Raw genomic sequence first — 115,343 nt, 5'->3', positions numbered from 1 at the left:
ATGGAGTGGGGGTTTTTTAGGAAGTGCATGAATATTTCTCTTGAAGAAATAAAATGGGTTTGCTAAAATATGACTATCGAAATTAATAAGTCGGGAAGAACCCGCTTCAAAAATCACTATTCGTCATAACTACTTTGTTATGGCTCATTCTTAGTGTTTTGAAGCGGGTTCTTTCTTTTTATTAAAATCCATTTCAGAGAGGAGGAATCGAAAAGATGCTCAATAAACAGCAACGGGTACAAGAATCAAGGTTGGAGATCCATTTAACAACATCGTATCCAAAACGCAATATGGACTTATTGCAAGAAGTGAAATTGGCAGGTAAAACATAAACACTTGCTATTGTCCTTCGGAAATTTGATACATCCTCTAAAAATGGTAAAATTAGAGTATAACAAAAATTAATTCATTCGGAGGGAAAAATTATGAAACGTGGTACTTTTAGAAAGAAATCTAATAAATTATTACTTGCGACTTTGGCTCTATCTGTAGCGACGCCTGTTTACGCTATTCCTGCTACTTATTCGGTTGCAGAAGCAGCAACGAAAACGACATTTAAAGATGTCCCTAAATCGCATTGGGCATATGAATCTATTAAGCAAGTAGCAGAGAAAGGTCTTGTTGCAGGTTATAGTGATGGTACATATAAACCATCGGCTCAAGTAACACGTGCAGAGTTTGCGACATTCCTATCACGCGTATTTGATGGAAAAGATCGTACACCATCTAAATTTACAGATGTGAATTCATCACACTGGGCAAATGAAGCTATTCAAGAGGGATTAGCAGTCGGATTCATTCAAGCTAGCGATTTTGCTAATAACAAGTTTGAGCCAAACAAAGCGATGACTCGCGGTGAAATGTCTCGTTGGTTAGCGAATGGTCTAGCACATGCAAATCCTGACTATGCCAAAGCCATTGAGACAATGGCAAATTCAAGTCTTACACTTATCCCAATTCCTGAATTTTATAAAGGTGGAGTAAATAAAAAGGATCTTCCGTACATCGGCGTAGCTCTTGGTACTGGATTACTGTCAGGCTATAAAGATTTCACATTCAAACCAAATGGCAATACAACTCGTGCTGAGGTAGCAACTATCCTTATCCGCTTCATGGATACAATGAAGAAAGCACCATCTGACTTTACAGGATTACAGGAGTTGCTTGAGGTTGCCGAAACAGGAACAAATATCTTAACAATCTCTAAGTTTCAAAAAACGAAATATACAGGATATGAAGGTGTTCTTGGAAAACAACATACTCATGTGAATAAAGGAGTAGCGACAATTGAAAGAGCAATTTTCGTAGATACAACTGGTTCTAAATCAAAAGGAATCTATAAAGATATGTTCTTTGATGATGTTGCACAACCATTTTCATTAAATAAAAACTTTTATACAGCTTTTATTGAATACACTTTAGTCCCAAGTCGCGATGTCAGTTTAAATGGTATAGCCGATGGTGCTTTAGAAGGCTATGCATCGCCAATGCGAGTTGACAAAGGTAAAAGCGAGCAATTTAATATTTCGACACCTAAAAATGTTCATGAAAATGTATTTAAAAAAGGTGAAAAATATCGATATTGGGCATCACAGGGAGTATTAAACCGTTCAGGCATAAACCTTACAGGTAGAGCGGATGATAAAAGTGTTTATTATTATGAAATACCGTAAATAAAAGGAGTTGACTTACTATAGTGAGTGTTTATAGAAAAGAAATAATGCTTATTATTTCTTTTTTATCTATTTTTATTTTTTGGTTCAATATGGGTGGAACGACTCCAGTATCTGCAAAAAGAATAGAAGTTATCACAGAAAAAAGAGAGATAAATCCTATCGTACACTGGTGGCAAATTGATAACGGAGATTTTAGAGCTGAGAACTGGAATGGACCAGTACAAACAACTAATGCGGGTACAGTTAAGAATCCTTATCCTAAAAATAAAGACGTCCATGCTCGATTGGACCTGCGTCAATATCCAATGCCAGATACTTTTCATAATGTTAATGACCCAGATGACACATATCCGGCTTCGAAGGTAAAAGGTATCGAAGGAACCAATCCACAATGGGACGATAAGAGTAATGGTTATAATTACTTAGGTAAGAGTAAACGTATGTATACAATAGATGTACTCGAAATAATAGTTGAAACAGGGATAGATTATACGCCATCTATTGTAGATCAGTATGGTGATAATGGCCCTCCAAATTATAATCCTAAATACCACGTTGCCTACCCAATAAAAATGTGGATTCAATGGAAGGGTTACATCGATGATGAAGAAGAGGAAACAGACCCTGAACCTATCGAAGCCTGTTCTATTGAATTTCTATTAGAGGGAGACGGTGCCTCACAAAAAGGTAGTCTAATTCAACCTTCTCCGTCGGGCAGCATCAGTTCCGATAGTGGTGAATTTGATGTAGTACAAGGGATTCCGTCAAGTGAATATCTACGAGCAGATGCTCAAAGTGAAGAATACCTTTACGAGCAAGATTTTGTTCAGAAGAAAGGTAAAACGGTATTTAACAATGTGAATGCATCTAAAGAGTTTACGCTAACATGGACAACCTCCAAGACCGATTCAAAAGGGAATGTGACGTATACCGACCATGAGGAAACTGTAACCAAAAAGGTTGCTGTAAGTGGTATCGAAAGACCATTTTCTTATTGGGAGATAATTAAGTACAACATTTGGAAACTAACGCACTCAGAATTTACGAATTACGCACTACCAGGTGAGTTTTTAAGCATCGATGCGATGACGAATGTTACAGCTAATGGTAAGCATAGCGACAACGTGGAAGATCACGTATTTCCGCCTGAATGTCCTGATATTGAATTACCTCCTGAAACAATCGATGGAGGCAGTTCCAAACCAAGTGTACCTGATATTACAGACGAGGCTAAAGCAGCTGCAGAAGATGAAATTGGAGAGAATGAAGTCGAAAATGATCGTGCTGAATTTAAAGGCTCTGTGATTATGGATGATACACGCGCAACAACTGATGGTCCAACACCTTCAGATGTACCTCCCCCTGGCATGATACAAATGACTGCGAGAGGGCTACTGATAGATCCATTAAAGACAAACTACTGGCAATCACCAAGTACTGGGAAAGTATTTTATGAGCCTGTATTCTCAATCGATGGCTCCGCTTCAGCAAAGGATTTCCCGTTTGATGTGAATCCAGTAACGGTACATACGCCTGTCGTAATATACTCTAGGGCATCTGACGATAAGGAACATGACCAACGCATTAAGCCGCCGTTACGTTCTACACCACCAAACCCTGACCAAGATCGACATGCGTTTATACTAGATAGACCATTTACTGTGTCATTGCCAACAGGAGGGCAACACCGCAATATTCCTGGCTATGGCAACCGCGATTACTCAAAATACATTAAGATGAAACAAGTTATGTTCCCGTTTGATGTGTATACCGCAACAAAACAAGCATTTTATCCAGCTAATACATGGATTTCCGTTCCTGTTGATATGGAAACAGTTGAGTTTTTCTTACCCGTTTGGGTGCCTGAAAAACAATACACAATCCAGTTTAGAGCGTTTGCGATTAATGCACTACCAGGTGGAGACTTTGGTGGGTCTGAGCATCATGCAAACATTACGATTCCAAACCCAGCGTTTAACGTTCCACCAGCAGGTAGTTTATCAGCTGCTCACGTAGCTATTGATTCTATACAAGTCGATGTAGTGGGCCGTTTATATGATTTCCATGTGACAGATATTTCCGACTACAATTGGAAGTCTGTTTTCCGTCAGGGAGATGGCGTAACACCAACTAATAATTCATATTGGGTTGGATTGAACGGCATCGATGGAGCAAAACGTGGTAATTCAAATCCATTTGTTTTACCAGTACGACATGGTAGCCATCCGAATGGATTCCAAAACGTAGCTGTCAAAACTGGTTATAAATTTAAGTTTGATATGAAAACAAAAGGTGATATGGAAAGTATTAATGATGCTATCCGTATTAAACCGACCTTTTATCATGTAACAAGTGATGGAAAGAAACGTCAAGCTGTAGATCTTTATTATCATGATGATAACAACTACTTTGTTAAAATCGGCTCTGATAAAGATAAGACGTATCGTACTGTTTCGTTGAATGAAACAATGCGAAACGTTCCAAAAAATGAAATTACAAATAACGCGCTGCACTATTACAATTTTGGTGATCGTTTTAACTTAAAGGAAACTACTAGTCAGTATTATGAAACTGCGTTTGCACGTTATTACGTCAAGCATATGTCCAAAGAACCTGTGCAAACAGGACCTTATGGATGGCAAATTCAAAATTGGAAGCTTCGTACCTATAGAGGACCTTTAGCAAATCAAGTTCCTTCAAATACGATGGTTCCACCAAAAGAAATCGTTACTAAAGAACAAACGTGGTATGGAGAGTACAGTCTGCCCGCTAAACTATACGTAGTGCCAAAGAATGCGAATGTTCAAGAAGCAGGACGTGTAGGGATGCTGAATGAAAATCATCCATTGTTCTTAAAAGATGGATACATTATCGTGAATTTCGACATAGAAACGATTAATGAGGGCGATCTTAATAATCCGTATCTATCCTACTACAAAGCTCACTATATGAGTCAGTGGACGAATATGGAAGGATTTAAGAATAGCTTTGTCGATGGTTATGGTAATACCTTCAATCTACAAGAAGGCGACGTTATCTTCTATCATGCGGATCAATCATCATTAGACGATTTCAAATCGAGTGTTACCCACTAATAAGAGTATGAAAAGCTTAGGATAACCTGTAATATTAAGGACAAGTAATGGTACAAGGTGATTGATTTCACCTATACTTGTTTAATATGTTACACATATTATAAAATGTACATTACTAAAAAGGACTTTTTAGTGGTGTACATTTTTATTTTTATTACATTAATCTAAAGAATAAGGAAAATATGTATTGATTTAGCATTACCCACAAGTAAGCAAGATTCTTATTTTATGAGGGGGCACCTATTTTGTATTGGTATGACTATTGCCCAAAACATGTTAAAAGCAGATATCAATTATTAGTATTTAAAGCGCAGGAACCATTCTTACCATTAACGGATTATTATCATGATTGTTTAGGGCGAGTGAGTAAAAGTACTGCTATATCTTATTTAAATAGCTTACTTCCCTTTTTTTCATGGTTAGAGACAAGTAGTAACTTTCAGGGACAACGTGTGCAATGGAATGATTCTGAAGAGAAAATTCGTGTAGCTGTTGAAGCGTATTTAATGGAAAAAATGTATTGTAAGATTCATGATAAAGATACCTTTCGTTTTGTGAAATTAACCAATAAAAGCCCGAACACAATAAGCCGTTTTCTATCAGCACTCAAGTCATTTTATAAATCGATGATTTGTTTAAATCAATATCCCTATCATAATCCTTTCATTGATACGCAAGCTATCTTGCAACCTTACAAAGAAGAAGTAAGAGGTGTTAGAAATGACAAACCTCGAATAGCTTCCATTGCTGGAACAGAAGAACCAATGGCTCATCGCAGGGTAACCGATTCCTATTTCAAAATCATCAATGATGAATGGCAACCACAAATTATTGATGACATTCATCTACCCTATCAAGTGTATAAAGCTGGACAACACGTCCATTGGTCACAACGTGAAATGATTATCGCAAGAATGTTATTTGAGACGGGGGCAAGAGCCTCTGAAATTATCGAACTAAAGGTTGGAGATTATCGACAGCGTAAAAGTCATCAAGAAGTTATGACATTTAATAAAGGGAGTTATGGTCGGAAAATAAAGTTTCTACGCTTTAGTAAAGATACGGTGAAACGCTTATTTCATTACATTGAAACTGAAAGAAAGGCCGTGGATAAAGATCATTTGGATTTTCATGAATTACCAGATGAAGCTGCTCTCTTTTTATCCACCAATGGGACGCCATTCACTTATCATGCTTGGTACTATCACTGGAACCGAGCAATGAAAGAAAATAAACTATGTTTAAATCCACATAAAGCAAGGCATTGGTTTGTCACTTCTCGATTACGAGAGATTTATAGGTTATCCCAAAATGATGCTGAAGTGCAGCAACGGAAAAATGAATTAATCCAATATATGAAGTGGAAAAATCCTGACACTATGCATGTGTATGCACATCATTTTGATGAAGCGCAACATCGGGCAGCGCATGAACACATGTTAGAGCAGATGGAGCGAAGAGAGAAAGCATATAATAAACAACTTAAACCTTCAAAAAAATTAAAACCAAAACAACAACTGTTCAAACCTATACATGCTGAACTAATAGATAAAGATTTACAAGAGTTATTAGAAGGGTTGGAATAAAATTGATTGATATGACACAACCATTTCCATTAACTGAATGGTATGAAAAATGGATGGGGCAAATGGATGAAAAATTAATGTGTCTACAAAACAGTAGAGGCGAATTTTTAATCGACAAAATGGACGAACGAGCTTTTACCTATCTTCACAATAATTGTTTAAAGTACGATTGGAAAAATCATTTATTATTAATATTATTGATTGAAACAGATCGGAACAAGGATATTATAACTTCGTATAATACTATATCAACTTTACATACACGATTCAAAGATATTTTTACATTATTCTCTTTAACAAAAATGATAGAGTTTGATGTAGATATTCATCTGTACCAATATTTAAAAGGAGATGTATTACCGCATGATTCGAATAACAAAAGAGCAAAGTTATATAGTTATTATAGTGCATCTGTATACAATGTGAATAAATGGATTTATAATCAACTTTCTGTTGATGATCAAGAATATTATAAACAATATGTATTGTCACCTTTTTCATTTGATGTAAGAGTTTTTGCATTCAATAAATTAGCGATTGAAGAGGCTCAAACTATTCGTAAGGATGAGACCGATGCGATTGTCCCTCATCTTCCTACCATACGTGAGGCAAATTTCCGCTGGAATCAGATGAAAAGGTTAAGGGATGCTTTCTATCAACAAATAAAAAAAGTTGAAAGTGAAGGATTATCTCTACCAATAGAATTTTATTATGATGAACCTGAACGTATTAATGAAAGATTTCATTTCCGTTTATGGGATAAACCTTCCTTTGTACTGAACCATCAAGCCGATTTTTCAGAAAATACTATTAAACTAGCGACACAACGAAAAGGGATTTATTCTAATGATAATAATGCGAATTTCCTTGAATTTATTTGTGCAGAACCAATAGCAAGTGATTGGGAGGCAAATGGTCTTTGGTTCAATGAATTAATTGAACATCATATGTTAGGAATATGGTATCAAAGTAGACCCAAAGAAGAACATTCTACCATTTTAAATTTTTTATTATTATGGGGGTATCAAAGTGAGAATGAATCGAAGCCTACACCTTTCAATTCTAGGCATAAAGGTATCCTAACCCCATCAACATTTATTACTTTACATAAAGACAAAGCCGAAGGCTTACTCATAGATGTAGAACCATTTTATACAGCTTGTACATTTGGGTTATTAGCTATAGATATGTTAACTACAACAGGTGCAAGGGCTAATGAATTGCTTCAAATCAATAATACAAAAGAGTGTATCCAAGTAAAAAAAGTCAACAACAAGCTCCACTATTCCTATAAAGCCATACCTAAAGGAAGAGATACCTTAGAAGAATATTATTTGAGCAAGCAAACAATGGAGCATATTCAAACTGTCTCAAGGATGTTGAGAGAACATTATAAGGATGATAGAATCCCCAGTGTTCCATATCGAGATGAACGAAGGCATCTATTCCCTCAACCGTTACCCTATTACTTTCAATATGCTGGTAAGAGTATTAGAAAAAGTGCACTACATAGTAGTATCCGTTTCCTTCTTCATGGTTTGATTTTTGAAACACAAAACGGAAAGTCTGTAACTATCAAAACACACCTTTTGCGTCATGCCTTTGCGACAGAGGCTGTTCAACGTCAAAAGATGCCAATTGATATTGTTGCAAAAATACTACACCAGAAAGATTTGGAAGTAACAGGCTATTATTCAGCCCCTACCCCTACACAAATTGCAGCATCCGTCAGCGAGCTACATGATGTGATTGCAAGCTATGTAGACATTGATGAGGCGTATATAAGAAGTCCACAAGAGCTACAAAAAGAATTAGATACCTACGTGGAAAAGATAGGTGTATTCAACAAAGTATTAGGTGGGACATGTGTGGCAGATTTTGTCTGTCCGACTAAAATGCAATGTTTGGGCTGTCGAGCAAAAGTACCTGAACCAGACCAAGAGGACGATCTTTTAGAGGTGATTCAATTATCAAAAGATATGGAGATGCGTTTTAAACAATTAGGATTAGAGGTCGAAGTACGGAAAGCCAAGGAAATGGAAAAACAAGCGAAAATCGAATTGAAAGAGATAAACTTGATTAAGAAGTATAGAGAGGAACGTCAGTATGCACCAATCACAAAGCGCAATCCATTCCGATAAACGCCCATGGCTGGATAGAGTACATCAACAAAGGAAGGAACGTTCTGTTTCCCTTGGCATGGCTACGATTGATTTTCTCGTGAAACAAGAGATTCCAGTAACCTATCACACGATTCGGGAGCATTCGAAACAAGTTGACCCTCAAGGGAAAGGGATTCATCCAAATACCATTAAACGTAATGATGAATTGTATGCGTATTATCAAAAGCATAGCCGCACTTATAAAGTCAATCAGGTACGTAAAAAGCCCATATCACCTCCTAAATGGGATGAATCTACTACAAGACGAATCTCTTCTGAACGAGATTTAGATGCCGTAAAAACGAAGTATTTGAAGTTGTCCAAAGAAGAGCTGGTGAATCGATTAATAGCAGTTGAGCAATACCTAGCAGAAAATCAAAAACGATGGAAAGCTAATCAATTCGAACAATTTCAATAAAACAACGGGATATAAAAAAGACGATAACTGTCGTTCTATGACTGATGTAGGCGTAGTGGATGTAATGAAAGAATTTGAAGTAAATTCATTAAACGATGTTTACCTACAGGATGATTTAGCAAAATTTTAACCAATTTATTAAACAACCTATCATATTTTCACTTTGTATTAGTTCGATAGACAAAAAATACAAGTAATAAAAGTTAAACATCCTTCAATTAAATTCAAGGATATTGTGTAGTAGATAGATTGAGAGAGGAATATCTATGCAAAAAAGATTAGACACTCCCAATAAATTTAATAATTTTCGTAATCAAAAAGAGAAAGTTGATCTAAGTTTTCATGGATTGGAGAAGTATTATTTTTTCTTGCCATATATTTATTGTGAACATTTTTTAGCTTTTCTCCTAGTTTTGCAGGGGTAGAATAATCTAAACCTTTAAGTTCCCAGTGTTTATCTATACTATCCCAAATAAGATGTTTATTTAACTCAAATTTAGACAAGTCTCTTAAACAACGTTTAATTTTATTATTTACGGAAGATTTAATGTCAGCCCCTACGATATTTAGTAAATAGGGTACTGAACAATATGTACTTTCTATTATTTCATCCACAGTAAACGTATCCCTTTTTTCTAATAGTATTCGGAAAATCTCGGGTATGACTTCTGCAGCTATGACAGTTTCATCAGACTCTTTATCAAATTTGATAATTAATGGTGGTGTAATAGTTGATAGAATATTAGGGTTGGAATTAATATCATGAGCGATAGCTTGATCAATCGTATGAATTTCATCTAGTGAAGCAGTTAAATGATTAGAATCCAATCCTAATATTGAAAATTTATATCCGTACTGCTCTAATTTATCTCTTACATAAGAAAGTCTTGGTGAATTAACCATTATTACAGTTTCCATTTTGTGAGCATTTAAATCTTGTGATGGAATACCACTTAGATAAATAAATTGTTCCAGCGGGACATTTTTATATCTATTTAGTTGATCTTCGTCTATATTAGATGCACGATCGCCCTTTATCTCTATGCCTACTGTCAGTTCTTTTTGCGTTGAAGTTAAACAGATATCATATTTTACAGTACCAACAGCAGTTGAAATAGAACGATCAATAGAAACAATTTTATAATTATGCTTGTATAGAATATTATTTACACCATTTGTATCGCTTTCAAGGCACATTAAAATTGCTAAATTGAGTAGTTCAATTTCTGTATAATATTTTATATCAATCGGACTCATTGAGGATAAAGTAGTCATATGGATTTCCTCCTGTTATTAATTCAGCTGTAGCATCAATATTTTGGTGAATATTTGTTAATAATCTTGCTAATGTATTGGCACAAGCTCCGTGTGGGAAAATAACCCTTATATTATTAGGGGTGATATCTAACTGCATACTTTTTCCCAAATTACCTACATGAAGATCAACAACTTTTAATGAACAATATTCTTCAGATGACCATTTAGGAATTCCCCAAAGCTTAAATACTTTATTTCCTGAAGAAAGTACATCTACAAGTTTTGAAAGGATAATATCTTTGCGATGAAATTTGATATTGATTATTTGACCCTTTATTTGCTGTTCATCTAAATTGAAATTAAAAGCTATATTGTCTTCTAAGAATTGAAGTTTATCACGATAGTTACTGAAAATTTCATATACCAGTTGACTATGCTTAGAATAGGATGTTCCCTTAGCAGTAAACTTACCGAAATAAGTAATATCGTCTACAATGAAATCGTCATCTTTTAATGAATCGGTTTTCAATATAGAGATTCGATCTAAAGCTATATTTTCTTTAAATTCAGATTTTTGGAGTATCTTCAACATTTTTGATGCATTGAATTTTCTGATTTTAAGTTTAAGCTTATCTTCATTTGATAAATATGAGGAAACAATATTTTCATCATCATTTAAAATCTCATTATATGAAACACCTATGCCATAAATTGAACCAAACATATTCATTGAATTTATGAAAGAGCTAGGTAGCCAAATATTATCCATAGATTCTTCACGCAGTAGCTCATTGAATACCATATCAGAACTTTTAGCTTTAATTGCAGTGTTAATAGACCAAAAGCGAGTATCCGTAATGTCTATAAATATTTCCCCGAATTTAGAATCCAATATTATCAAATTTAAATCATTGGTTGAACGTATTTTTAAATTCCATTCGCTTTTCGAGGGGCTTTTTTCTAAATTTAATATCCAATCATTTAAAAAAGTAGATATGTTATCATTTTTGTTTTCATCATTTTTAAATAAATGATTTTCTATAAGATATGTTTTAATTAGATTAGTTTCATTTTGAGAAGTCTCTTTAAATTTATCAAAATTTTTATCAAGAATTTCCTCAAACTTTGTTATCATTTCACTTTTTGTAGATACCATGTATTTCACCACCTTTTAAAGTTAATATAATTATTCTTTCCTAAACATCTAGAATCCTTTTCTTCATTCGATGATTAAAAGTATTCGTTAATGTTCCCATAATCCCGATTTTATCAAGTGTTTAATAAAATGTAACGTGATTTAAATTATGAAGATGAAAAAATAAATTATTTGATGTTATTAACGAAATGTATTGAAACTCAGTAGGCCGTTATTTTAATCGTGATAACGATAATTTCAGCCTATTAATAATACTAAATAGCTCAAAATTCAATATGTTATATATTGGTATTGTGTTACTATTATATTACAAATATTTTTGAGAGGTGTGCCAAAATGATTGATTTCGGTGAACTATTAAATAAATATGATGATGATTTACCTATATTCCCTAAGGAAATTTTCGAATCAAGTATAAGACAATCTAAATTTTCATATCTAAGAGGCGATCAAGAAAAGGTTCTTGAACAATGGTTTTCAAAAAGAAATGAAAAAGATACTGTTATAAAAATGAATACTGGTGGAGGGAAAACTACTGTTGGGTTACTACAGTTACAGTCGTCTATAAATGAAGAACTAGGGCCGGCATTATATTTGTGTTTAAACAATCAATTAATTGAACAAGTCATTAGAGATGCTGTAGATTTAGGTATCAAATGTGTAAAAATAGATGAGAATAATGAGTTACCTCTGGAATTTTTAAATGGAGAGGCGATTTTAGTAACAACTTTTCAAAAATTATTTAACGCAAGATCTATCTTTGGAATTCATGGAGATACATCGAGAGATATTATAGAAATCGGTGCTTTAGTTATAGATGATGCGCATGCAGCGTTAGTTAAGGCTAGAGAAACTTTTACATTGAGTTTTAAGGTTGGAACAGAAAATTATAAGAAACTAATTCCTCTTTTTAAGGATTCATTGATTAAACAAGCTATTGGTTCGGCAGAAGATATACTTGAAGGAAAAGATAGATATGGAATAATGATGATTCCATATTGGTCTTGGCTAGAAAAATTATCTGAGGTAACCAATTTATTAGGTGATTTTGATGATGCAGATATAGAAATGAAATTTAAGTGGGCCTTGGTAAGAGACTATTTGGAATATTGCTTTGTATTAGTATCTGCTAATTCTATTGAAATTGTTCCTAAGTGTCTTCCAATTCATATGATTCCTGGTTATGAGCGAGCAAAAAGAAGAATTTTCATGTCTGCCACTTTAAATGATGATACCGCACTTATAAAAGACTTCGATATAAATTTGAATACTGTTCTAAATCCAATACAATCTGAAACATTTAGTGATGTTGGAGAAAAACTAATTTTATCACCTTTTAATGTAGATAAAAGACTTACTACGAAGATTTGGACAGAAATATTAAGAAACACAAATGGATTTAATATTGTTACTTTGGTTACTTCAGATCCAAAAGCAAAAATCTGGATAGATGCAGGATTTACTAAACCAAAACCAGCGAATATTAATAAAGAAATTGATAAACTTTATACCAGTGTAAATAACCATATGGTTTTATCAAATAGATATGATGGAGTTGATCTATCAGATAATTCTTGTAGGGTTCTTGTATTAGACGGAATGCCTATTTCAACAACGCTACTAGAACGTTTTAATATATTTGCAAGACCAAATTCTAAATCAATGCAAATGAGTCAAGCACAAAAAATTGAACAAGGTTTAGGGAGAGCGGTACGTTCAGTAAATGACTATGCAATAATATTCTTATTAGGAAATGACCTTGTCTCAAAGGTTTCTACAAAAAAATTCCAATCATTTATGTCTCCACAAACTGTAAATCAAATAAATTTGGGGGGACAAATAGTAGATTTAATTAAGAAGTCAGGAAAAGACTCCGTTAAAGCTATTGGTGAAGCAATGATGCAGGTTTTAAATAGGGATTCGAACTGGGTTCAGTTACACAAAAAACAAATCAGTAAATCGGTTAAACCACAAATAAATAAAGAGCTAATTGAATCAGCTAGATTAGAAAGAGATGCGTTTAATTCTGCTTTATCTAGACAGTATTTAAAGGCAGCAGAAAGTCTAAGAACACAGATTGGAAAATTAAGTAACGGTGATGCTGGTGATGAGGGATGGTTCTTACAATTGGCAGCTTCTTACCTTTATAAAGTTGATAAATCAAAATCAATGGAACTACAATTAGCTGCGCATATAAAGAATCCATATTTACTTAAACCACCGACAGGTATTAGTTATAAAAAACTCACAACTAAGACAACAGTACAGGCTGAAAAAGTTAAAGGATTTTTAAGTAACTTTAGTGAACCTAACGCTGTTATCCTTCATATGTCAGAGGTATTGGGGAATTTAGTTTTTGAACATGATTCATCAACGCTTTTCGAAAAGGCTTTTTCAGATTTAGGCAATAGTTTAGGCTTTGAAGCACATCAGCCGGAGTCCGAATATGGGGTAGGGCCAGATGTTTTATGGAATATTTTTGATGATGAATATTTAATTATTGAAGCAAAAAATGAGGTCAAATTATCTCGAGAATGTATTTATAAGTCTGAGACAGAGCAAATTTCAGAGGATATGAATTGGTTTGATGACGAGTATAAAGGGAAGTCTGGAGTTCCAATATTAGTTCATCCTTCTAGAAAGCTGCACAAAGAAGCGTACGGACCCTCAAATTTAGTTATTTTAAATGAGAGCAGTTTAATGGAATTAAAGAATAATGTTGAGAGTTTCTTTGCGAAATTAGCAACTAAACCATTAGAACAATGGGATTTAAGAGATCTAACAGTGGAAATAGCAAATCATAGAATTGATAGAAGAAATATAAAAACTTATTTTTTAAATACCCAAGGTTAAATATGATATAAGTTTTAATAGCATCTTTCTTACAAAATGATAATACTTAATAATAAAAGGGCTCGCATTTTACCAGTTTTTTTGCAAAATGCGGGTCTTTTTCTATGATAAATATCAACGTTTATACCACACTTTTAAATTAAACTCTTTGCATTAGTTTAATCTCTTTGAATAGGATTTTTAGTTAGACTTTTTTATAAATGAACAAGACGACATCATATAGATGGATGTCGTCTAAAATAATCATTAAAATGTGCAACATTCTAATAAATTAACTGAGATAACAACTTAAATGAATTAGTTATTGACTTTTAATAAATTTTAGTTCCTAAGCTTTTTTATTTTCTATTACAGAAAAATACAAACTCAAGGACATAAGCGAGTTGCTGGTAGTAGAATAAATGATCTTGTTAAGAATAATTATTCCTTTATTTAGAACGTACATTCCGGTACAATGGTAATATATACTATAAAAAGTTGGGTTATCCAATTGTTCTAAAAACTAATAAATTTGGTTGTAAAAATACCGCTTGTAATAAAAGTTAACGCTGACTCGCCAGCGTATATGGGGGCACCAGCACTCCGTTAGCACTATACCAAGTTGATAGATATACATTGCTGTCACAACTTAGAAGTGTAAATGTGCAGTGAGATTGCAAAACTTATCCACAATTTTTTCATACGGGATCACGAATTACTTATATTCTCCAAGAGAAACTATACGCTGACTCACCAGCGTATATGGAGGCTGCGGCACTCTGTAAGCACCATACTATAGTTGATATTTACTTTGCTGTCATTTACAAGTGTATGTGTGCAGTGAGCCTTTGGCGCTGCGCAATCTAGCAAATCAACGCCTGTCAAAACTAATGTGTATACCTGTGCAGTGAGTTTTCTTGAAACTATACGTATCTATTTCAATGATACAACTTACTATTGTGTGTATATTGAAGATCAAAAAAATATTTGAAGTGCGAATGCGAAGTAAACATCAAAATACTAGTCCATTCGCACTCTTTACGTTAGAGGGGTGTTTGGATGATTAAAATTGTAAAAACAATGAAGTATGAAATAAAGTATGATAAAGAGCTTTATAATCTCTTAGGCGACATTCAACATGCTATTTGGTTAATCAAGAACCGAGCTACAACAGCGGCTTATGATTGGCAACAATTTTCATTTTCTTATAATGAGCGATTTGGCGAATATCCCAAAGAGAAGGAAATCATAGGGAAAACATTGTCGCCTGATGTTTATGGTTTTTTAAAAGCAATGGGATCATTCGTATCATCTTCTATAGTCGATTCAGCTGTTAATGAAGCAATCACAAAATTTAAAAATGATAAAGTGAAGATTTTGAAAGGTGAACAGTCCATTCAGATTTACCGTCGTAATGGTTCATTCCCTATACGAGTATCTCAAATAAAAGGCATAACCAAGTTAGACAATAAAACATACAATGCCAAGCTGTCCCTATTATCAAAAGAAGGAGCAAAAGAGCGAAATTGCAAAGGTCAATCCGTAGTGACGTTAATTACGGGGAATGGTGCATACGAAATTTTGGATCGCATCATTAATGGGGAGTACAAAATGAGTGATAGCCGTATCTACAAACGGAAAAACAAATTTTATCTTTTGCTTACATATAAATTTGAAAAAGAAGCTGAGAAAGTATTAGATGAAAATCGAATAATGGGCGTTGATATTGGAGTCGCTGTGCCAGCAGTACTTGCTATTAATGAGGATAAATTTTACCGCCAATATGTAGGGGATGCTAAAGAAGTAAGTGATTTTGTAGCGCAAATTAATGACCGCAAAAAGCGTTTGCAACGTTCACGTAAATGGGCTGGAGAAGGTAGTCGAGGAAGTGGCCGAAAAAAGTTAATGAAGCCGGTTGATGCAATTTCTAACAAAATTCACAACTATCGAGAGACAAAAAACCATACGTGGTCGCGCTTTATAGTGAATGAAGCGTTAAAAAATGAATGCGGAACCATCCAGATAGAAGATTTATCAGGTATAACAACAGACAATGCTTTTTTAAAAGATTGGACGTTTTATAGTTTGCAACAAAAAATTATAGACAAGGCCAAAGAACATGGTATCAAGGTTGTAAAAGTGAAGCCTAATTATACATCTAAGCGTTGCAATAAATGCGGATTTATTCATAAGGATGTCAAAAAGGAAATATGGCGGCCAACGCAAGCTGATTTTAAATGTCTAAATTGTGGGCATGAGACGAATGCGGACTTAAATGCAGCTCGTAACATTGCCATAAAGGATATTGAGAAAATTATAGAGGATCAATTGAAAGCGCAAGAGAAGAACGTAAAACATGTGGAAGAATATTTAGTGTAATGAGTAAATCTAAAAAGAGTGATAGGAGCTGCAAAATGGTTTCTAAAATGATTGATTTTGGTTGGCGTTTACCGGAAGGATTCAGTAAGAACCTAGGCAATTGCTTTGATATGGTGACAATTGATATGTATGCCACGCCAGATCTTACAGAGAGACATATCCCAATGTTTCTAAGTGAAGGGGAATATATGTTAGTAACTGCGAAGAGTAAAGATCGTGTGGATTACCGAGAACTCGGTCAATTTACTATATTAGATGGAATATTTAGCAAAGGAGATTACTTTCATAGTTTTTTTATTGCAGAGAATATTTTTGATAACATGAATGGAAAAAAAGTAAAGCTAATTGCATTACTTTATGAGGAAAGAGGTATTATTCACAAATGGAATCCTTTTTTTGAAGAGCTCTTTCTACCGCTTATTCAGGACGATATAAACAAGGGTGTTGATTCACATTGGAGAAGTTTATTAGAGATTCAACAAAACTGTTCTCTCGATTTAGATGTATATGAAATTGTTTTGGAAAATCAAGTTGATTACGAAATAGACGTTGACTGGAATAAAGGAGAAATTTTTACAACTGTAGTTTATTATGCTCTATTAAACCACATTTTTTTGGTAGAGAATGAGAAATATCCAGCAATACCTGGATCTGCAAGGACGATTCAGGCTTATCGGGATTTGTATGATGATCATTTAAAAAATCAAGTTGATATGGACCAATGGAGGTCAAAATATAGACTTAGAGATCCTTGGAGTTAATATCAATATCAAAAAGCATTAAATAAGAAAGGCCCCTCTACGTAGAAGGGGTCTTCTTAAAAGCGGTATCTTCATTTTAAAAATACAAGTAGACTAAGTAATGCCCAGATAATCAAGTACGGTTGAATAAGAGCATTCCAAGTTATTGTTATAATACGAAAAATATTATCAAAAAAAATTGTCATATATACTTCTACTTATTCTGTAATTCTGCAACTAGGTCTATACCTTTTGCAGAGATATTAAATTTAAAACCACCAGTAGGGGTACTAATAATATTGCATATATAACCTTTATCTTTTAGCGATTCAAATTTTTCCATCAAATCCATGGTTTCGAATACTGTTTTTTCTCCTGATTGTTTATGCAAAAGTAAAAGAAGCTCTAGTTCATCTGTTGTTAAATCCATCAAAACATCCCCCTTAAAAATATGTATTTATTTTCTAATTACATTGTTTTATTTTAACCAATTTGGTAGAATAGTTACAACTTAATTAATTGCCGGGAAGAACCCGCTTCAAATAAACCATATAACCATGGTCTTTTTAAACATGGTCAAAATGGAATTTGAAGCGGGTTTTTTATTGTAAAAAGGAAGCTTATTCGGCTATCTCCTTGGTAATGAAAAATTTTAAGGAAAATGGGTTTTTGTACAACAGGAAATTCTTTACCTAAAATAACAGTAAGAAGGTAAATGGGAGTATAGCATTTTGATTTACATCATTAATTAATAGCTCAGAGAGGGAAGGGAATCTTTCATGAACAAGAATCTTTTAGGAAGAACGGATGAGAGTATAGAAGAATTAACGTTAGCCACGTGTTATGGCAGAAAGGTAGATATATTAAAGCATAGCTTGAATAATTCCAAATATTTGACTTTAGAACAAATACCGCTATCCACAAAAGAACGTGAGACGCTCTTAATATCACTCGAATTCGGGGTTGAATTAGTAAAAAGAATGAGAAGAAAACACGAACCCATCGAGGATACTAACGATTAAAATAACTAAACACTTTATTTGTTTATCTTAATGAAGAACAAATGAAAATTAGGTTATAGAGAAAGGAGATTAATTGTGGGTTGGATGACATTTTTTGAATTTGCCATTACCTTTAGGCATGAACATGTAAGGAATAGACAAAGAGAAGTACGTAATCATGCATTAGAAAGTGAGCAAATGTACTTCTTTGCAAACCAAATAGTTAGAGATAAAAAATACCCTAGAAATAGCTCTAATTATTTAGAAATAAAGAATTATGTCATTGAGCATTTTAGAGAAGATATTGTAAATGGTTTCGAAATAATATGGAAAATGTATGAAAGTGCAAAGAAGCAGAATACGGACGAGGCACATATAGAGGTAATTGACCATAATGAATAAATAAAGTAGTAGCATACTGTGTATACAAATAATTAGATTATGTCATACCAAGAAAATAATAGAGAGGTTGAAAATAAATGTTTCTATTACTATTCGAACTAACATCAGGGGATGGAATGGAACTAGTTGAGCTATTTATTGATCTGTTCTTGTTTGCTGTATTACCAATTATTACACTATCTCTCTTTGCCTCCGGCTTTATGATTATAGGCGTTTCAAGGGGGCATAGCCCTTCACCCTCAATTGAAGTGCTACCAAAAATAAATAAACAGGTTATAAAACAGCTTCCTGAATGGAAGCACTTTGAGAAAGTAAATATAAATTTAAGAGAGAGTCTTAAGAACTGGGATAAAAAAACTATTGAAGAAAAGTGTCCGGAAATTTCCTCTATTATTGCCTTCAATTATAAAACATATACAGAGTCAATCGCTTATCTTAATGAATTTGGTGTTTCAAAAGAAGTGTCGTTTATTTTTCTACAGAATGATCAGCTGCTGCAAAGACTAGTTGAAGATCTTAAAAAGCAGCCTAAAGGTGAATCAAGGGTTTTAATGCATCTTCACATAAAGATGGCCAAAGAGCTAGCTACAATAAACAAACAATTAGAAGGTGCAATGGAGAATCATATGAATTCGTTAGATAAAAATTATTTAAATGAAGAGAAAATATCTAAACAAGATTATCAAAGAATCATAGAATCTCGAAAAAACTTGGATTTAACCAGCAAATCAGATTACGATCCGTTTTACAAAGAAGAAAATTAAACAATTTAGAGCACAAAAAGTTAATGTTCATGTTAAGGGCGACCTATAAGAGGTTGATCTTTTGTCAAGACCATCACAGATGAACTAAATAATTGAAAGAAAATCTCCAGGGGGCATTAAATCAATGAATGTGTTTGAAAGGCATACGTTAATCGTTACAATATTTCTGTTATTAATTTGTGGTATTGGAGTCGCAATTGTATCGTCTTTAATTTACTCAATTAATACATAGAAAGAGGACAATGGTGAGGAAAGGAAGATCAATTAAATGAAAGATTAAGATTTTAAATAATTGAAGGGAATTTTTCAGGAGGTATAAAAAATGAGTTTAATAAATATTGCATGGGGTTTAATAATTTTATCCCTTTTAGGTTTTGGTTTAAATATCATGTTTAATGCGAGAGTAGATAAAGAAAAATATAAATTTTTCGATGAGCTTATAGGAATAGGTATGGGTTTTGCAGTATTTTTTTTATTATGAGTTTATTTGTTTAGCCATAATGTTACTGAACAATGTGAGGAACAAAATTTAAAGGAAGAGTGTAGGTGAGGATATGGATAAAGAAAAAGTTAAGGAAATGATATGCAAGGCAATAGACAACATTCCGGATTGTGCTGATATCGTAGATTGTTACACGGAACATGTTTTTGGTGATAGCCAGGCATTTATAAAAGTCGTTGTTAAATTAAAGGAAGAAACAGGAGAGAATATAACTCAGTTTCATAACATAGCACATGTAGCATTTGATAGTGGTATGGATTTTACAAGTTAAGCTATTTGCTGAATTCTATTAAATTATGACCAAATAGAGCAAAATAATTGAATCTACATCAGTAGAATATTATAGATGCCTGTTTACTGAACACTTTTAATGTTATATATAGGCGGAAATGAGGGTAAAAATGGATAAATTTAGTATTTTATTAAATGTTTTATCTAGATTTATTTTATTGAGTTGCGCTTCAATACTACTCGTATCAATGATTGGAGATTTAATAGGTTGGTTAAATATTTCCACTGATTTCCCATTTGGACTTATATGGTTTCTATCTTTTTGGGCGGCATTGTTAAACTTAATGTATCAATTTTACTTTAAAAAAATCAAATTGGTTGCTAAGCGTACAGCACTCGACTTTGGAATTGTAACATTACAAGCCTACTCTTTCTATGGTGGAATAACATGTACATTAATTCACTTTAATTTAACTATTTGACAAAATAAATAGGCTAAATTTTTAGCTTACACCTTATTACGATGAGTTTAGGAATGTGAAGGGGTAAATCCAACCAAAGACAATAAAGAGCAAGAGGAGATAGGTTCATGTTGAATATAAAGCCTACAACTATAACTAAGTGTTATTTTACAGAAGATCTTAGTGGAGGGATTTCTTTAAATAAAAAAGATTTAACAGCAGATATGTGTCCATCCGATGCAGAACATTATTATAGGATAAATGTATATGGCATGTTTTATCCCGTTTTTCCTAGAATACAACGAACTAGACAACTAGTTGGATATTTTTTGAGTATCGACTATAAGGAATATATTTGTGTAATTGAAGACAACAGTAGATACATAGCTGATGAATCGATAGGGGACTTAGGTTGGTTACCCTATAACAGGAGGAGGATAATGTGAAAGAATCCGATCTATTCGAGCCAGTAAAGCAACTTTTACTAGATAAAATAGGTTGTGAAAAAGTATATGCTGAAGTGCTTAAATATGATGTAGTAGGTGTTATCGGAACCCATAACATCATTGTAGAAATGAAAAAAATGTTGAACTTCAAAGTTATAGAACAAGCTGTAGAAGCGAAGCGACATGGGAATTATGTATTTGTTGCAGTACCTAGTAAAAAAGGCGGTTTCTCCCGGTTGATACAAGATTTTCTAAAGCACTTTGGAATTGGTTTAATTGTCATTAAAGAACATGGTAGTACCTATTATGCAGAGATACCTTATGGGATGTTTGCTAAATTGAACCGTAAAACTGCGGATATTCGCAAGTATATTAAAGACGGCTATCACGACACAATCTCTGGTGGTCATAGGATGGGAGATTTTGATTATCAAAGCGACTATACATTGATGATAGAGGATGTGAAGCGGTACTTTCAACGTAACCCTGATAAATGGGTAACTGTTGATGAACTACTTAATCATTGTCAGTGTTATTATGCTAGCCCTAAAGCGCAACTAGCAGCAACTTTAAAGGCACATTGGAATAGTGACTGGTTGGAACATCAGGTAATAAATCGTAAATCACATTTCAAATATAAAAAGATAATATGAACAGTTTAATGAATAATGAGAAAGTGAGAATTAGATGCTCTAAATTTTCTGATGAAAGGAGTGCTTGAAGATATGAGAGAAATGAGGTTTCTTTATGTTATATTAGCTATTATGGTAATTCCAGTATTGTATGTAGTTGTGCTTAGTTTTCAAGACTCTCAAATCATAGAGGGTACTATACAACAGAAAAGTTTTCAAGAAAAGAAATGCACTCAGGAGCCGACATTCGATCCAGCATTTAATATGGTTATGCTTAAGGAAAATTGTGAAGGTCCAAATTGGACAATAAGAATTAATAATAAGCAATACGATGTGACTGAACATCTATACAATAAACTAGAAATCAATTCATCTTATTCGTTTTCCTATCATCCACTAAAAGGTATGTCATTACTAGAAGTTCGTAATCATGCAACAAGTAACAACTGAACATTTTTAGGTTTGCAAGATGCGGGGAAGAATATCTGTCCATAGCAACTGAATTTATGGCTAGTTATGGATTGGAGGATTACCATACTAAATGCATTAAGAACTAGTTATTTGAACAAATATGTGCGTAACAGAAGGAGAATATATAATGGGGTTTATTGACTTTGTTTTTTTAAGTATTACAGGAGTCATTTTTTTTATCAACCTGCTTTTATTAATATTAAGTTTGAAATCTGCGGATGACGAGGTTGAGCGTAAACGTTATAAAAAAACTTATGTACCAGTGATTACATTGTGTGTTATTGCGTTTATTCTATATGTTGCTGTAGTGAGTATTGGAAATATCGTAATTTAACTTTACAAATTTCACAAGAATTACATGTTTCTAATGCTACTTAGTAACGAATTGGAAGTCTAGAGGTTACAACAGATCGGATTACATACAATACCCAAATAGAAAAGGAGTTTTAACTTGAACAAACGTCAGAGAAAAAAGAATCAAAAAAAGTATCTCCCAATTCATGCAGATGAGTTTAATTTACTTACAATGACAGAAGATGAACAAAAAAAAGCGTGGAGTGAGTATCTAGAATTTAGAGAAAAACATGCTTATTGCAAGACATATCGGCAATTAAAAGAGTTTAAAAAAGCTAATAAAGGGATGATTTTTTATCAATTTTCTATTGGCAATCAAATGGGTAAATTTTTAAGAGAAGTTTCAAATTTTGGTCGCAAGAAATCTGAGCACTCAATTACAATAACTCAATCATTAACAGAGAATGAAAAACAGATGTTAAAGAAAATCTAAGCAATAGTTGGTGAACAAATGGAGTGTTATGAGAAATATAAAAATATCAATGTATAAAGTTCCTAATTACATTGTTTATTTATTAAATATTTGGTAAAATACCAACAACTTAATCTATTAACGGGAAGAACCCGCTTCAAATAAACCATTAAACCATGGTCTTTTTAAACATGGTCAGGGTTAGCATTTGAAGCGGGTTCTTTTTTATTTATTTGAAGAAAAGTAGGAGGCTTCATATTTAAAATGAACTTAAAGCCATATCGAGCATTAACTGAAAAAGAGTATGTAAATTTATTGAATGGATATAGAGAACATCTAATAACAATTGAAAAGTGGACTGAATTTAGGTCCAATCATTCTACATTAAGGCTACCAAGTAGTAAAACGTTGATTGATTCGTTTGGGAACTGGAATAACGTTAAAAGTGCCTTTGGTTTAAATAGAGAAACAATTAAGAGAATGAAAATGGCGGAGTACATTGAAATATTAAAACCCCATATAGCTTATATCCAAACACAATGGATATGGGAAGAATACAGAAAGCAACACGCAGAATTAAAACTCCCTAATTTAGAAACGATCATTAGATATTTTGGTAGTTGGAATAGTATGAAGCAGACAATGGGATTAGAAGTGATAAGACTGACAAATTTGGTGGCATTATCTCCAGCTGAGTATATTGAAAAATTACAACCCTATAAGGAACTTCTTAAAACTCAAGGAGTATGGGACGAACATAGAAGACAACATCCAGAATTAAAACTCCCTAGTATGCAAACTTTATGTGGTCATTTTGGCTCGAAGAAAAAACTAGAGCAGGCATTTGGAATTGCTAAAACCATTCAACAAGAACGAGATGAGTATGTAGATCTTTTATTACCTTACCAACGATACCTTAGAACAACTGCTTGTTGGAATGAATATAGGCAACAACATCCTGATCTAAACCTACCTCATTCCAGAACTTTAGAAAATTGTTTTGACGGATGGACCAACTTGAAACTTGCTATGGGTTTTGATGTGAAAAGAAGAAGAAAGAATAAAAGCAAGAAAGATACTTATATGGTGCTTTTGCAGTCACATAAAGACCATCTTGTAACGGTTAGAGGGTGGGATGAATATAGAAAGAACCATCCAGAATTGGAGCTACCGAGTAGCCAGGTATTAAGAAAAGTTTTTGGCGGGTGGAACAGTTTGAAATTAATTTTAGAAGTTAAGGTAAAAAATAAGGGTTTTGAAAATCTTGGTATTAAAGAGTATCTGCAGCCACATAAAAACCATCTTAAAACCGTTAGAAGCTGGGATGATTATCGAAGACTCAATCCGAATTTGAAGCTGCCAAGTAGTCAGACATTAAGGAAATATTATAAATCTTGGACAAATGTAAAAGATTTATTTGAATAACAATCTAAAGAAGAATGGAATTATAAAAATGATTTTTAAAAAAGTGAACTTAATAGCTAAAGCTACTAAAAGCAGAACAACAAAAGAGATTTGTTATGTTTCTACGATATTTAAACAAAATGTCTTAATAAACGCGTATGGAGATTTTGAAGTAGATGACCAGGATTATGATGTAAATTTAAAGCTTGATATTCCAGTGCATACCTTCGAATCGTTTATATGAGGTATTTTATTTAGAAGATCGGCTAAAAAATTATCTTAAAGAATCACAAAAAGGAAAGGTAGAGTATGAATCAATTGATCAGTTTATTAATAACTTCCTGAAAAGATTAAAAGGGATACTAGCTAGCGGCAAAAAGTTAGATGACTTGGATATTAGTACATTAAAAGCTATCAATGAAGGCGTCCCTTTTATGTCCAACGTTCATGTAATACCTATTGATTATCTCAAATCATATTCTTACAACGTGGGAATACGATTAGATGAAAGATTCAAGGAAAAAGGTTTTCAAGCCATAGAAAACGTAGGATATATTCGGTTAGATTCATGTGGTGAACGAGTAATAAATATTTCAGACATTGTAGAACAAAGAAATGTCGAAAATGAGTAACGATGTAAACAGTTATCTAAAGAAAAATAAAGCAGTAGTGTTATAACACCACTGCTTAAGAATTGGTCGCCCTTTTATGGATACAATAATGAATTATACCATATTTGTTACTGTTCATAAATAGGATTGTATCATATTAAAATATTTGATAAGATTTAATCAACTAAATACATTATCGGGAAGAACCCGCTTCAAAAATACCAATTGTCATGGTTTATTTCAATGACTTCTATTGGCATTTTGAAGCGGGTTTTTGTATTGGATAGGAGAAGTGAAATAAGACATTATAGAATTTTTTTATAAAGGAGAATGAATAAATATGAAAAAATATCGGGGATCATCGATGGAACAAAATGAGGAATCATGTCAGGATCTCGAAGGGCATTGGACATTCGCACATAGTAAAGAATTAGAATGGGAAAATGCCCCCTTTAAAACAAAAAAGAAAGCAATTGCTGCGGGTAAAGACGTACTTCCATGTGGCTTTTTAATAGGACAGTTAAAGAGAAAAGATAACAATTTGGAATACGAAATTGTGAATCTAGAGAAGTTAACGTTTAGTTGAAAGTGAATATAAGAAGAGCTCTTAAAACTAAGAAGTGAATTTGAGAGCAGGAAAAAGAAAGGATGAGTCCAATGCCAATATTAACTATTGTGTTGAGTACATTATATCAATACATAAGATTGCAATTTAACATGGCCATTAACATGAAAAATGCTAGAAAAGAAAACATGTTACTGTTAATTGGTCAATTACTATTATTACTATCAGCTGGTATTTATATATGGCTGCCGCTCCAGTTAAATTTTTATATCCCATTTTTAATGATGAGCATTTTTTTAGCAGAGTTTGTAAAGCCCTGGTTATTGAATGAACACTTTATTAGCAAAATAGTTATAGCTTTACTAGTCATAGCTACCTTCATCCCCTTTGTAAAAGGAATAGCCTTGATTTTTTTAATGCTCTATTTGATTTATGGGGGATATAAATACGGTGAATTTAAAGATCGATCAGCTGTATTAATCATGTCACTCTCAGCATTTTTAACAATTACAACAAACACAGATACATTTATTTGGAGCGGTGCGACAATCTATTTTGTGCTAAACCATATTAAGCACACAGCGCAGCTTTTAAGCATGATGAGAAATGCTAGTGAGAATGTCATTACTGATACCCTTACAGGCCTTTATAACCGACGCTGGCTATTTAAAAAGGCAGAACAATTAGTACAGCAGCAAGAAATAGGAATTATCTTTTGTGACATCGATAATTTTAAAAAATTGAATGATGAAAAAGGCCATGAGCATGGTGATCTTGTATTACAGCAAACAGGGGAAGTTATTCGAAGAATTTTAAATGGTTACGGTTTTGGGGTTAGGTACGGTGGAGAAGAGTTGATTGGATTAGTGACTAACACCATGTTCACTGAACGCCTTGCTGAAAAAATCTTGGAATCAGTCCGAAAAGAGATAAACATCACTATGTCAATTGGTATTGCTGTGGGGCAAGGTTCAGTCGAAGAACTACTAAAGACCGCTGACGAACGTATGTACATTTCTAAAAACACTGGAAAAAATAAAATAACGATACAAGATGAAGTAGAAGCTTCATGAGTTTGAAAAAGCCCTTGCATTAAGGGCTTTTTCGGTGTAACGGTATATCACGATTAGTGTACGAAACGTTAAACAGTCTTGGTCAAAACAAAAATTCGAAGAGAATTGTCGTATTTTTGGAATGCTATTTACCTGAATGTTAAGGAGATAATTTTCGATGTAACTACGGACATTCAAAAAGAATACCGCTTCATTGCTTAATTTAAATTTATATATTAGTAGCGTTTTTATACAAAAGCTTCAAAACATGCTTAGATAGAACTTGAATATAGACAGAAAAGAGGATGAGACATGAACTGGAAACGAATACTTACAATCAGTTTATTGACCCTATCATTAGCTGCTTGTGAGGATGATCAAACTAGTCCTAAGAAAGAGCCATCTATTATTTATGAAGTAAACGAGCAAATGATGGCAAAATCAGATAGTGGAGTCGGTGAAGAAGTACCTGAATTAGAATCTAATCAGGAGAAAGTTAAGTTTTTATGGGCAAGTGACGGTGATACTGCGGTATTCGAAAGGATTGACAATAGCAAGGGGAGTATCGGGGAGCAAATAAAAGTTCGTTTTTTACTTATCGATAGTGCTGAGATTAAAGATAAAGAAACTGGAAAGCCCCAACCTTTTGCTGAAGCGGCCAAGGCACGAACTACAGAACTCTTACAGTCCGCAAAAGAGATAATAATAGAGACTGATGAAGGGGATCATTATGATAAGTACCAGCGATTATTGGCCTATGTATTTGTGGACGGTGTATCTGTACAAGAAATCCTTTTAGAAGAGGGGTTAGCGAAGGTAAAATATGTGTTCCCTCCAAACATCCGTTACCTAGATCAATTTAAAGAAGCAGAGAAAATTGCAATTAATGAGGGTGTTGGATTGTGGGAATGAAAGTAATTAAAGACATTAATATTTTAAGGTCAATGGATTTAAGTTCTGTTAATGCAATACAGTACTTAGGACTAGTATATAAAAGAATAACTATGGTAGGAGAACCAAAGACAACGTTATTTTTCTATAACGTGACGGAACGCCATTTAATTAAAATTAAAAGTAATGATTATTTACTTGCTTCATATGTTATTCTTCATAAGGTTTCAGACAATGTATATAAGGCTACATAAAAGCCCTTTTAGGGAGTGTAATTATTTTAAAAAGTGAAGGAAGTAAGGAGATGAATTGTGATGGTTCTTGAACAATTTAGTCTTTTTGATGAAGAAATATACAATAAACCAACTGAAAAAAGTAACAAAAAATCGATACCTATACCTGAACATGAGGCAAACTTATTGAATAATCATGTACTACCTCTACTACAAGAGAATGGAATAAAAAATGAAGAATTAAAAGTATGTGTACGTGATGTTAATGAATCTTGGATGGTAATTGAAGCTGCCACAAAGGATATATGCGTTACTATGACTATTTGGAATAATGGTAATAAAGATTATATCCATTATAAGTCCAATATCATTACAGAAGCATACGTAAAACAGTATTTTACAAACCGGACTAAGCCTTCACAAATTTACTATTTAGAAAAGATGTTAGAACGAAATACTATTAAATTTCTTAGTAAATAAGGGTAATATTTTTACTGTACTAAAACTATTAAGTGATGATAGATTAGAATTTAGGGTATGGTAAAAGAGGGATTAATAGAATATAATATCCATAATATCTAAAAAATTCGGAAGCACCGAATAGACGTATTTATTTACGTTTATTCGGTGCTTTTTTATTTCACTTTGATTTTTTTACAAGGTTTGTGAAAGAGATAATAATTATATAAGTGCTGCTGCCTTTGAGTAGGTTAATCGAAAGAAATTGTACAGGAGGAACGCTATGGATTATCTAAGGTATTTTCGCAATGAATTTATGAAAATAGCGGGTGAAAAACGTTGGAAACGGATAGCAGTTATTGCATTTGGGTTAGGAATATATTGGTGCTTCATCGAGTGGGTGACTATTGGTCAATTAAAGCCTAACTATTGGCATGATGTTATTTGTTTAGGAATTGCAATAGTAGTGGAACGTTGCTTACCATGGGGAAAGCATAAAAAAGCAGGTGAACCATGAAAAAAGAGACTTTTTATTAAATGGCACAAGAGGGTGGTGGCTAAAAAAGTGGATAAATTAGAGGACATTATTATGCCGAATGATGAAGAACTTAAAAAATTGTACTGTAAGGGGTTAAAAAACATGATAGATAAGACTATAGAAAGTGTGTCTATTCAAACTTCAAATAATTATTGTGGTCTTAGATTTTGGGAGCTCAGATGTTTAAGGAAGGATGGGAAATATAATATCTTCAATTTGATGGTAAGTACCATGCAAGAATATGGGGTAGCAAAAACACTTAATAGTACTAAAAAAGTAACCAATTGGTTAAATTCTGAGATTGGTCTTGCTTGGGTGAACGAGCGCAAAGAAGAAGCCACAAGCACAGGAATAGGGTTGTTTTTATGATACATCAGAGCGAATGTATTCAGGCCCAGGGGCACTGAGAAGTCTTTGATACTGTCTTAAATTCATCAATAAATACGGCTGCTAAGACATTTGCTATTATAGATTTTAAAATTTCACTAGGCAATTGCGACATAAAATAAAGGGTTCTGGTGCAAACACTTGAAAAAATATAATAAAGCGAATGATTTCTAGTGAACCCTTGGTCTTAAGCTGCTAATCCAAAAAGTTGATGGATGAATTCTTTTTGATTTTGGACAGACTTCCTCCCTTGGAGAGTCTGCCCTTTTTTAATCATGTGCATAGCCTCTATCCCAGCAATAATTCGTTTGGCAGTCCGTAAGGACTTTAATCCAAGCATCGGGCGAATTCGTTTTTTAATAAAGCGATGATCCTGCTCTATGATATTGTTGAGATATTTAACTTGCCTTAGTTGAATGCCTTCGGGTAGCTGCTTTTCTTCTTTTAATTCTTGGATAGCGAGGGGATAAGCTGGGTTCTTGTCTACTGTTATCACTCGGGGTTTAGAAACGTGCGAAAAAGCCAAGGCCTTCTTAAAAAAGCGCTTGGCTGCTTGTTTATCTCTTGATTCACTTAAATAAAAATCAATGGTATTCCCATCTGAATCAACGGAACGATATAGATACATCCATTGACCTTTTACTTTGATATAGGTTTCATCGACTCTCCAGGAATCATTTGTTGGCTTAAGATGACGTCGAACTCTTTTATCTAATACCGGTCCATATTGATGAACCCATCGCATAATGGTTGTGTGGGCCATTGATAATCCACGTTCTTCCATCATCTCAACTAAATTACGAAAGCTCAAGTTGTACCGAAGGTACCATCTCACTGTTAACAAAATAATTTCAGGTTGAAAGTGTTTCCACTTGAATAGTTGTTCCTTTTCCATACAAATCACGTCCCTATTTAGAGTAATAGTGTTAATATACCCTTACTTTAGAGGTGAATTGCAGTTGTTTATATTTTTTTGCACCAGAACCATTTGGTTTTACAGGAGTAAATACGGCTAAAGCTGAAACTTCTGAAGGGAACAGAAGCTTCAGCTTTAGCTGCATGTACCAATGTTTCATTAACTATATTTGAACAAAATTTACAAACTGGTAAAGTTGTTTTTATTGTTAAAAGTAATCCGGGGAATACTGTAAAATTTGATATTACTAAATTCGGTACTGATGAAGTCGTTGCAAGTTCATATCTAAATGCAACTAATGGTACTTCTACAGTAACGGAATATTTAAAACCTGGTTTCTATTATGCTTCAGCATATCAATATGCACCATGTGCAGGTAATAGTAATGGAATACAATTTGGAATGTAAATTTAATATGTTTGACCTTCTAAATATCCTTGAACATTAATCGTAAATTTCGATAGATCAAAATTGTGTTCTTGTATAACTTCTGTTGCTATCTTTTGTATTTTCAACTTAGTACTTTCATCAAGATTTTCAACAGGTAATTTAATGTGTATTTTAGCTTCTTTTTCAGATAAAGCATTAGGTTCTATCGCAAATGCTTTGTAGTTATTTTCAATTAATTTAAGCCCAATCTGACCACCTAAATCGTCTATTTGGGATTTAAAATCTTGTGTTTCAGAGAGAACATTAATTACATTAATTTTAATTTGTTCTGGGTTAAATTTGTTTTTCTTTATTACACTAGAAGCTATACTCTGTATCTTGTCTTTTAAAGCTTTATCTACTTTTTGTTCAACAGGGAATTTTACTGTGAATTCAACAGGTTTATTGTTCAATTCCCCATGTTGTAACGTAAATTGCAAGTTTTCTTTCTTTAATTCTTTGCCGATATTATCCATCAACTTAGAGAGTTCTAATTCTTCTTTACTGATGTTAAGAGTTTCCGTTTGAACTTTTTTAATCTCATTTGCGAAAGAGTGAGATTGTTTGACAAAAACAGCAGACAGAACTACTACAGAAACACAGACTAGAAATACGAACATTTTGATGAAAATTTTTTTTCTCATTTATTTAACAGCTCCTTTTCAGCTATAGTCATAATATGAGAAAATTACTGGTAATTATTCATATTGATTAAGGGGATTTTTGGATATTTAAATCAAAAACAAAGGGGATTGAAAAGGACTTTCCGAATGAAAGTCCTTTTATGTTTACCTTATGGAGATCGATTATGTCGACCATCAGAACCTTTCATGAAGGAGGAGAGCAGGATTTGTTGAATGATAGTTTAGAGTATTGTCCGCACTGTCATACCAATTTACAGGGGGATGCCATACCAGAAGAACAGCAAAAATCCTATAATGCCACACATTTTACAAGAAAAATTGGCATGACCACGGTAAAAGCCGATCGAATTTTGTATTGGCAATGTCCTGATTGTGATGGAAAGTGGTCAATAAAATAAAGTTACTTTTAATACTTTAAGTAATCGATTGATTGGTTTTATTAGATTTTATCGAAATTCAGATGCATAATGATTATGAACAGTAAATCGTCCACTACCTTTCCCCAAAGGTATGTGAAGGGCAAAGCCGTTATTTCTTCGGTAAAAGAAATAATGGCCTTTTTAAAAAATAAACACATCTTTTAAAAAGATGTGTTTATTTTTTCTTTATGTTTGTTATAGATGTATATTTTAACAGTACTTTCATTTACAAGTTTATTAGAAAATAGCTTTTTCCCTAACGTTGTATGAATTGTATTTTCTATTTCCTTGCCAATAGTTTCTTGGTTGTTTCTTTCTAGGAATGTATCTACTTCAATAATTAGTTCTGGGGGAGAATCTGGTGGGGTAATACTCATATTTATTTTGTCAAAGTAATTTGAATGAGCCTTAGATATATCGTTATCTATAGTTTTGCCTATTTCACTTATTAAATTATGTCTTTCCAACAGTTCTTTGTTTACCATTGGGCTTTCACTTTTTTTTACATTAACGTTATAAGCTTCAAATTTAGTAGACTTAATTAAACTTTTCACAATGTCTTTTACTTCCTGTTTCACTGAATCATAATACTCTTGATTTCCAAGAACGCCTATATATATATCTTTTGTATTATTATCAACGTGTATTTTAATACTAACTCCACTTATGTCATATTTTCCTGACAGTTTTTCTTCTATCTTTTCCATCATTTTAACGTCGGCATTTTTTTGTGGTGGACTAATGTTTTTTTCAGCAGAACTATTTAACGTTGCTAATCCGAAGTTTAATAGAAGAACCCCCATGATGCTTAAGACTACAATAAGGACTTTTTTTCTAATAAACCCCATCTCCTCTCATTTAACGATATGAGCAGATATTAAGATGTATTCGATTTTTTTCGGGTTCATATAACATTCTAACGATTTTTTTGACATCGAAGTTATAAGTGCTGTGGTTGATCTGTGTAAAAGCAAGCACAGCACTTATTTACTTTTTTAAAATCCTAACAAGGTGATACTGCATATTTATCGAAATATTAGAGAATGTCAATTAAAGGGGGTACTGGTTTGAAAATAGGGGAAATTATAGAAGCATTAAAGCATGGTAAAGCATTGGCTGACTTAGGGAAAGAACTTTCTGTAGGGAAAGAAAAGTTAAGTAAGGCACTTAAAAAAGCAGGCTATGTGTTTAATCGAAGAACTGGATGGACGTTCATGGGATCGGGTCAAGAACCATTAAACAAAGAGTATACAGAGTTTATTGACCAAAGTAGAAGCGTAAAAAAAGAGAATGCGAACGTTCCAACGAAGGTGCAAACAAACGTTGTTTCTAAGGTTTATTTAAACGAACAAACAAAGGAATTAATGAAAGAACGAATTAAGGTTGTTAGGAAACGTTCTTCTTTTGACATAAATATAGAACTCTTGAAAGACTTAAAAATACAAGCAGTCATTCATGATAAAAATGTTTACGAAATTGTAGAAAATGCGATTAGAAAAGAATTAGAGGAAATGAAAAAGGGATAATTTATTTACTACAGAGGAGTGAATAAGCCCATTACTTTATGACAAAAAGTAGTGGGCTTTTTTATATAGAACTAAATCAATGGAATAATTAGAAACCTTCTAGTCTATGATAAAGCATTTAGTAGATTGGAGGTGTTTTGTATATATGAAAAAGGTATTTTTCTTTTTATATGTCCTTGGCGTAATTGCTAATGTAATTACTATTATTAGTTTTGTAAGGGGGATTTTTTAAATTGTAACGCAGATTCAAAAAGGAATAGGAATTCTTTCCTTTTTGAATCGAGTACAGCAAGCCAGCGTAGCTGGTGCGGTAGTGTTTTTGCTAGATTTGGAGGGTCGAAAATGGTATATTGTAAAATATAAATATTTACCTTTTCGACATGCTCTAGCGTGGTCTATGCTCACCTCCACTGGCAATTTGTTTTGTTTATGACGTGAGATTATTCAATTTTTGCTAGAGTGCTGTTTGTACTTACCTTCACTGTCTCATAGGGAGATATAACGTAAGAAGTTACAGCATAAAAGCGTTTTAAACGCAATTTTGGCATCAGAAGTCTTGATTACGCAATGACGTAAATGAACATATGATGCACCCATTAAATACATTGGAATTACCACAAGCGTAGTCGTGTATTGGGATATAAACAAACAGGGAGGCACTAAGTGTCTGTTTAAATCGTTTGATTGATGAAGCAGAAAGCCTATTGGCTATTTTTGCGTGTTAAAAATTATATAAGGGGACATTTAGTGTCCAATTTAAACTGATTGAGCGTTATCGCACATTCGGTTTTTTTGCGTTTTACGCAATTGAAAAATAAAAATCAAAAAAGGAGGACTGTGAACAAAAAATACAAAAGGAGTTTTCAAAGAGGGTATGAAAAGAAATTAAAGCTTACGAACGTTACAACGAAGGTTCAAATGAACGTTGGTTCTAAGGTTTATTTGAACGAACCAACAAAGAACAGATTGTTAAATTTTTTATGTTTTATTAATTGCTCGGTACGAGCAAAGGGTTTTGATTTTCTATCAGCGTTAGCTGATTTACGTTGCGTAGCAGCGTAACATTGGACAGCTTGCTGTCTTCGTTGCAAAGCAACGACATGCTTTTTAGCTCGCCTGTTAAGGCTTGAGCGGATGTTTTAAGCTGATATACCGATTACCTTATTTTTTACACAAATACATATGATGCGATACCCCACCTTAGGGTAAGTGGCTCAACGGAGCCACGCACCCTAAGGTGGATTGAGACATGCCAAATTTGAGAGGAGGTGAAAATTTTGAGTAGAAAAAGGTCAAGAAATAGCAAGGCAAGAGCGTCCATTGTACATGATGTGAAGACTGCGTTGGATGCCATTGATATGATTGGACACTCAAAAAAGGATGCTCGTAAAGAAGGGATTAAGGGTATCCATTCGTTAAAGCAAAAATCCAACAGCATGTCGGATTGCCAAAACTTCGTTAAATGGGTAAGGGCTGAACATGGGATACGCAAGTTGGACCATCTAACGGAGCAACACATAAAGCCTATTTTGCTTATCTGGAGGGCAAAGGCATCTCCAAAGGACACATGATTAACGTGGAGGTTCTGGTGCAAACACTTGAAAAAATATAATAAAGCGAATGATTTCTAGTGAACCCTTGGTCTTAAGCTGCTAATCCAAAAAGTTGATGGATGAATTCTTTTTGATTTTGGACAGACTTCCTCCCTTGGAGAGTCTGCCCTTTTTTAATCATGTGCATAGCCTCTATCCCAGCAATAATTCGTTTGGCAGTCCGTAAGGACTTTAATCCAAGCATCGGGCGAATTCGTTTTTTAATAAAGCGATGATCCTGCTCTATGATATTGTTGAGATATTTAACTTGCCTTAGTTGAATGCCTTCGGGTAGCTGCTTTTCTTCTTTTAATTCTTGGATAGCGAGGGGATAAGCTGGGTTCTTGTCTACTGTTATCACTCGGGGTTTAGAAACGTGCGAAAAAGCCAAGGCCTTCTTAAAAAAGCGCTTGGCTGCTTGTTTATCTCTTGATTCACTTAAATAAAAATCAATGGTATTCCCATCTGAATCAACGGAACGATATAGATACATCCATTGACCTTTTACTTTGATATAGGTTTCATCGACTCTCCAGGAATCATTTGTTGGCTTAAGATGACGTCGAACTCTTTTATCTAATACCGGTCCATATTGATGAACCCATCGCATAATGGTTGTGTGGGCCATTGATAATCCACGTTCTTCCATCATCTCAACTAAATTACGAAAGCTCAAGTTGTACCGAAGGTACCATCTCACTGTTAACAAAATAATTTCAGGTTGAAAGTGTTTCCACTTGAATAGTTGTTCCTTTTCCATACAAATCACGTCCCTATTTAGAGTAATAGTGTTAATATACCCTTACTTTAGAGGTGAATTGCAGTTGTTTATATTTTTTTGCACCAGAACCCCTTTTCCTTTATATCTCCAACTAAGTTTATCATTGAAGTGATATCAAAATAATGTATTAAGAGAAATATGTCCATAGGAGAGCTATTCCTTTTTTTGTGTAGATTTTCGATGTCTTTACAAATTATTAACATCATTTCATTTACATCTAGGGCTATTAATATAAGAAGAAGTCATTAATAGGGAGATTATAAATTTTAATTTTCATTACATTTATTTACACGAATTTAACGACTGCTCCATATATGCTATACAAACTACTTTTATAATAGGATTTGTTATTGGGAACGTTACCGAAAACGTTACCGATAATAGGGCAGGGCATATTTAGGATAGTAAGGAGAGTTTTTTATGGCACCGAGCATTAAAACGATCGCGCAATCATTAGGAATATCCGTTTCAACTGTTTCCCGTGCGCTGAACAATCACCCAGATATTAATATTCAAACGAAGGAGCTTGTATTAGCGAAGGCGAAGGAGCTAAATTATACGCCAAATGCATTTGCGCGTGGCCTCATACACAAAAAGAGCTATACAGTTGGTCTCATGATTCCTGATATTACCGATCCCTTCTTTGCGGATATTGCAAGAGAAATCGAAAAGGTATTGTTTCCAGCAGGGTATCAAGTTGTATATGGAAGCACCGCTCGTGATGCGGAGAAGGAGAAGGAATTTATAAAAAATGCCGTATCGAGACAATTTGACGGTTTAATTCTGACGCCCGATCATTTCGATGAACAGCTAATCGAACTACTACAAACACTCAAAATTCCGGTTGTATTTTTAAGAAGGCGGGGTGTGTCACAGCTAAATATTCCCTATATAGATGTGGATCATTACAAGGCTGCTTGTGAAGCAGTGCAATATTTGATTGAGCTAGGGCATAAAGAAATCGGCTTTTTAAGTATGCCAGATACCTCCTTCACAGGGCAAATGCGAAAGCAAGGATATGTAGATACACTAGCAAAAAATCGGCTAAATCCTTTGTTCGAAGAAGGTGGGCGTACGATTGAGGATGGCCGTGAAGGAATGCATCAGTTGCTACAAAAGCATGAAGTTACTGCCGTATTTGCAGCAAATGATTTGTTAGGAATTGGCGCACTCGAATATTTAACCGTACATAATATTCGTATTCCTGAAGAAATATCAGTAATTGGATTCGATAATATCGAAATCTCAGCCTTACATTGGATTCAGTTAACGACAATGGATCAGCCCCGTAAACAAATGGGGCAGCAAGTAGCAAACCTATTATTACAAACTATTCAGGCACTCGATAAAAACGAGTCATTGCCAGAACAACCAGCATTAATAGAAGCAAACCTATTAAAAAGGCTAACGTGCCAAAAATTATAATTGGAGGAAATTTAAATGTTTAACATGAAAAAAGTGTTTAGCCGTACAGCGATGATTTTAGCAGCAACTGTTGCATTGGCAGCATGTGGTGATGAAAACGACGCAGAGGTAACAAACACATCTGCACAAAAAAATTCAAGTGAGCCAATTGTTGTCTATTCATCTTTAAACGAAGATGCAATGACACGTATCGAGGAAAGCTTCGAAAAAACTACAGGTATCGAAATGGATTACTTACTATTTAACTCGGCTGGGGAAGCGAGCTCACGTGTACAAGCGGAAGGAAAATCACCGCAAGCTGACGTATTAATTGGGGGCTCAGTAGAGTTTTATGAGCCTTTAGCTGAAACAGAGCTTTTAGCGCAATATGCATCGCCAAATGCGAAAGATTTAGATCCAATGTTTTTAAATGTGGATAACTATTTCCAAGGCTGGTATACAGGAGTATTAGCATATGTTTTAAATAATGAGCGCTTCGCTGAAACAGTTGGAGCAAAGGGTGTACAAGAGCCGACAACATGGGAAGACATTACAGACCCAGCGTATAAGGACGAACTAATTTTACCGAACCCAGCGACAGTCGGAAGTGGTTACATTTACACAGCGACACAAATTTTCCGAAAAGGTGAAGACGAAGCGTTCAAATATTTTGAGCAGACAGCTGCAAACGCGCATCACTTCACAGCCTCTGGTGGAGATTCTATTAACCTAGTATCAACAGGTGAGTTTACAATTGGTCTTCACTGGGCACATGACATTATTAAAGCAGCTGAAAAAGGCTACCCAATAAAAGCGATTATTCCAGAAGAAAATGCAATTGAAATTGGTGGTTCAGCAATTTTAGCTGGTACGGATCAAATGGATGAATCACAACAGTTTATCGACTGGTTACTTTCAGTGGAAGGACAAGAGCTAATTCGCAATGAAACGGCTCGCTACTCTGTACGTGATGACATCGCTCCGCCGGCAGGGGTACCAGCATTCTCGGAATTAAAGTTAATTGACTATAATCGTGTGAAGGCAACAGAAATGAAAGAGGATATTTTATCACGCTTTACGCCTTTAACAACAAAATAAACTGATTTTTTACAGAAATGGGGCTGTTTTGTATAAGCTTGTGCAAGGCAGCCTGCTATTTAAAAGGAGAGCAAGTGAAATGAAGGAAAATATGCTGCAATTTAAAAAGAAGCTTCGCAATGAACCTTTGCTAATGGTATTAGTTTTCACCTTGCTAACGATTATGACATTTCTAATTATTTACCCAATTGCGCGTGTCGTTATGGAAACGAACGGTGAAATTTTTTCGCAGCTTTGGACAAATGTGAGATGGAGAAATTCGTTAGTTAATACGGTATTTATTACGATCTTATCAACGCTTTCAAGCACCATTGTCGCCTTTATTTTCGCCTATACGATAGCGCGATTAGATGTACCTTGTAAAGGTTTGTTTCGAATCGTGACACTTTTACCAATCGTGTCACCGCCATTTATCGTGGCGTTATCGTACATTTTATTATTCGGCAGACAAGGAATTATTACTAATCATCTTTTAGGCATCCCGCTTGATATTTATGGATGGACCGGTTTATGGGCTGTTCAAACAATTAGCTTTTTCCCGTATGCCTACGCGGTAATTTATGGTGTAGTTAAGGCGGCATCCATTCAAATGGAGTATGCTGCCTACAATTTAGGGGCAACGAAATGGCAAGTATTTACTGATGTCTTTTTAAAGCTCTGCCGACCAGGTATTGCGGGTGGTGCGCTAGTCGTGGCAATGAGTATTTTAGCGGACTTTGGTAACCCGATGATTATTGGTGGTAACTTTTCTGTACTTTCAACAGAGGCTTATGCGCAAATGACGGGCTGGTTCGATATTCCGGCAGCGGCAATGCTAGCAACAACAATGCTTGTACCAGCATTATCACTATTTTTAATCAATCGACTTTGGGTTGGAAAACGCTCTTATGTAACTGTTACGGGTAAGGATTCTTCACTACAGCCGTATCCGATTGCTGCATGGGTAAAATGGCTATTATTTAGCTTTTGTATGTTCGTCAGCGTTGTCGTTGTATTAGTATATGGCACGCTCGTTTACGGTGCTTTTACAACAACTTGGGGTTATGATTGGTCTCTTACGCTGGACAATATGGTATACGTTGTAGGGAAGCAACAGGAAATTACAAATAGTATTGTGTATGCTGTTTGTGCAGCAGTTGGAGCAGCATTGCTATCAGTGTTAGTCGCATATTTAGTACAGCGTAAGCAGTTCGGTTTAAATAAATGGATGGATTTTTTAGCAGTACTGCCAGGTGCAATTCCAGGAGTATTTTTAAGTTTAGGCTTTGCATTTGCATTTGGCGGGGACATGTTCTCGTTAACTGGCACGTCACTCATTATTATTTTAGCGCTTATGATTTGGAATTTGCCGACATGCTATAGTGCGAATGCGGCAGCTCTACAGCAAATCGGTCCTTCCATAGAGGAAGCGTCGACCAATTTAGGTGCAACGGGTATTCAAACGTATTTTAAGGTACTGCTACCACTCGTGAGAACATCATTTATTTCAAGTATGGTACTTGCCTTTTTACGCTCCGTAACATGCTTAAGCGTCGTTATTTTTATCTATTCCTTAAAAACATCGGTCGGCACAATTACAATTATTGGCTTATTAAGTAATGGACAATGGGGAGCTGCCTCAGCTGTCACAATTACGTTAATCGGCATTGCGATTTCAGTTTTACTTTTAACAAAGCTAGCTTTCCGATTAGGCGGAAAAACATTTGAAATATAACGATAGGTGAGGAACAGAAATGACTAATATGATTGAAATTAAAAGCGTTACGAAGCGCTTCGGGAATTTTACAGCGATTGAAAACTTAAATTTATCAATTCCAAAGGGACAATTTATTACACTGCTTGGTCCATCGGGTTGTGGGAAGACAACTTTAATGAGAATGATTGCAGGATTTTATGAAATCGATGGTGGTGAAATTTGTATTAATGGAAAATGTGTAAACCATTTGCCTGTGCATAAGCGCAATACGCCATTAGTGTTCCAAGATTACGCGCTTTTCCCTCATTTAACTGTAGAGGAAAATGTCGCATACGGCTTAAAAATAAAAAGATTTACTAAATCCGAAATGAAGGAGAAAATTCAGCAAATGCTAGATATGTTCGGCTTAGTAGGACTAGAGCATCGTTATCCAAGAGAGTTAAGTGGCGGTCAGCAGCAGCGTGTAGCCTTTGCACGAGCATTAGTACAAGGTCAGGAGGTGCTATTAATGGACGAGCCCCTCAGTAACTTAGATACAAAAATGCGAGTAGAGGTGCGAAATGAGCTACGTGAAATGCAGCAAAAAACGAATATTACAGCCATTTTTGTTACGCACGATCAAGAGGAGGCATTGTCGCTTTCAGATAAAATTGCTGTCTTTAATAAAGGCGAGATTTGCCAATTTGGTACACCATGGGAAATTTACAATACACCGGCTAATAAGTTCGTGGCCGATTTTGTCGGTGTTGCCAATTTTTATGAGGTAAAAATTACGGCAATAGACGACCAGCTTCATATTCGAACAACAACAGACATAATTACAATGCCAAAGCGCAGCAATAATTGGTCAGTGGGAGAAAAAGTGAGTTTAATGATTCGCCCAGAGCAAATGACTTTGCATAAGGATAGACAGCAACAACATCAAGGAACATTGCATCTAAAAGGTCAAATTTGCAAGCATAGTTTTTTAGGTAGCTCTGTTCGCTACACTGTTCAAATTGAAGGGCAGAAATGGTTGATTGATGATGTAGCACCAACGCAATTTTACGAAGGAGAAGTATACATAACACTAAATACGGACCGCATACATGTAATGAAGCATGAGGAAAAGGCGATTTAAACAGTTAGGAGTTTATCTATGTATAAAGTAGTCGTAAGTGATATTGATGGAACATTAGTAGATCAAAATCAGCAAATTAGCGAACAAAATTTAAAAGCAATTCAGCAATTTCAAAACGAGGGTGGCATTTTTACAATTGCAACAGGTCGCGTAGAGCAATCAGTTCAGCCATTAATTACGCAACTTCAGATTAAGTATCCTGTTATTTTATATAACGGCGGCAAAGTAATGGATTACCAACTAAAGCGTGTCATTTATGAGCGACATATTTCAATACAATTTGCATTAGGCTTTGTCAAAATGGCTTTAAATAATAAGTTGAACATTTGTATTTATACAGATAAAGGAATTTACATTTTAAATGAAACGGACACGATTCGAACATATACAGCAAAGGATAAAGTAATAGTGCAATTATTACCGAGTGTCGCTTTTTTAACCTCACATATCGTTTATAAAATATTAATTATTGATGAAGAAGCATGCTTTCAAACATGCTATAACTATTTTGAAAAAGTCCCAATGTCCGATGTAACAATTATTCAATCCGAAAATACGTATTTAGAAATTTTGCCAGCGAACGTAAGTAAAGGTGAGGCGCTTAAAGTGCTAATGGATTATTTAAATTTACCAATCCAATCGGCTATTGCAATTGGCGACCACTTTAATGATATTGAAATGATTAAAGCAGCAGGGGTCGGCGTTGCAGTAAACAATGCTATTCCTACATTGAAGGAATATGCAGATGCTATTGTTCCATCAAATATAGAGCATGGCGTTGCAAAAACAATTTATAAATATTGCTTACAAAGGGAGTGGGAAATATGAAGGCAGACTTACATTTACATAGTATATACTCAGATGCTGCAGATACAATCGAGCAGTTATGCAGGCTATCCGTCGAAAGAAATTTAACGCATATTAGTATCGTTGATCATGATATGACGATGCATATTCCAGAAAGCATCGAAATGGCGAAAAAGTATAATTTGCAGTTTATCCCTGGTATTGAAATCTCAGCTTTTGATTTTAAGCGCAATCGCCCCGTTCATATTTTTGGCTACGGCATAGAAGCAAAGAGCGAGCACATATTAGGTCTTTGTAATCCACTTCAGGAGCGACGTCACGCGCACGGCATGTGGCAAGCGAAAAAAATAATAGAGGCAGGCTATTCATTACATTTGGAGGAAGCTTTAAGCTACGCGAAAACGAGCGGTATTTTATTTAAGCAGCATATAATGCGTGCGATAACTAAGGCACATCCAGATACGGCAGAATATAAGCAATTATATAAGGAATTGTTCGGAAATGGTGGTTTAGTGTCAGAGGATATTGAATATGTCGATGCCTTTGAAGCGGTAAAGGCGATTAAGGCAGATGGTGGATTGGTAGTAGTAGCGCACCCTGGTCAGCTGGATTCTTATGAACTAATAGAAGAGCTTGTAGCGCTAGGTCTTGATGGCATTGATTTAATTCACCCAGATCATGATGAAATAGATCATGCGAAAGTGCGCGCCTTAGCAGAAAAATATAACTTATTTATGACAGGTGGCTCAGACTATCACGGTGTTTATAGTCATGCAATGGATTTGGAGACGTATTGTATAAATGAAGTACCACAGCAGTTGCTTGAAAAAGTAGTGAAATGAAGCAAGATGCTTTAAAGTTTATACAAAAAAGCTTTGTGCTACTTACATGTGTAACAGTAGTAAGTATGTTTGCTACGTTCCTCATTCATGCCAACATTGGAATGGGTTCAGTAGAAGCCTTAAATAGTAGTATGGGCTTGCTAACGGGCATCAAGATTGGCACAGTAGCGGTAATCGTCAATGTTTTTTTGATTCTTTTACAAATAATCATTTTATGCAAAGAATTCCAACTCATTCAGCTGTTGCAGCTACCGATTGTGCTATTACAAGGGACCATTATTAATTTCTTTTTATATGAGATTTTACATACAGTTCAATTTGATAGCTATACGGAACGGCTTATAATCGTTATCGTTTGTAGTGTTATTAATGGTATTATGCTTGGTCTACTTGCGGCAATTCAATTTATAAGCTTTCCATTAGAGGCAGCTTGCTTAGCCATTCATCAAAAAATGAATTGGGATTTCGGTAAAGTTCGTTTTAGCTTCGATATTTTCAATATGCTATTTTCGCTAGCAATCTCGCTTTATTTAAGTAGTCATTTGAATGTACGAGAAGGGACGATTATTAGCGGAATACTATTCTCTTTAGTAATAGGCTACTCTTATCAATTTTTTAAACGCCAGCAATGGGTGCAGCGTATGCTATAAAAGGAAGTTCGCTTTTATGAGCGACCTTCCTTGTTAGTTTAACTTGAATTATTAACATTTCATTAAAATTCTTAAGTTTTTTCACTGTCTTCCATTTTTTAAGGAAGATGAGCGAAAGAAATGATGAAGAACAGTGGTTGGCGCCCGGATCTATGTCGTTGGCTCACTTTTTTTAGGATTTTATACACCGTACTTCTCCCAATCTCATACTCCTTCGTAATATCAGTAGCACTTTCAAGCTTAATAATACGGCGCTTCGTCTCGGTATCGATGGCAGGGCGTCCACCAAGACGACCACGTTTTCGTGCAGCCTCTAAGCCAGCTTTTGTGCGTTGTTGAATAATATCACGCTCAAACTCAGCGAAAATCGCAAGCATGCCACACATGGCACGACCAGTAGGGGTAGTTGTATCGAAATGATTGTGAATGCTGACAAAGTCAATGCCACGTGCATTCATTTCATCTGTGAGTTGGTAAAGCTCTTTTGTGCTGCGTGCGAGGCGATCCAGTTTATAAACAATAAAGCGATCTCCTTTAGTAGCTGCTTTCATTGCATGCTGCAATTCTATTCTTTCCGTTTTACGTGTAGAGATTTTTTCAACATACATAATCAGTTCGATTCCTTATTCCTGGGCGTACTTTTCAAGGGACATTTTTTGCATATCTAAATTTTGATCTTCTGTGCTGACACGGGAGTATCCGATGATGCGGGACATAATCTTTACTTCTTTCTATATAGTAGATACTCAATCCTTTTTGTCTACAACTATACGTTTTATATAATATTAATTGTAGACGAGTAAATAGACGAAAACAATCAAAATAACCCTGCTCAAACGTTGATTTGAGCAGGGCTTTGAGTTTGTTTATAAAACGGTGGTTAAATAGATGATTTTGTAACTTTATAGATTTGTCCTCAGTTCAATCAATACGAATAATTTATATAAATTATTTGATTTGTAACTTTCGTTTTAGCTCTCTATAAATATTGTATTCTTTTTGATCCAAGAATTGATTTGATTGTTCGAACTATTTTCAAAGAAATCTATTTTATGATAATCTACAGTATTTTTTATAGTAGCTAACTAATAGGTTTCAGACCAAAATCAAAAAAATTTATCCATCAACTGTTTGGGTTAGTTGCTTAAGACCAGGGGCAATAGAAATCATTCACTTTTTTATATTTTCTTCAAATTTTTGTACCAAAATCATCTATACCACTCCAAGCAATTTCATTTCTTTGTCGTGGGTAAATTGCTCTCTATTTTTCCTAATATAAAGTGTTTTAATGACAATTCCATTACAACTGTAACAAAAATGTCTGTTTCTTTAAATTCCACTACATTTCGGCTTATTGTTGGTTGGAGCGGGAAAATAAGGTTATCAAGCGTTTGAAAGTAGGTGAAAGTGCTGATTACGGAACGTTGGTTAAGTAGTAAGCGAGCGTCTGAATTTGTACATGACGGGCAAGTGGGGGTGAGTGAGCCAGTGAAGGGGCAACCACTTTCACAGATTCGTAAGCAACTTGCAGAGGAAGAAGTGGCTTCTTCTGTCGAGGTGAAGCCACTTGTTTTACGGCAACATTTTTTACAGCAAGGCAATGTAGCCGATGCTAAGCTTGTCGAGCAAGTAGATGTAACGGCGATTCGTGTGAAGGGCGGGCTTATTGTTAATGAAGTGTCCTTTGCCGGAGCTAGTTTTTTAGAAGGGTTCCTGAGCATATACGGGATTGAATTAGAGCGAGCTGTTCGGCGCTATGAGGAAAAGCTTCAGCTATTTGAAACGCTGGATTATGAACGAAAGCAGCGTGCCATTTTTATTGGACGATTAAAGCAAGGGGAGCTAGAGCAGCTGTCCCCTTCATTTGAAACCGAGAAGCAAGCGAAAATACAGCTAGAGGCAATGAAGTAAGTAGAAAAGGAGCGTGCGCTAGCGCCATCTTTAGAGGTAGAGCGTGATGAATAATAGAGAAATGAATAGTGAAAGTAGGTTTGCGTATGACAAATAACATGAAAGCAACGAGCTTAGTATTGGGAGCAGCTTTGGTCATCGTCGTTTGTTATTTCACAACACCCGAAATCGTTTTTGCCTCAGCTGGACAAGTCCAAGCTAAGCTCACAAATGCAGCCAATGTCGTTAAAGGTATTTTAACAGCGCTTGTGGTCTTAGTCGGAATTTGTGCAGCTTTATTTATTATTATCAAGCGCATGCCATCAGCAGATGATCCGCATGAGAAGAACGAGGTATTTAAAAGTGTCGGGCGTGTATGTGCACTCGTTGCGTTAGCAGCAGCGATTATTTGGTTACTGCCCTGGGTTTATTCATTATTCACGTAAGTAGATATTTAATAAGTAGAAAAAACTACTTAACAAAAGTAGAAATTTCTACTTTTTGCGAGGTGTGTAAAGTGGCAGAGCATAAAGGAAAAAAGTTTGTTTTCCCCGAAAATGTAGAGTCGGGTTACGGGATTTTTCTAGGAATTACGTTGAAGGAATTACTGCTGTATTTAGTGCCACCGATTGTCATCGGTCTTATTATTATTGCTTTGCCACCGCATAATGTGTGGCTCATGCTGTTTAAATTCATGCTATTACTGATTGTGCTCATTATACTTTTAGCTCTCTTGTCTTCTCGACCGATTCGCCATCGACCAAATATTCGATTTCAGGATTATATAAAGCTACGCAATCAATTTACGAGTAGACAAAAGCTCTTTTATATAAGGAAGAAAAAAGATCGCTTTTTAAAGTAAGGCGGTGATCAGTTTGTGGGAAAAGTTGTTCGGTTCTAAGAAAAAGCCAATAGATGATTATGTATTTGATGATGAGCCGAAAACGCTCGATAAAGGCAAGCAGAGCCTACAAGACATGTCGCTCATTGCAGCACAGTACAATGATTTTCTCGTGACAAAACGAGGCTATTTAGTTGTGTTGCTGAAAGTGACGGGTATTAATTTAGATTTACTCACAACGACCGAGCAAGAGGATGTTTTTGATGAGTTTAATGCCTTTTTAATGTCGACGCTCGGTGAAAATAGTGAGGAAGTGCAGCAATACCTTGATATTACGATGCCCGTTGATTTTAGTGATTATATTTTATTTTGGCAGCATCGTTATTTAACCGTATTAGAGGAGGAACCTGAAAATGAAGCAAAGCTAGCACTCATTGCGAGCTATGTAGATACATTTTCTGGCGTTGTGTCTTCACAGGAAATGACGACAAAGACACATATTGTCGTGCTGCATGAGAAAATACCGAAAAAGCATTTAGCGTCACTTGAGCAAACGGCGATTCATTTAGAAGAAAAGGTATTATTGTTCATCCGGCAACTAGAAAATGCACTGAGTACGTATGATGTAGAGGCTCGGCAGCTAACAGCAAAGGAGTGTCGTAAGATGTTACAGCACTTACTCAATTTCTCCAATCACTAGGAGGTGAGAGCATGTTTAAACGACGACAGCAGCCACACGTGGAAAAGGAACAAGCACTTAGTGACGTACTGGATGGGTCGAGCTTAGATATGATTTATCCGTTTTCATGGGAGGAATGTACCGACCATATTGAGTCGGGTGATAATTTTATTCGTGTCATTGCGATTATTGATTACCCAAAAAGTCGTTACGGCAACTGGTTATCAGAGCTGAAACGTAAGAAGGGCAATATTACGATTGTACAATTTTTAGAATCGTCCAATTCGACGAAAATGGTTGAGCACTATAATAAGACGATTAAAAATAAGCAAGCTGAGGTATTGAAGACGTTTGACCCGCTAAAAAAACGTCAGCTTGAAAAACAGGTTGAAGCAGCTTAGCATCAATTGATGAAATTTCTTGAAAATGAGTCGAGCTACATTTATCAGTACACGTATATTTATTTGCAGGCGAAGTCACTAGATGAACTGAATGCTCTAAGTGATTCTGTTCATAATACGCTCGTGAAATTGCAGCTAAAGGCAATGACCCCGATTAAGGCAATGTACCAAACGTTTTGGAGTGCGATGCCGATTTTAGAAAATCTGCTTGGAGATTACACGTATAAGCAGTCCAATACGGAGGCAGCGAGTAGTATGTTTCCATTTGATGATGCCGAGATTTTAACGATTACCCCACGCAGTGATGTAGAAGGCGTGAATAAAGATACGGGCAGCTTAATTGCGATTGATTATTTGGACCGTAAAAATACACTTAATCAAAATATGGTTGTCATTGGGACGAGTGGTGTCGGTAAGACCACTTATATGGTACAGAAGATTTTACGCTATTTTGCTTGGGGCGTGAAAGTGTTTATTATCGATCCCGAAAATGAATATACGAACATCGTCGAGCATTTAGGCGGAACAGTTGTCCATTTAAGCAGTAATTCGAGTACAAAAATTAACCCGTTAGAAGTGTTTTCCGAGCAAGTCATGGACGAAGGACCCGTTGATTTGGATATGGTTTTAAAAGATAAAATTCAGCGTCTTCTCGGTTTCTTTCAAGTGTTGAAGCAAGACATTACACAGGTGGAAAAGGCGATTTTAGATGCCGTTTTACGTGAAGTGTACCGTGATGCAGGGATTTTGCAGTACAACAGCTTTCGAGAGATTCCCAGCACAGCGTACCCGATTTTATCTGACGTATATGAAGCAATAGCCGCTTTAAAGGCGAGTGACGCTGATCGGTACGCACAGATTGAGGATTTTCATTACATTTTGGAAAGCTATGTAAATGGTAGTAAAACGATTTTTAATGGGCATACGAATATTAATTTACAAAGTGACCTTTTATCGTTTGATTTAAAGCCATTGCAAAATGAGGCTGATGTACAAGGGGCAGCATATTTAAATACATTTAGTTGTTTAAGGTTGAAAATTTTATAATAAAAAAAACGTAAGTTCTTATATGAAGATATAAAAAACACAAAAAGAAACTTTTCAAAGGTGGAAATTTCTACTTTTGAAATATATACTTATTTTAACGCGAGGAGGGACATATATAATGGAAGAAACACTATTTTCTTTGCAGCAATATAAAATGACGAAGCAAAAGGATGAGACGCTGCAGGCAATTCGGCAGGAGAAATTGGATCGGTACCAATCGGACTTCAATTTGTTTCAAGCCTTTTGCGACCAGCATCTATTGGCGAAGGATTTTGATGCTTTAGAGCTGTATCTCCATGAGTTAGTCACGCAGCAGCAAGTCCGTTTATCGACTTTTAACCGTCGCTTAGCCGGCGTGAAGTATTGGTTAACGAATGAATACGGATTTCAAGTGACCCCAGAGCAGGAAGGGAGCATTAAATTACTGCGTAGCTTATACGATCAAGAAGAGTATCTACGCTTAAAGCCGATGAGGGGGAAACGAGCTGAAAAGCAAAGTGATGTGCTACGTCTCATTGATCGTTACGATACCCACAAAAAAAGCGATATTCGCAAGCGTGCCATTTGTTTAGTTAACCTGATTACAGCAAATCGGCCGTCGGAAATGGTGCGCCTCAAAGTAAGTGACTTTGATTTAGAAAATCGTACGGTCCAGGTGATGATGGTGAAGCAGGGCGAGATGAAAGAAAAACGCCTAACGCTGGAATGCGTGCAGGCGGTGCAGAATTATATCGCTGCATGTGAATTAATGCCGGAAGATTACTTTGTCGGTGCAGCTGATAAATGGGGGAACCACACGAGCCGACAGATTAGTGAAGTGAGCTATAACCAAGCGATTCAAAGCTGGCTTGGATTTGCGCCGTACACGTTCCGTAAAACACAAATTACGGCAATGTATCAAAAAGGCGCCGATATCCCGACAATCGCGAAGCAGTCTGGCCATAAATCACATCACACGATTATGGAGCATTATATTAAGTTGAAATCAGATGATGTGGATGAGTTTTTGTAATTAGGGAGATTATGCGATGAAGTTAAAAAAGACACAGAGCCAGAAACGTTGGAAGAAAAACAAAGATGGTTTTTGGAAAATGTAAAGGAAAATAACCCGATGTACATTTATGAAGAAATGAGAAGTCATTGGTTTTGCCACATTTAAACGATTTTATCCAAATGAAGGGTATAAATTTTCCATGGAACATTCTGTTTATGTCTCATCAAAACATCAAGGAAAGGGGGTTAGAAAACAACTTTTACAAAAATTAATTGAAGAAGCGAAACGAAAAGTGAGAACGTTAATTGCTGTTATTGATTCAGAAAATGTTGGAAGCTTCAAATTGCATGAACAGTTTGGTTTTCATTTGGTCGGTAGATTAAAACATATCAGATATAAATTTGGAAAATGGTTAGACATTGTCTATTATCAATTAGATTTATATGAATGATGAATAAAAGAAATTGGGTTATTTACTTAACCTAGTTATTCCAAAATCTAGGTGCTGTTCTTTGATAAGAAGAGCGCTTTTTTCAGTTATTAAAGTTATGTATTCAAACATGGCATCTCGCTTTGATAAACGCAATTGTTACCGTTGTAAACCAAAAATTGCGAAGTATTTTAATTTACCAAAAGATGATATAACCTAAAGGCACATTAAACGATCGAGAGCTTCCTTCACATGTACGATAGGCTTCAAGGGGCATTTGTCTTTACCTCACATAATTCTGCAATACTGACTATATGAGAGAGAAGCGGTTTAACAAAATTCTGAATAAAAATAACACAATTTTGCAATACTTACGTTAATAACGTTTTGAGAGGAATTTATTATGTATATAAACAAAAATCTGTCTGAACATATTAAGGGTAGACTAGATGATTGTGATGATTTAGTAACTAGGACATTTCCTGAGTTAGAAATTGAGGTATTATTTTTCGGGCATTTAGTAGGGGAAGAGGAATTGAGAAATAATATTGTACAACCATTTTCAAATATAAAAAACGATGAAGTGATAAATATATTAAGAAGAAAAGAATTTAAACAGGAAGAAGATCTTAACTCAATGGTTAATGGGATTCTGGAAGGAAAAGCATTAGTCATTTTTAAAAATTCATTAGCCTATACAGTTGATATTTATGTCCCAAAAACAAGAAGTGTTTCAGCAGCAGAAATCGAAACTGTAATTGTAGGACCTAAAGAAGCTTTTATAGAAGACATTGGAACAAACCTTTCTATGATTAGGAGAAGATTAAAATCAGACTCTTTAAAGGTAGTTAGTTATAAAATAGGCACGTTAACTCAAACGAAAATGTATTTATTATATATTGAGGGTATTACTTCTTCTGTGTTAGTGAAAGAATTACAAGAAAAAATCAATGGCATTGACATAAAAGGGATTAATGATTTAAACCAACTAGTACAATACTTAGATAAGAAGCCGCTTTCTATTTTCCCACAATATTTTACGACAGAGCGTCCAGATGTTTCAACTTCAAAGTTGCTTGAGGGAAGAGTTATTTGTTTGTTAGATGGTAGTCCCTATTCATTATCAACCCCAACTAGTTTTTTTGAATTTTTTCAATCTCCAGATGATTACAACCAAAGATGGTTACTTGGTACTCTATCCAGGGCATTAAGATTTGCTGCATTAGTAATAACATTATTTGCTTCTGCATTCTATGTAGCAGTATCGATGTTTCACTATGAGATTATTCCTGTTAAATTACTGCATGAGTTTATTAAGTCAAGAAGTGGTGTGCCATTTAACCCACTAATTGAGGCATTAATTATTGAGAGTATTATTGAGTTGTTAAGAGAAGCAGGAGCAAGACTACCGTCTAAAATAGGACAAACAATTGGTATAGTTGGAGGTATAGTTATTGGTACTGCTGCAGTAGAGGCTGGTTTTACAAGTAATATACTCATTATCGTTGTTTCGATATCTGCTATTTCTTCTTTTGTCGTTCCACATATTATTATGACCGCTTCTTTAAGGATTGCTCGATTTATTTTTATTATTCTGGCATCAATAGCGGGATTCTTTGGAATCATTTTTGGATTTATTCTTTTATTAATTCATCTTTGCAGTTTAAAAAATATGGGAGAGTATTATTTTAAACCTATAGCACCATTATCTTTGAAGGACTTAAAAGATACTATTATTCGTGCTCCTTATCAGTTCTTTAAGAAATAAGTGAAGGAGGAGCCTAAATATGCAAAATGAAACATTTAAACCGTTCTATTTATTTTTTATTACCTATATGACTCAAATGGGTATAGTGTTCTTTAGCTTACCAAATATTATAGCCACTCATTTTGGATATAACGGTTGGATCATGATTATACCTATTTCAGTTGTTGTTTTGATTCATATTGGATTGATTGCTAAAATTTATAGTTTTAATAAAGGTGAGTCGATTTTTGAAACAATTGAGAGTTTAAATTCAAAGGCAAAGATGATACTAATGCTTTTATATATTTCTTTAAGCATATTCTGGTCAATTCTTGCTGTTACAATCGCAAAACACTATGCATATGTTATGAAGTTTTTATATTTTCCTTATACTGATATACAGTGGTTTGTACTGTTAACATTAATTCTTGCTTTTTACCTTGTCACAAGAGGAATTATAACAATAGTTCATATCACTACTATATTTTTCTTTTTATCTGCACCAATAATATTTCTTTTATTTTATTTTGTTCCTGACTTCTCCTTTTTGCAATTTTCTACATTTTTGTTTAATGAAAATAAGGACTTTTATGGAGGGATTATCGAATTATATACTGCATTTCTAGGGTTTGAAGTCATACTATTTATGTTCCCGTATATAAGTAAAGAGAAAAGCGGTTTTAAATATGTTTTTTGGGCCCACTTATATACTTCCTTTGTATATTTGATTGTTACTATATTTAGTTATGGATTTAACAGTATACAACAATTAACTCGTCAAGTTTACCCAGTAGTAACTTTAATGAGATATATCGAATTTGAATTTATTGAACGATTGGACTCTATCATTTTTATATTATTTTATTTAAAGGTGTTAATTACTATTACGATGTATGTCTGGATTAGTTTAGTTACCTTAAAAAGGGTGGTTAAATGGAGTGATAATCTTATTGTTTTTGTATTATTGATAGTTGGATATTTATCAACGCTCCCTTTTGTAACAAAAAAAGAATCAATCATTTTGTTATCTGCCTTAACAAAAGTTCAATTGTTCCTATCTGTCTTCTTACCACTATTATTATTGATGATTATTTTTAAAAAAAGGAGAAGTAATGGCTAGAATTTTACTGATTAGTCTAATCTTGTTGATGCAATCGGGATGTATGGACCAAAAAATTGTTGAGGAGTTAGGATTTATTCATACAATAGGTTATGAGTCAATTGAGGAAGGAGAGGATATCGGAAAGCTTAAAGTAACCGTCTCATTTCCAATAGCAGAAACCTTAGAACAGCAAACAAACACTACTGTAGTTGATACTCCAAGGGAATCAATGTTATTTTTGAATCAAAAGACAGATGAAAATCTAGTTTTGGGTCAAGTAAGGAGTATTCTAATTGGAGAGAACCTTGCAGAAAAAGGAGTATGGGATTTAATCGATACATTCTATCGTGATCCAGTTTTAAGACCAACTGTAAAACTGTCTATTGTAAAAGGCAGCCCACAACAAATGCTATCTAAAGACTATCCCAATTTTCAAATGGTTGATAGTGTTATCGAAGAGCTTTTGAAAAAAGAAGCAAGGTTAAATACCATTCCTGAAATGGATATACTTAAGTTTGCGAGAGATTACCTAGATGACGCTATTGATCCTATTGCTCCAATTATTTTACAATCTGAAGATGGAATCATGTCGGAAGGTATTGCATTATTTAGTGATGATCAGTTAAAAACATCACTACCAGAAATAAAAGCAAGAGTTTTCTTTCTTTTAACTGGTGAGTTTAAAGAGGGCAAATTATTAATTAAAATTAATAAAGAAGAGAACGTATTATTTAGTTTTTTAAAGAATAAAAGAAATATAAAGGTTGAATTAAATAATAATCAAGATATCAATGTGAATTTGTCAATTGAACTCAAAGGATTTTTACTGGAATACCAAGGAAAAAAAGATATTAATAATGAGAAACAAATGGCAGAGATGGAGAGAGATATTCAAGAATATTTAGAAAATGAAATAAATGAAATATTAGAAATTATGAAGGAACATCAAATAGATAATCTCGGTTTAGGAAAGTATATAAAAAGAAAAATGGATTATCACACATGGAAAAACCTAGACTGGCCCAAGTCAATTGATCGAGTAAACATTAACCCTACTGTAACCGTGACCATTATAGATACAGGATTGGTTAAATAATGGGGGAGTATCTACCTTATCGGATTTAAAAATTAAAACCAAAGACTTGGCACACGTAGTCTTTGAACTAAGGGATAGAGCAAACAGTTGTAAAGGGTGTTGTAATGGAAGATAGTACTTAGTTCACAGCCAAACATGTACTAGTTGCTGCGAATCTTGGAGGGGCAAAAGAAATATTGAAGGAACATGGTAATGCCTTTTTCTTTGACTGCCTTTTGAAAGGCTACTGATGTGTAAACGGACCCTTGGTCGCTATGTAGTAAACACCCTCGGGTAAGGCGGGTAGTTTATGGTCATCACTCATTTGGCGATAAGTAAAACTGTCTTTTGGAACTAAAGAGTAACCAACTGTGTTTTCATCTTCTCTTCCATCAAAATAGGTAGAACGTGGAAATAATCCTTTTCTAGAGGATGTTAGAACTATTCCATTCTCATCACCTAAAGATTTTTCTTTTGATTCAACTAATAAGTGATCAAGTTTCTTGTTGTTCCAACTCTTAGTAAATTCTTTAAACCTTAATTTTGGTGCATTCATTCCTTACACCCCCAATTCCTTAAAGAACTTCGCCAATTCCTGATCTACTTCCGCAATCTCCGCATCAATCTCTTCTAAACGCTTTGTCACAGCTTGTAAATCAATCGCTTCTTCTTCCTCAAACGTATCCACATAACGAGGAATATTTAAGTTATAATCATTCTCTTTAATCTCTTCTAATGTCGCTGCATACGAATACTTATCGATTGTCTCACGGCGTGCATACGAATAGGGTCGCTATTTTGTTTTCCACTTTCATCGAAACAAATTAATATATCAAGTGTTTCGTTTGAGGGTAATTGTTGCAAAAGAAATGGCACCTCCGTTTGTCTCTAGACAAAATGTCTAATTTTTTGTTATAATGGGCATACAATATAGTATAGAAACGTTTAACTCATGTCGCTTGGTACATGCGTTAGCGTATCGGATAAAGAGAACTCGTGTCGCTTGGTACACGCGTTCTCTTTTTTGTATTAAACCTAAAATAAAGTAGAAATCTTACTTTTTTTAGGTATTCTTTTGTTTATTTATCCTCGTGAAATGCCTCTACCATAAATTCAAACTGGCGTTGTTGACGATTCGTCAATTCGTTTTTTACGTAACTATCAATTAGCTTTTGTAAAATCACGTATGTTTTGCCTTCATCCATAAATGAACCTAATAAATTGATTTCGCTGTGAATGACTGTCGGCACTTTTAAACTTTTCGTGCTATTTGTTTTACCGACGCCCAGCTTTTTACGTGGCTGAGCCGGTTCAATCTTTGTGACTTCTTTTCCAACAACTGTTGGTTCAACCAAGGGAGGTGGCTCGTCCTGTTTTGTAGGCGCAACGTAACCGAAGTCCATATCATTTTTTTTCACAGGAATAGAAGGCTGCATGATTGCCGGCTTTTTCTTCTTTTTAATTAATCCTCCTTTTTCATTACTCATACGAGGAGTAGGAGTCTGATTCCCCAAGTATCCAGGCAAATCTTGTAAAAACAATTGATTAACAGTTAAAAAGAATCTTTCTATTTTCCCTCGTCCTCTTGGAACACCAATTGCGGAAAAGACTAGATTAATTTTTAAATCAATTGCTACTTGCTCCAAATGGTTGGACGTAAAATCACTTCCATGGTCTGTATAAAAAATTTCTGGTATACCGCATATTTGCCAATCAGGATTATTTTTCTGGTTCTGGTGCAAAAAAATATAAACAACTGCAATTCACCTCTAAAGTAAGGGTATATTAACACTATTACTCTAAATAGGGACGTGATTTGTATGGAAAAGGAACAACTATTCAAGTGGAAACACTTTCAACCTGAAATTATTTTGTTAACAGTGAGATGGTACCTTCGGTACAACTTGAGCTTTCGTAATTTAGTTGAGATGATGGAAGAACGTGGATTATCAATGGCCCACACAACCATTATGCGATGGGTTCATCAATATGGACCGGTATTAGATAAAAGAGTTCGACGTCATCTTAAGCCAACAAATGATTCCTGGAGAGTCGATGAAACCTATATCAAAGTAAAAGGTCAATGGATGTATCTATATCGTTCCGTTGATTCAGATGGGAATACCATTGATTTTTATTTAAGTGAATCAAGAGATAAACAAGCAGCCAAGCGCTTTTTTAAGAAGGCCTTGGCTTTTTCGCACGTTTCTAAACCCCGAGTGATAACAGTAGACAAGAACCCAGCTTATCCCCTCGCTATCCAAGAATTAAAAGAAGAAAAGCAGCTACCCGAAGGCATTCAACTAAGGCAAGTTAAATATCTCAACAATATCATAGAGCAGGATCATCGCTTTATTAAAAAACGAATTCGCCCGATGCTTGGATTAAAGTCCTTACGGACTGCCAAACGAATTATTGCTGGGATAGAGGCTATGCACATGATTAAAAAAGGGCAGACTCTCCAAGGGAGGAAGTCTGTCCAAAATCAAAAAGAATTCATCCATCAACTTTTTGGATTAGCAGCTTAAGACCAAGGGTTCACTAGAAATCATTCGCTTTATTATATTTTTTCAAGTGTTTGCACCAGAACCTCATTTCTTCCATGATACAAAAGGATTCATAATTTATGTATTGTAAATTGTAGCGCCGGAGGGATTGTGCTATTAACCGATCATCGAATGAAGCGTTAAATATAAGCACTTTGCGATTTGTTAGCATGGATTTTGTTTTCTCGTATTCATCGGTTAAAGTATTCTCGTTTCCTAATTCTTTATTTGTCATACCATGTACCAAATAAGCCCCTTCACTAATTGTTACAGTAGGCTTGAATTTTGCAGCATATAACACATTTTCGTGAGTGTCTATAATGGCTAGTTCAATAATTTCATCATCATTTGATTACTGCCACGACTTTTTACCACTGAATGCCAAGGTATTTACCACACAGTGCCAAAGTATGTACCAACACGCTAAAATGGCCATTTATCCTTGCTAATTCTAGGAAAACTCACGTGGCTTGACACCGAGCCTCTGCGGGCATGATTCTTGCGCCAGAGAACCAGCTTTGTACGTGCTGGCTCTTGCCAAACGAGGCTATCATGCCCGCCGCTCGGTATAAAGCCTGGCTCCGAACGAGTAGTGGTAAATCTGTTGGCACACACTGGTACACTTCTTGGCAACTGACGGTAAAAAAGATGGCAAGGGTGATACATTTGGTTGTTGCACCTATCGTAAGTGAGTTTTTTTAGACTATTATGTTCGACTGTTTCGCGCGCTTTTTTTAAGGCAGCAAGTTGTCTCTCGTTCAATTTTTGCACAGCAAATACGTCTGGACATCTAGCTGTTTCGGCTAAAAGCAAATATACTGTGGCCCGATTGATGTCATCAGGTAATTTAAGTGATAGTAAAGCGGTCATTCCATTACTAAAAAAGGCAGCTGAAGTAGTGCCGAATCATTTTACAACAGCCATTTTTGATAGAGGATATGATTATGAGCCGATTTATCGCCAAGTACTGAACCAAAAAATGCGTGCTGTCATTCCTTATAATGTCCGTCGAGAAGGCGAAAACATTGGTTTTGATCAACATTTTCGACCAACGTGTATACGTAAACATAGTTACTGTTACGATAGCTATCATGAAAAATACCGTACCCTCAAATTCACATGGCCAAAAGAATGCGAAACATGTCCATTACGCCAAGATATGCTCTGTCAAAAAGTTTTTAAAATCAAGTGCGAAACGGATATTCGGAAATACACGTATCCGGCACGTGGCTCTGAACTATGGAAAAAGCTTTATAAAGAACGGACAGCCGTTGAACGAGTGAATGCCTATTTAAAGCAATTCTTTCAGTTAAAAAATGTTCGTCATAGAACAGGGGAAAAAGCAAAACTGCACTTCAATCTGGTGACGTTTATTTATAATGCCTGCAAATTAGCAGTCGATCGCCTCAATACACAATTACAGACACAACCAGAAGTTGCATAATCTTTAAAAAACGGAAGTTTTAATATAGGAGCAGTCTAAGCTCATGAAAAAGCGGAAATTGCAGAACTGGGGAAAGAAAACGAGGCGAATCATGAGAAGTATCAAAGCGACTGTGCTCTAGATCAGAAGAATGAATTTATAAATTTCAATAAAATATGTGTCTTTAGGCTCGATATAATTAAATTATCTAGTTTTTTATAATCAGAGATTTTTATGCTTTACTTAGATAAAATCTGGTGATAGTATCAAATTACCATTTTAAATAAAGATACATAAACAAGGAGTTGCAATGATCTATAGAGGAAGAATAGTGGCAAGTGGAATTGTTCTTTTTTTTAATGTGCTTCGTTATTTCTACTATCATCAGCATCTGGCATTGCCTTTTAATTGGACATTCTTTGTTTTAACTGCTTTTTTCCTGGGCGTCGCTTGGTGGGCAGGAAAACAATTCGATAAGGTCAGGTATATATCTGAACGAGATCCATTAACCGGTACCTATAACCGGCGTACGGTAGAACACTATTTTCAGAAGGCTGCAAAGGTATGCGATCTAAAAAAGCAATCATTAGGGGTTATTATGCTGGACCTCAATAACTTCAAAGAAATAAACGATGAACACGGCCATCATAAAGGCGATGAACTGCTCATACAAATTGCCTCTACACTAAATAACTATGTGACGAAAAATGATTTAGTTGCAAGATGGGGAGGCGATGAATTCATTATTCTCGTACCCGATATGAAGAAAGATATCGCCAATGAATATGTAAATAAACTTCAACGAGCGATTACGTTGCAAAATGCCGACAGCTTTTCGAATGTCGGAGCTTCCGTCGGGTACGCCATCTACCCTCAGCAAGAAAAAAACTTCCACAAACTCGTTCAAGAAGCTGATGCGAATATGTATAAGGGAAAAAAGGAGAAATGATGGTAATGGTGCTGTTGTAGATTAAACATCTGAAAAGCAGACAGCTATTTACTCTTTTTCAAACACTATAACATATAGAATAAGTTTCCAAGTCGTACTACAGTAGGGTTAGATGTGCAATGAATGCAGCCACATATCTTTAATGGGATAATAATGGAAGATTGAACAATATTGTAATTGGACTCTTAAATGGCTGGAAACGAGTAGTCCAACCGATCCTTTTTTTAAAAGGGTCCTTTTTATTGCAAATTTATGAGAGGGGTAATTGATACCAAGCTCTTTAAATAGAGGTACCTGACCTGAAATATTTGACCAAAAGGAGTCAACATTACTTGAAAAATCAAAGCAAAAAGGTATTTAAAAGAAATGAAGGTTTCCGACTATCTTTTAAAGAACCTATTCAAACTACTTTTACTATTCTTCAAATCGAGGACAAAGAGGTAACAAGCAAAGAAGGGGAAATTAGAATTGTTGATATAAGCTTAAAAGGTGCAAAGCTTACATGCAAACTTAGTTTGCCTGTTCCGAATACTGTTATATCTATAGAATATTCTTTAGCAAAAGAACCATTTTTCATTCATGGAGAATTGATTTGGAAAAAAGATGCGTCAGAAGGATTTATTTATGGTATACAGTTTCTTTCTAGCTCTTATTCAGAAGAAACACTGCTGCAAACCTTAAAAGAGTACGTAAATAAAAATAAATAATATAAAAGCGAGGATAATTATGAGTATTTTTTCTAGAAAATCTATACTTTGGAATGAGCAGATAAAATTTACGGAAACCGACTTGTCACATGTGGGAGAAAGAGCAAAAGAACGCTTAAACTTTTTAGGTATTAATCAGGATACACTTCGAATTGTAAAGGAATCAGCGAACTTACTTGCTCCCTACAAAAATGAAATGATTGATAAGTTCTACGGAAGGATTCAGTCTGTGGGTGGGCTCCAAGCAATCATTAATAAATACTCTACAATTGATAGACTCAGAAAAACGATGGAGAAATATCTCGATCAGTTTTTAGCAGCAGAAGTTGATCACGAATATATAATGACGCGCATACGTATCGGTCAGGTGCATAGTCATATCAATTTAACTGCGGAAAACTTTATATCGGCGCATCATTTACTTATTCAAATAATGTCAGCCGTTTTAATGGAAAAACTGCATCATAAACCCGCTCGAATGATGGAAAGTGTAATTGCAATACAGAAATTAGCAGCATATGATCAACAATTAATAGTTGAAGTGTATATGGAGAATACATTTAAAAACTTCCTTTATGGTGTTTCGGACATGCTAAATGAAGTAACCGAAGTAGATACAACGAAAAGACTCATTAATAGTATGGAAAATCAAATAAATGAAACACATAATGTTTCAGCTGCCACAGATCAAATGAGTGCATCCATACAAGAAGTTGCCAATTATGCGGTAAAAGTTGCAGAGGGAACAGACGATGCTGTGCATTCCGCAGAGAAAAGTAAAAAAGTAGTAGATAAAACAACCACTGATATCGTACAGGTCGGAAAAGTATACGAAGAAATTGTTACAGGAGTAAAACAACTCGGGCAAGAGATTGAACATACGCAAGACATTGTCCAAGTAATTAAAGGGATTGCCGATCAGACCAATTTACTTGCTTTAAATGCTAGTATTGAAGCTGCAAGAGCAGGAGAGCACGGACGGGGGTTTGCCGTTGTTGCTTCCGAAGTTCGAAAGTTATCCGAACATACAAAGGAACAAATCGTTAAAATTATCGCTAATATGGAATCTTTACAACAGGTTTCTTCAAGTGTAATAGATGAAATAACAGAGACTTCTAAACTGGTAGAGAACAGCGTAACGGGGGCAAAGAGCGCGAGCCAGGCACTAATCAATATAGTCGAGATGATGCAAAAAATTAACGGAGCTACTTCACAAATAGCTGCAATGAGTGAAGAACAAACCTCTACAATTATGGATATCTCTGCAAGAAACGCTACTATTTATGATAATAGTGTATTGGCTCAGGAAATCTCTCAGCAAACCGCAAAAACGATCTTCGAATTAAGTAGTCAAATGGATAATTATCGCAAAACGTTCTTTGGGATAAACGTCAGACTTACTTCTAAAGATATTGTGAGAGTAGCAAAAACAGACCATCTATTGTGGAAATGGCGTGTCTATAACCTAATACTAGGTGTTGGGACAATTGACTTAAATGAAGTGACATCCCATGAAACGTGCCGGTTAGGAAAGTGGTACTATGGAGATTTACCTGATCATGTAAAGCAAAACGAAATATTTAAGCAATTAGAAGAACCGCATAAACAAGTTCACCAAAATGCAAAACTAGTAGTAGAGCGCTATCAGAAAAATGATTTAATAGGTGTAGAAAAATCCTTTGGGGACCTCGAAAAAGCCTCCGTTATAGTTATTGACTTATTGACTATATTAGAGAATGAGCTCTAAATCTGCCTTGCTATTTAGGTAAAAAATAAAATTAGGAACTGTGGATAATATGTCAAACTAGATATTCCACGTCCAGTCTTCGGCACACTTTCTTTTGCTAATAAACAGGACTAATATTGTGCGTTTATTATACACAGTATTGAAATGTCATTTTTTCTAGGATTTAAGAAAGTTAGGCTTAAAGCGTAGTGATATATATTGAAATTAATGAATAGTTTTCCTTCAAGCAAGTCCAGGAGGTTAATTTCCAGTAAAAGAGATGATTTTATGCATAAAAATAATAAGATAATTGATAACTTAATACATCACAATGGCAGTCACAGCCCAGAAAAAGTCCTTCGGGATATTGCATATGCGCTTGACAAGTCGGCTATCGTAGCTATTACAGATCAGACAGGAAAAATATTGTATGTTAACGAGCTGTTTACAAAAATAGCTCAGTATAGCGTTGAGGAGCTTGTTGGAACAGATCACCGAATTATTAATTCGGGTTACCACCCGCCAAAATTTTTCAAGGATATGTGGCGGACAATAGGGCGCGGTAATAAATGGCGCGGTGAAATCTGTAATAAAACTAAAAGTGGTAAAAAATATTGGGTAGACACCACAATCATTCCATTTCTAAACGATAAAGGGAAGCCTTATCAATACATTTCAATTCGCTATGACATTACTGCTAGAAAAGAGGCTGAGCGAATGGTACGGAATCTGGCGTATAATGATCAATTAACCAACTTACCCAACCGTACTTCATTTAGAAATTTGTTATTTGAAGAAGTAGAAGAAGCAAAAAAAAACGGTGAAACACTAGCTATTGTCTATCTCAATATCGATCGATTCCGTTATGTCAACGACTCACTTGGGAATGAAACAGGTGATTATATTTTATCTGTCTTAGCTAATAGGCTTAAAACTATTTTGAAAGAAAAACATACCATCGGCAGACTGTCAGGCGATGAGTTTGCATTCGTTTTAAAATATATCCGTGATGAGGAACACATTGAACAAATAACGAAAGAGCTACAACAATTCCTGGAAGAACCTATTGATGTAATGGGGCAATCGCATATATTGTCGCTGAGTTTAGGCATTGCTATTTATCCAAAACACGCTAAAAGTTCATCCGAGCTTTTGATGAAAGCAGAAAAAGCAATTTCCATCGTAAGGGCGCATGGTGGCGGAGGATACGCAATGTATCAAAATGGTACAGCTTCCAAATCATTGGAAAGAATTTTACTGGAGAATGAATTGAGGAAAAGCATTGATCTTGGTCAGCTTCATCTCGATTTTCAACCTAAGGTAAACTTGAAGACCCAAGAATTAGCTGGAGTTGAAGCATTAGTTCGATGGGATCACCCGGATCTTGGGAGGATTTCACCAAATAAGTTCATTCCTGTTGCAGAAGAAACAAAACTTATCCTTCCTCTTGGAGAATGGGTATTGCGAGAGTCATGCAGGCAGGCGAAAAAGTGGCAGAACAAAGGGTGCAAGCCTTTCCGGATTGCCGTCAATATGTCTACTGTGCAATTGGAAGAACCGAAAATCGTAAATATCATTAAAGATATTCTTAATGAAACAGGTGTTACGACAAATTTGATAGAAATTGAATTGACCGAGAGTGCATTTGCAAATAGAGAAGATATGCGAGATAAAATTCGAGAAATAAGATCACTTGGTATTAAAGTGTCCATCGACGATTTTGGAACAGGTTATAGCACTTTTAGTTATATCAAGGAATTGCCGGCTGATAATTTGAAAATAGATATGTCCTTTGTGCGCGATATCCACGAAAATGAAGATAGCCAGGCAATTGTTAAGGCAATTGTAATGATGGCGGAAACAGTAGGTCTGAACATCATTGCGGAAGGCATCGAGTATGAAGAACAAGTCCCTATTTTAAAGGAATTAGGTTGCCATGAAGGCCAAGGTTATTATTACAGTAAACCGGTATCATCCAGCGAATGCGAACAATTCATGAAAAAATGAAGGTAAATTAATTATTATTTATAGGAGCAGTCTAAGCTCTTGAAAAAATCGATTTATGAAATTGATTCGATTATCTATCATTGAAATAACAACAAATTTTTTTCCTTTCCGATCGGTTCCCATATTAATTTGCGAATTGGGGATATCATGCTTTTGTATTAAAGTTGAAAAGGAATTACCCCCATTTAAAGTAATAAAGGGATCGGTATAAATACTATCTGTATCTACATCATTTGTATTTATGTGTTTAAAATCAACCATTGGTACTTTCTCGCTCTTTCCTGATATAAGGGCGACTCTACGGGAGATATACACTTGCGATGAGTCTACATATTGCGTATTTTCTAAAGTATTATCGGGGTCACGTACTGAAAAAAACTAAAATATCATTTAAGCCTTCTTCAAAATAGGCTTTAGATAAATCATTTTTTATATAAACATTAGGTGTATAAATTTCATCTTGGGGTAGCGTCAGGAAAATGCGGATTTACAACGCTAAGCCTATTTTCCTGACGAATCCCTCGTTTTTAACAACGTTAAGAAAGTTTCAGTGGTCTTAAAGAATCTAATGAGACTACTTTCTCTGAGTTAAAATGGTATTCTCCTAGTAAATTAATATGTTCCCAACCTAAGGGCGACATATGGTGTAACAAATCTTCATTAAAACTACCTGTCCGTTTTTTATATTCAACTGCTGTTGTTAGGTGGAGAGTATTCCAAATACTTATAGCATTGATAATTATGTTTAAAGCACTGGCTCTTTGCAATTGATGCTGTATGGTTCGTTCCCTAAGCTCTCCTTGTTTTCCGAAGAATATAGCTCTTGCCAGTCCATTCATGGCTTCTCCTTTATTCAATCCTCTTTGTATTTTTCTTCTTAGCGATTCATCCGAAATGTAATTCAGAATAAAGATTGTTTTTTCGATTCTTCCCATCTCACGTAAGGCTGTAGCTAAGCTATTTTGTCTTGAATAAGAACCTAACTTCCCCATAATTAGGGATGCTGAGACTGTTCCTTCTCTTATTGAATGGGCTAATCGCAAAACATCCTCATAATTTTCTCCAATGACCTTTGTATTTATCTGCCCACGTAAAATAGCTTCTTGCTTTGGATACTCACTTGCTTTATCTATTGTAAATAATTTTGAGTCCGATAAATCTCTTATTCTTGGAGCAAATTTAAATCTTAATAAATGAGTTAATCCGAAGATTTGATCTGTATAACCGGCCGTGTCTGTATAATGCTCTTCTATGTTTAGATCCGTTTCATGGTGCAACAAACCATCCAAAACATGAATCGCATCCCTTGAATTTGTATGAATAATCTTTGTGTAGTAAGAAGAGAATTGGTCACTCGTAAATCGATAGATGGTGGCTCCTTTTCCGGTTCCATAATGTGGATTTGCATCTGCATGTAATGATGAGACACCTAGCTGCATTCTCATACCATCTGACGAAGATGTTGTACCGTCCCCCCAATAGGAAGATAATTGTAATTTGTGATGAAAATTTACTAATACAGCTTGAGCTTTATTCATGGCATCTTCATACATGCGCCATTGAGATACATTGGCTAATTGTTTATATGTAAGTCCGGGTGTTGCTTCAGCCATCTTGCTCAATCCAATATTCATTCCCATTCCTAAAAGGGCAGCCATGATAATGATTGTTTCTTCTTTATCCGGTTTTCTATTATTGGAAGCATGAGTGAATTGCTCATGAAATCCTGTTATATGAGCAACATCCATGAGTAAATCAGTTAATTTTATTCTTGGCAGCATTTGATAAAGGCTTGCACTAAACTTTTTTGCTTCTTCTGGAACATCTTTTTCTAAGCGTGCAAGTGACAGCTTTCCTTTTTCAAGAGAAACCCCGTCTAATTTGTTGTAATTGGCAGCTAACCAATTTAACCTTTCGTTAAGGCTGCTGGTTCTCTCCGACATATAATCTTCGAATGATAAACTAACTGATACTCTCGTATTTTCCTTCGTTTGATTCCATGTATCTTCTGAAAACAAATATTCCTCAAAATCTCTATATTGTCTGCTGCCAACAATGGAAACATCTCCTGCCCGAACATGCTCCCGAAGTTCTGTTAAAACAGCCATTTCATAGTAATGACGATTGATTGTTGTACCATCATCCTCGTATAAATGCTTTTTCCAACGTTTTGAAATAAAATCTACAGGCGAGTCGTCAGGCACTTTTCGCTTTCCGGATTCGTTCATTCCTCGGATAATCTCAACAGCTTGTAAAAGTGGCTCATTTGCCTTTGTAGAATGAAATTCCAATACCCTTAAAAGCGTTGGCGTATATCTTCTAAGTGAATAAAATCTTTTTTGCAGTAAGTCTAAATAATCATAGTCGGCAGGACGGGCAAGCTCTTGAGCTTCTTCCACCGAAGAGACAAAAGAATTCCATTCAATAACGGATTCTAAAACCTCAAAAACGTCTAATTTTTCCTGTTTTGCCTTGATTAAAGCTTGTCCGATGTTCGTAAAGTGTATAACTTTCTCATTCAACTTTTTACCGTTTTGTTTCTGAATTTCCTCTTGAGCCTTACGACCTTTTGATAACAAACTGAGTATTTGTCTGTCATGAATTTCAAAAGCTTTATCAGTTAACTCCTGAGTAAGATGTAATAAATAGACGGTTAATATCGAATAACGTTTATTTTCTTGGAAGTCACGGAATGCATAAGGCTCATATCTTGAACCTAAACGGGATAGCTGTAATAGGCGGTTGCGATGCAAATGGCTAATTTTTACCGTCTCTAATTCTATTCCCCGTATGTATTCGAGTCGTTCTATTACTTTCAGAAATGTTTCGGGTGAAGGATGACCCGGTGGTTCCTTTAACCAACCCAATAACGTTTTATTGGATTCGGATGGATGCTGCGAAGTAATGATCTCTTCAAGTTTTACTTTTTGCTCATTTGTTAGGGACTGACTAACCGTATTAAATAGCTTCTTTTCGGCCATTGCTCTTGCCTCCCACACCATTCTCTCAAGTGTAGTGATAGCAGGCAGTATGATTTTGTTTTTTCTTAGGAGGTCGATACATTCATGTAGTAGATGAATGGCATCACCATTTTCCAAAGCTAATTGATGAAGATGCTTAAATGTCATTCGATATTCTTTTAGGGTAAAAGTTACAAAATCGTATTCACTTCGAATTTCTTTCAAATGATCCCAAAGTGTATTTTCTCTTTGAGGATAAAGACTAAGTGAAGATGGAGTGGCACCGATTTGTTTCGATATATAATGTATGACTGAATCTGGGATGTTTTTGATATGAGTATATGGCCAACCGGGATGCCGAAGAACGGCTAATTGAACGGCGAACCCTAAACGGTTTTCTTCTCTCCTTCGTTTATTTATAATTTCTAAATCTCGTTTGGTAAAAGTATAGTAGGTTCCAAGCACCCACTCATCTCCAGGAATTTGCATAAGGGCCTGTCTCTGTTCTGGTGTAAGCAATTCCCTACCTCTCGCAATTTTCATACAGTATCATCTCACTTCTGTAATTATTCAGTTAATTAGTTCAATTATATATCATTAGAGTGTACTCTATTGATACAAGTGTAGTAGACTGATAAAATCATAGTTAAGAGTGTCTCATAAGACTTGTCTCAAAAACGGGGTGATATTTTGCGAAAAATCGGTTATATACGTGTCAGTTCAACTAGTCAAAATCCTTCAAGACAATTTCAGCAGCTCAACGAAATAGGAATGGATATGATTTTTGAGGAAAAAGTCTCCGGAGCAACAAAGGATCGTGAACAACTTCAAAAAATGTTAGAGGATTTACGGGAAGGTGACATTGTTTATGTTACAGATCTAACTCGGATCACTCGAAGTACGCAGGATTTATTTGAATTGATTGATATAATACGAAGTAAAAAGTCAAGCCTAAAATCAATCAAGGATTCATGGCTAGATCTATCAGAGGATAATCCATACAGTCAATTCTTAATTACAGTAATGGCTGGTGTTAACCAATTAGAGCGAGATCTTATTCGTATGCGTCAACGTGAAGGAATTGATCTGGCTAAGAAAGAAGGCAAGTTTAAAGGCCGGTTAAAGAAATATCATAAAAATCACGCAGGAATGAATTATGCAGTAAAGCTATATAAAGAAGGAGGGATGACTGTAAAACAAATTTGTGAAATTACAAATGTGTCTAGGGCTTCTTTATATAGAAAGCTGTCGGAAGGGAAACAATAATCGATCCTTATTCCATTAAGGGCCATATTGTGGAGGAAACAGATGGGGGTAGCTTCAGGAAAATGGGGATTTACAAAGTTAAGTATTTTTAATTACAAAAGGCCTGAATTCTCTTCGATAACAAAGAAAATCAGGCTTTACTATAGATCCATGTTAGATGAAAGACAATTGCTACTTAATCTGCGAGAACCACCCTGAATATTGGTACATCATTTTTTTAAGCCGTACTATACCTTTCAATAATAAAGTCAATAAAATATCTACTTGCTATCGGCAATACCTTTTTATCCTTGTATGCCAAACTAATTGTACGGGCAACTGATGGAGAGATTGCTTTCGTTTCAATATTATACGGACATCTACTTAGGACAAGTTTCGGTAAAATCGAAATGCCAAGTCCTTTTTCAATCATGGACATAATCGCAAAATCATCATAGACCCGGAATTGGATATTGGGTTCTAGTTTGTTTTGTTGAAAAACCGTTAATGGTTCACTTAGTCCTATCTCATCTAAAAGAATAAAAGGTTCTTTAGTTAAATCTTTCAACGAGACGATTGTTTGCGTTGATAAACGATGTTTTTTGGGCAATACAGCTAGCATTTCATCTTCTTGCAAAGGAATCGTCGTTAGCTTTGATACGGCCTCTGGATTTACAAAGCCAAAGTCCACGGTTCCTTCTTTAATCCAATCAGAGATACTTGTATAGCCACCCTGATGTAATTCAAAATGCACATTTGGGTATTGTTCCTTAAAATCTTTCATCAGTCCTGGTAGCCAATTACATGAAACACTAGAAAAAGTGCCAATTCGAATCAGTCCACTTTGTAGACCTTTCATCTCCTTTTGCTTTTCTAGCAATTCTCTATGTGAATTACATATATTCTTAATAAACGGTAAAAATTCCTCGCCATCCGGTGTTAATGTAATACCTGTACGAGATCGTAAAATAAGAGTAGTAGAAAGTTCTTCCTCTAATGAATGCACCATTTGGCTAATGGCGGATTGAGTATAGCCAAGTTCTTCAGCTGCTTTGGTAAAACTCCCTGTTTCTATAGCTTTGATTAAAGCATAATACGAATTCATCCTTACTAGCTCCCTTGTATTAGAGTTTCTTATAATTCTATTATAAATATTCGTTTTACTAATACAAATTCAGGTGATACCATATATTCAATCTTAATAGAAATAGAATTTGAACGGGAGTTGTATTTCAATGAATATGAATAAAAAGAATGCTGAATTTCTCATGTTGACCGTAGCACTAGCATGGGGCTGTTCCTACCTTATGATGAAAGTGGGACTTGATATTATTAGCCCTTTTAATTTGATTGCTTTGCGTTTCGGAATTGCATTTGTTTGTTTGGCTTTAATTTTCCTGCCTCGCTTCCGTGAACTTACCTCAGTAGCTTTAGGTAAAGGCATTCTAATGGGTGTTTTGATATTCCTAATATTTGCTTGTTTGTCAATTGGAGTAGATAAGACGGCAGCTTCCACAGCTGCGTTCTTGGCAAGCACTACCGTTATTATTGTTCCAATATTAGAATGCTGCTTAAAGCGTATACTTCCCAACAAGTCAATTGTGTTCAGTGTTCTATTGGTGATTGTTGGTTTGTATCTTTTGACAGTAAAAGATACAATTACCTTAGATGAAGGGGCGGTATACTGCCTGTTTACGGCATTATTTTATGCAATATATATTATTATTCTTGACAGGATTGCAAAAAAGGAAAACACGCTCCTTATCAGTATTATTCAATTAGGGGTTGATTCTCTTCTGGGAGTACTATTCATGCTATGCTTTGAAACACCTACATTACCGCAAACCACGGTACAATGGGGTGCAATTCTTGGACTTGGAATATTTTGTAGTGCTTATGGCTTTCTTATCCAACCAATCGCCCAACGTTATACGTCATCTGAAAGGATTGGTTTGATTTTTTCGTTAGAACCTTTATTTGCAGCTATCATATCTTTTATATTCCTACATGAAATATTAGATATAAAAGGCTACATAGGAGCTACTTTGATTTTTTCTGGTGTTGTATACTCACAATTAAAAAATAAAAATAAAAAGGATATCGCAACAACAGATATTAGATCAAAAGATATTGCAACATGAGTTATGCTTTGTAAGGTTTGAAAATTAAAGATAATTATTGTTTAAGGGGGAATAGGTTATGGGGAAATCTTGTATTATTTTCTTTGAAAGAAAATTTCCAAGTGCCAATATGGTTCTTATTAAGGATATGCTTCCTATCCTGATTGACACTGGTTTTGGAAGTGATGCAGAAGAAACGGTACATTTAATTAAAGATGCAGGTGTTTTGCCCGAGGAATTACACCTTATTGTAAACACCCACTATCATAGTGACCATGTAGGAGGAAATTTTCATCTTCAAAATAATTATGGAGTAAAGATTGCTGCACATAAGTGGGATGCACATTTAATTAATGCTTGTAATCATGAAGCCTGTAGTGCTGAGTGGTTAGATCAGCCTGTGGAACCTTACCATGTCGATTTGAAGCTCTCTGATAACGATGAAATTCATACAGGCAGCAGAACCTTTCAAGTCCTGCATACCCCTGGCCACACGCTAGGACATATTTCCCTATATGAACCTGAAGAAGAGATATTCATTTACGGGGATCTTTTTCACAGAAATGATATCGGCTGGTTAAACATCTTTAGGGAGGGTGTTTCATCTATTCAACGATCTTTAGAAAGTGTAGATCGAGTTTCCAAGCTTCGTATCAAGCAGGCCTATTCAGGACATGGACCACAGATAGATGATCCACTCAATTCCATTGATACGGCAAGGAACCGTCTTGAAAAGTGGCTCAAAAGCCCAGACAAAGTTTCATGGCACGCCTGCAAAAGAATTTTTGCCTTCACATTAATCATGAAAAACGGATTGGCGAAAGAAGAAATCGATAACTACCTTCTAACATGTGGTTGGTTCCAAGATTTTGCACGCTACGCTTTTCAGCTTCAGCCAGAAGAATTTATCCAAGTCCTTCTTGATGAAATGATTCGTTCAGGAGCTGCAAACTGGTATAATAATCATTTAATCGCCACAGCACCCTACGTAGCAGCACAAAATAAATGGATGGATAGGAACATCAAGCCGAAGGATTGGAAAACTACATAGTATTAAAAGCCTTTCAAAAACAAATTATCAAATCAAACCTTCAACGACCGTGTTATTAGCTTTTTATGAAATAAATTGCTTTTTGCCCGCGGGTATTAACCATATATTATAAAACCTCCAGGGGGGAGATTTATATGTCATTAAAAGTAGGAGATATCATAACGTTTGAACGGACTTTTACAGTAAGGGATGTTGAATTATTTACAGCGATATCTGGTGATGAAGGGATTCATCATATAACCCCGGATGAAAAGGGAAGACTTGTAGTTCAAGGGTTATTAACAGCAACCCTGCCAACAAAGGTAGGCGGAGATCATAACGTACTCGCTAGAAAAATGAATTTTGAGTTTTTCAGACCTGTGTTTACGGAGGATACAATCATTTGTGAAGTGAAAATTGAAAAATATGAAAGGCAAGAAAATAATAGAATATCTATTTTGGCAACTTTCCTATGCATTAACCAAAATGAGAAACAAGTATTAAGCGGAAACTTTTCGGGAGTAATATTAACAGGGCATTAGTCCGACAATCAACAAATTATATTCTCAAATTGAATAAATTGACTGTTAAACAATCTGGCGCTTTAACGGAGCAACGAAAAAAGCCCAATTTCTCAAATATAAATGTTGAGAAATTGGGCTTTTTAATATGGGAATTTCCTTAACGTTGTAAATCCGCATTTTCCTGACGCTACCCCAACTATAAAAATTAAAAGTAGCGGCGGGATTATCTTGAAAAATAGTATTCTCATTATGCTTCCAAAAAGTTTTCTTCGTGTTAAGCTAATATGTAACATATTAGCTTAACAGGCACTACCTGCACACTAAGATATTTTAATTACAAACATATGTGTGAAAAAAATATTAAAAATAGACTATTAATCGGAAGCACCGAGTAGACGTATTTAAAGTACGTTTATTCGGTGTTTTTTAATTGATCTTTGGTTTTTTTACAAGGTAATTATATAGCGAGATAATTCCTATAGAAAGGTCTAGAATTCCTTAATATTTGAATAAGAAGGTGTTTGAAATGATAACAGCTAAAAGCTACTTTAGCGGCTGCGGGGGCATTGATTTAGGGATGATGGAAGCGGGAATTGAGGTCAAAGAATCATTTGAAAAATTGATCCTAAAGCTTGTGCGACTCTTCGACTTAACTTTAACCACAAAATAAACGAGACAGACATTACAAAAATAACAGTACTAGATCAACAGGATGCTGATGTTTACATTGGAACTTTCCCTTGTACTAGATACAGTAACATTGCCGACATACATGGAACCAGAACAGGTGACGATTTATTCTTGCATTTCTTCCGTCACGTGGCCATCGCTCAGCCTGAAGTATATATTGTTGAAAATGTACCTGGTATGAAAAAGTTTCAAGTTGTAATGGAGTGTCTAACTAAACTCCCGAATTATTATGTACGGGTAGAGTGCCCTGTGAATGCTAATATGTGGCTGCCGCAAGAAAGAAAAAGGTTAATTGTAATTGGTACTAAAAGGCCCTTTAACAATCTTGAATATCCAGAATCGCAACGTGTAACTATGCGAGAAATAATAGATGTAGGAATCGATGTATATACTCCAGACTATGTATACAAGCGATTAAACGGAGAGTATCGAGATAAACCCATTATTACTGATTTGAATGGTATAGCTCCAACATGTGTTGCCCACTATGGGAAGGATCGTTCCACAAGGTTAATTAATGATGGTGTAAAAGTAAGACCTTATTCTGTAAGGGAGTGGGCGAGGTTACAAGGCTTCCCTGATTGGTTTACTTTTGTAGGTACTGATAACGATGCATATAAACAAATCGGTAATGCTGTTCCTATTGATATGGGGAGATGGGGAGGGCAGCAAATTTTAAGGTATTTTGAGTACTACAGAAAACATGCTTAAATAGTTGAAAGGATTAAATATACTATGAATAAAATTACTGATATAACCGAACAATTGAACGTAAAAAAACGTGCCGAAAAAGAAGAAAATCGATGGAAGATAATTAAAGATAAATGCAGGTTAGAGACAGTTAACGAGATCTTACAATATAGACCAGAGTATGACTATGACGAGATACAATGGTTTGAAGATACTCTAATTGAATATGACATATCAATATTGGACTTTTGCTACGATGTCCTTACACTAAGTGAACTCAAATTTAATATTAAATATCATGATACATTATTAGATTGGGATGAATCAGCTGGTTATGTTCTCGTTACTTTGTTTAATTTAAAAAACAATGATGAAGAAAATGAATATGAAAATTTCTTTGAAAAGATAAAGAATCAGGGGAAGGCTAGAAAAATTGTGTATTTTTCCAACTTACAAATTAAGAAGGAAACAGAGCAAATTATTCATTGTCTAAAGCAGGGTAAAGAAGGAGTAATGCTTTTAATCGATCAACAAATTGAAAAGGGTATTACAAATAGTGATGTCGAAAGCCTTGATCGGTTTATAGAGTTTATAGGCGTTGAAGATAAAAGGCTATATGAAGTCTTTAGTGATGCTTTAAGGCTCGATTCCCTCATATTCTATAAATTACACGAAATTAATTGGTACATAGCTGTAGATAAGGCTATCATTTTTTTAGCAATTCTTAAATTAACCATTCCTGAACAATTTGAAGATAGTTTTAATAGTATTACTGAGAGAATAAATGATTCTTTCCTCTAATTATTTTGGCTTAAAATAAAGCCCACGTCGAGTGAAAATATGTATGGTGAACATGATTAAGTATTTAACATAATCTAAGAGTCTATCATACTTTTCCCTCTATTACAGTGATATAATAGAATTTATAAAGTCCTCTATTAGAGGGCTTTTTTGTAAAGAGAGGGGACGAACAATGAACACCTTTCCGTCAAAGAATAAAGTTTTAATTAAAATATATATCAAGTCATACATACTTCTAATGCTATTAGTATGTAGTGCAGTAGGTGCTTATTTTTTAAAACTTTCAAATATGACAGCTGCGTTTTATATAGTCTCTATATTTGGATTGGTTTTTCTTCATAAATTGATAAATCGCGCAATGGTTTTACTTATCAGTTTTAATCAAGTAAAGAAAGCTATATTGATGCGAGAAGCATCCTATAAAGAGTTAACTACAAAAGAGTGCTTATTCAATTCTTTATTTTTAGCACCTGTAACAGTTATTATGTCAATTGCTATTTACAATTCAAATAATTTAATCATACAGGTATTTATCTTTTTTATCATACTCATTTTCCTTGTCATTGGAGAAACAGCAAAATATCGTTTTACATTATATAAGAACTGGTATGATCAAAACTTAATATAGTTGTAGGAAATGATGAAAGACAACATTGAATGATTAGGTTTACTTTCTTATAATGGAGATAGTAAATATCATTCATTTTCTTTCAAAACCTCAACCAAACGGTATAGAGGTACTTAAAACACTCTATGTAAGTGTTCAAACTATCCATTTCAAAATTGGACTAGTCTGCTCGCTTACATAGGGTGTTTTTTCTTTTGTAAGGAAAGCGTAAATGACAAAACATAGCGTGTATAGCTAAAAGTACATAGCTAAAACAAAACAATTTAAGGAGAGAAGAAAAATGTATCTAAACGTTATGACGGAAATGGACACATTAAAAAGTACGATTAAAGTAGAGGCCTTAGCAGAGTTTCTTAAACAAAATCAAGTAACAACATGCGCTGTAACAAATACGAATTTGTTTAGAATGATGGAGTTTGTTTCGATTTTCAAAAAACACAATTTAAAGCCTGTTATTGCGTTAAGAGTAAAAGTTGCATTTGGTTCAAATAACGTGTTGCCGATCTTGTTATATGCAAAGGATAAAACAGGATATGGCAACCTAATTAAAGCATCGAGCGGCATAATGCAAAGCGATGATGGTTTGATGAAATTAAATTGGTTGAAACCTTATTCTGAAGGAATTATTGCTGTTATCCCGATATTAGAAAATCACTGGTTAAGTTCTACCGATGAAATCGAAATAATTCAGGATATTTTTAAGAACGACATGTATTTTGGTGTAGTACGTACTAACTTTATTAGACATAGTGAGGAGCATACAATACAGGAATTGGCCAAGTTATTAGATATCAAAATTACATCCCTCAATGAAAGTTGTTATCTTCATAAAGATGATGCCTTTGCTTACGATGTTTTAAGAGCTATAGAAAAAGGTGATAAAATTTCATCATTTGAGGTATTAGACAACTCTAAATATCTTCCATCTCCTTTAGAGTTGCAGCAACGGTATAAAGATAAACCAGAATGGCTAAAAACCGCTTCAGCGATACTTGAAGCTTGCCATGTTGATTTTGGTGAATATCAAGCACACATGCCTGTATACCCATTAAAAAACGTGGAAACGCCTAAAGAATGTTTATATAGGCTTGCCTACGAAGGATTGAAAATACGAAAACAAGGTTTGATACCTAAAGAGTATAAAGAGCGCTTAGATTTTGAACTTGATGTAATAAGCAAGATGGGGTATGAAAGTTACTTTTTGATTGTTGCTGATTTTATGGCGTTTTCAAAGAGGGCAGGTATCCTAACTGGACCAGGAAGAGGTTCTTCCGCAAGTTCATTAGTGGCCTATAGTTTACAAATTACTCAGGTGGATCCACTACAGTATCAGTTATTATTTGAGCGATTCTTAAACCCCAATCGTATCTCACTACCAGACATAGATATTGATTTTATCGATACACGGAGATTCGAGGTCATTCAATATGTAAATGAGAAATATGGGAAGGATCATGTGGCTCAAATATTAACCGTTGGGACACTTACTGCAAAAGCGGTCGCGCGTGATGTTGGTCGAGTATTAAATTATGAGGAAGCCGAATTAAAAGCAATGTCTACTCTTATTGATAAATCAAAGGCTACTAATATAAAAGATGTTTACAAGAAATCAAAAGAGTTTCAGGAGTTTGTAAACCGAGATAATCGTAATCAAATTTGGTTTGATACATGTTGCAGACTAGAAGGAGTATCACGAAACAAGTCTACACATGCTGCAGGGCTAGTTCTCACACCAAAACCTTTAGTAAACTATGTACCGGTTCAGAAAGGAAACGACGGTGTGTATTTAACTCAATGGACAATGAACGAAGTAGAAGCGGAAGGAATTCTTAAAATGGACTTTTTAGGATTAGCCAATTTAAGAATTATTGACAATATCCTTTCTTCGCTTGAAAAAACATATCATATTAAACCGACGTTAGATACGATACCAATGGACGACTTAAATACATTCAATCTATTACAAAATGGATTAACTGAAGGTATTTTTCAATTGGAGTCACCTGGTATGCGTGATGCTTTAAATCAAATAAAGCCGACTAAATTTGAAGATATAATTGCGATAAATGCATTATATCGTCCAGGACCAATGGAGTTTATTCCGACTTATGCAAAGCGTAAACATGGTCTTGAAAAGGTATCTTATCTACATCCGCTTCTGGAACCAATCTTAAAAGAGACATACGGAATTATAATTTACCAGGAGCAGATCATGAGGATAGCACAAGTCTTTGCAGGTTTTACATTGGGAGAGGCTGATTTGTTGCGTCGAGCAATTGGTAAAAAGAAACGTGAAATATTAGAAGAACAACAAGCAATATTTGTTAAAGGTGCTGTTAATCAAAATCACGATGTAAAAGTAGCTGAGGAGATTTATTCACTAATTGTTAAATTTGCAGAGTATGGATTCCCTAAGAGCCATGCTACAGCTTATAGCTTTATTACCTATCGTATGGCATTTTTGAAAGCAAATTATCCTTCACATTTTTATGCTGCATTATTGGATCAAGCAAACGGTAATGTCCAGAAAATTAAACGGATACTTGCTGAAATGAAAGAAAGAAAGGTTGCTATTCTACCAATAGACATTCAAAAATCTAAAGTAACGAATACTTCAGAAAGTAAAGGTGTTCGACTAGGTTTGTTAAACGTTAAAAGCATTGGTGAAAGCAAATTGAATACTTATATGAATGCTGAGATAGGTAGTGATCTATTTGAATATGCAAGAAATGTTGGTTCCAATTTTGACAATAAAGCCATGGAAGCACTAATTAAAGCGGGAGCTTTTGACCAGGTATTTAAGCAAAAGCGAGGTACCCTGTTGGCATCATTAGAACGAGCTGCAGACTATTCATATACTGATGAATCCTTAGACTTTGGTTTTGGGAAGCCTACATATGCTGAACAAACAAATAAGGATAACTGCTACAAATTAGAAATAGAAGCCTGCGGTTTCTCTGTTTCCAATCATCCGGTTGAAAATATTCGGTCTGTTGAGCTTCAGGACAATACAAATTCAGGTGCTGTTGGCCAATTTGTAAAAGTACCAGGATTAATCGAAGCGGTTAAAGTAACGATAACAAAGAAGGATGAGAAAATGGCCTTTGTAACAGTATCCGATGAATTTGGAACAAGTAGTGTTACCGTCTTCCCATCCTTGTATAACAAAATTAAACCGTTATTAGTTGAAGGGAATATAATACTTGTTACTGGAAAAATCGAACAAAAATACAACAAGAAATCAATAACAGCAAATAAATTAGCTATGTTCCAATAGGGACATGGCTTTTTCTTATATTTAATATACAAAGTGTATTTTCAAATTTTGAGTAATAAAGGCGATTATTATAATATAAAAAATAAGTAGTTTTATAAAAATAACTCAAGGAGGTATTAAATGTTTGAGTCGACAATCGAAACTTATTATTTTCTGTTTGCATGTATGTTTGTAGCTAGCATATTTCCGTTTTTGGTGATAATAGGAAGATGGTATTGGGATGATATAGAAACAAAGCTAGATGAAATTATTAGTTTCATCTCCGACTATAAGTTAAAAAAAAGCTTACCTGTATGGGGCAAGTTTCGAAAACTTCAAAAAGCGTTTGATGTCTTTTTCTATTATGAAAATGAGGAAATAAAAGATTTTCTAAGAATGAATGACAATCAAAATAGAGTACAGGAAAAAATGATAAGTTATGAAAGCTATTTTGAAAACGTTCTAGAGTATTTAAAAGTGCTTAAACCTTCTAAATCCATAGAGGATCAAGAAAGATTTAAGGTACTTAAACAAGACTTTAGAAAAGTAAATGACGAGATACATAGTTACGTTGATGAAGTCAAAGTGGAAATACGTCAAAAGGCAATATCGGAATTTAAAAATGAAAAAGGTTTATTAAATGATTAAATAAACAGCTTTATTAATTAAAATAGTTAAATTACTTACATTATCGTTAACATAATAGGTTAATCAATGGTTATTTAATTAATAATAATGTATCGATAAGGAAATGGAGATGAGTTAAGGTTGGTTAATATAATCAATTATGTATTCTTGGCTGCAAGCGCTGTATTGGGAATTACTATATTAGCTTTTGTAACGAAAGAGCGAAGAAAAATTAAAGGTAAAATTAACAATCTTAAAAACAAACATAATCAATTACAAACGAAGGCCGAGCAAGACCTAAATAATGAGGAAATTGTGCCGTTAGAGTCTGTAGAAAATAAATCATTGGTCTTTTTATTCGCAGTTCCGCTACTGGTGATTATTCCAATAATCTTTTCAATAGGTAATTGAATTTCTGTTTAAGGTTATTAATTATTCCATGAATAGACATATTTATGAATACCGTTAAGTGATATAATAATTAACAAGACAAGGTTACCTCCAACCATACGGTACAGGAGCGGATTTTTCAAAGCATGTAAACGATGAATGGGTGTACTGTGCCCATAAATCGAATTACGTGCTTTTTTCATTGTTAGGAGGATTTAATATGACAGAAAAAATGCTACAAATGCTGAAGGAAGCGAAGGGGGAGATCCTTATAAAGGCCGATGGCCAGGTACTCATAAAAGTCGCTGGAGAGGAACATTTATTGGAGAAAATGCAGCGAGAAAAGGCGAGAGTATTTGCTGAAGGAGTCCAATTAGCATTAGGATATTTCATCGATTACCGACCAGAAATAAGGATGGTAGGGTGAAAAAGGGGAGTTGAGTGACTGTAAAATGCAGTTGCAGCCGGAGCAAAAATGGCATGATAAAACACTCATGAAACTCTCCACACAATATACACACATACTACATACATAGTAAGAACAAGCATATTTCCTCACACCTCGATAGACCACATGTAACAAACACTCCACCCACGTTCTTCTCTTCCGATCCAAATTCATCTCTGGTGCTCGAATGACAAACGCTTAAAAAACACATCGCGCCCTCCCTTCCTCCTTACCCTGCGGTATCAATTTCACGAACCATCTACCTTATCACCCGAAGGGTAGCGCATCGCTATCGCTCACGCAAGCGCGCCGACCGCCCACCCACACAACAAAAAGAAGCGACAGATTTACGTCGCCTGTTTTTGCTACTGTGTACGGGAGGATACGACCCGAACAGACCGCGGGGTAAGGGGGGAGAAAACAGACAAGCTGAACGGGGGTAAGCAAGACAGCGGGGGGCGAGCGTTCAACATGCCGTTGGCATATGGTCTATCGAGGTGTGTGGAATTTGTATTTTTACTTATACAGCTACAGTTATGCCCTAGTTGCTTCCCCTTCTTTATTGATTTCTTCTAAGAATGTGACCAATAAATTACTTAATGCTTCTTGGACCTCTTTGCTTATTATTTCTTTCGTAGCATGGGTTTCTAATATCTTTCTAAAACCCCTTTCCCATAACAAGCTGCTTGTATTTTCAATATCTAATGTGACACCTAGGAAATTAGCAAAATCACGTAAATATTTAAGATAAATTTGTTCTATCGCTTTCATACTGTTTTCCTGAATATGCTGATATTTCTTAGATACATTCTGCATGTCTTTCTCCATGTGATCAAATAGTACTTCTAGTGATGAAATTGATTTGTTTGCAACGGTTGCTAGTTTATTGAGTAATTGTTCTTGTGTTGGTGCCTCAAAATTTGTATCAATTAATCGCCCAATAAATGCACTTAATTCTGCTGGAAGTTCAACCCTTTGACTTGCTAACTTTCCACTACCATTTACCTTCTCTATAACACCTAATATTTTATCTGGACCTTTATAGTTAGTTGAGAGCAGTACCCACATATCAATTAAACCAAGAATCCTTAAATTACCTATAATTGTTCCTTGTGCTTTGGAGAAATAAATTTCGACCTTCATTTTTACTGTTGGCATTTATGCTAATCCTGATGCTTTTATCTTCCTGTTGGCTAAGTTCAAATTTAGATACTTTCTTAGGCTTTCCTCCTTTTTCTATAATAGTACCGTCTGTGGCCTTTAAAGTTGGTACCTCCTTATGCCGCTGGCCTTTAAACTCCCAAGCATTCATGATGTACTTTGTGAAAGTATTAAAACTGTTATCTATCGCTGAGAAATGTGAATTGCAAGCATCACATATTATTTGTCCGGTTTTATGTATTCCTCCCCAGCATGAGTTAAATATATGTTCTTTACTTGTCCCAGGTAACTTGCCATTACAATAAATGCAATTACTAAGTTCTTTCACACGGATTTTCACATTCATTTCGATAATATCTTTCATATTAATCACCTCTTAATTTTTTATATTTATAGTCTATTCCACATTTATATTTATTATTCTCTCTAATATGATTTAATTCTATGTATTTCTACAACACTTTATTTGCAATTATTAAATTTAAGATATTTTAATAATCATTTCTATTTACCTTTTGATTCACATATAAGATACTTAATAGAGAACGAATGTTTGCGAAGGAGGGAAAACATGGATACTTTTAAGCGTATCGGTTTTAGTGTTGGAGATACAGTTAAACTTCTATGGCTGCATCGTTCCTCTGAAACTGAAATAAATCCTAAAGAACTTCATGATACCTATGAAGCTTTGTTTCCTGGACGAAATGTTGCCTATGATTATGTTGCACGTATTGCTAAAAAACTTGAGAATGAAGGGTATTTAACCATGTCTCAAGTTCAACATAAGAAATACTATTCAATTACCTCTTCTGGTAGAGAACACCTGCAGAATTACGAATCGCTATATTACAACAAGTTTGTTGAAATGCTTAAAGTGATTGACCGTATATATTTTTACCTTACTAAAGATGGCCAAAAACCTGAACCTCCTGAATACCCATTACAGCAAGAATTCCGCGCTTATTTTGCTAAATTAATCTCGGTTAAAGACATGACACGTTTTATGATCTTTAATTTGGGTATGAATAGAACAGAGTTCTATGCGGCTGAAGTAAATGAGCAACTTAATGAACTCTTTGGATGGTCGCCATCCAATGGGTATCTTTATGAAATCACTCGTGATATGGAAGCGGAGGGTACTATTAAAGGCCGTTGGAAGGAGCCAAAAAAGAGAACTGTCCGATTGATTAAAGTGACAGATGCTGGTGAGATTTTTGCAAAACAGGTCTCTTCAAACTTAAGGGAGCAAGTAGTCAATGTTAGGAAATATCTAAGATCTTTTGTAGTCTTTTTTGAGTAATATACTTAAAGTTGGTTTTTTGACGCTATTGATAAACTTAAAGGGAAATCACCTTTTAGGAGGAACCTTTATGCAAATTACTGAACAAAAACCAACTTTAGAAGAATTAAAAGCAATGAAAGGATTTACAGTAGCAAAAACTTTGGCCCTGCAATCTAATATTTTCAATTGCTCTTTAGAGGAAACATGGGATCGCCATATACATAAAGCGATACATAGAGCGAATAATAAAGATGAAATTATTTATATTGCAGAAAATATTCTAAAGTTGGAAAAATTGGCTGCTGTTAATAAAATTAAGAAACCACCAGTTTTTATAGAGGGCTATAAGTATAGCTTTAATTCCATTTACAACGATAGACAGTCCACGGTGTTAGTTAAATACACTCTGATTAATCCTGGAAAGTATAAATTAGAGGTCTTTAGAGACAATCAACTCATTTACATTCATAAGCAACTACTTACTTTTCCGTTTAATCAAACCTCTTTAATTCTTCGACAATATCTTAAAATTAAAAGGGTTTCATTTCATTGGGAGAGGTTTAAAGTGGAGGTAACAAGATAGAATGATCAAATTCAATTTATAAAGAATTGGTGGAATTGTAATGAAAAATTTATATATAGCAGAGAATTCTCACGAATTAATTAAGGAATCACGGATGAAAACAATTAGTATAAATCCTACAGGTAAACATCAATATATTAACCCTCTTGAAATAGGGGTTGAAGAGTCCGCTTCTGCTTATGCTGAACAAGTAGTTAATTCTATTAACGAGCTCGCTATAACATTAAAAGAATTCACATTAAATGAAGAGGAAAAACAAGTATTAACTAAGGAATTAATTCATTCCTTTGATGCGGGAAAACTACACGATTTCCGTTCATTAGTTGAAAGACTTTCAATTATTAATTCTTCAAACTCTCATGATGTTTCTCGTTTAATAGAATTACTTACTATGACATTAAAATAAAATATACTTGTAAGGCCATATTGAGATTTAAATTCAATATGGCTTTTAATTTCCATTGAATTTTGAATAAAACTGTTTTTTAACTTACAATCAGATTAATAAGGAGTTGAGTAAAAATGAAATATACTTCATTCGATAAAGCAGTTCTAATGGAAAAGGCAATTATTTTAAATGGTCTAATTGCTAATGGAAATAAAGAGCAAAGAAAGCAAGCAAAAATGCAGTTTGAAAATGAAATTTTACCTTGTATTCTAGCTTTAACATCTACTAATAAAACAGAAGAAGAAGGATGCCCCTTTTTCTAATGGGGTTGAGAAAAAATGAGGTCTTTTCGGATGTAATTGAAATGATTGCTTTTCATAAAGATTTACAAGAGATAGATGATGTAAATCGAGAGCTATTGATACGAACAATATTTAAAACCCCCGAAACTGGATACCTTCATAGTGGTGATCTTTATACAATAAATGAAAAAGGTGTGCTAGTCACAACAACTAGAGTATACAGATTTTCATGGGAACAAATTTGGCCGTATCTTGAATTTGCAAAGCAACAAAGCTATTTATTTTAATCTTGCTGCAGCTGAGGATTACTAATTATAATCAGTCATTGCAATTACAGAATCAACAAGTTAGAATAAAATTGTAACTTTACCAAGATTTCTATTCGTCCGAACCACACGGTAGGACTTTTAATTTTAAGGACACTTTTTTAAGTGAAAATGGACAGGATAAGTCTGTTCTTTTACTTAAAAAAGTGTCTTTTTGTGTATTGGCACTTAGAAAGGAGGAGAACAAATGACCTTATTTGACTGGCTAATTATCTTATTAATTCTCATTGTGATTCTTAAAATCACTAAAGTAATCAGCAAAATGTTTTTCAAAATTGTAAGTATAGTCATGGCTTGTATATTATTTGCCCGACTATGGACTATGATGCAGATGTGGTAGGTGAGAAAAGTGAAATGTTGTCTAAGTTGTAATAACAGTGAGGAGTTAAAGTATAACAATCTTTTTTGTTCTCATTGTTATTTGGACAGGTTAGTCGATGAATTCAGTATCTGCGGGATTCCAATTTACGTTCTAGTAACTAACACATCGATAAAAGTAATAATCGATGATCCTTGTGATTTACTTGGTCGTGTTAAACCAAAGATTGTGAGAAAAATCCTGACAGAGTACAAAAAAGAGGCTACAAATTTAGTTAGATGTGCGTGTGGCCGTCTATTAAAATGCGAGCAGTCCATTCTTGTTCAAGCGAATGGAAAACCCCACGCTTTTTGTGATTTGGACTGCTATGAAACTTTAGGAGGAACAATATATGTTAAAAGAAAAAGTAATTTTAATTCACGGTGAAGAACCTTTATTGTGTGACGAATTCGTAAAGAGTATCATGCCAGATAACCTTATGTCAGTAGAAAAATATGATATGAGAGAAGAATCAATTATTGATGTATTAATGGATGCTTCGCAAGGGAGTTTGTTTGGTTCTGATGATAAAGTCGTCATACTGAACGATTGCTACTTTTTAGGTAGCGAGAAGGCTTTAAGCGATAAAGAAATGGAGTATGTAACCGAATTTATTAATAACAAAGAGAATACAACAACCATAGTATTCCGGTACCCAAAAATAGATAAGCGTAAAAAGCTTGTTAAGGTCCTTTTAAAGAGCGCTAAAGTCTTTGAAGGGAAAACTATTAAATCTCCACAAAACTGGATTAGTAAACGTGCTGTAGGCTATGGGTTGCGATTAAATAACATTGCGGTAGATAAGATGGTAGTCGAGTTAGGGACAGATCTTTACCTACTTGATAATGAATTAAAGAAAATTAAAAATCGTTATCCTTCTGAACAAATGATTACTGCAGAAATGTTAAACGATGTACTATCTAGAACACTTGAAAGCGATATATTCAAGCTACTCGATAGAATTATGTATCGTCGAGTTTCTGCAATAGACTTATTAGCCGATTTACTAATGACAGGGAATGAGCCTATCCATGTCCTGCTGTTAATTGCTAAACAACTTAGAATGATGGAACAAGTAAAAATTAATGAAATAACAGGGCATCCAGTTCAGCAATACTTGGATGTTCACCCTTATGCATTACAAAAAGCAAAAGAGCAGGCTGAAGAGTATACATTAAGCGATATTCAGTCAAAAATGGAACAAGTAGCAGAACTTGATCTTAAAATGAAAAGAGGTCAAGTAGATAAAGTAATTGCTCTTGAAACACTGATTTTAAAATGGATGTAATCTAAATTTACAACTAATAAAAAAGTAAAATAACTAGGAGGCACCCATGTTAACTAAAAAAAGGTACTTAATAACTGAAGGGGATAACATTCGATTAGTAAATGATCCTGGTAAAAACAGATTATATGAAGAAGGAGCTTTTATACTGGCTAAATTAACTCAAAATTCATATAGAATCCTAAGTCCAAAGCGATTTAGACATTTGGGACTTATTGTATCCAATAAAGACAAAATTGAATTTGTCTCTGTAGATTCTCTCATTTTCCCTTAGTTCCATAACTATCAGTATTTAATATTGATATGAAAACTAAGGTAGTTTATAATGATGGCATATCTAATTAACTCATATCCCCCCAACCATACGGTATAGGGGTCTTAAAGCACTTTTGAAGTGTTCAAACTAATCTCACTTAGGGAGTAGTATGTTCATTTATCAAAAGTGCTTTTTTTGAGTTTTTTTGATAAATAAATTTTAAGGATGATCTAACTATGAAAACAAACGTATTAAGGAACACGCCTACACATTCTACAGCAATTGAAAAGTATCGTAGAACTAAGGCAAACAAAAGTTCAAAGGTTATGAATGAATTGCCAACTGAAATTAAGGCGAGAGATCTTGGATGGTCGGAAACTTTACTGGGTGGTGGTTTTGCTACCATTTCAATCGGTATATTTTTCGTCTTACTCCTGTTCTCTGCTTTAGTTTATGGTCCTAAATTCTAGCCTGTTAAAAAGGTCTTTCCTACACATCGTAGGAAAGACCTTTTTCATTTTACTATAAATCCTTTGCTGTTTTAGAAAAGGCGTAATCCATTGTAGTTCTATATCAAATCAGTAATATCTATTACTTTTATACTTCCTTTTTATAGCATATTAACTACAGACTTTTGAAGTGTTGCTAATTCTTACATATATAATATATACTAATAAATATTGTTTAGTTTTTTACTCGACTACAAATATAATAAATAATCTATGATAGAATTAAATAAATGAAAAAATGAAAAGTTGGAAGAACCACTTTCGCAATTATAAGCGAAAGTGGTTCTTTTTTGTTTACATTTATTGTAATTCGATTAAAGAAGAAGGGTGGTTTAATGACTTTATTTTCTACAAATTATGTATCTAATAGGGATTGTGCGATTGAAAGTATAAACGGTAAAACATCATTTGCTTTGATATATGTGAAACTTAAAGATTCAAAATGGAATGAAGGGGGGCAAAATACTAAGGACGACTTAGATTTTTTAGAAAGAACGGTAAGCTCTCAAAGGGGCAGCATTGAGTGGTATAGAGTTTATGAAGATGAGTTTGTAATAATCTTAGATATTCAAGAAGCCTCTAAAATTATTAAGGAAATTACTTTAAATGATGGAATGGTAGTCCAGTCATTACTTGTTGAAAACCGGCAATTACCTGCACTACATTACTTGCGCCAGGTTTCAAATCGATCAGAAAATGCTGTCTTTAAGGACGGTCTAGATATTAAAGAATTTAGCACAGTATTTCAACCAATTTTGCATAAAAATAACCAACTTTCCTTTGAGGCATTGATGCGATGGAATTCAAAAGACTTAGGAATTATAACGCCTAATGTATTTATTCCGATTTTAGATAGGGAAGGATTATTGATTAACTTAACCAAAAAAATAATAAATGATGTGGTAGCTATATTAAATAAATACAAGCAAATTGTCTATATCACGATTAACTTAACTGCTTCATTAGTTAAAGACATTACTTGGTTATTGGAACACCTTGAGAGTATTAATTTCAATGAAAACAGAAGAATAGCGTTCGAGTTAACAGAAGAATCATTAGCAAGTATAGAGGTTAGAGACAATTTGAAACGTATTCGAGAACGTGGTCATTTGTTGTTTATTGATGACTTCGGTACTGGGTATTCTAACTTTCAATATTTAGCTACTTTCAATTTTGATGGCGTTAAGCTAGATCGGGTATTTATGGGGGAACAAACCAATAAAAAAGTAATTGTCCTACTTTCAAAATTTATTAAAGCTCTAGATTTGAAATTTATTATTGAAGGAGTAGAACGATTCGATCAATTTAGCTTTTTATTAGAGACAAAGTATGACGCAATTCAAGGTTACTATATATCTCAACCACTTAAACAAATTGAATTGGACAATTTTATAACTCGAATGAATTTAGGTTTATTGAAAAAAATTTAACATCTTGATATGCACCTTATGGTATGAATCTTCAATACAGACAATTTATATGTCTAACAGCAATACATTGAAATGCCCTCAATAGAAATTCCGTTAAAAGGGGGTACTGCTGAAAAGAAATGGCTTATAGGCTCTTTTATAGCAGATAATGAAGCGTGTGGACTTTCCATATAGGCTAGGTAAAGCTGTTATAGAATGGGATTCACATTGGGCAGCAATTGGCTACTAAAATAAGGGTTATAAACAAGCGCACCTAAAGTTCCGTTTACCTAAACATCATTAATAAATACCCCAAAACTTAACACCTTTCCTACATGATTATTTTTGTGTAGAGGGGTGTTTTTTATATCTTTTTGGTTTTTTTACAACCTACGATAGCTATCTCATAATTAAATTGAAAATGGTCTGAAACAACTAGTAAAGGAGGCATCCCGTTGGAGAATGTCCATTGTAATGAATGTAGAAAACATCATTCGTATGTCTGTAGGAATTGTTTTTACGATGATCATGATGATATTAATGATCAAGGTTGGTGGTGTGCTAATTGCGATTCCTTCAACTTTTGGGATGAAGCGGAGTACAAAAACCATCAATTTGTTATCGTATTAGAAGAAAAATCAAAAGAGATACAAAAGATTTCTGTTCAAACTAAGTTAAAACAGCAACTGTCACCTCTACGTTATCCAGGAGGTAAAAGTAAGTTGATACCGTACTTATTTTCTCTTTTAAACAGGGATAAATGTAACACAATTATTTCTCCATTTGTCGGGGGCGGAAGTTTCGAACTATCACTTCTTGAAGCAGGTGTTGCTCAAAAATTAATGTTAAATGATCTCGATTACGGTATCTACTCGTTATGGTGGTGTATGCTCTATTCTCCTGAATCTTTAATAGACAGAATTATTACGTTTAAACCAACGCACAAGGCTTTTTTTAAAGCCCAGAATTTAATAAAAACTGATTATCTTAACTTAGATATGGTAGAGGCCGCATGGAACACTTTAATAGTTAATCGGCTTGCATATAGCGGTATAGCGAAAGCTAACCCTTTAGGTGGAATTAATGGCTCTATAGAGAATTTAACGTCTCGGTGGAATCCAAATACATTAATTAAAAGAATTAATAGAATCCACAATATGGCTGATAATATTGAAATCCATTGTGAGCAAGCAACTAAATTCATTGGAGATTGGTTTTTTAAGGACAACGCAACGTTGTTCATTGACCCTCCTTATTATCAAAAAGGACAGTTATTATACAATCAATTCTTCAAAGAGGAGGATCATATAGATTTGGCATTACTACTACGAACATTACATTATGGTTTTCCAAGTTCAGATATTATCGTTACTTACGATTACAACACATTTATAGACGACATTTATTACGCAACAGACAAACGTGAAATTATTGGAAGACAATATTCCATTTAAACTCCTATTACCTCTAGTTGCTAATGAAACCTAAAGAAAGGGGTTTTTATCTATGGTATTTAAATACATTTCGGACAAATTGATTCTAAAATTAGCTTCTATTTTTGGATTTCCTGGTGAAGATGAAAACCTATTAGAAGTTGAAAGAGAAAATTTGAGATTAAAAAAGGACTTATATGAAGAACGATTACGAAACAGTAACTCTTCTGGGCAAGCCGAAATAATTGCACTTCGACAGAGGGTAGATGAATTAACTGAAGATAAAATTTTTCTTTTAGAACAAGAGAATGCTTGGTTACGAAATGAAAATCAAATGATAAAACAACTGGCAACCCCTTCAGTAAGCCAAATATCTTATACACCTTCTTTTAAGGAAATAATTGAATTTACATATCGAGAAGGTATTTTTGAATATTATCTGCATGGTGGTTTGAAACAGGAGCGGAAAATTGACCAAGTTACCTTAATTGGAGAACTTATCAGAACCTTCCCTGAGCTAGAGTTTAACATAAACCACAATAATTTAACTGTCTCTTCAAGAAGCATTCGCACCCTTAAAAGAATATACCCATTGGATTCAAAAATATCAGTTGCTGTCTTAACTAATTTTAACTTTATTAATTGTTAAGGAGTTGTTTACATGTTTAAATGGTTGAAAAATAAAGCGATCGAGATAGAAGTTGAAGAAAAAATAGCTAAAGAAAATGCTGAAGAAAAGCGGATACTATTAGAACAAGAGGAACAATTGAACTTGGACTTAACAAGTCAGAATATCCCTTATGAGTTGGTACAGAGTATTACGTTGAACGAGAGGAAAGATTTATTAGTATTTGCAACTGACAATGGCACTCTTCCTCTACGATTATCAAATGATAGAGACCTACTATATCAAATGAATTATTTATTCCCCTATGATTTTGTAGAGTATTTACAAAAGGATCAAATTTTTCAGTTCAAATTAAACATTGCCTTTAAAGGCTTTTCTCGGTTCTTACCTACATTGCCAATAATGAGATTAGAGGGTAATTCATACGTTTGGTTTACTTTAGATTTAGCAAAAGTCATTAATGTAAAGGAAATTCGTTATTTTGCCGATGTTGTAGTCGGAAAAGAAACCATTGCCCAAGATGATTTAACTTATCAATCCGTGTTGACTAATACCTTAAGATACTATAGTCAAAAGTTTGGAATAACTCTCAAAGCACCGCTTCTAGAAAAAGTAAATCTTAAGACAAGTTTATTTACTCAAATAGCTATTAGTCCTGAAAAAGAAGTTTTTACTATTAAACCATTACGTGTATTACTAAGTGAGTTTTACCACAAAGATCTTGAAATAAAAATTAAAGAATATGTAGAAAAAATAGTTAACGTGATGGCTTGGGAAAAGGAATTTCAACGTTTTCAAAATGTCGTGGACAACATATTAAAGACGTATAAGTATGATCAATATTTTAAGGTTGAATATCACAAAGTTCTTTCTAACACATTTAGCTTTATTTTGATTAGAAATGAATTGAAACTCCCTATAGTGTCATTTGATGTTGATTATTATTTAATTCGATACAAAAACACATCCGATTACTTTAAAGATTTAATTGAGAATGGTGTTCTTGAAGCAATATCAAAAAGTCTTCAAATAAAATATAAATTACTTACTAAGAGTAGAAAATTAAAAATATCTAATAATTTTCAGTTCAATATAGGTGGTGATATATCGTTTAATTTAGCAAATCTATCATTGGTAGAAGCTTGTTTAGATATGGAGAATTTCCTAATTAATGAGTATGGTTCTGAAATGGCCAAAAATGTCCGGTTTAGTCTTTGTGAAGGTTTTGATATACATAAAGGCTGGATAGGGCTCTACGATCAAGATTGGGAAACAGTGAAACGAGCTTACTTAGTTCCACTTCAAAATTATAATTTAGTTAAGTATGCTTCAGAATGGCCTTCTCAAATGGTAGTTGAGGTTAGAACAGAATGGTGCAGCCACGTGCTAACAATAGATACAAAGAAAAACAAAATAACTTGTACATTGGGCACTGAGGTTATAGAGGCTAAATTTAAAGATGGGCTTAGAGTATTTTCATATTAAATCCTGACTTGTGCAATCTAAAGAAGTCACTATAAGAAAAAAATCTAAATATGTTTGTAAAAACGGTTTTGCTTTAATATACTTAGTAATAACATTTCGATTAACTGATTATCTCTAACCAAACGGTGAAGAGTCAAAAAGCACTTCAATAGCAAGTGTTCATTTACTTCCAAGGGAGTAGTGTGAACATTTGTCATGTTGAAGTGCTTTTTTCATGTTTTTTGAAATGAAAAAATATAAGGGAGTAATAGAATATGACAAAAGAAATGACATTATTCGATCAATTACAAGAAGAAGGGATTAAATATCCCGCAATGAAAGCAATTTTTCATTATTACTCAGATAATGAGAAAAAACATGCTGAAGAGTTACTTGTTGTGAACGAGTTACAGTATGAGACAGCTTTATCTATTGCAAATGAATTTGGGAAACAGGGCTTAATTAAAGAACTTAAATCAACCAGAACTAATTATTCAATTGAAAACATAGAAGTCCTGGAGCTAAAAAGCCAAGTAAGCATTGAAGATTATATGGGTGCACTACAAAAGACAATTATTGTACATGATAAGCTTTATGATCGAAACATACCTATCATTACCGATTCTATGTACGATGGCTTATACCAGGAATTAATTAAACTTGAAGCGGTAAATCCACATGCTGTAGATCTTAATTCACCAACCCAACGGATTGTCACTAGCTTTGCCGAGTCACTAGAGAAAGTTAATCATAGCCAGCCAATGTTATCGCTTCATAAAACTACAACAGAAGAGGGCTTGTTAAAATTTATCAATCAACGTAAAGGCGAATCAATAATTGTTCAAAACAAAGAAGATGGATAAACAGTAGCAGCTGATTACATAGGGAACTATGATCACGGTTCTCTTGCTGATAGTGTTACTAGGGGTAATGGATATGAAGGCGAACGTGTTTTACATTCCTTCTCTCAAATCGATAACATTCCTAAGAAAATACCTTTTAATAAAAATCTTAAATTGCGATTTGAGGTAGTAGTACCCTTCGAAGAGTTTAACCGCATTAATATCAACGGAGAGTACTCAAATACACGTAATCTTGCATCTGGTACTATTCGTACATTAGATGGCTCCTTGGCTCGGAAAAGGGGTTTAAAAGCATATGTAATTGAGGTTATTGAAGTAGAAGGTATGGAATTCACATATGACACTGAACGAATAGAATTTGTTCGTTCATTAGGTTTCGAGATTTCTGATACCGTTGTATTTTTTGAAGATAAAAATTGTAATTGGGAAGAAGAAACAGCACGCTTTTTAGAGTATATACAAACGTATGATGAAAAAGTACGTCCTCATTTATCTCATATGATTGACGGTTTAGTTATTAAATATAACCGACTAGCTTTAAGAGAGGAATTGGGGTATACAAGTAAGCATCCGCGATGGGCTCTAGCATACAAATTTTCTTCTCTTGATGCTATTACAACACTTAGAGATATAGTTATACAAGTAGGTAAGACAGGCCAACTAACACCTGTAGGGGAGCTAACGCCTGTAGAAATTGGCGGTACTACCAATAGTCGTGCTACGCTTCATAACTTTAAAAACATATCTTTAAAGGATATACGGGTAGGGGATCAAGTTTTATTAGCAAGAGCAAAAGATGTAATACCGCAAGTTATTAAATCGTACCCAGATCTTAGAACCGGAAAGGAATTCGTTTTTGAAATTCCTCCTGTTTGTCCAGAATGCGGTGGTCCTCTTGAATATAGTGGTGAAAATCTATTCTGTAGGGGAATGAACTGCGAACCTCAAAAGCTAGGGAAACTAGAACATTTTGTATCTAGAAATGCTATGAACATCCAAGGGATTGGGGAAAAAACAATCGAAACACTTTATGAAAATGGAATTCTTCAAGACTTCTCGGATATTTATAATTTAAAGCACCATAGAGAGGCTATAACGAGCTTTGAGGGCTTTGGAACAACAACCTTCAACAAATTAATCAAGGAAGTTGAGAAAAGCAAAAATCAGTCTTTAAATAACGTTTTATACAGTCTTTCCATTAATCACATTGGAGAAACCGCTTCTAAAGATTTAGCTAAGGTTTTTTCATCAATGGAAGAAATACTGCAGCTTGCTGAAAATCCTGCCAAGCTGAATACAAAAATATTGAGCTTAGATAATTTTGGAGAAAAAATGGCCAATGAATTTGTATCCTATTTCACAAATAAAGACAACGTAGAACTAGTTAAAAGGCTATTAAATCATGGTTTAACAATGCAAGCAGCAAAACCTCTAACTGCTAGTAAAGCAGTCCTAAAAGATAAGGTATTCGTAATTACTGGGACTTTCTCAAGAGATAGGAAAGCTTTTAAATCCGAAATCGAATCATTTGGCGGGAAAGTAACTGGTTCAGTAAGTAAGAAAACAGATTACTTATTAATGGGAGCAGGTGTTGAAGGCAAGACAAAGCATACAGATGCCCTCAATTTAGGCATTAAAATACTATCTGAAGAAGACTATTTAGAATTAATAAAATAACAACAAACGAAAAGCGCGGCCAATGCCGTGCTTTTATTATTCAAAAATACTGATGAATGAGAGGAAGAGAAAAATGCATTCAAAAGAATATATTAAAACTTACTTTCGAATTAGTTGTGGTTATGAAATGGGAAGAGGTATGGATGAACAAAAGTATGAGCTTTTAAAATACGAAATTAAGAACATTTTCGAACCACTAGGATTTGAAATATGCCAGGGAAAAATCTACGGCTCTAGTGATACTGCCTATCGGAATAAAGAATCGCTTTATTTACACCCAATGAACTTTAGCGGCTATATCCTTGAATCGTCAATTAAAGAAATTGAAGCGGCTATAAAAGCTAGTGGTTTGAATTTAACCGGCATTGACACTTATGAAATCCTATATGATGAAGATGCAGATTTTTTACAATCACAACTACTGGCTGCTAAAAATGAAATACGCGAAGAAATTTTCGATAAATATAAAACCACTCGTAAAGCACATTATGTAATGAAAGGTTTTTCAACTGATAAAGTAACTACTAAACTTTTTGATAAAGAGTTAAACAATAAAATTTATGGAGAATTCATATCTGATCTTAGAAATGAAATGGTGAAACAAGGTCTATTGATTGAGGCTAAATCACACCCCGGTTATTATCGTTCTCTGAATAAAACTGAATTAAAAGCATGGGAAAGAAAAAATGGTCCCATATTTTCAAAGGTACCTGTTATTGAGCTAATCGAAGAGGAAGATAACCTTTTTACAATGTTTAAAATTGACATTTAGTCATTTTTAAGAAATTTTGGTTGATTACTGAAAAACATACTTTTCTTTCAAAATAAATAATAGTATACTGTTAGCATACTATTTATTAACACTAAACTCCCTATCCAAACGGTAAGGGATTCCCTTCTACACTTCATCTAGAAAGTGTCAAACTTTTTCCTCAAGGAATCAGTCTGCACATTTACTAGATGGAGTTTTTTTATGTGTTTCAAATAGTAAATAAATTTTCAGGGGGCTAACATATGTTAGTAAATGACTTAACTTTAGCAAAAATTGCAGCACAATTGGGGTATGAACCATTTGTAGCAGAAGATCAAGGAACGAGATTATCTAAGTATAATTGGATAACGGATTATACTGCCATTAATGACTTTATTGCTGACTATAAAGCAGCAATACCTGTTGATGAGAATTCTACAGACTATAGGATCTCAAAAGACTTTTTTCAAAATAACAAAAACATCATTAACCGCGCTATAAAGAAAGAGGCTTCCATTATCATTTCGGAAAATTCATGTTTCGGAAAAGGCTTTTTAACTCAAGAAATCATTGACCGTATTGATTTACTTGAAATGTTAATAAGTAGCAATGAATTAAAAGATTTTAAAGAGCACGTTTTAAATAAAAGTGGTCGCTATAATCCCACTTTTGATAGAGCTAAATCTTTAATTGTTGAATGGTTTGCAGAAAAGCCGATAGATTATATAGGACTGCTTGTAGGTCGATTACTCACTAAAGATTACGAGCAGTACTTCCATTGTGGTATTACGGGGGATGCATCGATTCAAGATGCTATTACAAAGAAAAACCCAGTTTACACACTCTATGAGACAAGTCAAGATTTTGGAGGAACTGCAATTAGAATAGCTGAAAAGGCACCACACGATCTTGATGTTACATTCACTTTAAAACTAAGCAATAACTGTTTAAATCAACAAATTGCAGCATGGCAATTACGCTTAGCTGGTTATGTTGAAAAGGAGCAAAATGTCTTTGAGTTCAATGCAACACAGAAGACAAAAATTAGTTAAAATTGAATGTCTTTAAACAATGAAATTACTATCATCATTGATTAATTGTGGTATTAAAATTTAACTTTATTTACATTTTACAACTCCAACCAGACGGTAAGAGTTAGATTCTAAAAACGCTATTTGTGCGATGCGGTAGGCAATTTTTTGTCATTACCGTTCCACAAATGGCGTTTTTTTATATGCAGTATCAGTTTTTTGACTAAGTAGCGTATAAAGAGAAAATGGAAGTAAGATTTTTATCTTAATTGGAAGGATGGTAGAATGCATGAAATTTTTAAAGAAGAATACAAAAGTTATTGTACGGTCGAGAATATCCAAAAAAGAACTTATCAGACCAATTTCGGATTATGTTGACGGAAAACTTTATAAAAATTTGGGGGTATATATCGATCTACATATACGGGACTTTAAACGCGGTGGTTTTTTCTATTCATATAACGAAATCATTCATAACCCTGTAATTTTTGATTTATTTATAGAAAAATTAGTTCACCCTGAATATAAAATCTCCTATGAGGATATCGATAAACCGATTTGGATTATTAAATCCTATAAAAAAGGGACACCACTTTTTTTAGTTTTAGAAGGGCATAGTATTCCAAATCCCGCATTAACTTTTTTAAATCAGATTTTAAGCACTTATGGTTATATCAATAAAAAACCGAAGTATGAAGCTAAATCCATCAAGAAAAATCTCTCTCCTCACGATCGATAAAATACATTTCTATTTCCAAACATAGCAAATCAATGTAAAATAACCTTAAATAAACTTTGCGAAGCACGCAAGTTATCTACAATAGGTAACTTGCGTGCTTTTTTAATTGGGGAGATGAAGATATGAAGAGACAAGTGACTATTTTATTTTTGGCAATACTTATTTTACCAGGTTGCCAAACACCTGATTATGGTTCAGAAAAGGAAAGTACAGAAGTTTTCGAAACATCTAGTGGGACCGAAGTTGCAACATTAAACGGTTACGTAGTAGAGGTAACTGAAGATAATATTATAAGAATTAAGGTACCGAAAAGAGGAGAAATGATTCAAAAAGGGTTGCAGGTAAACGAAGAAGGTGTTGTTAAGGTTGCATTAGCATCTGTTCAGCTTCCTACTGGCAATTTACCATTGTCTGAAGAAGCAAATGCAGTATTAAAAAACTTACTTTTAAATAAAGAAATATCACTTGATGTACTTGGTGAAACTGCCGCTCCTGGACAAAACTCGGCACTAAAAGAAGTCCAAGGATATATACATTTAAAAGATACTGATACTTCTATCCAAGAAATCCTTATTGAGAACGGATTAGCAATCATTGATAAAAATGCACCATTTATAAAAAGCTATATGCCCGAGTTAGAAAAAATACAGTCTGCAGCACAAAATAACTCTATAGGCGTATGGGCAATCGATGGATTTGTCGATTTAAGCAACACTATCGGTGGGAAATTTACAAATGTAATAAATGTAAATGAAGATGAAATTAAATCGATTTTAAACGACATACAGAAAAAAGGGAAAGAACTTGAGATTTCTATTTTCAATTAAAATGGGTATTGTAACAAATTGGTTTACTTATTCCTTTTTGACATTCATTTAAGTTATACGTAGATTATTAATAAGAAATGTATATAAAGGAATTGATAATCTATGGACAAAAAATCAGTTGTAATGATGGAAGACATATATCCTGTAGGTAGGATTTTTATAAAAAATGCTATGTCTTTTTTAAATGTTCCTAAAAACCAATACTCTATGTTAACTAAAAAATACCCAGCGCCTGAATACCTTGATTTAAAACTACCAAAGGGAATTTTAGACGTAGAGGTTGATTCCCATGCTTTTGGAAGATGGAATCAAAGAGTAGGTCCCTTTACGACAAATGACATACTAACAAATGTATTTAGGGTTGCAATATTAATAAATCCCAATCGTGTTCGCGTTTTGGATCGTAATTTGGCCATTTTGGATAATGATATTGTTTTCTCTTTTGAATTCGACAACAATACCTTAAGAGTTACAACATTTTTCGGAAGGATCTCATTAAAGCCATTACTGTTAAATGTTGAAAATTTAAGACGGTATAATTCACGGTATAAAGAAGAAGTTACTTTGGACATTGACAGTAGTGTCCTTAAGGAACAAGAACTTCCTATTACGCCATCCTCTATAATTGAATTCATCGATTCTGAAGATATTTCTCACATTTTCTTTTACATCAAAAGTAAAGATGGCAACCAAACTAGAAACTTTTTTTATCATTTAATCAGAACTGAAAGTCTAAAAGCGAGAGAGAATACAGATAAAAGTATCAATAGTGCAGATGAAGCAGCTGATACGGTAGGGGAATATTCAATAATGAAAATTGATATGATTCATCCGAGTCGTTTTAAACTATCTGAATTAGAACTACATGTCTTGGGTTTATTAGGGAATATAAGATTTTTACTAAAATACATGACTCAAGTAGATCCTGACCGAATCGACCAACTACATGAGACACATTCTAGAACGGCAATAAGACGTTTTGCTGGAAATAAGAATTGGAATTTTTTAAAGAAAAATAAATAACAATGAATTGAAAGAAATTGTTCAATACGAAGAAAGAATAAATGGTGAATAATAACAAAATAAAACCAAATAATTATAAAACGATTGTAGTTGGTGAAGTGGGAAAAGGTATGAGTTTTAAAGTTGGAACCCCATATAATAATGTTGTTGATCGAGAAGAAGTATCATACGCTGAGGATTTTATTATGAGAAGCACAACACAGGCGCTTAATACGATTTCTAGGTTATTACGTTAACTGAACAATCTGAGGGTTATTCGAAAGTCGGAGGAAAGGGATTGATTATTATATTATTTATTTCAATTGGTATCATAATTGGTATCGGACTTTTTATATTGTACTTTATTAATTATTGGTTAGAGAACCCTGTTAATTTACAGGGGCTAGAGTTATATCAGGGAAATGAGACTACTGAAAAGTTTCTATTTTTCTTTCAAGATTTTGAAGTAAGAATAGTTTTGAGTCTTGTTATAATTGCATCAATTCTTTTCATTATTGTCTTTTCAAGAAAAACCAAAGAAACCGATTGAAGAATATCTTGTTCAATAATTTTAATTGGAAGAAATTGTTCAGTAAATTATACAATGAAATGGGGTAGTAGTTATGGGAATGTATACAGCATTTAGAGGTAAAGTAATCATTAAGGAACAATATAAAGAAATGGTTGAATTAATCAATAGTGGTGAATGGGGTATAGCAGTTAATAAATATCCATTTCTAAAAGAATAATACGAAATACAAAGAAGTACCATTATTCCTTACGACATTGAAAGAATAAGCGAACAATTAGATAAAGATGGAGAAATTTATTTAGAACATGTTCCATCTGATTGGGCTTCAGATAGTACTTATTTTACTGGTTTAAATGAATTAGAATGGACATTCATTACAAGTTTAAAAGATTATCAAGATAGAGAACATGGCAATAAATCACCTATTGAAACCTTCATTGATGTAGTTCTATCAGAAGTTACTTCCAAAGTGATTACAATACAAAAAGCGTATGAAGAATGGATATATAATGATATTCCGTTCATCGAGTATGATTTTGACAAAGTAGTAATAAATAAAATCACTCGAAGTTCCTGAACAATTCAATTTACAAAGTGGGATACTGCACAATATGAGGATAAAATAATATTAAGATTCCTTTCAGAAAGTTTTGTTCTATTCTTTCTATGGGGGCTTATAGGGTGCTATATTTTTATTTCGAGGTTTAAGTCAACAAAAGAGGAAGGTTGATTATGTATTGTTTAAATTTAATTTTCGTAAAGAAGAAAAAAATCTCCCATTACCTGTAAGGGAAGCTTTAAAAGATCTTGATAGTGATATGATTCATGTTTATGAGAAATCCTATAGTTATATTATCAAACTCTCTAAAGCAAAAATTATTTCAGGAGTTAATGCTCTATTTACTTTTGCGATTTGGTTCATACTCTTGGATTTTTACAGATACTATAACGGTACGTCAGGAGATTCAAGTCCTTTATTCAAATTATATAAAATGATTCCACTTCCAAATGAGAATTTATACATTATTGGTGTTCTCGGGTTTATTACGACTTATCTAACTGTATTCTTTATGGGAAGCGCGGTTACATACTTATTTGAAAGAATAAGAGTTGAAAGACATATAGCTAACAAGAGTATTGATACATACTTGAAGAAACATAAAGGAAGTTTAAAAAGCTTATTATTTGGATTTCTCGCTTCCTTAACTTTTTATTTACTAATACTAGAAGATATGCAATTTCACCAATTAATACTACGTGATGTAATAGTATATATCTTTATGCTAATAACCATTTTTATTTACAGCTATAACAAACTTGTTTTGAAATTCTCGAACCATATGAAGAATCAAGTCTTAAATACTTATCTGGAAGCAATAGAATCACTTTTGGAAGAAAGTAAAGACGAGAAGGAAGAATGAGGATTTAACATTAAAAATACATCTTCAATACATTAAAAACATTTGTACTAGAGTAAATAATTGCTATAATTAATTGTAGTAGAGAAGTACTTTACTAACCCATTCCGCGTGGGCTAGTAAAGTACTTCTCTTTTTTTATCTTAAAATTTAAAAGGGCGTGTTATTTATGACAATAACTTTAGTAATTGCAGAAAAGAAAGAGGCTGCAAAATCAATAGCACAGGCATTATCTCCGCAATTCACTGAGAAAGAAGGATACATTCAAGGTTCTAACAATTTAATATTCACATGGGCTAGTGGACATCTTGTTGAGATAAAATCACCGGAAGAAATGAAAAAAGAATGGGGAGAATGGGCTTGGGATACCCTCCCTATGATTCCCGAAAATATTCAATTAAAGGCTAAACCGAAAGTTAAGAAGCAGTTAGATATCATTCAAAAACTAGAAGAGCAGGCTAGTGTCATTGTTAACGCAGCTGATTCGGGGACAGAAGGTGAAGTAATCTTTAACTTTATCGCTATTTATCTCCGCTTTAATAAGCCTATATATCGCTTATGGACGTCATCTTTGCAACCAGGGGCTATTCAAAAGGCATATAAGGAATTAAAGCCTGCAAGTGCTTATAATGCCTTAAAACAAGCTGGATTCTCAAGGGCTATCTCTGACTGGATTATTGGTTTAAATGCCACTAGAGCATTAACTCTTGCTGCTGGTGGGAAAATAATACACGCAGGTCGGGTTCAAACTCCAGTACTAGCATTAGTTTATGATCGCCATAAAGAAAGATCGTTATTTAAAAAGATGAAGTTCTATCCCTTACTAGCTACATTTTCTCAAGGAGCGGAAAAATATCAAGGGTACTTTGCAGGGGACCGCATTATTGATCAAGATGAAGCAAGGTCGATCAACGAACAAATTAAAGCCAAGCAAGGTACTATTACAGGCATTAAAGAGGAGCAAAAGAAAACACCTCCACCGCTTCTCATGGATCTAACGGACTTATCAAGAATTGCCAACCAAAAATACAGCTATACAGCAATTAAGACGCTAGAAATTGTCCAGTCCTTATATTTAAAGAAATATGTAACATACCCACGTACCGGGTCCAGATATACGACAACAGATGAGATACCATTAATGCATAATTCATTTGATGTATTAAAATCTCAATTTCCTAAACTAGCTACTAACGGAGATAAAAGCCTTGTTAATGAAACAAACACAAGAATAGTCAATCCCAAAAAAGTAGTTGATCACCATGCTCTACTACCAGAGCCGGTAGTAGCAACAGATCTTAGTAAGGAAGAAGAAAATATTTACATGATAATTGTGGAGCGGTTTTTCACGCAATTTCAAAAACCCTTTGAATTCATGCAAACCAACATAAAAACAGAAGTTCAAGGATATTATTTTGAGTCCACATACAAACAACCTTTAAGTCTAGGCTGGACGGCTATCTTTAATTCCGAAGAGGATGATATCGTCGAATGTAACGACTTTACTGGTATTCCAAAGCTTTTTGAAGGAGGAGTATCATGTGATGATGTTGAAATAGAAGAAAAGGAAACATCGGCACCAGCTGCATTCACTGACGGTTCATTAATTCAGATGATGTCAAATATAAGTAATAAGATTTCGGATCCAATCTTGAAAGCTAAATTAAAAGACTGTGGGATTGGAACCAGTGCTACAAGGGCCACTATTATCAAAAAATTAATTGATACAGAATACCTCGCTTACGAGAATAAATCTATCACAATCACTAAAAAAGGGATTAATGTAATTGAAATCTTAAGAAGTACAAATATTAGTTTATTAACATCGCCTGAATTAACAGCTGAATGGGAAAAAGAATTAGAGCAAGTAAGAAATGGGAAATCAAGCAAACCATTTATGGAAGGTATTAAGAAGTTGGCGAACCTCATTGTAGATGAGGCGAAAAAGCTTAATTTAGAATCAAATGATTTTATTCAGAGTTATGGAAAATGTCCGAAATGCGGTAAGAATATAGTTCTGAATAAAAAGAGTTATTATTGTTCAGGTTATAATGATGGCTGTAAATTTTTCATTTGGAGTACTCAATACCATAAAAGTATAACTCCTAAAATGATTGAACAATTACTATTAAAAGGTAAAACAAACTTGCTCTCATTTTCATCGAAAAATGGGCCGAAATCCTCATTTAAGGCAAAATTGATTTTACCCGAAAACCTAGATGGTGGTAGGCTTGAACTCGAATTTGAAGCCAAAAAATAAACAATTCTGAATTATCTAGTCCTTTTGCATTTAGGTATATAATAATGTAGAATGAAAAAGACCTTACACATTAACAAAATATAACATTATTGAAAAAACATAAATTGTAAAAGGATGGATGATTCTTAATGGGCCGTCAAATTAAATACGAATTTCTCCGTATAATAGATCGAATAGAGGAAGATAATATATTAATTGTAATTGCGAATATTAGAGAGGTTTCAAGAGATTCGAAAACTGGACATGTAAATGTGCTATCTCGCCATTCACATTCAGAAGAATATCCTTTAAATAATATCCCTAGACATATCCAGATATTAGATGCCATCGAACCAACTCAAATAAGCCCTCAAGAATTTGACCAACTCACAAAACTGTATAAAAATGATATTGAAAGCTTTTTACTTTATAATCCAAAATATTAACTCTCTAGAGAATGTTCTCTTAGATAATTCTTAGAAGGGCGGTTTGTGAGATATGAATAGTACTAATACTAATACTAATTTAGAACATACAATGGATTTATTTAAAAATTATCCATATATGCAGGATGTTATTACCGAACATAAGTTAGAAAATGATTTACACCGTATTAAATGGCACTTTTTCGAAGAGGAAGAAGTAAAAGGGCAATTCGGGAAAATCTTAGAAACTTTTGAACTATTAACCTCATCTAATATTCCAGACATTATTTCTGGACGCTCTAATGCGGTCCAAGACTATGTGTCAATTGGAAACCAGTTACATGTATTTTCTAAAGAACAAGCAAGACATGAATTAAATTTATCAAATGAGGATGTTGCTCGACTTTTTTCTAAGGTGGAACTAGGTGGAGCAAAGTACTGTACTAAAGAAGATCCTCAGCAACTTTAAAACTGCGAAAACAACAGGATATGTCCTATTGTTTTTCTTTCTTAGTAATTGTTTTCTACTTAATTAACTATTAACAAAGTCATATATATGTGGTAATATAAAGTAAATTTAACGTACAAATTGCGAAGAACGCATTTATTCCTAACGGGATAATTGCGTTCTTTTTTGTTTGTCCAAAATAGTGTGAAGATTGTTTCTAAGGACAATCGTTATTTTGCGTCCTTTCATTGAGCACCTTATTATTAAGTCATTCAGAGTACAAAAAATTACAAAGGAGAATAAATTATGTTTGACACTATCAAAAAAGAAATGATTCAAACACTTCAACACATGTCAATAGACGATAATTATATTGAAAAGCAGGATAAAATTGATGCACTTTTTAATATATTAATTTCTGCTAAATTACATATTCCTAAGTTATTCGACGAAGTTCCAGTCATCGATAAATATGAAGGTCGTAGAAACTTCTCTAACAATTCAAACGGCTATCCTTTAATTAGAAAACTCAAAGGCGGAATACTTCAAATAAGTAATGAGGTTGACATTTATGTTCCTGAAACTATTATTCGTTCACAAAACTTAAAGCATGGGGACATTATTAAACCATCAAAAAATAACAATTTGGATGGTTACTATTTTCAAAAATTAAAGGATGGTCCAAAGATAGAGAATGATACACGTGGAGAGATAGATTACTGTATTGTTTCAGAAAACAAAATTGATCAACAATTTACTGCTTCACAACATTTGGTAGATGGGGAACCCAAGCTGATAAAACTAGATAATGACCTACCAATAACTTTCATAATCAGTTTAGAGGATACTCAAAAATTCAAATTAGAACCTGGAAGTATCGTGAGTATAGCCTATGACATTAGAAATCCAAAAATAAATAGAGTTATCTGGAATTATGAAGAAATAGCCGTTCCTAAAAGACCTAAACCTTCAGGACATTACAAGTCATCAAATACATCTAGCTCTGAGAGTGAAGAACCTAATAATGAAATTGTGGTAAATAAAGACGATCTGTGGGTAAGATTCGAAAATACTAAGAATGTTTTGATTGAGAAAAAAATACTTTTGCTTGGGTCAGATTTTAAAAAAGCTCAATATAGTCAATTGGCACATGAGGTTAATTTCACCCTAACAGTTATGACAGGTCATGAAAGAGAATCACAAATACAAGCTGCTATTCGAAACAGTGATATGGTTCTAATTGCCAGTGGTCATTTAACTCACCACCGTTCAGAATTACCGCGAGATATTTGTAAGTTATATGGAATCCCTATGCGATTTATTTCATCAAATGTAGCTGGTATGAAAAGAGGTCTTCTTGATTTAATTGAAAACCCAGAAGTTCTTGTCTCAAACTCTTATTAAAGGAGATAAATTGCATGTCAAAGAAAACTATCTATCCAGTATTACTTCTAGGAACTTACATTTTACTCTTATGTTCCAGTTTAGCCTACATTTCATTTGTAGCGCTCGGAGCAGAAGATATTTTTATTGACGTTTTCAAACACCTGATTATTTAAACTTTATTTAAGGAGGGGCTGTCGTGTTTAAAAAACTAATCCCAATCAAAACACAAAGTAATCCAACTATTTCATTGCATAACGGTAAGCATGAATTTACATTCTTAACATCAACAGAATCCTTTGAAGGTATAAAAAGCTATCTAGAAAATAGATTGGAAAAACAATTAATAACTCGGTTAGAACTATCCAATCTAATTGAAGGTAATTTAAATTATTCATCATCAAATTCAGAGGTTCAAGGACATCTTATTTTTATTATGCCTAATTTAATTAATCTTGCTTTTCAGCAAAGGAATTTTACTTTTATCTTTCAACAGGACATTTTAACTGATCTTAGTCGCTCTGAAGAGCTTCAACAAGCTGTATTTTCAATGACAGATAAAAAATACTATGATTCATTAACTCATATCCTTGATTATTTATTACGTTATAAAGAACCGCAGGAGCCATTGAGTTTTATGGAAGTATACTTGGTCTATACACTTGTAAATAGCATTTTATATAACACTTCACAACAAACTGGTGAGGTCTAACATTACATAACTTTTTAATTCTCTTAGAAATTCAATTTGAAAGGAAATCAGCGATGTCACATGAGGATTTTTTAAAGAAATTACCATCAAGCAAAGGCATCTGGATGGCCTTGGCTACAATCAATGAATTGGTTAATGAGGGGTTTACTCATGAGGATGCAAATAAGATTCTATGGTACGCGGTACAAGAACATGCTACTCATGTGTTTGTAGAGAACGATACTAAATTAAACTAATAATTGGAGGAATAAAAACATGGCCTTAAATGTTGCTACTACTGTATCAGCAAATGTCGTTAAATTACCTTCGTATACAGTGGTAATACAAATGAATATGGGTAGCTATAGCTTTGAGTTACTTACCAACTATGAATTTATAGCTGTGAGTAAAGAAGCTGCTCTTAAAGTAGCAGCTGATATGTTGAAAGAACTAATACCATTTGTAGAGGTTTATTACGATCTAAATCTGGATGGATTAAAAATAAACATTAAAGATAATAAGTACTTTGATTGCGCGGAAATACGAAATTTTGAAATATATGATGAGTCTCAAATTGATTTTGTTTCTAATAAATCGTCAATTAGTATAGGGTTGGGTCTTAATTGCTACTCTTTTGTCACAGAAGAGAAGTTTTATGAACATATTGAGATGAATACTTATTCTTCATCTATAATCAAATTTGAAGCTGTAGGGTATGGAATAGCACTCTTAAATTAATATTGAGCCCCATAGCTCTATATGTTATCGTTTTATTAATTCAATATTCTTTTTGATGCTACGGAAGCACCGATACATCGTCATTTCGACATGTATTGGTGCTTTTTTATTTATTATTAAACGGGGTGATCATTATAGAAATTACTGTGATAATAGCAGAAAAGTCAGATGCAGCACACGCAATAGCAAGTGCCCTTACAAATGATTATAAAGAATGTCCAGGTTACCTAATGGGGAATAACGGTTTACTTATCACTTGGACTCAAGGGCATCTTTTAACACTTCAGGAGCCCGATGAAATTAATCCAGAATGGGAGGATTGGTCTTGGGACACCTTACCTATCCTTCCAACCTATTTGCCGCTTAAACCGCTTCCTAACGCCCAAAAACAGCTAGATGTTATTGCTAGTTTAATTAAAAACTGTCATGTAGTAGTAAACGCTATGGATGCTGGTATAGAAGGAGAATTAATATTTGCATATTTGGCTATTTATCTTAAATTCTTAGATTTCCCCACTAAACGTCTGTGGACCGCTTCATTACAACCAACTGCCATAAAAAAGGCTTATGAAGACATGAAGGATATTAAAGAGTATCAACATTTAAGAAATGCCGGATTAGCACGTAGTATGGGAGACTATATTTTAGGAATTAACAGTACAAGAAGTATCACCCTGGCAGGGGGAGGAAAGACTATATCAGCTGGTCGGATACTTTCACCAACATTGGCCTTAATCTATGATCGTCAGATAGCAAGGGACCAATTCGAAGAAGAAATTTACTATGGTATTAAGGCTACATTTCAACAAGGTTCCATTTATTATGATTCCTCTTTCAAAGGAGATCGATTAATTGATTATGATGAGGTTGAAAAAATAATTAATCTAGTGGAGAAACAAGAAGGGCAAGTTCAGTTTACAGATGATACAAAGCTTCAAATGCCCCCATATCTACCTAACCTAACCGATGTGACTGTAATGGCCAATCAACGCTATGGAATAAAGGTATCTGATGGTGTGAAAATCCTCCAGAAACTTTATCTGAAAAAATTGATAACATATCCCAGGACTTCGAGTAGATATGTTACACCTGATGAATTGGATCTTCTTCATAGGTCTTATAAGGCTCTCATTGAAGTATTTCCAAATTTAAAGAAGGGAAGCGAAATCAGCAGGGTTAACTTGAATAACAAACGAATCTTTAATCCGGAAAATGTTCAAGACCATCATGCAATATTACCTGAAGCTACAAAGCCAGTGGATCTAACGGAAGAAGAGAATTTAGTATATCAAATAATTGTAGAAAGATTCTTTTTGCAGTTCCAAGCGCCCGTAAAGACTTTGCAAAGGAAAGTTTTAACCGTAGTTAATGATTACAATTTTCAAACCACATTTAAAAAAGTAATTGATTATGGCTGGAAAGGGTTAAATTTAGATTTTACAAATCTCCTTATTGAAGAGCAGGACGATGATGAAATGTTGGAAGAAGAGGTTGATGTATTACCAGATATTCAGATGGATATTGCAATTAAAAATATTGGATTAGAAGTGAAGGAAAAAAAGACAGCAGCACCGCCACTCTACACTGAAGGTTCACTTATGAAATTGATGGAAAACATCAGCTCACTCATTACAAATAAAAAGTATAAAGATGCACTTAAAGGATGTGGAATAGGTACAAGCGCAACGCGTGCTGAAACCATAAAAAAACTACAGGACAACGGTTATGTAATTTCTCAAAAAAGGAAGTTAGAGGTTACTAAATTAGGAAAAGCCGTCATTCAGCTCCTGCGGAAGAGTAAATCACATTTACTTACTTCACCAGAGCTCACTGCGAAATGGGAACTTGAATTAGAGGAAATCAAAAAAGGAAAAGACTCAAAGCACTTTAATGATGCAGTAGCTAATTTCACATTAAACTTTGTGGAGGAAATGAAAGACTTATCACTATCTGATAATGCATTGTCTGCTTTCTCAGCAAAATGTCCATCATGCGGCAAGCCTCTAAATGAAAATAAAAAGGTCTATTACTGCACTCAAGATGATACAGATTGTACTTTTTATATTTGGAAGAATCAGTACAACAAAAGTATCACCAAAAAAATGTTAGATGATCTTATTCAAAAAGGGGAGACATCTCTGTTAACCTTCAAAACAAAGGACGGAACAAGAAAATATAAAGCTCGATTTAAATTAGTCATGCCAATTAAACAAGGGAAGCTTCAATTGGAGTATATATAATTTATACCTATTTTATTGGAGATACAATTATATCGAATATTAACGGCTCTAATATTTGATAATGTAGCAGCCAGTTGCCTTTACTTGTATTATAACCCTTTGGAAATTATCCGTTAGTCTACTAATGAATTATAATATAGAGGTGTAAAAACAAGGGGAGGAATCAATGTATGAACCACAATGATCAAGAAGAAAAACCCTTTTTTGAAGAAATGAAAGAATTAATTAACCGTAACGAGATAGCAATGCTTGGATTTTTGATGGTAACTTTAACAATATTTGTATTTTTCGTCAGAATTGTAATGGATCTAATTCTTAGATAAAAATAACGTGCTAAAAACTCTTGTTCAGTTTTAGCACGTTTTATTTTAAGCTTTTATTTATATAAGCCTTCAAAATCGGTATAAACATAAAATCGATAATGTCAATATAACAACGTAAAAGAATGTATTAAACAATATCCTTTTGCGACGGATTTTTTTAAAATCAGATTTTGTTCTAACATCGCATAATCCTTTAAAAAGCATTCTAACTTCATCTTCAGGTGTATCAATATTAACATTCTCTAATAACTTACTTACTTTATCTTTATTTTCTTTTGGAATTGCAAATACTTCAACATATTTACGGCATTTCTGATCCATTTTAAATATTGAAACTAAAATACCACTCATATAGACATCCCACCTTCTATTTCTCCTTATTCAATGCTTCACTAACACGCTCGATAGCACGTTCCCTTGTTTCATCAGCCATATTAACATAGAGACTCGTTGTATTTAGGTTAGAGTGTCCTAATTGATCACTTAACAATTTAATATCTCCATCATTTTCCTCATAATAGAGCAATGAGAAAGAATGTCGTAATTTGTGTGGAGATAGCCCCTTAATATTAGTTGAATGAGTCACTTGAGCCAGATAAGCTGAAGTATACTTTTGAACAATATTCTGAATTGCCCTGTGTGATATATTTTTAATTCCACCATGACTAGTTACAAAGAGAAAAGGGGAGTATTCTGCACCAGAATATCGCTTGTTACGCACTTCTAGGTACCTTTCAATAGCCATTAATGAATCAATAGTGATAGATATTGTTTCATGGCCGCCACCTTTTCGATCAATAGAGATTTTCACATTATGAAAGTCTATATTATTTATTTCTAGTGACACCAATTCATTTAGTCGAATACCACTACCAAGAAATAAAGAACAAATTGCAAAGTCTCGTTCCTTATCTCTTTTAAAAGTAGCTAATTTCCTATGATTTTCTTCAACTGTTTGTTCATAACCATTCGACAAGAATTCTAAAAACCCCTTTATTTGATGCTGTTTTAGAATTTTATCATTCAATGCATCAGCTCTGGTTGCAGGGGATACTTTAATGCGTTTCAAAGGGAATTTTTCCATTACATTTCTCTCGATATATGTGTCACCGGCAGCATTTTCCGTCTCATTTACCAGGTAATTAAATAGGGAACGTAAGGCGCTTTTCGCTCGATTAACTGTAGTATCTTTCCTTGTTTCATATACTTTCTTTTCTTTCTTTTTTTCAGAAGCAATATTTTCATTTAGTAATTTATCAAAATATGTCTTAACAACATCTTTTCTAAGACAGTCTAGGGTTTCTAAAGGTACATCTTTGGCCAATTTAACATCAACAATGCGATCACTTATCAACCAGTTAAAAAAACTTCTATATTCGTAAATATACTTTGATAAGGTATTTGCTGAAAAGTCATCTTTTTTAGCTTCATAAAATTCTGTGATGTAGTAGGGAAGTTCCTTTAAATTTTCTATTGTTAATCTCTTCATATTTTGTTCTTCTTGGGTAAGTGCCAAAAAAATCACTCCTTTTAACCAAAATCAGAACAAATGTTCGCATAATACAATTTTTACGAACATTTGTTCTTATTTTAATTTCACTTAACTTATGACAAATCTAAACATCTCATGTATTAATGGGGGAACCATACACATCATCACACCTACTAAAATCAACAGACCTCCTAGAAAATCTTTGTTTAATGGGTCCTTTTCATTTTTATAAGCAATTAATGTAGTAATTGATACAAGGATTATCACCAAAACCACTGTTCCGTAAAGAAATAAACCATTCATATGTAAAATCATTTAAGTCCCTCCAATTACCCTTTGCTTTTAATAAATTTATAAAGTAATTCATTCTTTTGGTAAGTAGTTAGAAAGGGTAGCCCATATCCCATTTAATACAACTTTCACATACCATTGAAAGTGTACTGATAAAACTTCTTTCTATTCACTAACCACAACAAAAAAAGATTATTTCACCCTTATTCAATTCATTCTCTATGATGTTTAGAAACTTATTGATCCTTTCTAACAATCCATCATCTATATCCATGGTTTGTAATCTGCTTTTTGCTTCATGATAATCACTCATTTTATAGATTTTAAAATAATCATTGTTTGTTAAAAAAATATCAAAAACTTCTGCAAAATCGCTAGATTTAGGATTACCCATAGAAAAATTAGTATATGCTAGTAAGTAATTTTCATCATCATCACCATATGCAATATCATACAAATCATCTTCATTAATATATTGATCTTTTAATTTTGTTGGAATTTTATATAAAGAAATATCATACCCCATTTTCTTTTTCCTCCTTATTTATGATTAGACCCTTTTCATGGCATTAAACCGTTTAGTTTTCAGCGGGATTGATAATGCTATTGGAATAGCACATAATACACTGGCTAAAACATTAAATAAATCGTTAGTTTTAAATATGATTAGAATTAAAATGATAAGTATGGTATAATGACAGAAAATTTCGAGTTTTAACTGATTTAATGTCTTCTTTCTAAGTAGTAAAGAACCAATAGACAAACACAGTAATGTTATAAACAACAAAGCTAATAGTATCTCCAAATTTTTCACCTCTATATCAATTTTACCATATTAGCGGATTTACCACTACTAGATATTCGTAAAATTTGTATTATGCGAATATCTAAATGGAACATATGTTCCATCCCCTTCGCGTTAGAATTTTCACAAGATAATGTACATGGTCAAGAACTTCTGGTCAGTTTATTTTTTGCAGTGATCGTTTATATCCTTGTCCTTTTCACATTAAATCCGTACTTTCTTGTCTTTTATTTTAGATATGAATGTCCAGACAAAAATAAAAATGTCTAAAAGTTCTTGTCCAAAAATAAAGACAAGAACCTTTAGACAAATTAAAAACTTATTAATTTGCTTTTACTTAAAAGACTTTATGAATGAAATGGTTAATCTAAAAGTGAAAAGTTCATATTTTGTATGATTTCTTCTAAAGAAATAGATGTTTTTTGGGAGAACTCTTTAATTTCTAACCATATATTCCAATACCCATCCTCACTACTTATATCAGTGCAATATGTATGAGTCCATTCGTCTTTATATGGAAATGATACTAGTCCATAATTGTTTAAAATCACAATGTGTTCCTTTAATTTATATGGATTTATCCCTGTAGATTCTTCAATCAATGCAATATGAACCTGCGAATTAACTGCCCGCTCTAACATAATTTTAAAAATTGAACGAGTGTCTGGTGATAATTTCCTAAGAATATCTACCTTATCATTTATTTGTTGTATCATTGGAATCAATTCTTCTTCGTTATGTTTCCATCCAATAACACTGTTCATATTATTTAGTGATTGACAGTATTGAAAACCTTGAAGACTTGTCCTATCTACAATAGAGTTATAGAGTTTATCAGCTACATCACTATATTTCTTTTCATGTGCTTTCTTCATTTCTTGTAATCTACTTACAGGAAATTTTACCACATCATCTGTCTCTTTATGATGTTCATGACAGAGTAATATTAAGTTAGCAGCAGCTCTTCTATCCTCATTAGTTTGTTTTTTATTAAATCGTTCACCGCCAGGCATTGCCGCTTCAATATGACAAATCTCGCCTACTAAAATCCCTTTATCATTTAATATAGTTTGAAAACATCCAGGGAAAGCACATTGATTTCCTGACTTTAAATATAATTCCCTTAACACTTCTTTTATAGGTGGAAGTCTTTTAGGCAGTTCCATAGTTTACAATCCTCCATTTTATTATTCTTTAACTCTCGTTTTTAGATTGCTCCATTTTTTGATAATAACAGGAATCATTATTAGTGCTGTACTAATAAAGAGAGCAGCCCATAACATGGATGAATCATTATCAATTATAATAGTGTCCGAATAAAATCAATTTTTTTAGTTTGCCTTTGAATTAAAAATGTTCCAATTGTAGCAATACCAACTATGAAAGAAATACTACTTATAATAATAGTGATAACCACTAACTATACCTCCCTCTTTGAAGTTAGTTTAATACCTTTTCTTCAAAAATACTCCTTTTGTAATAAAAATTATTTAAATTTCATAATTATATTTTATCGTACCTTTGGTTTTATGTTTATCTAAAATTCAATTCTACTCAAGTAGTTTACTCTTTACTGTATGTAATAATTTACGGGTACGAATAGTTAATTATTTGAGTAGACTTTACTTATTCAATAAAAAAAGATCTTGAATATTTATTCAAGATCCCTTTTTTTCTTCTTTATGTTTTAATTTTCAATTACATCAAGCCATCTTTTAAACTCTTCTTGGGTACTTTTATGTTTTTTCAAGACTTCGTTTTTAATATAATCTAAATCTAAATCAAAATCTTCTCGATCATAATTCTCATAAATAATTATATATATTGTATTAATCATTTAGTGTATTTTCATAATCGACAAAGCATCCGCATCCACCAATGTCCCACATGTCACACTGGATAGGTTGCTTTTCTAGCAAATTTAATGTCATCCCCTTAATGTAGGAATAAGGCTTGTTAATAGGATTACCCTTACTATCATTCCCAAATAATCTTCTACTCGATGATAGGTAATCAACTGATTCTAATATTTTTTCTATTTTAAAAGATTTTATTCCTGTTGATAGATAGTTATAGACATCCTTGAATAAGTAATCCTTACATTTGCCACTTTTGATTTGTGGTTGTTTAGTGTAACGGATATACTCACTAAGCACTATTTCCTGCTCTTTCACCTCTTGAAAAGTCTTCTCATCCTTTAGTAAAAGATTTTTATAATGACCTTGACCAGCCTTAACGCAACGACCTTTACAATTGTTATGAGCAAATCCCATATCATATAGGCGTGGTTTCCGAATGCCATATAGATTCAATACATCTTCATTGTTTATTACTTCATCAATTAATGGCATTTGTACATCAAAAGGTGCCCAGTTTTTTTTGATTGCATCCTCACGATGCATTTCATCCCAACCAATTCCAAAATATAAGATTGTATCAGCTGCAAACTCTTCTTCTAATGGCGATATGTCCGTTTTTAAAAATTCGTAATTGTACTTAATTTCTATTAAAGGCTTTATCCCCTTTTTTAAGAATTTAGCAGCTGGCTCCATTTTTAATTTTTTTGAACAGTTACCTACTCTGCTGTTATATAAAAAACGTTCTTTTGCCATAAGTTGTATCGGAGTTAACCCAACAGAATGATAAAGCATAGGCAGTTTTAGCTTATCTGAAGCCTCGTAAATAAATCGATATAGATCAGAATCTTCCCAAAGTGTATCCGTAAAATACAATAGAATATTATCATTTGGATATTTTATTTTTACTAAATGGGCAACAGTAAAAGATGACATGCCCCCGCTAAAAAATATAATGTGATTTTTCATAGTTCGTTCCTCACTTTAAATTTCATTAACATCTTCATTGGATGAACTTTAAAAAAGCACTTTCTAAAAAACGAACATACAAAAGTAATGTCCTTTTTTATCAGAAAGTGCTTAATTCATTCAAACTAAATTACCTTTAGAATTGCATCTTTTTGAGCTTCTCTTAGGTATAAAAAACTCCCATTAAGCCCTAAAGTAAGCGGCTTTTTCACAGCTATAGTACATAAATGATTAACCCATAAGAACTTTGCAACTATAACCGGCCTAAAGCTTCCATCTTCATGACTCACATCATAATAGTGTAAGTTAGGATCTCTTTCTTCTAAGGGAACCCTTAGTTCAGAAGCAAATTCAATTTTTTGATATTGTAATTTTGGCATATTATTTCTCCTTCTTAAGAAATGACATTTATACACACTCATTTATCCAAGTAATATAATGGCCAAATGGACTTGTACCGTCTTGATTTATTAAAGTCATTTCTAAGAAAAAAATATCTTTATTAAAATAAGCCATTAAATCGAACAGTTCTCCCCATGTATTAACCACAAAGTCATGTTCACCCATATAGTGAAGAACCAATTCCTTTTTAAGTTCTCCCTTATACTCATCACTAGTTGCAAGTTCAAAGAAAACTTTATACTCTCCTATAGGCGTTTTTCGGATTTCTTTTAAATCTGCAGCTGGTACATTTTCATTAACGAGAGAATAAGAAAAGCGACTCTCAAAAGGATAAAATTGTGTGAAATTCTTTACTCTTTTATCTGTTTCTATTGTTATAAAAAGTCCACCGACACGATCAATGCCATAAATGTATCCGGCATCACTATTCTCATACCTAAATTGCATATAATATCCTCTTTCTGTTTACATTTAGTTTCAATTTTTAAAATTTTAATTACTGTTTATCACAAAACACATAATTTCCTCCTCTACATTATTTTTTGAATGAAGCCAATAAAAATAGCCTGATTTTCACTTAGACTATTAAGACACTTAGATGATTATTAGTTCATTCAACAAATGGCCATATAACCATGTATTCAATATTTGAGAACAACAAAAAGCACTTTCCCAAATAATGATCAGACGAATCCCTAAAATCGAATTCGTTTGAACACCTTTAAGAAAGTGCTAGATTATCGCTCCACCGTGTGGTTAAGCGTCAATGTTGAAACTACAAATATGAAATTAATGTACCATATGATTTTTTTGTGGTCAACATATTCTAAGTTCACAAATCATTTCAAGTAAATGAAAAGGAGTACCCTAACTTAGGGTACCCTTTTATTTATTCAACTTAAATTTCCAACAATAGTGTATTAACAAAACATATACTATACAGCAACTAAAAAAGAACTGCATTAAAGTATCTTTAGCAGAAGAAGCTTCTGCCCCTTTAGCAAATATCAAAAATGTTAACACTGTTGCTAATATAGTTAATATGTTAACCATATTATATTTTTCCTCAAATTCTTTTCTCAACTGTCTGTATTTTTTATTATAAGGAATATACCTTCCCAGAATTGCGAACAATTCATAAATGATATAGATAATAGCAAACCCTATTAAAAGCACCGTTGCAAACGAAGTTACAATTTTTAACTCCACCAAATATGTTGCTATCATAAGGCCAATCATCGTACAAATTGAAATTGTCACCATTTCAGCTAAAATCATAGTAATTATTAGAACATTACTATTGTTTAACCTTCCGCAAAAGTACTTTAATGCTTGTACTAAAGCAACCGCCCCAGCAATTGTAAACCAAAACGAAGTATTCTCCCATTCCTTATTTGAGCTAATTTTTAGCAAATAAGCTATTAATACTAATAATGCACCGTAAAGTAACATTACCCCTACAAAACCACTTTCATTTTCTTTCATATAAATTCCTCCTTTTCTTTATTTGAGAACAACAAAAACACTTTCTCAAATATGAACAGACGAATCCCTAAAATGGATATTCGTTTGAACACTTTTAAGAAAGTGCTATGTAATAGCTCTACCGTATGGTTAAGCTTCCGTGTTGATTCAATAATAATGCTACTAATTTATCATATTTCCTAATTATGGTCAACTAGGTTCAAATGACCTTAAGCAACAAACTGTTTTTGGTTAACTTAATTCTTTAAATCTAATTTCCTAGAATTTCAATTATTTAATGTCTTTTGTTTACGAACATAGTATGAAACTACAATTAGATCTCTAATTGGCGACAAATCATTAGATTCATTAAGAACAATAATCCCTTCCTTTTTTAGCCGTGTGAAATTATATCGATAATCGCTTACATCTCTATCCCCAATTACATTAAGTGCATTAAAATGTTCAAAATTTAGAATTTCATTAACCGCAGCTTGCATTTCACTTTCTCTTGACTTTAGAATTAGGCAATTATTTTTCGGAAAAATTGTAACAAAATTTATATCATTTAATAAATAGTCTATTGATTCATCATCACGTTTTCTAACTGTAACCTCTGGTAATTTCTTTATAAAAGCATCAAGTGCTAAATATTCATCTTTTAAATGTTCATTTTCATTATAGAAAAAGATGTCTCTATAATCATTCGAAGTAATTAAATCCATAAACTCTTGGATTAATAAATAGTTCCGATGATACTCATCATAATCAACTATAATCTCTGCAAGTGTATTCCTAACTTCATCCCAAGTTATATTAACTACTCTAATACTAGCTTCATCCACATTTTTAAAACGTTTCCTATGTTTGTATAGTTGGTCGTCAGTTAGTTTGTTATTACCTATCTTTACTTCGATTAAGATATGCATTGAATCATCTCTACTATAGATATGGGCATCAGGGTCACCCTTCTTATTCTCATCTGAGGGTACATAGTTTGGATCAAATTCATGACTTAATTCTGAGATACCTAAGATAACTGCGCTTGAAACACTTCCTAATATATCTTGATTGACTTGCAGCCCATATTTGAATTCACTGTAACATTCAGCTATACCTAACAACTCTAATACCTTTGGAGTAATACTTGGCTTAGTTTTCTCTAACATCTTAATAAAAGATTCAGTAATTCGATTTTCAGGCTTCTTATAATACAATTCATATAGATTTCTTTTTCGCGCCTTTAATGTTAAAAATGATTTCATTTTCATTCTCCTTTTTCGTGAGGTAGATAATTTCATTATAAAAAGCTATATGATTAAATCATATAGCTTAGTAA

General features: G+C 34.0%; 117 protein-coding genes and 5 pseudogenes. 96 read left to right on the top strand and 26 right to left on the bottom strand.

The features are described from left to right. Positions 1–425: 425 nt before the first annotated feature. From OU989_RS23015 to OU989_RS22995, 5 genes are all read left to right on the top strand, one after another. On the top strand, positions 426–1,673 hold the full coding sequence (locus tag OU989_RS23015) for an S-layer homology domain-containing protein (RefSeq protein WP_274797607.1): 1,248 nt from the start codon (positions 426–428) through the stop codon (positions 1,671–1,673). A 23-nt stretch (positions 1,674–1,696) separates the two neighbouring features. Beyond that, complete coding sequence (locus tag OU989_RS23010) at positions 1,697–4,771, top strand: DUF5704 domain-containing protein (RefSeq protein ID WP_274797606.1); 3,075 nt, start codon at positions 1,697–1,699, stop codon at positions 4,769–4,771. Positions 4,772–5,016: 245 nt separating this feature from the next. Next, complete coding sequence (locus OU989_RS23005) at positions 5,017–6,357, top strand: tyrosine-type recombinase/integrase (RefSeq protein WP_274797605.1); 1,341 nt, start codon at positions 5,017–5,019, stop codon at positions 6,355–6,357. 11 nt (positions 6,358–6,368) lie between these two features. After that, positions 6,369–8,498: a site-specific integrase gene (locus tag OU989_RS23000; RefSeq protein ID WP_274797619.1), complete on the top strand. Its 2,130-nt coding sequence runs from the start codon at positions 6,369–6,371 to the stop codon at positions 8,496–8,498. Then, positions 8,464–8,937, top strand: coding sequence for a hypothetical protein (locus OU989_RS22995; RefSeq protein WP_274797604.1), 474 nt, complete (start codon positions 8,464–8,466; stop codon positions 8,935–8,937). The genes OU989_RS23000 and OU989_RS22995 overlap by 35 nt, the downstream gene beginning before the upstream one ends. A gap of 297 nt (positions 8,938–9,234) precedes the next feature. Here the strand turns inward: OU989_RS22995 and OU989_RS22990 are convergent, their stop codons facing one another. After that, positions 9,235–10,212 (bottom strand): hypothetical protein, encoded by a 978-nt coding sequence (locus OU989_RS22990; protein ID WP_274797603.1) that lies wholly within the window; start codon positions 10,210–10,212, stop codon positions 9,235–9,237. Then, the gene (locus OU989_RS22985; RefSeq protein WP_274797602.1) at positions 10,181–11,350 is read right to left on the bottom strand and encodes a hypothetical protein; all 1,170 of its coding nucleotides are present in this window, start codon (positions 11,348–11,350) and stop codon (positions 10,181–10,183) included. The genes OU989_RS22990 and OU989_RS22985 overlap by 32 nt, the downstream gene beginning before the upstream one ends. Before the next feature lie 336 nt (positions 11,351–11,686). Between OU989_RS22985 and OU989_RS22980 the strand changes: the two genes are divergently transcribed. The 3 genes from OU989_RS22980 (at position 11,687) to OU989_RS22970 (ending at position 17,322) form a co-directional block, all read left to right on the top strand. Beyond that, the gene (locus tag OU989_RS22980) at positions 11,687–14,203 is read left to right on the top strand and encodes a DEAD/DEAH box helicase (RefSeq protein ID WP_274797601.1); all 2,517 of its coding nucleotides are present in this window, start codon (positions 11,687–11,689) and stop codon (positions 14,201–14,203) included. A 1,038-nt stretch (positions 14,204–15,241) separates the two neighbouring features. After that, complete coding sequence (locus OU989_RS22975) at positions 15,242–16,561, top strand: RNA-guided endonuclease InsQ/TnpB family protein (RefSeq protein WP_274797600.1); 1,320 nt, start codon at positions 15,242–15,244, stop codon at positions 16,559–16,561. Between the two features lie 35 nt (positions 16,562–16,596). Beyond that, positions 16,597–17,322 carry a hypothetical protein gene (locus OU989_RS22970; protein ID WP_274797599.1) on the top strand — a complete coding sequence of 242 codons (726 nt, stop codon included), beginning with the start codon at positions 16,597–16,599 and terminating at the stop codon, positions 17,320–17,322. 193 nt (positions 17,323–17,515) lie between these two features. Here OU989_RS22970 and OU989_RS22965 read toward each other — a convergent pair whose 3' ends face one another. Next, positions 17,516–17,731 (bottom strand): hypothetical protein, encoded by a 216-nt coding sequence (locus OU989_RS22965; RefSeq protein WP_274797598.1) that lies wholly within the window; start codon positions 17,729–17,731, stop codon positions 17,516–17,518. Between the two features lie 676 nt (positions 17,732–18,407). Between OU989_RS22965 and OU989_RS22960 the strand changes: the two genes are divergently transcribed. From OU989_RS22960 to OU989_RS22875, 18 genes are all read left to right on the top strand, one after another. Continuing rightward, positions 18,408–18,704 (top strand): YozE family protein, encoded by a 297-nt coding sequence (locus OU989_RS22960; RefSeq protein ID WP_274797618.1) that lies wholly within the window; start codon positions 18,408–18,410, stop codon positions 18,702–18,704. Between the two features lie 116 nt (positions 18,705–18,820). Beyond that, positions 18,821–19,468 (top strand): hypothetical protein, encoded by a 648-nt coding sequence (locus OU989_RS22955; protein ID WP_274797597.1) that lies wholly within the window; start codon positions 18,821–18,823, stop codon positions 19,466–19,468. A 322-nt stretch (positions 19,469–19,790) separates the two neighbouring features. After that, the gene (locus OU989_RS22950) at positions 19,791–19,949 is read left to right on the top strand and encodes a hypothetical protein (RefSeq protein ID WP_274797596.1); all 159 of its coding nucleotides are present in this window, start codon (positions 19,791–19,793) and stop codon (positions 19,947–19,949) included. Between the two features lie 73 nt (positions 19,950–20,022). After that, the gene (locus tag OU989_RS22945) at positions 20,023–20,241 is read left to right on the top strand and encodes a hypothetical protein (protein ID WP_274797595.1); all 219 of its coding nucleotides are present in this window, start codon (positions 20,023–20,025) and stop codon (positions 20,239–20,241) included. A 130-nt stretch (positions 20,242–20,371) separates the two neighbouring features. Continuing rightward, entirely contained in the window at positions 20,372–20,683 is a 312-nt protein-coding gene (locus tag OU989_RS22940) for a hypothetical protein (protein WP_274797594.1), read from the top strand. Between the two features lie 107 nt (positions 20,684–20,790). After that, positions 20,791–21,108, top strand: coding sequence for a hypothetical protein (locus OU989_RS22935; RefSeq protein ID WP_274797593.1), 318 nt, complete (start codon positions 20,791–20,793; stop codon positions 21,106–21,108). Beyond that, on the top strand, positions 21,105–21,761 hold the full coding sequence (locus OU989_RS22930) for a hypothetical protein (protein ID WP_274797592.1): 657 nt from the start codon (positions 21,105–21,107) through the stop codon (positions 21,759–21,761). Before OU989_RS22935 ends, OU989_RS22930 begins: the two co-directional genes overlap by 4 nt. A gap of 72 nt (positions 21,762–21,833) precedes the next feature. Then, positions 21,834–22,190: a hypothetical protein gene (locus tag OU989_RS22925; protein WP_274797591.1), complete on the top strand. Its 357-nt coding sequence runs from the start codon at positions 21,834–21,836 to the stop codon at positions 22,188–22,190. Between the two features lie 148 nt (positions 22,191–22,338). Then, positions 22,339–22,545, top strand: coding sequence for a hypothetical protein (locus OU989_RS22920; RefSeq protein ID WP_274797590.1), 207 nt, complete (start codon positions 22,339–22,341; stop codon positions 22,543–22,545). 117 nt (positions 22,546–22,662) lie between these two features. Beyond that, positions 22,663–22,998: a hypothetical protein gene (locus OU989_RS22915; protein WP_274797589.1), complete on the top strand. Its 336-nt coding sequence runs from the start codon at positions 22,663–22,665 to the stop codon at positions 22,996–22,998. A 243-nt stretch (positions 22,999–23,241) separates the two neighbouring features. Next, positions 23,242–24,402: a hypothetical protein gene (locus OU989_RS22910; RefSeq protein WP_274797588.1), complete on the top strand. Its 1,161-nt coding sequence runs from the start codon at positions 23,242–23,244 to the stop codon at positions 24,400–24,402. 930 nt (positions 24,403–25,332) lie between these two features. After that, on the top strand, positions 25,333–25,578 hold the full coding sequence (locus OU989_RS22905; protein ID WP_221682688.1) for a hypothetical protein: 246 nt from the start codon (positions 25,333–25,335) through the stop codon (positions 25,576–25,578). 71 nt (positions 25,579–25,649) lie between these two features. Continuing rightward, positions 25,650–26,630, top strand: coding sequence for a GGDEF domain-containing protein (locus OU989_RS22900; RefSeq protein WP_274797587.1), 981 nt, complete (start codon positions 25,650–25,652; stop codon positions 26,628–26,630). Between the two features lie 291 nt (positions 26,631–26,921). Continuing rightward, positions 26,922–27,521, top strand: coding sequence for a thermonuclease family protein (locus OU989_RS22895; protein WP_274797586.1), 600 nt, complete (start codon positions 26,922–26,924; stop codon positions 27,519–27,521). Beyond that, positions 27,512–27,754 (top strand): hypothetical protein, encoded by a 243-nt coding sequence (locus tag OU989_RS22890; protein ID WP_274797585.1) that lies wholly within the window; start codon positions 27,512–27,514, stop codon positions 27,752–27,754. Before OU989_RS22895 ends, OU989_RS22890 begins: the two co-directional genes overlap by 10 nt. 60 nt (positions 27,755–27,814) lie before the next feature. Then, positions 27,815–28,213: a hypothetical protein gene (locus tag OU989_RS22885; RefSeq protein ID WP_274797584.1), complete on the top strand. Its 399-nt coding sequence runs from the start codon at positions 27,815–27,817 to the stop codon at positions 28,211–28,213. Positions 28,214–28,475: 262 nt separating this feature from the next. Then, a complete protein-coding gene (locus OU989_RS22880) occupies positions 28,476–28,709 on the top strand; it encodes a hypothetical protein (protein WP_274797583.1) in 234 nt (77 codons plus the stop codon). Between the two features lie 48 nt (positions 28,710–28,757). After that, positions 28,758–29,099 (top strand): hypothetical protein, encoded by a 342-nt coding sequence (locus OU989_RS22875; RefSeq protein ID WP_274797582.1) that lies wholly within the window; start codon positions 28,758–28,760, stop codon positions 29,097–29,099. Positions 29,100–29,304: 205 nt separating this feature from the next. Here the strand turns inward: OU989_RS22875 and OU989_RS22870 are convergent, their stop codons facing one another. After that, positions 29,305–30,012, bottom strand: coding sequence for an IS6 family transposase (locus OU989_RS22870; RefSeq protein WP_274797559.1), 708 nt, complete (start codon positions 30,010–30,012; stop codon positions 29,305–29,307). Positions 30,013–30,443: 431 nt separating this feature from the next. Beyond that, positions 30,444–31,106, bottom strand: coding sequence for a hypothetical protein (locus tag OU989_RS22865; RefSeq protein WP_274797581.1), 663 nt, complete (start codon positions 31,104–31,106; stop codon positions 30,444–30,446). Between the two features lie 164 nt (positions 31,107–31,270). Here OU989_RS22865 and OU989_RS22860 point away from each other — a divergent pair, with 164 nt between their 5' ends. Then, complete coding sequence (locus OU989_RS22860; RefSeq protein WP_274797580.1) at positions 31,271–31,504, top strand: hypothetical protein; 234 nt, start codon at positions 31,271–31,273, stop codon at positions 31,502–31,504. Between the two features lie 182 nt (positions 31,505–31,686). On the opposite strand, the gene OU989_RS22855 is transcribed toward OU989_RS22860, so the two are convergent. Beyond that, on the bottom strand, positions 31,687–32,373 hold the full coding sequence (locus OU989_RS22855) for a hypothetical protein (protein WP_274797579.1): 687 nt from the start codon (positions 32,371–32,373) through the stop codon (positions 31,687–31,689). Between the two features lie 219 nt (positions 32,374–32,592). On the opposite strand from OU989_RS22855, the gene OU989_RS22850 reads away from it, so the two are divergent. Together OU989_RS22850 and OU989_RS22845 are read left to right on the top strand one after the other, a co-directional pair. Next, positions 32,593–33,051: a hypothetical protein gene (locus tag OU989_RS22850; protein WP_274797578.1), complete on the top strand. Its 459-nt coding sequence runs from the start codon at positions 32,593–32,595 to the stop codon at positions 33,049–33,051. Positions 33,052–34,328: 1,277 nt separating this feature from the next. After that, positions 34,329–34,622 (top strand): hypothetical protein, encoded by a 294-nt coding sequence (locus tag OU989_RS22845; RefSeq protein ID WP_274797577.1) that lies wholly within the window; start codon positions 34,329–34,331, stop codon positions 34,620–34,622. Between the two features lie 73 nt (positions 34,623–34,695). Here the strand turns inward: OU989_RS22845 and OU989_RS22840 are convergent, their stop codons facing one another. Beyond that, positions 34,696–35,403, bottom strand: coding sequence for an IS6 family transposase (locus tag OU989_RS22840; RefSeq protein ID WP_274797559.1), 708 nt, complete (start codon positions 35,401–35,403; stop codon positions 34,696–34,698). A gap of 441 nt (positions 35,404–35,844) precedes the next feature. On the opposite strand from OU989_RS22840, the gene OU989_RS22835 reads away from it, so the two are divergent. From OU989_RS22835 to OU989_RS22805, 7 genes are all read left to right on the top strand, one after another. Continuing rightward, positions 35,845–36,849: a LacI family DNA-binding transcriptional regulator gene (locus OU989_RS22835; protein WP_274797576.1), complete on the top strand. Its 1,005-nt coding sequence runs from the start codon at positions 35,845–35,847 to the stop codon at positions 36,847–36,849. Between the two features lie 15 nt (positions 36,850–36,864). Then, entirely contained in the window at positions 36,865–37,926 is a 1,062-nt protein-coding gene (locus OU989_RS22830; protein ID WP_274797575.1) for an ABC transporter substrate-binding protein, read from the top strand. Positions 37,927–38,005: 79 nt separating this feature from the next. Then, entirely contained in the window at positions 38,006–39,640 is a 1,635-nt protein-coding gene (locus OU989_RS22825; protein WP_274797574.1) for an ABC transporter permease, read from the top strand. A gap of 19 nt (positions 39,641–39,659) precedes the next feature. Continuing rightward, positions 39,660–40,742, top strand: a complete 1,083-nt coding sequence (locus OU989_RS22820) for an ABC transporter ATP-binding protein (protein WP_274797573.1) — start codon at positions 39,660–39,662, stop codon at positions 40,740–40,742. An 18-nt stretch (positions 40,743–40,760) separates the two neighbouring features. Further along, positions 40,761–41,570: an HAD family hydrolase gene (locus tag OU989_RS22815; protein ID WP_274797572.1), complete on the top strand. Its 810-nt coding sequence runs from the start codon at positions 40,761–40,763 to the stop codon at positions 41,568–41,570. Beyond that, positions 41,567–42,391 (top strand): PHP domain-containing protein, encoded by an 825-nt coding sequence (locus tag OU989_RS22810; protein ID WP_274797571.1) that lies wholly within the window; start codon positions 41,567–41,569, stop codon positions 42,389–42,391. Before OU989_RS22815 ends, OU989_RS22810 begins: the two co-directional genes overlap by 4 nt. Further along, the gene (locus OU989_RS22805) at positions 42,388–43,041 is read left to right on the top strand and encodes a DUF6198 family protein (protein WP_274797570.1); all 654 of its coding nucleotides are present in this window, start codon (positions 42,388–42,390) and stop codon (positions 43,039–43,041) included. The genes OU989_RS22810 and OU989_RS22805 overlap by 4 nt, the downstream gene beginning before the upstream one ends. A 98-nt stretch (positions 43,042–43,139) precedes the next feature. On the opposite strand, the pseudogene OU989_RS22800 reads toward OU989_RS22805, so the two are convergent. Next, positions 43,140–43,757, bottom strand: a pseudogene (locus OU989_RS22800) (recombinase family protein). A gap of 691 nt (positions 43,758–44,448) precedes the next feature. Here OU989_RS22800 and OU989_RS22795 point away from each other — a divergent pair. The 11 genes from OU989_RS22795 to OU989_RS22745 all read left to right on the top strand — a co-directional run bounded on the left by OU989_RS22795 (position 44,449) and on the right by OU989_RS22745 (position 53,268). Further along, a complete protein-coding gene (locus tag OU989_RS22795) occupies positions 44,449–44,952 on the top strand; it encodes a hypothetical protein (RefSeq protein WP_274797569.1) in 504 nt (167 codons plus the stop codon). Between the two features lie 86 nt (positions 44,953–45,038). Then, positions 45,039–45,377 (top strand): CagC family type IV secretion system protein, encoded by a 339-nt coding sequence (locus tag OU989_RS22790; RefSeq protein ID WP_274797568.1) that lies wholly within the window; start codon positions 45,039–45,041, stop codon positions 45,375–45,377. A 71-nt stretch (positions 45,378–45,448) separates the two neighbouring features. Then, entirely contained in the window at positions 45,449–45,793 is a 345-nt protein-coding gene (locus OU989_RS22785; RefSeq protein WP_274797567.1) for a conjugal transfer protein, read from the top strand. 13 nt (positions 45,794–45,806) lie between these two features. Next, positions 45,807–46,472: a TrsD/TraD family conjugative transfer protein gene (trsD, locus tag OU989_RS22780; protein WP_274797566.1), complete on the top strand. Its 666-nt coding sequence runs from the start codon at positions 45,807–45,809 to the stop codon at positions 46,470–46,472. A gap of 11 nt (positions 46,473–46,483) precedes the next feature. After that, complete coding sequence (locus OU989_RS22775; RefSeq protein ID WP_274797565.1) at positions 46,484–46,852, top strand: hypothetical protein; 369 nt, start codon at positions 46,484–46,486, stop codon at positions 46,850–46,852. A gap of 9 nt (positions 46,853–46,861) precedes the next feature. Next, positions 46,862–47,899 (top strand): VirB4 family type IV secretion system protein, encoded by a 1,038-nt coding sequence (locus OU989_RS22770; protein ID WP_274797617.1) that lies wholly within the window; start codon positions 46,862–46,864, stop codon positions 47,897–47,899. 118 nt (positions 47,900–48,017) lie between these two features. Continuing rightward, positions 48,018–48,911, top strand: coding sequence for a tyrosine-type recombinase/integrase (locus OU989_RS22765; RefSeq protein WP_274797564.1), 894 nt, complete (start codon positions 48,018–48,020; stop codon positions 48,909–48,911). A gap of 181 nt (positions 48,912–49,092) precedes the next feature. Continuing rightward, positions 49,093–49,344, top strand: coding sequence for a GNAT family N-acetyltransferase (locus tag OU989_RS22760; protein WP_274797563.1), 252 nt, complete (start codon positions 49,093–49,095; stop codon positions 49,342–49,344). A 382-nt stretch (positions 49,345–49,726) separates the two neighbouring features. After that, the gene (locus OU989_RS22755; protein ID WP_274797562.1) at positions 49,727–51,091 is read left to right on the top strand and encodes a spore germination protein; all 1,365 of its coding nucleotides are present in this window, start codon (positions 49,727–49,729) and stop codon (positions 51,089–51,091) included. Between the two features lie 19 nt (positions 51,092–51,110). Continuing rightward, positions 51,111–52,190: a GerAB/ArcD/ProY family transporter gene (locus tag OU989_RS22750; protein ID WP_274797561.1), complete on the top strand. Its 1,080-nt coding sequence runs from the start codon at positions 51,111–51,113 to the stop codon at positions 52,188–52,190. Beyond that, entirely contained in the window at positions 52,183–53,268 is a 1,086-nt protein-coding gene (locus OU989_RS22745; protein ID WP_274797560.1) for a Ger(x)C family spore germination protein, read from the top strand. The genes OU989_RS22750 and OU989_RS22745 overlap by 8 nt, the downstream gene beginning before the upstream one ends. 223 nt (positions 53,269–53,491) lie before the next feature. Here the strand turns inward: OU989_RS22745 and OU989_RS22740 are convergent, their stop codons facing one another. The 3 genes and pseudogenes from OU989_RS22740 to OU989_RS22730 form a co-directional block, all read right to left on the bottom strand. Beyond that, positions 53,492–53,803 carry a hypothetical protein gene (locus OU989_RS22740; RefSeq protein ID WP_274797621.1) on the bottom strand — a complete coding sequence of 104 codons (312 nt, stop codon included), beginning with the start codon at positions 53,801–53,803 and terminating at the stop codon, positions 53,492–53,494. Between the two features lie 3 nt (positions 53,804–53,806). After that, positions 53,807–54,031, bottom strand: a pseudogene (locus OU989_RS22735) (N-6 DNA methylase); the annotation flags it as partial. Positions 54,032–54,740: 709 nt separating this feature from the next. Next, positions 54,741–54,959 (bottom strand): annotated as a pseudogene (locus tag OU989_RS22730) (Mu transposase C-terminal domain-containing protein); the annotation flags it as partial. 108 nt (positions 54,960–55,067) lie between these two features. Here OU989_RS22730 and OU989_RS22725 point away from each other — a divergent pair. Then, on the top strand, positions 55,068–55,775 hold the full coding sequence (locus tag OU989_RS22725) for an IS6 family transposase (protein WP_274797559.1): 708 nt from the start codon (positions 55,068–55,070) through the stop codon (positions 55,773–55,775). A gap of 13 nt (positions 55,776–55,788) precedes the next feature. On the opposite strand, the gene OU989_RS23775 is transcribed toward OU989_RS22725, so the two are convergent. Next, the gene (locus OU989_RS23775; protein WP_404809748.1) at positions 55,789–56,127 is read right to left on the bottom strand and encodes a 3'-5' exonuclease family protein; all 339 of its coding nucleotides are present in this window, start codon (positions 56,125–56,127) and stop codon (positions 55,789–55,791) included. Positions 56,128–56,577: 450 nt separating this feature from the next. Here OU989_RS23775 and OU989_RS22720 point away from each other — a divergent pair. The 5 genes and pseudogenes from OU989_RS22720 to OU989_RS22700 form a co-directional block, all read left to right on the top strand. Then, positions 56,578–57,237: pseudogene (locus OU989_RS22720) on the top strand (transposase); the annotation flags it as partial. Positions 57,238–57,547: 310 nt separating this feature from the next. Continuing rightward, positions 57,548–58,165 carry a GGDEF domain-containing protein gene (locus OU989_RS22715; RefSeq protein ID WP_274797558.1) on the top strand — a complete coding sequence of 206 codons (618 nt, stop codon included), beginning with the start codon at positions 57,548–57,550 and terminating at the stop codon, positions 58,163–58,165. 332 nt (positions 58,166–58,497) lie between these two features. Next, the gene (locus OU989_RS22710; protein ID WP_263082603.1) at positions 58,498–58,872 is read left to right on the top strand and encodes a PilZ domain-containing protein; all 375 of its coding nucleotides are present in this window, start codon (positions 58,498–58,500) and stop codon (positions 58,870–58,872) included. Between the two features lie 19 nt (positions 58,873–58,891). After that, a complete protein-coding gene (locus OU989_RS22705) occupies positions 58,892–60,619 on the top strand; it encodes a methyl-accepting chemotaxis protein (RefSeq protein ID WP_274797557.1) in 1,728 nt (575 codons plus the stop codon). Positions 60,620–60,886: 267 nt separating this feature from the next. Further along, positions 60,887–62,605: a sensor domain-containing protein gene (locus OU989_RS22700; RefSeq protein WP_263082601.1), complete on the top strand. Its 1,719-nt coding sequence runs from the start codon at positions 60,887–60,889 to the stop codon at positions 62,603–62,605. 536 nt (positions 62,606–63,141) lie between these two features. Here the strand turns inward: OU989_RS22700 and OU989_RS22695 are convergent. Then, on the bottom strand, positions 63,142–66,108 hold the full coding sequence (locus OU989_RS22695; RefSeq protein WP_274797556.1) for a Tn3 family transposase: 2,967 nt from the start codon (positions 66,106–66,108) through the stop codon (positions 63,142–63,144). Between the two features lie 147 nt (positions 66,109–66,255). Here OU989_RS22695 and OU989_RS22690 point away from each other — a divergent pair, with 147 nt between their 5' ends. Continuing rightward, positions 66,256–66,831: a recombinase family protein gene (locus OU989_RS22690; RefSeq protein ID WP_160216891.1), complete on the top strand. Its 576-nt coding sequence runs from the start codon at positions 66,256–66,258 to the stop codon at positions 66,829–66,831. 217 nt (positions 66,832–67,048) lie between these two features. Here OU989_RS22690 and OU989_RS22685 read toward each other — a convergent pair whose 3' ends face one another. Then, positions 67,049–67,915 carry a LysR family transcriptional regulator gene (locus OU989_RS22685; protein ID WP_160216892.1) on the bottom strand — a complete coding sequence of 289 codons (867 nt, stop codon included), beginning with the start codon at positions 67,913–67,915 and terminating at the stop codon, positions 67,049–67,051. A 130-nt stretch (positions 67,916–68,045) separates the two neighbouring features. Between OU989_RS22685 and OU989_RS22680 the strand changes: the two genes are divergently transcribed. The 10 genes and pseudogenes from OU989_RS22680 to OU989_RS22635 all read left to right on the top strand — a co-directional run bounded on the left by OU989_RS22680 (position 68,046) and on the right by OU989_RS22635 (position 77,993). Beyond that, positions 68,046–68,951, top strand: a complete 906-nt coding sequence (locus OU989_RS22680; RefSeq protein WP_274797555.1) for a DMT family transporter — start codon at positions 68,046–68,048, stop codon at positions 68,949–68,951. 58 nt (positions 68,952–69,009) lie between these two features. Next, positions 69,010–69,981, top strand: a complete 972-nt coding sequence (locus OU989_RS22675; protein WP_274797554.1) for an MBL fold metallo-hydrolase — start codon at positions 69,010–69,012, stop codon at positions 69,979–69,981. A gap of 134 nt (positions 69,982–70,115) precedes the next feature. Continuing rightward, the gene (locus OU989_RS22670) at positions 70,116–70,502 is read left to right on the top strand and encodes a hotdog family protein (RefSeq protein WP_274797553.1); all 387 of its coding nucleotides are present in this window, start codon (positions 70,116–70,118) and stop codon (positions 70,500–70,502) included. A 508-nt stretch (positions 70,503–71,010) separates the two neighbouring features. Beyond that, positions 71,011–71,885 (top strand): annotated as a pseudogene (locus OU989_RS22665) (DNA cytosine methyltransferase). A gap of 24 nt (positions 71,886–71,909) precedes the next feature. Continuing rightward, entirely contained in the window at positions 71,910–72,665 is a 756-nt protein-coding gene (locus OU989_RS22660) for a hypothetical protein (RefSeq protein WP_274797552.1), read from the top strand. Positions 72,666–73,068: 403 nt separating this feature from the next. Then, positions 73,069–73,293 carry a hypothetical protein gene (locus OU989_RS22655; protein WP_274797551.1) on the top strand — a complete coding sequence of 75 codons (225 nt, stop codon included), beginning with the start codon at positions 73,069–73,071 and terminating at the stop codon, positions 73,291–73,293. Positions 73,294–73,573: 280 nt separating this feature from the next. Beyond that, entirely contained in the window at positions 73,574–76,570 is a 2,997-nt protein-coding gene (locus tag OU989_RS22650) for a DNA polymerase III subunit alpha (protein ID WP_274797550.1), read from the top strand. A 120-nt stretch (positions 76,571–76,690) separates the two neighbouring features. Next, the gene (locus tag OU989_RS22645) at positions 76,691–77,197 is read left to right on the top strand and encodes a hypothetical protein (protein ID WP_274797549.1); all 507 of its coding nucleotides are present in this window, start codon (positions 76,691–76,693) and stop codon (positions 77,195–77,197) included. A 120-nt stretch (positions 77,198–77,317) separates the two neighbouring features. Continuing rightward, positions 77,318–77,587, top strand: a complete 270-nt coding sequence (locus tag OU989_RS22640) for a hypothetical protein (RefSeq protein ID WP_274797548.1) — start codon at positions 77,318–77,320, stop codon at positions 77,585–77,587. A gap of 199 nt (positions 77,588–77,786) precedes the next feature. Beyond that, a complete protein-coding gene (locus OU989_RS22635) occupies positions 77,787–77,993 on the top strand; it encodes a hypothetical protein (protein WP_274797547.1) in 207 nt (68 codons plus the stop codon). Between the two features lie 555 nt (positions 77,994–78,548). Here the strand turns inward: OU989_RS22635 and OU989_RS22630 are convergent. Together OU989_RS22630 and OU989_RS22625 are read right to left on the bottom strand one after the other, a co-directional pair. Then, on the bottom strand, positions 78,549–79,172 hold the full coding sequence (locus OU989_RS22630; protein ID WP_274797546.1) for a hypothetical protein: 624 nt from the start codon (positions 79,170–79,172) through the stop codon (positions 78,549–78,551). After that, positions 79,108–79,539, bottom strand: a complete 432-nt coding sequence (locus OU989_RS22625; RefSeq protein ID WP_274797545.1) for an HNH endonuclease — start codon at positions 79,537–79,539, stop codon at positions 79,108–79,110. The genes OU989_RS22630 and OU989_RS22625 overlap by 65 nt, the downstream gene beginning before the upstream one ends. Before the next feature lie 207 nt (positions 79,540–79,746). On the opposite strand from OU989_RS22625, the gene OU989_RS22620 reads away from it, so the two are divergent. The 32 genes from OU989_RS22620 to OU989_RS22470 all read left to right on the top strand — a co-directional run bounded on the left by OU989_RS22620 (position 79,747) and on the right by OU989_RS22470 (position 106,725). Beyond that, entirely contained in the window at positions 79,747–80,475 is a 729-nt protein-coding gene (locus tag OU989_RS22620) for a helix-turn-helix transcriptional regulator (protein WP_274797544.1), read from the top strand. 70 nt (positions 80,476–80,545) lie between these two features. After that, a complete protein-coding gene (locus tag OU989_RS22615; protein WP_274797543.1) occupies positions 80,546–81,040 on the top strand; it encodes a hypothetical protein in 495 nt (164 codons plus the stop codon). Positions 81,041–81,080: 40 nt separating this feature from the next. Beyond that, positions 81,081–81,446 carry a hypothetical protein gene (locus OU989_RS22610; protein ID WP_274797542.1) on the top strand — a complete coding sequence of 122 codons (366 nt, stop codon included), beginning with the start codon at positions 81,081–81,083 and terminating at the stop codon, positions 81,444–81,446. Positions 81,447–81,562: 116 nt separating this feature from the next. Beyond that, positions 81,563–81,751: a hypothetical protein gene (locus tag OU989_RS22605; RefSeq protein ID WP_274797541.1), complete on the top strand. Its 189-nt coding sequence runs from the start codon at positions 81,563–81,565 to the stop codon at positions 81,749–81,751. Further along, entirely contained in the window at positions 81,751–82,017 is a 267-nt protein-coding gene (locus tag OU989_RS22600; protein WP_274797540.1) for a hypothetical protein, read from the top strand. Before OU989_RS22605 ends, OU989_RS22600 begins: the two co-directional genes overlap by 1 nt. A 749-nt stretch (positions 82,018–82,766) precedes the next feature. Beyond that, positions 82,767–83,702: a DNA polymerase III subunit delta gene (holA, locus tag OU989_RS22595; RefSeq protein WP_274797539.1), complete on the top strand. Its 936-nt coding sequence runs from the start codon at positions 82,767–82,769 to the stop codon at positions 83,700–83,702. 46 nt (positions 83,703–83,748) lie between these two features. Continuing rightward, positions 83,749–83,973 (top strand): hypothetical protein, encoded by a 225-nt coding sequence (locus OU989_RS22590; RefSeq protein WP_274797538.1) that lies wholly within the window; start codon positions 83,749–83,751, stop codon positions 83,971–83,973. A 218-nt stretch (positions 83,974–84,191) separates the two neighbouring features. Then, complete coding sequence (locus OU989_RS22585; protein WP_274797537.1) at positions 84,192–84,425, top strand: hypothetical protein; 234 nt, start codon at positions 84,192–84,194, stop codon at positions 84,423–84,425. A gap of 374 nt (positions 84,426–84,799) precedes the next feature. Beyond that, positions 84,800–85,894, top strand: a complete 1,095-nt coding sequence (locus OU989_RS22580; RefSeq protein ID WP_274797536.1) for an EAL domain-containing protein — start codon at positions 84,800–84,802, stop codon at positions 85,892–85,894. 434 nt (positions 85,895–86,328) lie between these two features. Further along, positions 86,329–87,327, top strand: coding sequence for a DNA adenine methylase (locus tag OU989_RS22575; protein WP_274797535.1), 999 nt, complete (start codon positions 86,329–86,331; stop codon positions 87,325–87,327). A 52-nt stretch (positions 87,328–87,379) separates the two neighbouring features. Then, the gene (locus tag OU989_RS22570) at positions 87,380–87,955 is read left to right on the top strand and encodes a hypothetical protein (protein WP_274797534.1); all 576 of its coding nucleotides are present in this window, start codon (positions 87,380–87,382) and stop codon (positions 87,953–87,955) included. Between the two features lie 12 nt (positions 87,956–87,967). Beyond that, complete coding sequence (locus tag OU989_RS22565) at positions 87,968–89,419, top strand: hypothetical protein (RefSeq protein ID WP_274797533.1); 1,452 nt, start codon at positions 87,968–87,970, stop codon at positions 89,417–89,419. Between the two features lie 254 nt (positions 89,420–89,673). Beyond that, positions 89,674–90,261: a DNA ligase LigA-related protein gene (locus OU989_RS23770; RefSeq protein WP_404809744.1), complete on the top strand. Its 588-nt coding sequence runs from the start codon at positions 89,674–89,676 to the stop codon at positions 90,259–90,261. A gap of 18 nt (positions 90,262–90,279) precedes the next feature. Then, positions 90,280–91,938 carry an NAD-dependent DNA ligase LigA gene (ligA, locus tag OU989_RS22560; protein ID WP_404809747.1) on the top strand — a complete coding sequence of 553 codons (1,659 nt, stop codon included), beginning with the start codon at positions 90,280–90,282 and terminating at the stop codon, positions 91,936–91,938. Between the two features lie 73 nt (positions 91,939–92,011). Beyond that, the gene (locus OU989_RS22555; RefSeq protein WP_274797532.1) at positions 92,012–92,710 is read left to right on the top strand and encodes a hypothetical protein; all 699 of its coding nucleotides are present in this window, start codon (positions 92,012–92,014) and stop codon (positions 92,708–92,710) included. A gap of 242 nt (positions 92,711–92,952) precedes the next feature. Then, positions 92,953–93,741 (top strand): hypothetical protein, encoded by a 789-nt coding sequence (locus tag OU989_RS22550; protein WP_274797531.1) that lies wholly within the window; start codon positions 92,953–92,955, stop codon positions 93,739–93,741. A gap of 268 nt (positions 93,742–94,009) precedes the next feature. After that, the gene (locus tag OU989_RS22545; protein WP_274797530.1) at positions 94,010–94,459 is read left to right on the top strand and encodes a hypothetical protein; all 450 of its coding nucleotides are present in this window, start codon (positions 94,010–94,012) and stop codon (positions 94,457–94,459) included. A 122-nt stretch (positions 94,460–94,581) separates the two neighbouring features. Continuing rightward, positions 94,582–95,286, top strand: coding sequence for a thermonuclease family protein (locus OU989_RS22540; protein ID WP_274797529.1), 705 nt, complete (start codon positions 94,582–94,584; stop codon positions 95,284–95,286). A 102-nt stretch (positions 95,287–95,388) separates the two neighbouring features. Continuing rightward, the gene (locus tag OU989_RS22535) at positions 95,389–96,309 is read left to right on the top strand and encodes a hypothetical protein (protein WP_274797528.1); all 921 of its coding nucleotides are present in this window, start codon (positions 95,389–95,391) and stop codon (positions 96,307–96,309) included. Positions 96,310–96,350: 41 nt separating this feature from the next. After that, a complete protein-coding gene (locus OU989_RS22530) occupies positions 96,351–96,545 on the top strand; it encodes a hypothetical protein (RefSeq protein WP_274797527.1) in 195 nt (64 codons plus the stop codon). A gap of 41 nt (positions 96,546–96,586) precedes the next feature. Beyond that, positions 96,587–96,838, top strand: a complete 252-nt coding sequence (locus OU989_RS22525; protein WP_274797526.1) for a hypothetical protein — start codon at positions 96,587–96,589, stop codon at positions 96,836–96,838. A gap of 73 nt (positions 96,839–96,911) precedes the next feature. Then, positions 96,912–97,037 (top strand): hypothetical protein, encoded by a 126-nt coding sequence (locus OU989_RS22520; protein ID WP_274797525.1) that lies wholly within the window; start codon positions 96,912–96,914, stop codon positions 97,035–97,037. Between the two features lie 520 nt (positions 97,038–97,557). Next, on the top strand, positions 97,558–98,241 hold the full coding sequence (locus tag OU989_RS22515) for a hypothetical protein (RefSeq protein ID WP_274797524.1): 684 nt from the start codon (positions 97,558–97,560) through the stop codon (positions 98,239–98,241). Between the two features lie 166 nt (positions 98,242–98,407). Next, the gene (locus tag OU989_RS22510) at positions 98,408–100,498 is read left to right on the top strand and encodes a type IA DNA topoisomerase (RefSeq protein ID WP_274797523.1); all 2,091 of its coding nucleotides are present in this window, start codon (positions 98,408–98,410) and stop codon (positions 100,496–100,498) included. Positions 100,499–100,626: 128 nt separating this feature from the next. After that, on the top strand, positions 100,627–100,923 hold the full coding sequence (locus OU989_RS22505; RefSeq protein ID WP_274797522.1) for a hypothetical protein: 297 nt from the start codon (positions 100,627–100,629) through the stop codon (positions 100,921–100,923). Between the two features lie 52 nt (positions 100,924–100,975). After that, the gene (locus OU989_RS22500; RefSeq protein ID WP_274797521.1) at positions 100,976–101,371 is read left to right on the top strand and encodes a hypothetical protein; all 396 of its coding nucleotides are present in this window, start codon (positions 100,976–100,978) and stop codon (positions 101,369–101,371) included. A 285-nt stretch (positions 101,372–101,656) separates the two neighbouring features. Next, on the top strand, positions 101,657–102,754 hold the full coding sequence (locus tag OU989_RS22495; RefSeq protein WP_274797520.1) for a DUF2325 domain-containing protein: 1,098 nt from the start codon (positions 101,657–101,659) through the stop codon (positions 102,752–102,754). 14 nt (positions 102,755–102,768) lie between these two features. Continuing rightward, entirely contained in the window at positions 102,769–102,909 is a 141-nt protein-coding gene (locus OU989_RS22490; protein ID WP_274797519.1) for a hypothetical protein, read from the top strand. Between the two features lie 23 nt (positions 102,910–102,932). Further along, positions 102,933–103,445, top strand: coding sequence for a hypothetical protein (locus OU989_RS22485; protein ID WP_274797518.1), 513 nt, complete (start codon positions 102,933–102,935; stop codon positions 103,443–103,445). Between the two features lie 255 nt (positions 103,446–103,700). After that, positions 103,701–104,162 (top strand): hypothetical protein, encoded by a 462-nt coding sequence (locus OU989_RS22480; RefSeq protein WP_274797517.1) that lies wholly within the window; start codon positions 103,701–103,703, stop codon positions 104,160–104,162. Positions 104,163–104,308: 146 nt separating this feature from the next. After that, entirely contained in the window at positions 104,309–106,402 is a 2,094-nt protein-coding gene (locus OU989_RS22475; protein WP_274797516.1) for a type IA DNA topoisomerase, read from the top strand. Positions 106,403–106,572: 170 nt separating this feature from the next. Beyond that, positions 106,573–106,725 (top strand): hypothetical protein, encoded by a 153-nt coding sequence (locus tag OU989_RS22470; RefSeq protein ID WP_274797515.1) that lies wholly within the window; start codon positions 106,573–106,575, stop codon positions 106,723–106,725. Between the two features lie 69 nt (positions 106,726–106,794). Here the strand turns inward: OU989_RS22470 and OU989_RS22465 are convergent, their stop codons facing one another. The 10 genes from OU989_RS22465 to OU989_RS22420 all read right to left on the bottom strand — a co-directional run bounded on the left by OU989_RS22465 (position 106,795) and on the right by OU989_RS22420 (position 115,269). Further along, the gene (locus OU989_RS22465; RefSeq protein WP_221682632.1) at positions 106,795–107,076 is read right to left on the bottom strand and encodes a hypothetical protein; all 282 of its coding nucleotides are present in this window, start codon (positions 107,074–107,076) and stop codon (positions 106,795–106,797) included. Between the two features lie 16 nt (positions 107,077–107,092). Further along, positions 107,093–108,241 carry a tyrosine recombinase XerS gene (xerS, locus tag OU989_RS22460; protein ID WP_274797514.1) on the bottom strand — a complete coding sequence of 383 codons (1,149 nt, stop codon included), beginning with the start codon at positions 108,239–108,241 and terminating at the stop codon, positions 107,093–107,095. Between the two features lie 84 nt (positions 108,242–108,325). Further along, a complete protein-coding gene (locus tag OU989_RS22455; RefSeq protein WP_274797513.1) occupies positions 108,326–108,532 on the bottom strand; it encodes a hypothetical protein in 207 nt (68 codons plus the stop codon). 148 nt (positions 108,533–108,680) lie between these two features. After that, positions 108,681–109,034, bottom strand: a complete 354-nt coding sequence (locus OU989_RS22450) for a hypothetical protein (protein ID WP_274797512.1) — start codon at positions 109,032–109,034, stop codon at positions 108,681–108,683. 641 nt (positions 109,035–109,675) lie between these two features. Then, the gene (locus OU989_RS22445) at positions 109,676–110,479 is read right to left on the bottom strand and encodes a hypothetical protein (protein WP_274797511.1); all 804 of its coding nucleotides are present in this window, start codon (positions 110,477–110,479) and stop codon (positions 109,676–109,678) included. Positions 110,480–111,142: 663 nt separating this feature from the next. Then, positions 111,143–112,138: a phosphoadenosine phosphosulfate reductase domain-containing protein gene (locus OU989_RS22440; protein WP_274797510.1), complete on the bottom strand. Its 996-nt coding sequence runs from the start codon at positions 112,136–112,138 to the stop codon at positions 111,143–111,145. Positions 112,139–112,263: 125 nt separating this feature from the next. Then, complete coding sequence (locus tag OU989_RS22435; RefSeq protein WP_274797509.1) at positions 112,264–112,518, bottom strand: LPD28 domain-containing protein; 255 nt, start codon at positions 112,516–112,518, stop codon at positions 112,264–112,266. A 28-nt stretch (positions 112,519–112,546) separates the two neighbouring features. After that, entirely contained in the window at positions 112,547–112,987 is a 441-nt protein-coding gene (locus tag OU989_RS22430; protein ID WP_274797508.1) for a hypothetical protein, read from the bottom strand. A 438-nt stretch (positions 112,988–113,425) separates the two neighbouring features. Next, positions 113,426–114,025 (bottom strand): hypothetical protein, encoded by a 600-nt coding sequence (locus OU989_RS22425; protein WP_274797507.1) that lies wholly within the window; start codon positions 114,023–114,025, stop codon positions 113,426–113,428. 266 nt (positions 114,026–114,291) lie between these two features. Next, positions 114,292–115,269: a hypothetical protein gene (locus OU989_RS22420; RefSeq protein ID WP_274797506.1), complete on the bottom strand. Its 978-nt coding sequence runs from the start codon at positions 115,267–115,269 to the stop codon at positions 114,292–114,294. Positions 115,270–115,343 lie beyond the last annotated feature (74 nt).

This window comes from Lysinibacillus irui, from assembly GCF_028877475.1.
In the GTDB taxonomy this organism is placed as follows: Bacteria; Bacillota; Bacilli; order Bacillales_A; family Planococcaceae; genus Lysinibacillus; species Lysinibacillus irui.
This window is presented reverse-complemented; position numbering and strand designations above follow the sequence as displayed.

What these genes read in the sequence shown, in the direction of transcription:
- OU989_RS22980 (WP_274797601.1), top strand. Translation starts at nt 11,687, where the DNA reads ATGATTGATTTCGGTGAACTATTAAATAAATATGATGATGATTTACCT.
- OU989_RS22925 (WP_274797591.1), top strand. Translation starts at nt 21,834, where the DNA reads ATGAGAGAAATGAGGTTTCTTTATGTTATATTAGCTATTATGGTAATT.
- OU989_RS22670 (WP_274797553.1), top strand. Translation starts at nt 70,116, where the DNA reads ATGTCATTAAAAGTAGGAGATATCATAACGTTTGAACGGACTTTTACA.
- OU989_RS22440 (WP_274797510.1), bottom strand. Translation starts at nt 112,138, where the DNA reads ATGAAAAATCACATTATATTTTTTAGCGGGGGCATGTCATCTTTTACT.
- OU989_RS22810 (WP_274797571.1), top strand. Translation starts at nt 41,567, where the DNA reads ATGAAGGCAGACTTACATTTACATAGTATATACTCAGATGCTGCAGAT.
- OU989_RS22790 (WP_274797568.1), top strand. Translation starts at nt 45,039, where the DNA reads ATGACAAATAACATGAAAGCAACGAGCTTAGTATTGGGAGCAGCTTTG.
- OU989_RS22880 (WP_274797583.1), top strand. Translation starts at nt 28,476, where the DNA reads ATGGATTATCTAAGGTATTTTCGCAATGAATTTATGAAAATAGCGGGT.
- OU989_RS22750 (WP_274797561.1), top strand. Translation starts at nt 51,111, where the DNA reads ATGCAAAATGAAACATTTAAACCGTTCTATTTATTTTTTATTACCTAT.
- OU989_RS22480 (WP_274797517.1), top strand. Translation starts at nt 103,701, where the DNA reads ATGGCCTTAAATGTTGCTACTACTGTATCAGCAAATGTCGTTAAATTA.
- OU989_RS22455 (WP_274797513.1), bottom strand. Translation starts at nt 108,532, where the DNA reads ATGATTTTACATATGAATGGTTTATTTCTTTACGGAACAGTGGTTTTG.
- OU989_RS23770 (WP_404809744.1), top strand. Translation starts at nt 89,674, where the DNA reads ATGACAAAAGAAATGACATTATTCGATCAATTACAAGAAGAAGGGATT.
- OU989_RS22860 (WP_274797580.1), top strand. Translation starts at nt 31,271, where the DNA reads ATGTCGACCATCAGAACCTTTCATGAAGGAGGAGAGCAGGATTTGTTG.
- OU989_RS22465 (WP_221682632.1), bottom strand. Translation starts at nt 107,076, where the DNA reads ATGAGTGGTATTTTAGTTTCAATATTTAAAATGGATCAGAAATGCCGT.
- OU989_RS22420 (WP_274797506.1), bottom strand. Translation starts at nt 115,269, where the DNA reads ATGAAATCATTTTTAACATTAAAGGCGCGAAAAAGAAATCTATATGAA.
- OU989_RS22660 (WP_274797552.1), top strand. Translation starts at nt 71,910, where the DNA reads ATGAATAAAATTACTGATATAACCGAACAATTGAACGTAAAAAAACGT.
- OU989_RS22830 (WP_274797575.1), top strand. Translation starts at nt 36,865, where the DNA reads ATGTTTAACATGAAAAAAGTGTTTAGCCGTACAGCGATGATTTTAGCA.
- OU989_RS22835 (WP_274797576.1), top strand. Translation starts at nt 35,845, where the DNA reads ATGGCACCGAGCATTAAAACGATCGCGCAATCATTAGGAATATCCGTT.
- OU989_RS22545 (WP_274797530.1), top strand. Translation starts at nt 94,010, where the DNA reads ATGAAATTTTTAAAGAAGAATACAAAAGTTATTGTACGGTCGAGAATA.
- OU989_RS22865 (WP_274797581.1), bottom strand. Translation starts at nt 31,106, where the DNA reads ATGAGAAAAAAAATTTTCATCAAAATGTTCGTATTTCTAGTCTGTGTT.
- OU989_RS22445 (WP_274797511.1), bottom strand. Translation starts at nt 110,479, where the DNA reads ATGGAACTGCCTAAAAGACTTCCACCTATAAAAGAAGTGTTAAGGGAA.
- OU989_RS22725 (WP_274797559.1), top strand. Translation starts at nt 55,068, where the DNA reads ATGGAAAAGGAACAACTATTCAAGTGGAAACACTTTCAACCTGAAATT.
- OU989_RS22700 (WP_263082601.1), top strand. Translation starts at nt 60,887, where the DNA reads ATGCATAAAAATAATAAGATAATTGATAACTTAATACATCACAATGGC.
- OU989_RS22675 (WP_274797554.1), top strand. Translation starts at nt 69,010, where the DNA reads ATGGGGAAATCTTGTATTATTTTCTTTGAAAGAAAATTTCCAAGTGCC.
- OU989_RS22500 (WP_274797521.1), top strand. Translation starts at nt 100,976, where the DNA reads ATGAATAGTACTAATACTAATACTAATTTAGAACATACAATGGATTTA.
- OU989_RS22635 (WP_274797547.1), top strand. Translation starts at nt 77,787, where the DNA reads ATGACAGAAAAAATGCTACAAATGCTGAAGGAAGCGAAGGGGGAGATC.
- OU989_RS22910 (WP_274797588.1), top strand. Translation starts at nt 23,242, where the DNA reads ATGAACTTAAAGCCATATCGAGCATTAACTGAAAAAGAGTATGTAAAT.
- OU989_RS22585 (WP_274797537.1), top strand. Translation starts at nt 84,192, where the DNA reads ATGAAAACAAACGTATTAAGGAACACGCCTACACATTCTACAGCAATT.
- OU989_RS22610 (WP_274797542.1), top strand. Translation starts at nt 81,081, where the DNA reads ATGAAAAATTTATATATAGCAGAGAATTCTCACGAATTAATTAAGGAA.
- OU989_RS22530 (WP_274797527.1), top strand. Translation starts at nt 96,351, where the DNA reads ATGGTGAATAATAACAAAATAAAACCAAATAATTATAAAACGATTGTA.
- OU989_RS22630 (WP_274797546.1), bottom strand. Translation starts at nt 79,172, where the DNA reads ATGCCAACAGTAAAAATGAAGGTCGAAATTTATTTCTCCAAAGCACAA.
- OU989_RS22495 (WP_274797520.1), top strand. Translation starts at nt 101,657, where the DNA reads ATGTTTGACACTATCAAAAAAGAAATGATTCAAACACTTCAACACATG.
- OU989_RS22705 (WP_274797557.1), top strand. Translation starts at nt 58,892, where the DNA reads ATGAGTATTTTTTCTAGAAAATCTATACTTTGGAATGAGCAGATAAAA.
- OU989_RS22955 (WP_274797597.1), top strand. Translation starts at nt 18,821, where the DNA reads ATGGAACTAGTTGAGCTATTTATTGATCTGTTCTTGTTTGCTGTATTA.
- OU989_RS22685 (WP_160216892.1), bottom strand. Translation starts at nt 67,915, where the DNA reads ATGAATTCGTATTATGCTTTAATCAAAGCTATAGAAACAGGGAGTTTT.
- OU989_RS22600 (WP_274797540.1), top strand. Translation starts at nt 81,751, where the DNA reads ATGGGGTTGAGAAAAAATGAGGTCTTTTCGGATGTAATTGAAATGATT.
- OU989_RS22950 (WP_274797596.1), top strand. Translation starts at nt 19,791, where the DNA reads ATGAGTTTAATAAATATTGCATGGGGTTTAATAATTTTATCCCTTTTA.
- OU989_RS22970 (WP_274797599.1), top strand. Translation starts at nt 16,597, where the DNA reads ATGGTTTCTAAAATGATTGATTTTGGTTGGCGTTTACCGGAAGGATTC.
- OU989_RS22975 (WP_274797600.1), top strand. Translation starts at nt 15,242, where the DNA reads ATGATTAAAATTGTAAAAACAATGAAGTATGAAATAAAGTATGATAAA.
- OU989_RS22995 (WP_274797604.1), top strand. Translation starts at nt 8,464, where the DNA reads ATGCACCAATCACAAAGCGCAATCCATTCCGATAAACGCCCATGGCTG.
- OU989_RS22820 (WP_274797573.1), top strand. Translation starts at nt 39,660, where the DNA reads ATGACTAATATGATTGAAATTAAAAGCGTTACGAAGCGCTTCGGGAAT.
- OU989_RS22645 (WP_274797549.1), top strand. Translation starts at nt 76,691, where the DNA reads ATGTTTGAGTCGACAATCGAAACTTATTATTTTCTGTTTGCATGTATG.
- OU989_RS22940 (WP_274797594.1), top strand. Translation starts at nt 20,372, where the DNA reads ATGGATAAATTTAGTATTTTATTAAATGTTTTATCTAGATTTATTTTA.
- OU989_RS22960 (WP_274797618.1), top strand. Translation starts at nt 18,408, where the DNA reads ATGACATTTTTTGAATTTGCCATTACCTTTAGGCATGAACATGTAAGG.
- OU989_RS22550 (WP_274797531.1), top strand. Translation starts at nt 92,953, where the DNA reads ATGTTAGTAAATGACTTAACTTTAGCAAAAATTGCAGCACAATTGGGG.
- OU989_RS22590 (WP_274797538.1), top strand. Translation starts at nt 83,749, where the DNA reads ATGTTAACTAAAAAAAGGTACTTAATAACTGAAGGGGATAACATTCGA.
- OU989_RS22520 (WP_274797525.1), top strand. Translation starts at nt 96,912, where the DNA reads ATGGGAATGTATACAGCATTTAGAGGTAAAGTAATCATTAAGGAACAA.
- OU989_RS23015 (WP_274797607.1), top strand. Translation starts at nt 426, where the DNA reads ATGAAACGTGGTACTTTTAGAAAGAAATCTAATAAATTATTACTTGCG.
- OU989_RS22945 (WP_274797595.1), top strand. Translation starts at nt 20,023, where the DNA reads ATGGATAAAGAAAAAGTTAAGGAAATGATATGCAAGGCAATAGACAAC.
- OU989_RS22580 (WP_274797536.1), top strand. Translation starts at nt 84,800, where the DNA reads ATGACTTTATTTTCTACAAATTATGTATCTAATAGGGATTGTGCGATT.
- OU989_RS23000 (WP_274797619.1), top strand. Translation starts at nt 6,369, where the DNA reads ATGACACAACCATTTCCATTAACTGAATGGTATGAAAAATGGATGGGG.
- OU989_RS22695 (WP_274797556.1), bottom strand. Translation starts at nt 66,108, where the DNA reads ATGAAAATTGCGAGAGGTAGGGAATTGCTTACACCAGAACAGAGACAG.
- OU989_RS22430 (WP_274797508.1), bottom strand. Translation starts at nt 112,987, where the DNA reads ATGCAATTTAGGTATGAGAATAGTGATGCCGGATACATTTATGGCATT.
- OU989_RS22680 (WP_274797555.1), top strand. Translation starts at nt 68,046, where the DNA reads ATGAATATGAATAAAAAGAATGCTGAATTTCTCATGTTGACCGTAGCA.
- OU989_RS22920 (WP_274797590.1), top strand. Translation starts at nt 22,339, where the DNA reads ATGGGGTTTATTGACTTTGTTTTTTTAAGTATTACAGGAGTCATTTTT.
- OU989_RS22570 (WP_274797534.1), top strand. Translation starts at nt 87,380, where the DNA reads ATGGTATTTAAATACATTTCGGACAAATTGATTCTAAAATTAGCTTCT.
- OU989_RS22900 (WP_274797587.1), top strand. Translation starts at nt 25,650, where the DNA reads ATGCCAATATTAACTATTGTGTTGAGTACATTATATCAATACATAAGA.
- OU989_RS22555 (WP_274797532.1), top strand. Translation starts at nt 92,012, where the DNA reads ATGCATTCAAAAGAATATATTAAAACTTACTTTCGAATTAGTTGTGGT.
- OU989_RS22535 (WP_274797528.1), top strand. Translation starts at nt 95,389, where the DNA reads ATGGACAAAAAATCAGTTGTAATGATGGAAGACATATATCCTGTAGGT.
- OU989_RS22840 (WP_274797559.1), bottom strand. Translation starts at nt 35,403, where the DNA reads ATGGAAAAGGAACAACTATTCAAGTGGAAACACTTTCAACCTGAAATT.
- OU989_RS22650 (WP_274797550.1), top strand. Translation starts at nt 73,574, where the DNA reads ATGTATCTAAACGTTATGACGGAAATGGACACATTAAAAAGTACGATT.
- OU989_RS22825 (WP_274797574.1), top strand. Translation starts at nt 38,006, where the DNA reads ATGAAGGAAAATATGCTGCAATTTAAAAAGAAGCTTCGCAATGAACCT.
- OU989_RS22655 (WP_274797551.1), top strand. Translation starts at nt 73,069, where the DNA reads ATGCGAGAAGCATCCTATAAAGAGTTAACTACAAAAGAGTGCTTATTC.
- OU989_RS22985 (WP_274797602.1), bottom strand. Translation starts at nt 11,350, where the DNA reads ATGGTATCTACAAAAAGTGAAATGATAACAAAGTTTGAGGAAATTCTT.
- OU989_RS22740 (WP_274797621.1), bottom strand. Translation starts at nt 53,803, where the DNA reads ATGAATGCACCAAAATTAAGGTTTAAAGAATTTACTAAGAGTTGGAAC.
- OU989_RS22935 (WP_274797593.1), top strand. Translation starts at nt 20,791, where the DNA reads ATGTTGAATATAAAGCCTACAACTATAACTAAGTGTTATTTTACAGAA.
- OU989_RS22870 (WP_274797559.1), bottom strand. Translation starts at nt 30,012, where the DNA reads ATGGAAAAGGAACAACTATTCAAGTGGAAACACTTTCAACCTGAAATT.
- OU989_RS22505 (WP_274797522.1), top strand. Translation starts at nt 100,627, where the DNA reads ATGGGCCGTCAAATTAAATACGAATTTCTCCGTATAATAGATCGAATA.
- holA (WP_274797539.1), top strand. Translation starts at nt 82,767, where the DNA reads ATGTTAAAAGAAAAAGTAATTTTAATTCACGGTGAAGAACCTTTATTG.
- OU989_RS22765 (WP_274797564.1), top strand. Translation starts at nt 48,018, where the DNA reads ATGGAAGAAACACTATTTTCTTTGCAGCAATATAAAATGACGAAGCAA.
- OU989_RS22965 (WP_274797598.1), bottom strand. Translation starts at nt 17,731, where the DNA reads ATGGATTTAACAACAGATGAACTAGAGCTTCTTTTACTTTTGCATAAA.
- OU989_RS22895 (WP_274797586.1), top strand. Translation starts at nt 26,922, where the DNA reads ATGAACTGGAAACGAATACTTACAATCAGTTTATTGACCCTATCATTA.
- OU989_RS22775 (WP_274797565.1), top strand. Translation starts at nt 46,484, where the DNA reads ATGTTTAAACGACGACAGCAGCCACACGTGGAAAAGGAACAAGCACTT.
- OU989_RS22540 (WP_274797529.1), top strand. Translation starts at nt 94,582, where the DNA reads ATGAAGAGACAAGTGACTATTTTATTTTTGGCAATACTTATTTTACCA.
- OU989_RS22605 (WP_274797541.1), top strand. Translation starts at nt 81,563, where the DNA reads ATGAAATATACTTCATTCGATAAAGCAGTTCTAATGGAAAAGGCAATT.
- OU989_RS22885 (WP_274797584.1), top strand. Translation starts at nt 27,815, where the DNA reads ATGGTTCTTGAACAATTTAGTCTTTTTGATGAAGAAATATACAATAAA.
- OU989_RS22490 (WP_274797519.1), top strand. Translation starts at nt 102,769, where the DNA reads ATGTCAAAGAAAACTATCTATCCAGTATTACTTCTAGGAACTTACATT.
- OU989_RS22745 (WP_274797560.1), top strand. Translation starts at nt 52,183, where the DNA reads ATGGCTAGAATTTTACTGATTAGTCTAATCTTGTTGATGCAATCGGGA.
- OU989_RS22815 (WP_274797572.1), top strand. Translation starts at nt 40,761, where the DNA reads ATGTATAAAGTAGTCGTAAGTGATATTGATGGAACATTAGTAGATCAA.
- OU989_RS22510 (WP_274797523.1), top strand. Translation starts at nt 98,408, where the DNA reads ATGACAATAACTTTAGTAATTGCAGAAAAGAAAGAGGCTGCAAAATCA.
- OU989_RS22770 (WP_274797617.1), top strand. Translation starts at nt 46,862, where the DNA reads ATGAAATTTCTTGAAAATGAGTCGAGCTACATTTATCAGTACACGTAT.
- OU989_RS22755 (WP_274797562.1), top strand. Translation starts at nt 49,727, where the DNA reads ATGTATATAAACAAAAATCTGTCTGAACATATTAAGGGTAGACTAGAT.
- OU989_RS22620 (WP_274797544.1), top strand. Translation starts at nt 79,747, where the DNA reads ATGGATACTTTTAAGCGTATCGGTTTTAGTGTTGGAGATACAGTTAAA.
- OU989_RS22425 (WP_274797507.1), bottom strand. Translation starts at nt 114,025, where the DNA reads ATGAAAGAAAATGAAAGTGGTTTTGTAGGGGTAATGTTACTTTACGGT.
- OU989_RS22805 (WP_274797570.1), top strand. Translation starts at nt 42,388, where the DNA reads ATGAAGCAAGATGCTTTAAAGTTTATACAAAAAAGCTTTGTGCTACTT.
- OU989_RS22615 (WP_274797543.1), top strand. Translation starts at nt 80,546, where the DNA reads ATGCAAATTACTGAACAAAAACCAACTTTAGAAGAATTAAAAGCAATG.
- OU989_RS22625 (WP_274797545.1), bottom strand. Translation starts at nt 79,539, where the DNA reads ATGAAAGATATTATCGAAATGAATGTGAAAATCCGTGTGAAAGAACTT.
- OU989_RS22905 (WP_221682688.1), top strand. Translation starts at nt 25,333, where the DNA reads ATGAAAAAATATCGGGGATCATCGATGGAACAAAATGAGGAATCATGT.
- OU989_RS22450 (WP_274797512.1), bottom strand. Translation starts at nt 109,034, where the DNA reads ATGGGGTATGATATTTCTTTATATAAAATTCCAACAAAATTAAAAGAT.
- OU989_RS22760 (WP_274797563.1), top strand. Translation starts at nt 49,093, where the DNA reads ATGGAACATTCTGTTTATGTCTCATCAAAACATCAAGGAAAGGGGGTT.
- OU989_RS22565 (WP_274797533.1), top strand. Translation starts at nt 87,968, where the DNA reads ATGTTTAAATGGTTGAAAAATAAAGCGATCGAGATAGAAGTTGAAGAA.
- OU989_RS22855 (WP_274797579.1), bottom strand. Translation starts at nt 32,373, where the DNA reads ATGGGGTTTATTAGAAAAAAAGTCCTTATTGTAGTCTTAAGCATCATG.
- OU989_RS22470 (WP_274797515.1), top strand. Translation starts at nt 106,573, where the DNA reads ATGAACCACAATGATCAAGAAGAAAAACCCTTTTTTGAAGAAATGAAA.
- OU989_RS22435 (WP_274797509.1), bottom strand. Translation starts at nt 112,518, where the DNA reads ATGCCAAAATTACAATATCAAAAAATTGAATTTGCTTCTGAACTAAGG.
- OU989_RS22990 (WP_274797603.1), bottom strand. Translation starts at nt 10,212, where the DNA reads ATGACTACTTTATCCTCAATGAGTCCGATTGATATAAAATATTATACA.